At 30.0% G+C, this 101605-nt stretch carries 120 protein-coding genes, 1 pseudogene and 1 riboswitch (1 of these 122 cut by a window edge); of the genes and pseudogenes, 42 read left to right on the forward strand and 79 right to left on the reverse strand.

Annotated elements, in window-relative coordinates:
* From rseP to ACTTBM_RS04955, 4 genes are all read right to left on the reverse strand, one after another.
* Nucleotides 1–1063 carry the 5' portion of an RIP metalloprotease RseP gene (gene rseP / locus ACTTBM_RS04940; RefSeq protein WP_440634950.1) on the reverse strand. 50 nt of this gene lie to the left of the window's left edge, so only the first 1063 of its 1113 coding nucleotides appear in the window; its start codon is at nt 1061–1063; its stop codon lies off the left edge, out of view.
* 204 nt (nt 1064–1267) lie between these two features.
* A complete protein-coding gene (locus ACTTBM_RS04945) occupies nt 1268–2614 on the reverse strand; it encodes an NAD(P)/FAD-dependent oxidoreductase (RefSeq protein ID WP_440634951.1) in 1347 nt (448 codons plus the stop codon).
* A gap of 46 nt (nt 2615–2660) precedes the next feature.
* On the reverse strand, nt 2661–3080 hold the full coding sequence (locus tag ACTTBM_RS04950) for a hypothetical protein (RefSeq protein WP_440634952.1): 420 nt from the start codon (nt 3078–3080) through the stop codon (nt 2661–2663).
* On the reverse strand, nt 3077–3622 hold the full coding sequence (locus tag ACTTBM_RS04955) for a DUF4174 domain-containing protein (RefSeq protein WP_440634953.1): 546 nt from the start codon (nt 3620–3622) through the stop codon (nt 3077–3079). Before ACTTBM_RS04955 ends, ACTTBM_RS04950 begins: the two co-directional genes overlap by 4 nt.
* Before the next feature lie 32 nt (nt 3623–3654).
* On the opposite strand from ACTTBM_RS04955, the gene ACTTBM_RS04960 reads away from it, so the two are divergent.
* The gene (locus tag ACTTBM_RS04960; RefSeq protein WP_440634954.1) at nt 3655–3864 is read left to right on the forward strand and encodes a hypothetical protein; all 210 of its coding nucleotides are present in this window, start codon (nt 3655–3657) and stop codon (nt 3862–3864) included.
* A 271-nt stretch (nt 3865–4135) separates the two neighbouring features.
* Here ACTTBM_RS04960 and ACTTBM_RS04965 read toward each other — a convergent pair whose 3' ends face one another.
* Complete coding sequence (locus ACTTBM_RS04965; RefSeq protein WP_440634955.1) at nt 4136–4669, reverse strand: cytochrome b; 534 nt, start codon at nt 4667–4669, stop codon at nt 4136–4138.
* A 265-nt stretch (nt 4670–4934) separates the two neighbouring features.
* Between ACTTBM_RS04965 and ACTTBM_RS04970 the strand changes: the two genes are divergently transcribed.
* Both ACTTBM_RS04970 and ACTTBM_RS04975 read left to right on the forward strand, forming a co-directional pair.
* Entirely contained in the window at nt 4935–5351 is a 417-nt protein-coding gene (locus ACTTBM_RS04970; protein WP_440634956.1) for an ArsI/CadI family heavy metal resistance metalloenzyme, read from the forward strand.
* A 12-nt stretch (nt 5352–5363) separates the two neighbouring features.
* A complete protein-coding gene (locus tag ACTTBM_RS04975; protein WP_440634957.1) occupies nt 5364–6035 on the forward strand; it encodes a GNAT family N-acetyltransferase in 672 nt (223 codons plus the stop codon).
* Nucleotides 6036–6129: 94 nt separating this feature from the next.
* Here ACTTBM_RS04975 and ACTTBM_RS04980 read toward each other — a convergent pair whose 3' ends face one another.
* From ACTTBM_RS04980 to ACTTBM_RS04990, 3 genes are all read right to left on the reverse strand, one after another.
* Nucleotides 6130–6759: a LysE family translocator gene (locus tag ACTTBM_RS04980; RefSeq protein ID WP_440634958.1), complete on the reverse strand. Its 630-nt coding sequence runs from the start codon at nt 6757–6759 to the stop codon at nt 6130–6132.
* Between the two features lie 24 nt (nt 6760–6783).
* A complete protein-coding gene (locus ACTTBM_RS04985) occupies nt 6784–7710 on the reverse strand; it encodes a carbon-nitrogen hydrolase family protein (protein ID WP_440634959.1) in 927 nt (308 codons plus the stop codon).
* A gap of 102 nt (nt 7711–7812) precedes the next feature.
* Entirely contained in the window at nt 7813–8202 is a 390-nt protein-coding gene (locus ACTTBM_RS04990) for a DUF2306 domain-containing protein (protein ID WP_440634960.1), read from the reverse strand.
* Between the two features lie 48 nt (nt 8203–8250).
* On the opposite strand from ACTTBM_RS04990, the gene ACTTBM_RS04995 reads away from it, so the two are divergent.
* The gene (locus ACTTBM_RS04995) at nt 8251–8475 is read left to right on the forward strand and encodes a DUF6552 family protein (protein WP_440634961.1); all 225 of its coding nucleotides are present in this window, start codon (nt 8251–8253) and stop codon (nt 8473–8475) included.
* 5 nt (nt 8476–8480) lie between these two features.
* On the opposite strand, the gene ACTTBM_RS05000 is transcribed toward ACTTBM_RS04995, so the two are convergent.
* The 7 genes from ACTTBM_RS05000 to ACTTBM_RS05030 all read right to left on the reverse strand — a co-directional run bounded on the left by ACTTBM_RS05000 (nt 8481) and on the right by ACTTBM_RS05030 (nt 14431).
* Nucleotides 8481–8996, reverse strand: a complete 516-nt coding sequence (locus tag ACTTBM_RS05000; protein ID WP_440634962.1) for an SRPBCC family protein — start codon at nt 8994–8996, stop codon at nt 8481–8483.
* A gap of 8 nt (nt 8997–9004) precedes the next feature.
* Nucleotides 9005–10219 carry a Coenzyme F420 hydrogenase/dehydrogenase, beta subunit C-terminal domain gene (locus ACTTBM_RS05005; RefSeq protein ID WP_440634963.1) on the reverse strand — a complete coding sequence of 405 codons (1215 nt, stop codon included), beginning with the start codon at nt 10217–10219 and terminating at the stop codon, nt 9005–9007.
* Nucleotides 10219–10950, reverse strand: coding sequence for a class II aldolase/adducin family protein (locus ACTTBM_RS05010; RefSeq protein WP_440634018.1), 732 nt, complete (start codon nt 10948–10950; stop codon nt 10219–10221). The genes ACTTBM_RS05005 and ACTTBM_RS05010 overlap by 1 nt, the downstream gene beginning before the upstream one ends.
* Nucleotides 10947–11843 carry an NAD(P)-dependent oxidoreductase gene (locus tag ACTTBM_RS05015; protein ID WP_440634964.1) on the reverse strand — a complete coding sequence of 299 codons (897 nt, stop codon included), beginning with the start codon at nt 11841–11843 and terminating at the stop codon, nt 10947–10949. Before ACTTBM_RS05015 ends, ACTTBM_RS05010 begins: the two co-directional genes overlap by 4 nt.
* A gap of 1 nt (nt 11844) precedes the next feature.
* On the reverse strand, nt 11845–12687 hold the full coding sequence (locus ACTTBM_RS05020) for a HalD/BesD family halogenase (RefSeq protein WP_440634965.1): 843 nt from the start codon (nt 12685–12687) through the stop codon (nt 11845–11847).
* Between the two features lie 254 nt (nt 12688–12941).
* A complete protein-coding gene (locus tag ACTTBM_RS05025) occupies nt 12942–13391 on the reverse strand; it encodes a YtoQ family protein (protein WP_440634015.1) in 450 nt (149 codons plus the stop codon).
* A 20-nt stretch (nt 13392–13411) separates the two neighbouring features.
* Nucleotides 13412–14431 (reverse strand): D-2-hydroxyacid dehydrogenase, encoded by a 1020-nt coding sequence (locus tag ACTTBM_RS05030; RefSeq protein WP_440634966.1) that lies wholly within the window; start codon nt 14429–14431, stop codon nt 13412–13414.
* 62 nt (nt 14432–14493) lie between these two features.
* Here ACTTBM_RS05030 and ACTTBM_RS05035 point away from each other — a divergent pair, with 62 nt between their 5' ends.
* The gene (locus ACTTBM_RS05035) at nt 14494–14979 is read left to right on the forward strand and encodes a YajQ family cyclic di-GMP-binding protein (protein WP_440634967.1); all 486 of its coding nucleotides are present in this window, start codon (nt 14494–14496) and stop codon (nt 14977–14979) included.
* Nucleotides 14980–15063: 84 nt separating this feature from the next.
* The gene (locus tag ACTTBM_RS05040; protein WP_440634968.1) at nt 15064–16359 is read left to right on the forward strand and encodes a DEAD/DEAH box helicase; all 1296 of its coding nucleotides are present in this window, start codon (nt 15064–15066) and stop codon (nt 16357–16359) included.
* Between the two features lie 2 nt (nt 16360–16361).
* Here ACTTBM_RS05040 and ACTTBM_RS05045 read toward each other — a convergent pair whose 3' ends face one another.
* The 3 genes from ACTTBM_RS05045 to ACTTBM_RS05055 all read right to left on the reverse strand — a co-directional run bounded on the left by ACTTBM_RS05045 (nt 16362) and on the right by ACTTBM_RS05055 (nt 17897).
* Complete coding sequence (locus ACTTBM_RS05045) at nt 16362–16982, reverse strand: SOS response-associated peptidase (protein WP_440634969.1); 621 nt, start codon at nt 16980–16982, stop codon at nt 16362–16364.
* 1 nt (nt 16983) lies between these two features.
* Nucleotides 16984–17532 (reverse strand): tetratricopeptide repeat protein, encoded by a 549-nt coding sequence (locus ACTTBM_RS05050; RefSeq protein ID WP_440634970.1) that lies wholly within the window; start codon nt 17530–17532, stop codon nt 16984–16986.
* A 107-nt stretch (nt 17533–17639) separates the two neighbouring features.
* Complete coding sequence (locus ACTTBM_RS05055; protein WP_440634971.1) at nt 17640–17897, reverse strand: hypothetical protein; 258 nt, start codon at nt 17895–17897, stop codon at nt 17640–17642.
* 129 nt (nt 17898–18026) lie between these two features.
* On the opposite strand from ACTTBM_RS05055, the gene ACTTBM_RS05060 reads away from it, so the two are divergent.
* Complete coding sequence (locus tag ACTTBM_RS05060) at nt 18027–18422, forward strand: hypothetical protein (RefSeq protein ID WP_440634972.1); 396 nt, start codon at nt 18027–18029, stop codon at nt 18420–18422.
* Nucleotides 18423–18428: 6 nt separating this feature from the next.
* On the opposite strand, the gene ACTTBM_RS05065 is transcribed toward ACTTBM_RS05060, so the two are convergent.
* The 5 genes from ACTTBM_RS05065 to ACTTBM_RS05085 form a co-directional block, all read right to left on the reverse strand.
* Entirely contained in the window at nt 18429–18890 is a 462-nt protein-coding gene (locus ACTTBM_RS05065; protein ID WP_440634973.1) for a hypothetical protein, read from the reverse strand.
* A gap of 47 nt (nt 18891–18937) precedes the next feature.
* Nucleotides 18938–19324 carry a hypothetical protein gene (locus ACTTBM_RS05070; protein ID WP_440634974.1) on the reverse strand — a complete coding sequence of 129 codons (387 nt, stop codon included), beginning with the start codon at nt 19322–19324 and terminating at the stop codon, nt 18938–18940.
* 19 nt (nt 19325–19343) lie between these two features.
* On the reverse strand, nt 19344–19664 hold the full coding sequence (locus ACTTBM_RS05075; protein ID WP_440634975.1) for a type IV pilin protein: 321 nt from the start codon (nt 19662–19664) through the stop codon (nt 19344–19346).
* 132 nt (nt 19665–19796) lie between these two features.
* Nucleotides 19797–20015, reverse strand: a complete 219-nt coding sequence (locus ACTTBM_RS05080) for a DUF6552 family protein (RefSeq protein ID WP_440634976.1) — start codon at nt 20013–20015, stop codon at nt 19797–19799.
* 70 nt (nt 20016–20085) lie between these two features.
* Nucleotides 20086–20775: an ion transporter gene (locus ACTTBM_RS05085; RefSeq protein WP_440634977.1), complete on the reverse strand. Its 690-nt coding sequence runs from the start codon at nt 20773–20775 to the stop codon at nt 20086–20088.
* A gap of 71 nt (nt 20776–20846) precedes the next feature.
* On the opposite strand from ACTTBM_RS05085, the gene ACTTBM_RS05090 reads away from it, so the two are divergent.
* Nucleotides 20847–21440: a hypothetical protein gene (locus ACTTBM_RS05090; RefSeq protein ID WP_440634978.1), complete on the forward strand. Its 594-nt coding sequence runs from the start codon at nt 20847–20849 to the stop codon at nt 21438–21440.
* Here ACTTBM_RS05090 and ACTTBM_RS05095 read toward each other — a convergent pair.
* Nucleotides 21433–22044 carry an arylesterase gene (locus tag ACTTBM_RS05095; protein WP_440634979.1) on the reverse strand — a complete coding sequence of 204 codons (612 nt, stop codon included), beginning with the start codon at nt 22042–22044 and terminating at the stop codon, nt 21433–21435. The genes ACTTBM_RS05090 and ACTTBM_RS05095 overlap by 8 nt on opposite strands.
* Here ACTTBM_RS05095 and ACTTBM_RS05100 point away from each other — a divergent pair.
* Both ACTTBM_RS05100 and ACTTBM_RS05105 read left to right on the forward strand, forming a co-directional pair.
* Complete coding sequence (locus ACTTBM_RS05100) at nt 22043–22708, forward strand: ABC transporter ATP-binding protein (RefSeq protein ID WP_440634980.1); 666 nt, start codon at nt 22043–22045, stop codon at nt 22706–22708. The two genes, ACTTBM_RS05095 and ACTTBM_RS05100, sit on opposite strands and share 2 nt — an antisense overlap.
* Nucleotides 22692–25226, forward strand: coding sequence for an ABC transporter permease (locus tag ACTTBM_RS05105; protein ID WP_440634981.1), 2535 nt, complete (start codon nt 22692–22694; stop codon nt 25224–25226). The genes ACTTBM_RS05100 and ACTTBM_RS05105 overlap by 17 nt, the downstream gene beginning before the upstream one ends.
* Here ACTTBM_RS05105 and ACTTBM_RS05110 read toward each other — a convergent pair whose 3' ends face one another.
* The 6 genes from ACTTBM_RS05110 to ACTTBM_RS05135 form a co-directional block, all read right to left on the reverse strand.
* A complete protein-coding gene (locus tag ACTTBM_RS05110; RefSeq protein WP_440614538.1) occupies nt 25227–25640 on the reverse strand; it encodes a carbonic anhydrase in 414 nt (137 codons plus the stop codon).
* A complete protein-coding gene (locus tag ACTTBM_RS05115) occupies nt 25637–26206 on the reverse strand; it encodes an SOUL family heme-binding protein (RefSeq protein ID WP_440634982.1) in 570 nt (189 codons plus the stop codon). Before ACTTBM_RS05115 ends, ACTTBM_RS05110 begins: the two co-directional genes overlap by 4 nt.
* A gap of 14 nt (nt 26207–26220) precedes the next feature.
* Nucleotides 26221–26967, reverse strand: coding sequence for a sulfite exporter TauE/SafE family protein (locus ACTTBM_RS05120; protein WP_440634983.1), 747 nt, complete (start codon nt 26965–26967; stop codon nt 26221–26223).
* Between the two features lie 20 nt (nt 26968–26987).
* Complete coding sequence (locus ACTTBM_RS05125; protein ID WP_440634984.1) at nt 26988–27752, reverse strand: SDR family NAD(P)-dependent oxidoreductase; 765 nt, start codon at nt 27750–27752, stop codon at nt 26988–26990.
* Nucleotides 27753–27799: 47 nt separating this feature from the next.
* Complete coding sequence (locus tag ACTTBM_RS05130) at nt 27800–28057, reverse strand: GNAT family N-acetyltransferase (protein ID WP_440634985.1); 258 nt, start codon at nt 28055–28057, stop codon at nt 27800–27802.
* 172 nt (nt 28058–28229) lie between these two features.
* Nucleotides 28230–29663 (reverse strand): helix-turn-helix domain-containing protein, encoded by a 1434-nt coding sequence (locus tag ACTTBM_RS05135; RefSeq protein ID WP_440634986.1) that lies wholly within the window; start codon nt 29661–29663, stop codon nt 28230–28232.
* A gap of 111 nt (nt 29664–29774) precedes the next feature.
* Here ACTTBM_RS05135 and ACTTBM_RS05140 point away from each other — a divergent pair, with 111 nt between their 5' ends.
* The 3 genes from ACTTBM_RS05140 to ACTTBM_RS05150 all read left to right on the forward strand — a co-directional run bounded on the left by ACTTBM_RS05140 (nt 29775) and on the right by ACTTBM_RS05150 (nt 32488).
* On the forward strand, nt 29775–29936 hold the full coding sequence (locus ACTTBM_RS05140) for a hypothetical protein (protein WP_262589431.1): 162 nt from the start codon (nt 29775–29777) through the stop codon (nt 29934–29936).
* Between the two features lie 40 nt (nt 29937–29976).
* Nucleotides 29977–31251 (forward strand): isocitrate lyase, encoded by a 1275-nt coding sequence (gene aceA / locus ACTTBM_RS05145; protein ID WP_440634987.1) that lies wholly within the window; start codon nt 29977–29979, stop codon nt 31249–31251.
* Nucleotides 31252–31348: 97 nt separating this feature from the next.
* Complete coding sequence (locus tag ACTTBM_RS05150) at nt 31349–32488, forward strand: glycine cleavage T C-terminal barrel domain-containing protein (protein WP_440634988.1); 1140 nt, start codon at nt 31349–31351, stop codon at nt 32486–32488.
* Here the strand turns inward: ACTTBM_RS05150 and ACTTBM_RS05155 are convergent.
* Together ACTTBM_RS05155 and ACTTBM_RS05160 are read right to left on the reverse strand one after the other, a co-directional pair.
* The gene (locus ACTTBM_RS05155) at nt 32485–33252 is read right to left on the reverse strand and encodes an ABC transporter permease (RefSeq protein ID WP_262589435.1); all 768 of its coding nucleotides are present in this window, start codon (nt 33250–33252) and stop codon (nt 32485–32487) included. The two genes, ACTTBM_RS05150 and ACTTBM_RS05155, sit on opposite strands and share 4 nt — an antisense overlap.
* A complete protein-coding gene (locus ACTTBM_RS05160; RefSeq protein ID WP_262589436.1) occupies nt 33242–34174 on the reverse strand; it encodes an ABC transporter ATP-binding protein in 933 nt (310 codons plus the stop codon). The genes ACTTBM_RS05155 and ACTTBM_RS05160 overlap by 11 nt, the downstream gene beginning before the upstream one ends.
* A gap of 69 nt (nt 34175–34243) precedes the next feature.
* Between ACTTBM_RS05160 and ACTTBM_RS05165 the strand changes: the two genes are divergently transcribed.
* The gene (locus tag ACTTBM_RS05165) at nt 34244–34612 is read left to right on the forward strand and encodes a thioredoxin family protein (protein ID WP_440634989.1); all 369 of its coding nucleotides are present in this window, start codon (nt 34244–34246) and stop codon (nt 34610–34612) included.
* Nucleotide 34613: 1 nt separating this feature from the next.
* Here ACTTBM_RS05165 and ACTTBM_RS05170 read toward each other — a convergent pair whose 3' ends face one another.
* Nucleotides 34614–36053, reverse strand: a complete 1440-nt coding sequence (locus tag ACTTBM_RS05170) for a sodium:solute symporter family transporter (protein ID WP_440634990.1) — start codon at nt 36051–36053, stop codon at nt 34614–34616.
* A 127-nt stretch (nt 36054–36180) separates the two neighbouring features.
* On the opposite strand from ACTTBM_RS05170, the gene mgrA reads away from it, so the two are divergent.
* Nucleotides 36181–37209, forward strand: a complete 1029-nt coding sequence (gene mgrA, locus ACTTBM_RS05175) for an L-glyceraldehyde 3-phosphate reductase (protein WP_440634991.1) — start codon at nt 36181–36183, stop codon at nt 37207–37209.
* A gap of 85 nt (nt 37210–37294) precedes the next feature.
* Here the strand turns inward: mgrA and ACTTBM_RS05180 are convergent, their stop codons facing one another.
* Both ACTTBM_RS05180 and ACTTBM_RS05185 read right to left on the reverse strand, forming a co-directional pair.
* The gene (locus ACTTBM_RS05180; protein ID WP_262589440.1) at nt 37295–37588 is read right to left on the reverse strand and encodes a hypothetical protein; all 294 of its coding nucleotides are present in this window, start codon (nt 37586–37588) and stop codon (nt 37295–37297) included.
* Nucleotides 37589–37591: 3 nt separating this feature from the next.
* Nucleotides 37592–38104, reverse strand: coding sequence for a pentapeptide repeat-containing protein (locus ACTTBM_RS05185; protein WP_440634992.1), 513 nt, complete (start codon nt 38102–38104; stop codon nt 37592–37594).
* Between the two features lie 105 nt (nt 38105–38209).
* Here ACTTBM_RS05185 and ACTTBM_RS05190 point away from each other — a divergent pair, with 105 nt between their 5' ends.
* Complete coding sequence (locus ACTTBM_RS05190; RefSeq protein ID WP_440634993.1) at nt 38210–39274, forward strand: tartrate dehydrogenase; 1065 nt, start codon at nt 38210–38212, stop codon at nt 39272–39274.
* On the opposite strand, the gene ACTTBM_RS05195 is transcribed toward ACTTBM_RS05190, so the two are convergent.
* The 11 genes from ACTTBM_RS05195 to ACTTBM_RS05245 form a co-directional block, all read right to left on the reverse strand.
* Complete coding sequence (locus ACTTBM_RS05195) at nt 39271–40308, reverse strand: Gfo/Idh/MocA family protein (RefSeq protein ID WP_440634994.1); 1038 nt, start codon at nt 40306–40308, stop codon at nt 39271–39273. The two genes, ACTTBM_RS05190 and ACTTBM_RS05195, sit on opposite strands and share 4 nt — an antisense overlap.
* A 1-nt stretch (nt 40309) precedes the next feature.
* Entirely contained in the window at nt 40310–41293 is a 984-nt protein-coding gene (locus tag ACTTBM_RS05200) for an aldose epimerase family protein (RefSeq protein ID WP_440634995.1), read from the reverse strand.
* Between the two features lie 8 nt (nt 41294–41301).
* Entirely contained in the window at nt 41302–42063 is a 762-nt protein-coding gene (locus tag ACTTBM_RS05205) for an SDR family NAD(P)-dependent oxidoreductase (RefSeq protein WP_440634996.1), read from the reverse strand.
* Nucleotides 42063–42842, reverse strand: a complete 780-nt coding sequence (locus ACTTBM_RS05210; RefSeq protein WP_440634997.1) for an ATP-binding cassette domain-containing protein — start codon at nt 42840–42842, stop codon at nt 42063–42065. Before ACTTBM_RS05210 ends, ACTTBM_RS05205 begins: the two co-directional genes overlap by 1 nt.
* On the reverse strand, nt 42842–44437 hold the full coding sequence (locus ACTTBM_RS05215) for an ABC transporter permease (RefSeq protein ID WP_440618598.1): 1596 nt from the start codon (nt 44435–44437) through the stop codon (nt 42842–42844). Before ACTTBM_RS05215 ends, ACTTBM_RS05210 begins: the two co-directional genes overlap by 1 nt.
* 72 nt (nt 44438–44509) lie before the next feature.
* Nucleotides 44510–45415, reverse strand: coding sequence for a sugar ABC transporter substrate-binding protein (locus ACTTBM_RS05220; protein WP_440614558.1), 906 nt, complete (start codon nt 45413–45415; stop codon nt 44510–44512).
* Nucleotides 45416–45593: 178 nt separating this feature from the next.
* Nucleotides 45594–46496: an ROK family protein gene (locus ACTTBM_RS05225; RefSeq protein WP_440634998.1), complete on the reverse strand. Its 903-nt coding sequence runs from the start codon at nt 46494–46496 to the stop codon at nt 45594–45596.
* A gap of 5 nt (nt 46497–46501) precedes the next feature.
* Nucleotides 46502–47251, reverse strand: a complete 750-nt coding sequence (locus ACTTBM_RS05230) for an SDR family NAD(P)-dependent oxidoreductase (protein ID WP_440634999.1) — start codon at nt 47249–47251, stop codon at nt 46502–46504.
* Nucleotides 47252–47253: 2 nt separating this feature from the next.
* A complete protein-coding gene (locus tag ACTTBM_RS05235) occupies nt 47254–48726 on the reverse strand; it encodes a tripartite tricarboxylate transporter permease (RefSeq protein WP_440635000.1) in 1473 nt (490 codons plus the stop codon).
* Entirely contained in the window at nt 48727–49233 is a 507-nt protein-coding gene (locus ACTTBM_RS05240; protein ID WP_440635001.1) for a tripartite tricarboxylate transporter TctB family protein, read from the reverse strand. It abuts the gene before it with no gap.
* A 23-nt stretch (nt 49234–49256) separates the two neighbouring features.
* Nucleotides 49257–50231 (reverse strand): Bug family tripartite tricarboxylate transporter substrate binding protein, encoded by a 975-nt coding sequence (locus tag ACTTBM_RS05245; RefSeq protein ID WP_440614563.1) that lies wholly within the window; start codon nt 50229–50231, stop codon nt 49257–49259.
* Between the two features lie 160 nt (nt 50232–50391).
* On the opposite strand from ACTTBM_RS05245, the gene ACTTBM_RS05250 reads away from it, so the two are divergent.
* Nucleotides 50392–51393 (forward strand): 4-hydroxythreonine-4-phosphate dehydrogenase PdxA, encoded by a 1002-nt coding sequence (locus tag ACTTBM_RS05250; RefSeq protein WP_440635002.1) that lies wholly within the window; start codon nt 50392–50394, stop codon nt 51391–51393.
* A gap of 3 nt (nt 51394–51396) precedes the next feature.
* Here ACTTBM_RS05250 and ACTTBM_RS05255 read toward each other — a convergent pair whose 3' ends face one another.
* The 9 genes from ACTTBM_RS05255 to iolD form a co-directional block, all read right to left on the reverse strand.
* The gene (locus ACTTBM_RS05255) at nt 51397–52158 is read right to left on the reverse strand and encodes an SDR family NAD(P)-dependent oxidoreductase (protein WP_440635003.1); all 762 of its coding nucleotides are present in this window, start codon (nt 52156–52158) and stop codon (nt 51397–51399) included.
* An 11-nt stretch (nt 52159–52169) separates the two neighbouring features.
* Complete coding sequence (gene rbsK, locus ACTTBM_RS05260; RefSeq protein ID WP_440635004.1) at nt 52170–53081, reverse strand: ribokinase; 912 nt, start codon at nt 53079–53081, stop codon at nt 52170–52172.
* Nucleotides 53081–53551, reverse strand: coding sequence for an RbsD/FucU family protein (locus tag ACTTBM_RS05265; protein ID WP_440635005.1), 471 nt, complete (start codon nt 53549–53551; stop codon nt 53081–53083). Before ACTTBM_RS05265 ends, rbsK begins: the two co-directional genes overlap by 1 nt.
* Nucleotides 53552–53622: 71 nt before the next feature.
* On the reverse strand, nt 53623–54576 hold the full coding sequence (locus ACTTBM_RS05270; RefSeq protein WP_440635006.1) for a sugar ABC transporter substrate-binding protein: 954 nt from the start codon (nt 54574–54576) through the stop codon (nt 53623–53625).
* A gap of 86 nt (nt 54577–54662) precedes the next feature.
* Entirely contained in the window at nt 54663–55676 is a 1014-nt protein-coding gene (locus ACTTBM_RS05275) for an ABC transporter permease (RefSeq protein WP_440635007.1), read from the reverse strand.
* A 2-nt stretch (nt 55677–55678) separates the two neighbouring features.
* On the reverse strand, nt 55679–56428 hold the full coding sequence (locus ACTTBM_RS05280) for an ATP-binding cassette domain-containing protein (protein ID WP_440635008.1): 750 nt from the start codon (nt 56426–56428) through the stop codon (nt 55679–55681).
* Nucleotides 56429–56450: 22 nt separating this feature from the next.
* Entirely contained in the window at nt 56451–57473 is a 1023-nt protein-coding gene (locus ACTTBM_RS05285) for an NAD(P)-dependent oxidoreductase (RefSeq protein ID WP_440635009.1), read from the reverse strand.
* 11 nt (nt 57474–57484) lie between these two features.
* On the reverse strand, nt 57485–58642 hold the full coding sequence (locus tag ACTTBM_RS05290) for a Gfo/Idh/MocA family protein (RefSeq protein ID WP_440635010.1): 1158 nt from the start codon (nt 58640–58642) through the stop codon (nt 57485–57487).
* Nucleotides 58643–58648: 6 nt separating this feature from the next.
* On the reverse strand, nt 58649–60493 hold the full coding sequence (gene iolD, locus ACTTBM_RS05295) for a 3D-(3,5/4)-trihydroxycyclohexane-1,2-dione acylhydrolase (decyclizing) (protein WP_440635011.1): 1845 nt from the start codon (nt 60491–60493) through the stop codon (nt 58649–58651).
* A gap of 95 nt (nt 60494–60588) precedes the next feature.
* Here iolD and ACTTBM_RS05300 point away from each other — a divergent pair, with 95 nt between their 5' ends.
* Nucleotides 60589–62031 (forward strand): NAD-dependent succinate-semialdehyde dehydrogenase, encoded by a 1443-nt coding sequence (locus ACTTBM_RS05300; RefSeq protein WP_440635012.1) that lies wholly within the window; start codon nt 60589–60591, stop codon nt 62029–62031.
* 2 nt (nt 62032–62033) lie between these two features.
* Nucleotides 62034–62828, forward strand: coding sequence for an HpcH/HpaI aldolase family protein (locus tag ACTTBM_RS05305; protein ID WP_440635013.1), 795 nt, complete (start codon nt 62034–62036; stop codon nt 62826–62828).
* Here the strand turns inward: ACTTBM_RS05305 and ACTTBM_RS05310 are convergent.
* From ACTTBM_RS05310 to ACTTBM_RS05320, 3 genes are read right to left on the reverse strand one after another with little or no spacing between them, the layout of a single operon-like run.
* Entirely contained in the window at nt 62825–63640 is an 816-nt protein-coding gene (locus tag ACTTBM_RS05310) for a 3-methyl-2-oxobutanoate hydroxymethyltransferase (protein WP_440635014.1), read from the reverse strand. The two genes, ACTTBM_RS05305 and ACTTBM_RS05310, sit on opposite strands and share 4 nt — an antisense overlap.
* Entirely contained in the window at nt 63640–64053 is a 414-nt protein-coding gene (locus ACTTBM_RS05315; protein ID WP_262589473.1) for a MarR family transcriptional regulator, read from the reverse strand. The genes ACTTBM_RS05310 and ACTTBM_RS05315 overlap by 1 nt, the downstream gene beginning before the upstream one ends.
* 28 nt (nt 64054–64081) lie before the next feature.
* Nucleotides 64082–65059 carry a DUF1907 domain-containing protein gene (locus tag ACTTBM_RS05320; RefSeq protein ID WP_440635015.1) on the reverse strand — a complete coding sequence of 326 codons (978 nt, stop codon included), beginning with the start codon at nt 65057–65059 and terminating at the stop codon, nt 64082–64084.
* Between the two features lie 87 nt (nt 65060–65146).
* Between ACTTBM_RS05320 and ACTTBM_RS05325 the strand changes: the two genes are divergently transcribed.
* The 4 genes from ACTTBM_RS05325 to ACTTBM_RS05340 are packed head-to-tail and all read left to right on the forward strand — an operon-like array spanning nt 65147 to nt 68907.
* On the forward strand, nt 65147–66091 hold the full coding sequence (locus ACTTBM_RS05325) for a ketopantoate reductase family protein (RefSeq protein ID WP_262589476.1): 945 nt from the start codon (nt 65147–65149) through the stop codon (nt 66089–66091).
* Nucleotides 66091–66960, forward strand: coding sequence for a 2OG-Fe(II) oxygenase (locus tag ACTTBM_RS05330; protein ID WP_440635016.1), 870 nt, complete (start codon nt 66091–66093; stop codon nt 66958–66960). The genes ACTTBM_RS05325 and ACTTBM_RS05330 overlap by 1 nt, the downstream gene beginning before the upstream one ends.
* A gap of 31 nt (nt 66961–66991) precedes the next feature.
* On the forward strand, nt 66992–67975 hold the full coding sequence (locus ACTTBM_RS05335; RefSeq protein WP_440633976.1) for a phytanoyl-CoA dioxygenase family protein: 984 nt from the start codon (nt 66992–66994) through the stop codon (nt 67973–67975).
* An 11-nt stretch (nt 67976–67986) separates the two neighbouring features.
* On the forward strand, nt 67987–68907 hold the full coding sequence (locus ACTTBM_RS05340) for an NAD(P)-dependent oxidoreductase (protein WP_440635017.1): 921 nt from the start codon (nt 67987–67989) through the stop codon (nt 68905–68907).
* Here ACTTBM_RS05340 and ACTTBM_RS05345 read toward each other — a convergent pair.
* Together ACTTBM_RS05345 and ACTTBM_RS05350 are read right to left on the reverse strand one after the other, a co-directional pair.
* Nucleotides 68900–69982: a Gfo/Idh/MocA family protein gene (locus tag ACTTBM_RS05345; RefSeq protein WP_440635018.1), complete on the reverse strand. Its 1083-nt coding sequence runs from the start codon at nt 69980–69982 to the stop codon at nt 68900–68902. The two genes, ACTTBM_RS05340 and ACTTBM_RS05345, sit on opposite strands and share 8 nt — an antisense overlap.
* A gap of 31 nt (nt 69983–70013) precedes the next feature.
* Nucleotides 70014–71246, reverse strand: a complete 1233-nt coding sequence (locus ACTTBM_RS05350; RefSeq protein ID WP_440635019.1) for a cytochrome-c peroxidase — start codon at nt 71244–71246, stop codon at nt 70014–70016.
* Nucleotides 71247–71351: 105 nt separating this feature from the next.
* Here ACTTBM_RS05350 and ACTTBM_RS05355 point away from each other — a divergent pair, with 105 nt between their 5' ends.
* Nucleotides 71352–71822, forward strand: a complete 471-nt coding sequence (locus tag ACTTBM_RS05355) for a tetratricopeptide repeat protein (RefSeq protein WP_440635020.1) — start codon at nt 71352–71354, stop codon at nt 71820–71822.
* A gap of 40 nt (nt 71823–71862) precedes the next feature.
* Here the strand turns inward: ACTTBM_RS05355 and ACTTBM_RS05360 are convergent, their stop codons facing one another.
* From ACTTBM_RS05360 to ACTTBM_RS05370, 3 genes are all read right to left on the reverse strand, one after another.
* Complete coding sequence (locus tag ACTTBM_RS05360; protein WP_440635021.1) at nt 71863–72915, reverse strand: TRAP transporter substrate-binding protein; 1053 nt, start codon at nt 72913–72915, stop codon at nt 71863–71865.
* A gap of 86 nt (nt 72916–73001) precedes the next feature.
* On the reverse strand, nt 73002–74291 hold the full coding sequence (locus ACTTBM_RS05365) for a TRAP transporter large permease (RefSeq protein ID WP_440635022.1): 1290 nt from the start codon (nt 74289–74291) through the stop codon (nt 73002–73004).
* A complete protein-coding gene (locus ACTTBM_RS05370) occupies nt 74291–74887 on the reverse strand; it encodes a TRAP transporter small permease (protein WP_440635023.1) in 597 nt (198 codons plus the stop codon). Before ACTTBM_RS05370 ends, ACTTBM_RS05365 begins: the two co-directional genes overlap by 1 nt.
* A 112-nt stretch (nt 74888–74999) precedes the next feature.
* On the opposite strand from ACTTBM_RS05370, the gene ACTTBM_RS05375 reads away from it, so the two are divergent.
* The gene (locus tag ACTTBM_RS05375; RefSeq protein ID WP_440635024.1) at nt 75000–75965 is read left to right on the forward strand and encodes a hydroxyacid dehydrogenase; all 966 of its coding nucleotides are present in this window, start codon (nt 75000–75002) and stop codon (nt 75963–75965) included.
* Between the two features lie 42 nt (nt 75966–76007).
* Here ACTTBM_RS05375 and iolE read toward each other — a convergent pair whose 3' ends face one another.
* Entirely contained in the window at nt 76008–76910 is a 903-nt protein-coding gene (gene iolE, locus ACTTBM_RS05380) for a myo-inosose-2 dehydratase (protein ID WP_440635025.1), read from the reverse strand.
* 129 nt (nt 76911–77039) lie between these two features.
* Here iolE and iolG point away from each other — a divergent pair, with 129 nt between their 5' ends.
* Genes iolG through ACTTBM_RS05395 form a run of 3 tightly spaced genes read left to right on the forward strand, consistent with a single transcriptional unit; the run spans nt 77040 to nt 79878 of the window.
* Nucleotides 77040–78044, forward strand: coding sequence for an inositol 2-dehydrogenase (gene iolG, locus ACTTBM_RS05385; protein WP_440635026.1), 1005 nt, complete (start codon nt 77040–77042; stop codon nt 78042–78044).
* Nucleotides 78044–78898 carry an SDR family oxidoreductase gene (locus tag ACTTBM_RS05390; RefSeq protein ID WP_440635027.1) on the forward strand — a complete coding sequence of 285 codons (855 nt, stop codon included), beginning with the start codon at nt 78044–78046 and terminating at the stop codon, nt 78896–78898. The genes iolG and ACTTBM_RS05390 overlap by 1 nt, the downstream gene beginning before the upstream one ends.
* A gap of 17 nt (nt 78899–78915) precedes the next feature.
* The gene (locus ACTTBM_RS05395) at nt 78916–79878 is read left to right on the forward strand and encodes an aldo/keto reductase (protein ID WP_440635028.1); all 963 of its coding nucleotides are present in this window, start codon (nt 78916–78918) and stop codon (nt 79876–79878) included.
* A gap of 36 nt (nt 79879–79914) precedes the next feature.
* Here ACTTBM_RS05395 and ACTTBM_RS05400 read toward each other — a convergent pair whose 3' ends face one another.
* Nucleotides 79915–80754 (reverse strand): phytanoyl-CoA dioxygenase family protein, encoded by an 840-nt coding sequence (locus ACTTBM_RS05400; protein ID WP_440635029.1) that lies wholly within the window; start codon nt 80752–80754, stop codon nt 79915–79917.
* Between the two features lie 33 nt (nt 80755–80787).
* On the opposite strand from ACTTBM_RS05400, the gene moaA reads away from it, so the two are divergent.
* From moaA to ACTTBM_RS05440, 8 genes are read left to right on the forward strand one after another with little or no spacing between them, the layout of a single operon-like run.
* Nucleotides 80788–81780 carry a GTP 3',8-cyclase MoaA gene (moaA, locus tag ACTTBM_RS05405; protein ID WP_440635030.1) on the forward strand — a complete coding sequence of 331 codons (993 nt, stop codon included), beginning with the start codon at nt 80788–80790 and terminating at the stop codon, nt 81778–81780.
* Nucleotide 81781: 1 nt separating this feature from the next.
* Nucleotides 81782–82327, forward strand: coding sequence for a cyclic pyranopterin monophosphate synthase MoaC (gene moaC / locus ACTTBM_RS05410; protein WP_440633963.1), 546 nt, complete (start codon nt 81782–81784; stop codon nt 82325–82327).
* A gap of 5 nt (nt 82328–82332) precedes the next feature.
* Complete coding sequence (locus ACTTBM_RS05415; RefSeq protein WP_262589501.1) at nt 82333–82602, forward strand: molybdopterin biosynthesis protein MoeD; 270 nt, start codon at nt 82333–82335, stop codon at nt 82600–82602.
* Nucleotides 82602–83054 carry a molybdopterin synthase catalytic subunit gene (locus ACTTBM_RS05420; protein ID WP_440635031.1) on the forward strand — a complete coding sequence of 151 codons (453 nt, stop codon included), beginning with the start codon at nt 82602–82604 and terminating at the stop codon, nt 83052–83054. The genes ACTTBM_RS05415 and ACTTBM_RS05420 overlap by 1 nt, the downstream gene beginning before the upstream one ends.
* Nucleotides 83041–83946, forward strand: a complete 906-nt coding sequence (msrP, locus tag ACTTBM_RS05425) for a protein-methionine-sulfoxide reductase catalytic subunit MsrP (protein WP_075506535.1) — start codon at nt 83041–83043, stop codon at nt 83944–83946. Before ACTTBM_RS05420 ends, msrP begins: the two co-directional genes overlap by 14 nt.
* Nucleotides 83946–84530: a sulfite oxidase heme-binding subunit YedZ gene (locus tag ACTTBM_RS05430; RefSeq protein WP_440635032.1), complete on the forward strand. Its 585-nt coding sequence runs from the start codon at nt 83946–83948 to the stop codon at nt 84528–84530. Before msrP ends, ACTTBM_RS05430 begins: the two co-directional genes overlap by 1 nt.
* Entirely contained in the window at nt 84523–84768 is a 246-nt protein-coding gene (locus ACTTBM_RS05435; RefSeq protein ID WP_440635033.1) for a DUF1244 domain-containing protein, read from the forward strand. Before ACTTBM_RS05430 ends, ACTTBM_RS05435 begins: the two co-directional genes overlap by 8 nt.
* 21 nt (nt 84769–84789) lie before the next feature.
* Complete coding sequence (locus ACTTBM_RS05440) at nt 84790–85206, forward strand: YqaA family protein (RefSeq protein WP_440635034.1); 417 nt, start codon at nt 84790–84792, stop codon at nt 85204–85206.
* Here ACTTBM_RS05440 and ACTTBM_RS05445 read toward each other — a convergent pair.
* Entirely contained in the window at nt 85187–85687 is a 501-nt protein-coding gene (locus tag ACTTBM_RS05445) for a molybdenum cofactor synthesis domain-containing protein (RefSeq protein ID WP_440635035.1), read from the reverse strand. The two genes, ACTTBM_RS05440 and ACTTBM_RS05445, sit on opposite strands and share 20 nt — an antisense overlap.
* 15 nt (nt 85688–85702) lie before the next feature.
* Between ACTTBM_RS05445 and ACTTBM_RS05450 the strand changes: the two genes are divergently transcribed.
* From ACTTBM_RS05450 to ACTTBM_RS05460, 3 genes are all read left to right on the forward strand, one after another.
* Nucleotides 85703–86449, forward strand: coding sequence for a sulfite exporter TauE/SafE family protein (locus ACTTBM_RS05450; RefSeq protein ID WP_440635036.1), 747 nt, complete (start codon nt 85703–85705; stop codon nt 86447–86449).
* 36 nt (nt 86450–86485) lie between these two features.
* Nucleotides 86486–87076 carry a putative 2OG-Fe(II) oxygenase gene (locus ACTTBM_RS05455; RefSeq protein WP_440635037.1) on the forward strand — a complete coding sequence of 197 codons (591 nt, stop codon included), beginning with the start codon at nt 86486–86488 and terminating at the stop codon, nt 87074–87076.
* 91 nt (nt 87077–87167) lie between these two features.
* Nucleotides 87168–87230: riboswitch (SAM riboswitch) on the forward strand.
* 7 nt (nt 87231–87237) lie between these two features.
* Complete coding sequence (locus ACTTBM_RS05460) at nt 87238–88143, forward strand: homocysteine S-methyltransferase family protein (protein ID WP_440635038.1); 906 nt, start codon at nt 87238–87240, stop codon at nt 88141–88143.
* On the opposite strand, the gene ACTTBM_RS05465 is transcribed toward ACTTBM_RS05460, so the two are convergent.
* Together ACTTBM_RS05465 and ACTTBM_RS05470 are read right to left on the reverse strand one after the other, a co-directional pair.
* Nucleotides 88136–89017: a DMT family transporter gene (locus ACTTBM_RS05465; RefSeq protein WP_075506527.1), complete on the reverse strand. Its 882-nt coding sequence runs from the start codon at nt 89015–89017 to the stop codon at nt 88136–88138. The genes ACTTBM_RS05460 and ACTTBM_RS05465 overlap by 8 nt on opposite strands.
* On the reverse strand, nt 89014–89496 hold the full coding sequence (locus tag ACTTBM_RS05470) for a YbaK/EbsC family protein (RefSeq protein WP_440635039.1): 483 nt from the start codon (nt 89494–89496) through the stop codon (nt 89014–89016). Before ACTTBM_RS05470 ends, ACTTBM_RS05465 begins: the two co-directional genes overlap by 4 nt.
* Before the next feature lie 140 nt (nt 89497–89636).
* On the opposite strand from ACTTBM_RS05470, the gene glnA reads away from it, so the two are divergent.
* Nucleotides 89637–91043, forward strand: coding sequence for a type I glutamate--ammonia ligase (gene glnA, locus ACTTBM_RS05475; protein ID WP_440635040.1), 1407 nt, complete (start codon nt 89637–89639; stop codon nt 91041–91043).
* Nucleotides 91044–91050: 7 nt separating this feature from the next.
* On the opposite strand, the gene ACTTBM_RS05480 is transcribed toward glnA, so the two are convergent.
* The 9 genes from ACTTBM_RS05480 to ACTTBM_RS05520 form a co-directional block, all read right to left on the reverse strand.
* Entirely contained in the window at nt 91051–91221 is a 171-nt protein-coding gene (locus ACTTBM_RS05480; protein WP_428080472.1) for a hypothetical protein, read from the reverse strand.
* A gap of 72 nt (nt 91222–91293) precedes the next feature.
* Nucleotides 91294–91626, reverse strand: coding sequence for a HesB/IscA family protein (locus ACTTBM_RS05485; protein ID WP_075506524.1), 333 nt, complete (start codon nt 91624–91626; stop codon nt 91294–91296).
* Nucleotides 91626–91925: an SUF system Fe-S cluster assembly protein gene (locus ACTTBM_RS05490; protein ID WP_440635041.1), complete on the reverse strand. Its 300-nt coding sequence runs from the start codon at nt 91923–91925 to the stop codon at nt 91626–91628. Before ACTTBM_RS05490 ends, ACTTBM_RS05485 begins: the two co-directional genes overlap by 1 nt.
* A 2-nt stretch (nt 91926–91927) precedes the next feature.
* Nucleotides 91928–92392: a Fe-S cluster assembly sulfur transfer protein SufU gene (sufU, locus tag ACTTBM_RS05495; RefSeq protein WP_262589517.1), complete on the reverse strand. Its 465-nt coding sequence runs from the start codon at nt 92390–92392 to the stop codon at nt 91928–91930.
* Nucleotides 92389–93609 (reverse strand): aminotransferase class V-fold PLP-dependent enzyme, encoded by a 1221-nt coding sequence (locus ACTTBM_RS05500; protein ID WP_440635042.1) that lies wholly within the window; start codon nt 93607–93609, stop codon nt 92389–92391. Before ACTTBM_RS05500 ends, sufU begins: the two co-directional genes overlap by 4 nt.
* Nucleotides 93606–94844, reverse strand: coding sequence for a Fe-S cluster assembly protein SufD (sufD, locus tag ACTTBM_RS05505; RefSeq protein WP_440635043.1), 1239 nt, complete (start codon nt 94842–94844; stop codon nt 93606–93608). The genes ACTTBM_RS05500 and sufD overlap by 4 nt, the downstream gene beginning before the upstream one ends.
* Nucleotides 94844–95578, reverse strand: coding sequence for a Fe-S cluster assembly ATPase SufC (gene sufC, locus ACTTBM_RS05510; RefSeq protein ID WP_440618646.1), 735 nt, complete (start codon nt 95576–95578; stop codon nt 94844–94846). Before sufC ends, sufD begins: the two co-directional genes overlap by 1 nt.
* Nucleotides 95579–97021: a Fe-S cluster assembly protein SufB gene (gene sufB, locus ACTTBM_RS05515; protein WP_262589522.1), complete on the reverse strand. Its 1443-nt coding sequence runs from the start codon at nt 97019–97021 to the stop codon at nt 95579–95581.
* Between the two features lies 1 nt (nt 97022).
* Nucleotides 97023–97448, reverse strand: coding sequence for an Rrf2 family transcriptional regulator (locus ACTTBM_RS05520; RefSeq protein WP_440614619.1), 426 nt, complete (start codon nt 97446–97448; stop codon nt 97023–97025).
* 148 nt (nt 97449–97596) lie between these two features.
* Between ACTTBM_RS05520 and ACTTBM_RS05525 the strand changes: the two genes are divergently transcribed.
* Complete coding sequence (locus ACTTBM_RS05525) at nt 97597–98241, forward strand: alpha/beta hydrolase (protein ID WP_440635048.1); 645 nt, start codon at nt 97597–97599, stop codon at nt 98239–98241.
* On the opposite strand, the gene ACTTBM_RS05530 is transcribed toward ACTTBM_RS05525, so the two are convergent.
* Nucleotides 98238–99377 carry an anhydro-N-acetylmuramic acid kinase gene (locus ACTTBM_RS05530; protein ID WP_440635044.1) on the reverse strand — a complete coding sequence of 380 codons (1140 nt, stop codon included), beginning with the start codon at nt 99375–99377 and terminating at the stop codon, nt 98238–98240. The two genes, ACTTBM_RS05525 and ACTTBM_RS05530, sit on opposite strands and share 4 nt — an antisense overlap.
* A 45-nt stretch (nt 99378–99422) precedes the next feature.
* Here ACTTBM_RS05530 and tyrS point away from each other — a divergent pair, with 45 nt between their 5' ends.
* The gene (gene tyrS, locus ACTTBM_RS05535; protein ID WP_440635045.1) at nt 99423–100652 is read left to right on the forward strand and encodes a tyrosine--tRNA ligase; all 1230 of its coding nucleotides are present in this window, start codon (nt 99423–99425) and stop codon (nt 100650–100652) included.
* On the opposite strand, the pseudogene ACTTBM_RS05540 reads toward tyrS, so the two are convergent.
* Nucleotides 100649–101605, reverse strand: a pseudogene (locus ACTTBM_RS05540) (hypothetical protein); the annotation flags it as partial. The gene tyrS and the pseudogene ACTTBM_RS05540 sit on opposite strands and share 4 nt — an antisense overlap.

Raw genomic sequence — 101605 nt, forward strand, 5'->3', positions numbered from 1 at the left:
TCAATGATAGCAACAAAAACAATCCGATTCGAAAAAAGCCTTCTTGTGTTTTTTGAGACAAAGGTCGACCTAAAACCTTTTCAAATGCATAAAACATTAAGTGTCCACCATCTAACATTGGTATCGGAAATAGATTAATTAAGCCTAAACTAATTGAAATATAAGCCATCATACTAATAAAAGCTAACACTCCAAAGGTTGCAACTTGCCCTGATATTTTTGCAATCCTTATAGGGCCTCCAAGTTGAGAAGTATCCGCTTTACCCATGATCATTCCGCCGATGTATTTTAATGAAGAAACACTAACAAAATAGACCTCGTTTGCTGCATGATACAATGCTTGTGCTGGACCTAATTTAACATGATTAATTTTATCGTTGTAAGCACTTAGTTTTATACCAACCATTCTTTTATTAATTTTATTTCCTAAACCATCTTCACCTTCAACAATGTTTGGTTTTATTTTTAAAATTAATTCTTCGTAAGAACGCTTAACTTTAAAATCAATAAAGTCTGATGTGGACATTGTGATATATTTTGAGACTTCCATGATGCTTTTAACTTCATTGCCATCAATTTCTAAAATAATATCTTGGTTTTTTAAGCCTCCAACCATTGCAGGGCTATCTTTTTGAACTTCACTGATAACTGCTGGAGTAAAATCTTTTCCAACAAATGTATAAATACAAAAGAAGATTGCTAAAGCTAATAAAAAGTTAGCTAAAGGACCACCAAATACAATTAAAACTCTTTGATACAGAGGTTTTAAAATAAATAATTTATCTCTTTCCTCTTCATTATATTTTTCTAAAATTTCTTCATGATCAGCTTGTGAATAAACATTACGATCACCATAGAACTTAACATATCCACCTAAAGGAATAGCACACACTTTCCATCTTGTTCCATGTTTGTCATTCCAACCAAATAACTCTTTACCAAATCCAATAGAAAAATCAGTAACGCCTACACCATATTTTCTTGCAAAATAATAGTGTCCATATTCATGGATGAATACAACTACTAAAATAAGAATTAAAAATGGAATTATATAACTAAGCATATTTTTATATTTTAGATGAATATATAATCATTAACAACCTAACATTAATAAGTAATACTGACACTTTTTGTCATGAATTTTAAAAATTTACTATTTTTTATTTTTTAAACTTAAAATACAAAGAAAATAAAATAAGACCTATAAGGACAATACCTACAAATATCCTTAAGTATTGATTAAAAAATATATCTATAAACTCAATCATTAAATATTAAACTTATCCTTAATTCTATAAAACCAAACTGCTAATTTAAAATAAAATACTCTTAATTGTGGGAAAATAAATTTCTTAGGTAAACCTTTATAAATTGTTGAAATATCAAGGTCTTTACTATTTGATGAAAAAACTAACTTAGATAATTGTTTTCCAGTCCATGGTGCAGCACTAACCCCTACACCACTGTAACCAAATCCATAATAAATTTCTTCATTATCTATTTTACCAATTGAAGGAGTAAGTTTTTGAGATAATGCAATTAAACCTCTCCAATTATAATCAATTGTAACATTGCTCCATTTAGGAAAAATATTTTTTAAAAATTGTTCCATATCATTAGCTCTATTCTGATTAGATTGATCGCTTCCTTCAAAGTCTCCTCTTGTTCCAAATAAAATTCGATTATCAGGTAACTTTCGATAATAATATAAAAGGTTTTTAGAATTAGCTATTGGGGCATAAGTATTAAAGTTATGTAAACTAAGCTCTTCATTTGTAAGTGGTCTTGTTACAATAATATTTGAAATAACAGGTAATACTCTTCCATCCATTTCAGGAATTAATCCTTCTTGATAAAACCCATTAGTTGCAACAACTATTTTTTTTGTCTTTATTGATCCTTCATTAGTTTTTAAAAGATAAGAGCCGTTTTCTTTTTCAATTTTATCTACTTTTGTGTGCTCATAGATTTTTAACTTTTTAAATAAAGCATGTTTTGCAAGTCCGTTTACAAATTTTAAAGGATTGATTGCAAATCCAGGTTTATATGAAAATGCTCCAAATTGCTCAGTTCCACCATGACCTACTTCATCAAATTCTTCTTTTGAATAAACTTTAGTCTCTATACCAAATTCAGATTTATAAACTTCAGCTTGTTCTTTAATTTGGTCAAATTTGTTTTTGTGATGAGCTACAACAAAGTTATTTTCACCTGTTACATCACAATCAATATTATAACTATCAATTAATTCTTTAGTGTAATTAGCTCCTTCAACTGAATTTTTAAAAAATTTTCTAGTTTCTTCTGTTCCATAAACAGATTGCATTTTTTTATAAGACATTTTGCTTGGAGGAAGACAGCAAAATCCTGCATTACGAGAAGAAGCGCCCCAGCCTACTTTTCCAGCCTCAACCAAAACTACATCTAAATTATAGTTTTCAATTAAGTTAATTGCACAAAGTAAACCAGTATAACCTCCACCTATGACTACTATTTCCGAACTAATGTCTTTTTGAAGTTTCTCTAAATTTAAATTCTCACTTGAAGTTGCTTCCCAGTAACTAGGAACAGGTTTATTGAACTGATAAATATCTGAATGATAAATATTACTCATTGGTTAACGTTAGGTTAACATAAACCTTAATTATCTAAATATTAATTTACTTAAATTTATCTTCCCAGAATAGAACTCTGTCGTCTGTTTTTTCTATTAAGTCCTTACAGAATATTCCGTATTTATCTAAAACTACTGAAAAATTTTTAAAATCTTCACCCATCTCTTTTTTCATACTTTCAAAGGATGTTTTAACTCTATTTCTCATTGTATCTGTGTTCATACCTAATTGCTGACCAATCATAAAAACAGATTCTAATGATAAATCTGCTGATTTATTAAGTCCTGCTAAAGTTTCATCATTTGCGCTACCACTTTTTTTAAAACCTTCTTCAGACAATAAATAATAACTATAACAAGTAGTGAAATCCCCTTGTAAGTTGTTAAACACAAAAGTTTGTTGGTCATCAGCATTAGCACTCATACTAAAAAAGCTTAAAAATATGATAGATAGTAGTTTTTTCATTTGTTCTTACTTCTCTTATAATCTTTCATCCATTTGTCAAAGATCCTTATTGCATCATCCATATCTTTAGTTTTGTTAGGATGATTTTTTGCTCTTCCAAGCATAGTTGCAATAACATTTACTTGATACTTAATTGATCTTTTTTTGATAGCTTTAACTGTATAAAGCGCCTTTTCTTTATTCTTAAAACCTAATCCATGTAAAGTTGTCTCAGGTTTATAATCAGAAAATAATGAAAGATTTAAAGGTTTAAAACTTTTATCTTGTATCATTTTATTCATTGGCATTTTATCAACCAAGTTAAATATCTTTTTAAGATTTATAGTATCTAACTTAGCTTTTTCGGTTCCATCAAAGCCAATTAAACTGACACTAAAGTTTTTTGATTTGTCTAATCTTGTAACAAGTTTTATGAATCTTTTATGAAATTCTTTAATGTGTTTTTGATAAGCATCTTTTGAATTTTTATACTCTTGATTAGTGTGGTTTGGAGTATTCAAAACTAACAACCTACATTTCCATATATATTTTTTAAAATTCATTGGTATATTAAGTATTTTAGTTAATAGGATATATGAAGGAAAAAGTTGTTAAATCTCATTTTAAGAAAAAAGCACTATCTAAACTTGCTTTATCGATTAGCTTTTTCTTAGTTCTTTTAACCTCAACTGGATACATATTTAATTCTAAAGCAGTAATTTTTCTATTTTATATTTTTAGTTTTGCATTCATTTACAATTTATTAATCAATTTCTTATTAGAAAAATTTGATATTGGATCATGATTAAAACATTAATTAAATTAAAAATGTTAAAGTTTGCATTAATAGGTAGTGCACTCGCAGTCTATGCTGTTAAAAAATATTGTGATCAGAAAAATAAGGACAAAAAAACAGAAATCAAAAAGCCTTTACTTCTCACTCGATAATAAGATTTTATTTTACTTACATTCTAACTACTGGAATTATTTTAGAAATTTAAATCAATAAAAAGTTAATTGTGAATTACTTTGTGGATTGTAACTGAATTGTAATATTATTTTAATGTATTGTAATATTAGTTGTTAAATTTAATCCTCGTTAAGGTTTCATCTCTTCTTATGTAGTGATGGTATAAAGCCGCTATGAAGTGTAAAACGAAAGTATACAACAATAAATCACCAGCAATCCCATGAAAATTGTGAGCAAGTTTTTCAAAATCACCGTTACTTTCAACAATATTAACTAATTCAACCCCAAAAAATAACACCTCTTTGCCCTCTATATTCATCAATACATAACCTGTTATAGGTGCAGCAAACATTCCAAAATAAAATATAAAAAATACAAGATTAGATAATCTATTTAAAAGCCTGCTTTTATTAATATTTTCTGGTTTTGGGTTTGACCACCTCCATAACAATCTTAAAATAACTAAAATAAAAATAATTATGCCCAATGAATTATGAACTAACATTAAAAAGTCATAATACTTTTTTGGTGTATGCTCTGATAAATTCCCTAACAATAGTACAAACAACAAAATTCCAGCCATATACCAATGAAAAGTTTTTGAAATTAAGCCATATTTTTTAACTGTGTTTCGAATCACAGAAATTTTTTAACAAAAAAATTTTACAATCAAGTTACACTTAAGGGTTAAAAAGACGAATTTTAATAATTCATTCATATGAGTTTAAGAAATAGTTAACAAAACTTTTCTACGCAGATTACGAATTTTGATAATTATTCATTATTCTCTCATTTAGTTATTATCTCCCTTGCAGTTATTTAAATATTGCGAAGAGAGTTAAATTGTAATTTTACTTAAATAAAAGTACAATAACTTTTCAAAACTAAATAAAAATTATTAAAATATGCAAAGACTACACTTACATCTCGGAGTTAAAAACTTAAACGAAAGTATAAATTTTTACAAAAATTTATTCAAATCTGAACCAACAAAAGTAAAAGAAGATTATGCTCAATGGATTTTAGAAGATCCTAAGGTTAATTTTGCAATATCTACTAGAGTCAAAACTTTAGGTGTAGATCATCTAGGAATTCAGGTTGATGAAGTTGAGAAACTAAACGATATAAGAACTAATTTAGATAAAGCTGATATATCTACTTATTCTGATGGTGAGGTAACATGTTGTTATGCAAAATCAGAAAAATCTTGGGTAAATGATCCAAATGGTGTTGCTTGGGAAGCTTACCACACAATGGAAGATGCTGAGATTTATAACACAGCTGGCTCAAGATCAGACACTGAGAAAAAAGCGTGTTGTTAATAAAATTAAATAATGAAAATAGGCTTTAGTGTAAAATTTAATAAAGCAAAATATCCTTCAAAAAAAAAATTAATAGGCAAATATTGTTCTTTAGAACCAGTTAACGCAAAAAAACATGCTAAAGATTTATATAAAAACTTTTCCTTAGACAAAAAAGGAATTGATTGGACTTATATGCCAACAGGTCCATACAAAACTTTTAGTTCTTTTAAGAAGTATTTAACTACAGAAAAATTATCTGGTAATCCGTTTTTTTACTCAATTTACTCAAAAAGGCTTAAAACCTATTGTGGTTTAGCAAGTTATCTTAGGATTAAACCAGAAATTGGAACCATCGAAGTAGGTTGGATTACCTATGCTAAAAATCTTCAAAGAACAGTTGAGGCAACAGAGGCAATGTACCTTATGATGAAAAATGTTTTTGAGAATTTAGGTTATCGAAGATACGAGTGGAAATGTGATAGTTTAAATAAAAAATCTAATAAAGCTGCTTTAAGGTTAGGTTTTAAATTTGAAGGTATATTTAGACAAGCAACAATTTATAAAAAAAGAAATAGAGACACTTCCTGGTATGCAATCATTGATAAAGATTGGAAAAAAATAAAAAAAGGTTATTTGAAATATCTATCAAATAAAAATTTAGATAAAAATTTAAATCAAAAAAGAAGTCTTAAGTTTAACTAACCTCCATATCCAATGTCATTAACGTATATATTTTGCAAGAGTTAATTAAACAATATTGTAGATTGTAACTGAATTGAATTAAGTAATTTAAAAATTATTTATCAAGCGATTTAAATCCTAATAAAAGCGCTGCAACTAGCATTAATGAGCCTCCAACTTTATTAATCATCAAGCTTGAATTGCTCTTTATCATCATAGTGATTTTCGAGGCTGCAAAACCATAAAAAAAAAGAAATATTCCATCAATGAAAATATACGTAATAGATAAAATTAAGCATTGAGTCCAGATATCACCATTTACAGATATAAATTGTGGAAAGAGAGCAGCAAAAAATAAGATTGCTTTAGGGTTTGATGCAGATGTTAAAAAACCTTGCAAAAACAATTTTCCATAAATCTTTTTATTATTTGTTCTTTTATAACTGTTAACAGTTTCCTTTTTTTTTAAAATCAATTTTAAAGCATTCCAAACTAAATAGGTGACGCCAATCCATTTTATGTAGATTAAGATGTTATTATCAAATGATGCTATCAATAACCCAATACCAGCTGTGGCTATTATCATTTGTAAAAGATTTGCTGACAAATCCCCCACTATTGTTGCAACTGAATTTTTAAGGCCATAAGTTGCGCTGTTGGATAACATCAGTAATTGACTTGGCCCAGGTGTGCTCATAAGAGCTAAAACTGCAATGATGAATAATACCCAGTTATCTAAAGTCATAATTAATTAGTTAAAAATAATTTTTTACGAAATTGGTTTTTTCTTACTTTTGTCTATGGTTAAATTAAAAACATCTGGTCTTGAATAATGACCTGTTGCATCAAATCGTCTTCTAGAAGTTTTTGATAACGAAATATCAATATCAGAATACAGTACTCCTTTCTCTTTATGTAAAGGCCCTGCATGCAGATCACCAAAAGGTTTATAAATAATTGCATCCCCACAATTAATCCATTCATCTTTATTAGGATACAAATGATCTTTATGAGGCATATCATTTGGTAGATCAGAAGCTTGAATTGCAGTTGCTGAACTTATGACCCAACAACCTCCTTCTCGTGAAATATGTTTCATTGTTGAAAGCCAAGGTTCTCCCTCATCCCAGGTTGGTGCAATATAAATATCAATATTTTGTGAGTACAAAGAGTATCTTGCAAGTGGCATGTAATTTTCCCAACATGCTAATGCACCAATTCTACCTACTGCTGTATCAACAACATTTAAACCACTACCATCTCCAGGACCCCAAACCATACGTTCAGGGTTTGTTGGCATTAATTTTCTATGATTATTTAAGATGGTTCCATCATTATTGATTATAATGATAGAGCAATAAAGAGTTGAGCCACTAACTTCTCCATCAATTTCTTGGTGACCGGCAACTACGACAACTTTATTTTTCTTTGCAGCCTCTTGAATGGGTTTCATATGACCTTTTGAAAGATTAACTGAATTAGCTTGAGAAATTTTAAACAAATCATCAGTTAAGCTCATCTCACCCCCTGGTTTTAACCTCCAAACATATTCTGGATATCCAGGAAACCAAGCCTCAGGAAACACAACTAATTTAGACCCTTGGCCAGCAGCAGTTTCAATAAGTTCAACCCCCAAATCTATAGTTTTTTGTAAGTTTAGATATTTGGGCGGATGTTGAATTACAGCTACTTTCATAAATTAATTTTTTTATTCAAAAGACTAACAATATCCAATTCATAAATAAAGTAATTACTCAAGAACCAATGTCATTGGAGCACTATTGGAGCAATAGAATTGTCAGCCAATCAAAATTTGGTGCATGATACGTCCTGGCATAAGTGTAAAAAAGCCTGTAAGGATTAAAGCAAAAAAATAAGTTGCGATCATTACTTGTTTATGACGTTTAATATTTCCTACACGTACATAATAAACACCAACACCCAGTATAAAAATTGTCCACAAACTCAATAAATGTATAGGACTATAATCTCCCCACATTTTTGTTTCGTGTATGAAAAAAGAAGTTATCGCTACAATCAACATTAAACCTACCCATATACGACCTAACAATTTATGAATGGCTCCACCTTTTTTCATAGAAAGTTGTATGCCGCCTAAAATTATAGCAATCATTGCCATAATAGCGTGAACTGGTATGGGGTAAGTTTCATTGAACAACAAAGTCATGTTTAAAATTTATTACCATATATCATAACCAAGTATATATAGTTCATCATGAATAAAATAAAATTAGTCGATTATGTAAAATGGGTAGCAACTATCATTCAGTTAATTGGGTATGGTTTGACTGGTTTAAATATGACCCCCTATAATGTTTATTTATTTTTTTTAGGGATTTTTCTTTGGTTTGCAGTTGGAGTTATGTGGAAAGATAAAGCAATAATGGTGGTACACGTAGGTGCTTTTATCTCATTGCTTGTTGGATATTTAAACGCTTAAGTATTTTATTTTCTTCTCAAAACTTCTTTCTTTAACGCCTCATTCACTTGATTATAAGCAGGCTCTACCCAAGAGCTATCCCAAAAGTTTACATAAAATCCTGTATACTCCTCTTTTTGAATAACCTTTGTACCTTCTTCTACCTTTTCTAAAATATAGTGATGGTCAAAAGTTATGATACCTCTGTAACCACCAAATTGATTAAGATGAAAAGGTGGTTCAAACTTAACTACCTTAGATTTGATTTTGGTTGGCTTCTTACTTTTTTCAACCACTGTATTTACAATCTTAGCATCTTTAGCGTAATCACCAACTGCATTAACAATTACAGGGTTCCAATTTTTGTAATTTGATGAGTCTGTGATAACAGCCCATACTTCTTCTGGTTCTGCCTGAATTATAATTTCAGTGTATACTTTGCTATATCCTAATTTTTTTGAGAAATTATCCATTGAAGTGCATCCTGTTAACATAAACAAAGATAGTAAGATAGATAAAGATAGAAAAATTTTACGTAACATAAACTTAATTAATTTCCTAATCTTTTTGAAACACCTTGTTCTTGTTGTTTGTTAAACTCATCATCATTTAAGTTATACAACTCCTCTATTCTTAGGTTTTTAGTTTTAATTGTTGGAACATTATTATTTTTCATCCCAAGATGTCTTGCATAAACAGCTTGTTTTTTACTCGTTTGATGAGGTTGAAAATCTTTAATGTCTTCAATGGTTACCTTATCTCCTCTAACAAGGTATCCACTTTCAACAGCTTCATTAAAAACTTTAATTCCTTTTTTAGTTCGCATCACTGCAGCATTAAACCCTTCATCTTCTCCTTTTGGAGATCCACCCCTCCAAGTATCAAGTGCTGCAATATCAGAACTTTCTCCTATCGCATCGGGGCAAATTTTACATCTAAATGGAACTTTCCAATTACTTTCATCACCCCAAAAAGAATTATAATCTTTATCAAACTCTCTTTGATCTTTTGTTTTGATATACATTCTTCCAGGGTTACCAAATCCTCTGTATCTAAATTCTTCTAACTCTTGTTCTTTAACATCAAAGCTATCAATAAATTCTTGTGATTTTGTAAGTTCTTGAAAACCTCCACAAACAAGAGTGAAGATATATTTACAATACTGATCAACTCTTTCATCTGATTTAGCAAGCAATCTAATAGCTCCTGCATCACAAGGTTTTCCAACAAAAGCAAAGGTTTGTTTTTTATCTAAGGCTTTATGAAATTCACTTAAAGGTGAGGATGGACCGTATCTTGATCTACTTTCACAGTTAATTAAATCCTCTTTATTATAACTGTATTTTACAATGTTTCGCATAGGGTTATCTTTGTCCCCTGCTGTATGCATAATAAAATCAATTTTCTTTTGTTCTAGTAAATATAAAGACAATCCATTTAACAAACCTCCTGTAGAACTTTGAAATCTTATCTTTGGATCAGTAGACCAAGAATAATATAAATCAAAATAATTTCCCCAAACCAAATCTTTATTAGATCCCTCATTTTCTTTATGATCTTCAGGTCCCTCAGTAATAACTCCAGGACAAACTTTTTTAATTTCTTCTAAAGTTTCATTAGTAATTGGTGTTAATTCTTTAGGTTCTAAATTACCTTTTTTACTCATCTCCATTTGAAGAGAATTTCCTGCAATACTTTTACAAATTCCACAGCCAATACAAAGGCCGTTCTTTACAATATCATCTAAAGAATTAATTTTTGTCATTACTCTTTATATGATGGGTCTTTTGCATCACATCTTCTAAGTAATGCTGGCCACTCATTTAAGCCTGGTGAAAATAAATCATATTGTTTTTGAGATAATTTCCACATTTCTTCTGTTGCTCTTTCAAGAGGAAGTCCTGAACCTGTTGCTTGTACTGCAACTTCACACATTCTAATTGCATAATACATGTTCATAAAAGCCTCTCCTGCTGTTGCACCAACAGTTAAAAGACCGTGGTTCTTCATAATTAAAACCTTATTATCTCCCATGTTTTCAGCAATTCTAACTCTCTCATCTTTATTAATCGATAGCCCTTCCCATTCATGGTAACCAACTTTTCCATAAAGCATTGAACTATCTTGAACTAAATGAGGGATACCATCTTTCAATGCCGTTGCAGCTAAAGCTGAAGGAGGATGTGCATGAAAGACAAACTTTGCATTTGGATGATTTAGATGAATAGCACTATGAATAATAAAACCTGCAGTATTTGCTTTTTCAGGTCCTTCTAAAACTTTACCATGCTCATCTACTTTAATTAAGTTTGATGCTTTTACTTCTTCATATAACAAACCCATCTCATGCATAAAAAATGTATGATCTGTTCCAGGTGCTCTTGCAGTGATATGGTTCCAAACCGTATCATCCCAACCCATCATGTTTGTTAATCTAAACATGGCAGCAAGATCTACTCTTACTTTCCAATCTGCTTCGCTAATATTGTTTTTCATCGTCCCTCCTTTGAAAAAGTTAATTTATTATTTTGTTCTAAAAGTTTAATCACTTTTAAGTGATTAGAATTTGGTCCATATTTTTTAATCGCTTTATTATATATTTTTGAAGTTAAATTCATTATTGGTAGTTTTAATTTTTGTAATTTAATAATTTCATTAGCAAGATTTAAATCTTTCATCGATAAACCTAAAAAGAAAGAGGGATCATAATCTCCATTAATCATGTTAGGGCCGTATCTTGTTGATGTATAACCACCACTTGCACTTTTATCGATGATCTCTAACATTGTTTTTGGTTTAATCCCTGACTTTACTCCAAGCATCAACGACTCTGAGAGTGATAAATAGTTTAAATAACAAAGGCTAACTTGTGCAATTTTAGCAGCATAACCAGCACCTGGTTTATTAAGATAATAAATGTTTTTACCTAATATATTAAAGACAAACTTAAGCTTATTAACTGTCTTTTTATTACCTCCAATAAATATTGATAAATCACCTGATTGAGCCTTTAAATTTCCACCTGATATCGTTGCATCAACAAATTGATTTATTGTTTTACTTAACTTTTGTTTTAAAAGATTAAAGCAAGTTAAAGAATTGGTTGAACAATCAATCCAAATTTTATTGTTACCTAATTGATCAATGATTTTACCTTTACCAATTGATAATGCTTTAATTTGTTTTGGTCCAGGAACGCAGGTGATAATTACATCAGAAAACTTAATTAATTCATCTAATGAGCTTGTTGCTTTTACTTTTTTAGATTTAAACAGTTTCAAAGACTTAGCGCTTACATCGTAACCCAATAAATCTATTTTCTTTGATTTATGTAAGTTTAATGCCATTGGCATTCCCATATTTCCTAAACCAATAAAACCTATTTTCATATCAATCCATCAACCCATCTACTTCAACATTATTTCTCTCATAATGAATTGGCAGTGCTTTACCGTAAACTTGTTTAGAGTGTTCAGGTTTATTTACTCTATAGCTATCTTTTACGTATGTTGGTAATGCAATGTAACGAGAAGTATTTCCTTCTATTTTTGTTACTCTATGCATAGAAAATCTACCTTTAAATATTTGAAGATCCCCTGGTTGAAGGTCTAATGATTTAACTTTATCTCTTGAGCCACGAAGAACTTTTGTTACTTCATCAAAGTTTTCATTTTCAGTGCTTCTTAAATCAGGTGAATATTCAAACAATCCACCCTTTTCAGCTTTTTGAACTAAAATACTTAAAGTAAATTCATTTCCATCAAAGTGCCAAGGAAAGTAATGATCTTTATGCATGATACTGTATGGATTTTTACCTAAAGGATCTGACCATCTATAAAGAGGAAAAACTCCTAAACTATCTGAAATAAATTTTAACATTTCTTCAGACTCGTAAATTTTATTTAAATCAGATTGTTCCTCTAAATCATCTGAATTAATGTAGCCGCTTTCTCTAAATGAAAATACTCTCTTTGGATGATCTTTAGATAAATTTTCATCATCTTTTGAGAAATAAGGGTTGTGATGATCTTTAGTCCAATGAGTTTTGGGAAGATTTCTTTCAACTTCTTCTTTCATTCGTTTCAAAGACTCGCTAAGTACAAAGTTTGGAAGTACACAACATCCATCTTTATCAAGTAGCTCTCTATTTTTAGTAATTAAATCTTGGTACTCTTTTGATCCTGTTTGATCAATTGGGTAATTTTTTAAGTTAACAATATTTTTTATTTCCATAATTCTCCTTTAATTAAAATTAATTTTTTAAAAAAAGAAGTGATTACAATTTCGTGGGCGTTGAAGAATTTATATGATTTTTACAGTCTACTTTTTGAAGTAATAAATTAAATAAATTAGATGATAACTTTGAACTCAAGCCAACTCTAGCCAGTCTATGATAGTGAGTAAAAAGATTAAGATTCATATTTAAATCGTATTCTATTTTTTACCCCAGGTAAACAAATTTCACTTAGAAAATGATTAGTATTTAACTATTTAAGAGTTCCTTGAAGAACGTATTTTAAGATACGAACAGCCTGTTTTTGATCTGAAGCAACAGCAGCTGCAGCTGCGTCCACTTCTTTTAAAGCATGTTGATGCTCTTCATTATGAATAATAATTATTGATTTATTTAAAGCAGCCGCGTACCCCGCATCAAAAGCTGCATTCCATTGTTTGTATTTTTCACCAAATTTAACAATGATGACATCACAATCTTTAATCGATTTTTTAGTTCTAATTGAATTGATATTAGCCCCTTTTCGATCTTTCCAAAAATTTTTCTCTTCAGGACCTAAGATTTCAACTCCACAATCATCTGAAGACGCATGATCTGTTACAGGAGATGAAAATTGAATGTCTAAATTTTGTTTTTTACATTCATCAATAATTTCATCACGCCAATTTGTGTGAATTTCTCCTGCTAAATATACTTTCAACATATGTTCTTTATATATAGTAACTAGTATCCTAAATTTCTATCTATTTGATTAATTAATTCTTTATTATCTGTGAATAATTTTAAATTTTTAAAGAAAATTTTAAGAACCATCTCAATATAATTGCCCTCACTATCAGATGAAATATGGGGAGTGATAATTAAATTTGGAGTATCCCAAAGGTTTGATGTTTTTGGAACAGGTTCTTGTGAAAATACATCTAAAATTGCTCCAGCAATTTCATTGTTTTGAAGTTTAATCCTTAAAGCTTCGTAATCTAAAACAGATTGCCTTCCAATGTTTACAATCCCACACGTAGATTTTAATTTATCTAATCTAGATTTATTTATTAATCCTTTAGTCTCTTCTGTTTCTGGAACTGCTAGATATAAAAAATCAGCTAAAGGTAACACTTCATCAATTTTATCAAATGTAATAACTTTAGAGCAACCCTCAACATTTTTTCCTTTTCTATTTACACCAATAACTTCAGCTCCAAGATTACTGATATGTTTAATCATTGAACCTCCTAAAGAACCGGTTCCAACAACAACTACTTTCCTTCCCTCGATTGGTTTTCCAAGTAAAGATACAAATTCTTTATTTTTTTGGTTGGTTACAATTCTAGTCATATGATTTTGAAGCATTAAAATACTCATCAAACCAAATTCCCCTGCTTTTTTAGCATGAACACCGCTACTGTTTGTTAAAACTAAATCTTCTGTCATCCAATCAAAAGGAGATAAATGATTAACACCAGCTGAAATCACATGGATCCATTTAAGGTTAGGAGCAATTTTTTTTAAATCTTGTGTTGGAAATTGCCAGCCAAGTAAAATATCAGCTGATTGCATTGATGAGATAAAATTATCATCATCCCAATCAATTACATATTCAACTTTGTCCCTTAGCTCAGGAAATTGATCAAAACCCTTTTCAATTTCTTCCTTAGTGATTGTATTATTTTTCTCACCTTCAGCATCACAAGGCAAAAATCCCTCTTTCCAATGATTATTTCTGATGTGAATTTTAATTTTTTTCATATTTTAAATTAATATTATCTTTAATTTCGTTTAATAAAAAATAGATTATTGTATAAATAACTATGCCTTCATTTGATGTAATTAGTAAAATTAATTATCAAGAATTTGATAATGCTTTAGCAAATTGCTTAAGAGAAATAAGCAATCGATATGACTTTAAAGGACTTCACATCACTATAGAGCGAAAAGATAAATCAGTTACTACTAATGCTCCTGATGAATTAAAATTAAAACAAGTCAATGAATTACTACAAACACATTTAGTAAGAAGAAAAGTAGATCCAAGGGTTTTAGAAGTTAAAAATTCAGAGGGTGCGTCAGGTGGAGCAATTAGACAAGTAAGTGAACTTAAAGAAGGTATCAGCCAGGAAAATGCAAAAAAAGTAATTGCTGATATTAAAAAACTTAAACTTAAAATTCAGGTAAAAATTCAAGGTGATGAATTAAGAGTAGATGGTAAAAAAAGAGATGATCTTCAAGAAGCTATAGCAGCAATTAAAGCTATTGATATTGGACTTCCGATAGACTTTGTAAACTTTAGAGATTAATCCTCCCAAACTATTTATTGTATTTGGTACAAAAAGATATAAGCAGACACTCAATTACTTAAAATTTATATCAATCCCAACATAATGAACTTCTCTGATTTAAATATTGAAAATAAATTAAAAAGATCAATTGAATTGGCTGAATTTAGAACTCCGACCCCTATTCAAAGTCAATCGATACCAATTAGCCTAGAAGGAAAAGATGTTTTAGGAACTGCTCAAACTGGTACCGGTAAAACATTAGCATTTACAATTCCAATGCTGAATAAGCTTTTAAAAAATAAGCAGGCAATGGCATTAATAATTTGTCCAACAAGAGAACTTGCAACTCAGGTAATGGAAACCGTTCTAAAACTTAATATTAGAGAAATAGGAATTGGTAATGCTCTTTTAATTGGTGGTGAGAGTATGCAAAAACAACTTAGACAATTAAAAAAAGGAGCAAGAATTATAGTTGGAACCCCTGGACGAATTAACGATCACATAGAACGAAAAAGTTTGAACCTATCTAGAGTTAATTACCTAGTCCTAGATGAAACAGATCGAATGTTAGATATGGGATTTACTCCTCAAATAGAGATAATTTTAAAATTTATTCCAAAAGATCATCAAACGTTATTGTTTTCTGCAACGTTACCTGAAAACATTTTAAAAATTTCTCAAAAGTATCTAAATAATCCTGAAAGAGTATCTGTTGGATCTTTATCAACTCCAATTGAAAAAATTAAACAAGAAACTTTTCAAATCACAGCTGACAAGAAATACCATGAACTGATTAATCAATTAGTTGAAAGAAGTGGATCCATTTTAGTTTTTGTTAAAACTAAACATGGTGCTGATAAAATTGTAAAAAGATTAAAATATGATGGCCATAAAGCTGATGCGATTCATGGAAATCTTAGACAAAGTAAAAGAGATAGAGTTATTAGAGGATTTAGAAATGGCAATAGTAGGATTTTAATTGCAACAGATGTTGCAGCAAGGGGATTAGATATTCCAGTTATAAAACACGTAATCAATTACGATCTTCCACAAGTTCCAGAAGATTATATTCACCGAATAGGTAGAACAGGCAGAGCTGGAAAAGATGGATCGGCTTTAACTTTTTTAACAAACAACGACAGAAGTATGTGGAGATCTATACAAAAATTAATAGATCCTGACTTTAAAGTTAAAGAAGAAGCAAGACCAAACAATCAAAAGAGTAAGAAATTTAATAAAAAAAATAAATTTAAAAAGAAATTTAAGAATAAATTTTCTAACAATAAATTAAGTAAAAAAAAGAAATTCAAAAAATTTGAAAGCAAAGGTAATAAAAGAAAATTTAAAAATAGAAAGAGACCAAAAAACTTTAAGTTTAAAAAAAATAAAAGAAAATAGATTTATAATTTTTGTATTAAAGAAGCGCTGTTATTTGTAGGCTTATTTACATCTTTTGAAACTTCATGAAATATAAGATCTGGTGATTTACGTTCATTTAGAAACGCTGATCCTTGTAATTCTAAATTTAGATATCTATTAACATCAGCTTGATTAAGAATAACTGGTTGTCGGTGATGAATTTCCTTAATATTTTCTTTTGCTTCTTCTGTAATTAAACAAAACTGATCATCTTCAAATATTCCTGCAAAATAAATAGTATTAGTATCTTCACGAGTAAAATAATGAGGAGTTTTTTCTTTCTCTTCCCTCTTCCATTCATAAAATCCATCTGCAACAGCAACACATCGATTATTTTTTATCAATTTTTTAAATGAAACCTTTTCATCTATAGTCTCAAGTCGTGCATTAATCAGAGCTTTAAAATCTTTATCTTTTGCCCAACTTGGAACTAAACCCCATTTCAAAGCTTCTAAGGTATTTCCATTTTTATATTTTTTTATAACTGGAAGTTTTTGATAAGGATGAGCATTATAGTTTTCATTATCCTCAACTTGAATTGCAGATTTAACTAAAGTACTAGTTTTAGTAACTGGATTTTTAACAACGTATCTTCCGCACATTTTAAATTGTTTGTTCTTTCATCAAATCTTCGATTTGTTTTATCATAATTTCTGGAGATCGCATGGAAGGATAAATCTCTTGTGCTTGTTTATAACTTCTAATTGCTTTTTCAAAATTTTTTAATTGAATGTTTACTAAACCCTGCCCTGCTAAAGCACCAAAATGTCTTGGCTCTAATTCTAAGACTTTATCAATATCATCTTGTGATTTTTGATATTCGCCCAACATATAAAGTACAGTTGCTCTCTTATTCCAAGCCTCAGCCCAATTTTCATCAAGTTTTATTACTTCTGTAAATATTTCCCTTGCTCTTTTTGGCTGTTGGTTTCTAACAAACATTGAACCTTCTTCTAAACGAGCAGTCAATTTTTCATCAGTTGGATGAGTACTCCATAAAGACCAAATTTCTTGTTCAACAATAGCTGCAACTTTTGCTTTATTAACTTTGAGCTCATTGAATAATTGATTTAGTCTTGTGTCTCGATCATTTGCAAAAGATTGCAATTGTGAAAGTAATAAAATTAAAATTACTATAAAAGACTTTTTCATAATTAAATATTAACAAATATGAATTACAGAGTCTTTACTCTTAAAACAATTTGATCATATTTTTACAACTTCAAAATGAATTTATAAATTTATTAAGATGAAAATTCTTAAGGTTTGTAACAATTTGTTGTTTCTTTTTTTATATTGTAAATGCAAGTAATTAACTTAGGTTCAAATTGCATTTTTGACGATCCATTATTTTTAAGATTATATAATATTTTTTGGTCATTTATTAAAATTGTACTCTCTAAATTATAACCATTTGATAGATAGTAATTTACTGTTCTAAGATTTCCAAGTGAGTCAGCAATAGCAAAAGAAAAAATAAAATTTAAACAAAATAATGTAATTAGTATTTTTTTCATGAAAAGATTATTTCACTTTAAATTATTATATGGAAAAAAAAATATTTATTTATCAAAAATTCTAATTATTGCTTAATAGGTTTAAATATTTTGTTTATATTTTGCTAATTATAGAGACTATACAAATCAATGAATTTTTTAAAAAATTTAATCAAAGGTGATTACGGACTTGGCAAAACATTCTGGGTTTATGGAACTCTATACCAGTTAATATTTAGCTTAGTAATTTTTATAACATTTTTTTTTGCTTTAGATTCGATTGACAAATCTCTTATAAATTACAGTCAAAATCCTGAGTTAATTATTAAACAAATTTTTTCAAATATTAATAACTTTTACGCAACAATACTCGTAATAGAGTTGGCAATACTATTGATTTATACATTGATAATTACTATTGCGATGTGGAGAAGTGCAAGTAATAATGAAAATTGGTTTTGGCCAAGAGTTGTGAAAGTTTCTATAGCACTTTCTGTAATCTATTATTTATATAAATTGATAATATTGTTAGAATTATTTGGTTAAAAACCATCAAGTGTTTTGATTTTTATTCTTACAGTTATAAAATAAGATTTCTTTTTCTTTCTCTTTTTCTTTTTGATTAATATTTTTTGTTATCTCGTGAATAAGTTCTCCTGTTTTAAAAGTTAAAACAGCTGATTCTGAATAATTCTTATTATCATCAAGAGCCTGAATTAAAACGACATCTTTATTAGAAATTTTTACGTCTAATTCAATTTTATCAATAAAATTAGATAAATTTTTAATGTTTAATACATTTGGTGATTTAGACTCTATTACTAATTTATTAATATCATCTCTCTTAATTTGATCTTTTGTAAATGTTTCAAAGTTATGATCTGGATTTTTTAAAATTACTTTTTCAAATGCACAACTAAGGTTTAAATTTTTATCTATAGTAATGTTTGTGTTCTGTGCCTTAGCAAAACTAGTAACTATTAATAAAATAAATAGAGTTAAATATATGCTCATTCTGAACCCATAATAAAAATTTATAACAGAAATTTAATTAAAAAATATTAATATTCTGCGTCGGTGGAGATACTTATTGAACCATGATTATAACCTGAGCTCCCACACAAAGCCTGACCTGCTGAAGAAGTTAAATAAGGCATATCAGGGTGATATCTGTCAGCAACAGGCACATTTGTGTAACCTCTGTTAAACCATTCAGAAACTATTTTTCCAGTAGCATTTGAAGTTGCGTTTCCACCAGATAAAGTATTTACATCGGTTCTGACAGACCCATCATTTGGAAGTCCATCTTCATAGTATGCAATTAAATGAAATAATGAGTCCTGAATTTCGCAATTCCATCCATGTTGAAAAGTAGATCCACGGTGACAAACTATTTGCAACATACCTTGCTGATGTTCTCCTTGTCCTTCTGTATCAATTGTGATCATTTTTGTATTAAGTTTTTCCTCAAGGATTTTTAAAATCTTTAAAATGTTCCTTTATCGAATAAACAAATTGTCCACAGTTACTTGTGGCTGAAATTTTTTTTCCTGTTGCAGTTCCATCAGTATTAATTTCATTCATAGCTGACGGTAAAGCATTGGCTACTAATGTGTACTCAAAATCAACAGCCCTGACAACAGTTTTAACATTTTGATCAAAAACTTTTCTCTTAGAACTTTCAACATAAGATTGATAACCAACAATACCAACTCCTGCCAATACTCCAATTATTGCAACCACAACTAAAAGTTCTACTAAAGAGAAACCATTTGATTTTTGTTTCATAATTTATTGATTATAATTTTTTTTGATTTATTACAACATCAACTAATATCGCAAGGTATAAATTTAGTATTGTAAATCCTTAAATAATTTTAAAATAGATCAATTAAAAATATTATTTAATCTTTAACTCTTTCACCCAAATATCATTCCAGCAATATAAATTATCGTCAATACAGCATTTAGAACTATCAAACTGTTCTCTTTCCATAGTATTCCTATCAAGACCCAAATGGCATTAGCAAGGCAGAATAGGTAAATATAAAGTGGGTAAATATTAAAAGCTGATAATAATGCTGCTGATATCACCATCACAGTTCCGGTCCATGCTAAAGGCTGGTATGGTTTACGCATCTTTGCCCTTTAACACATCTTTATCTAGTACTGGATGCCAAAGTATGGAATTAAAGTTCATAAATATAAATTATAATTTTTTCTGATTGATTACTACATCTACTAATATTGCAATCAACAAATTAAGCATTGTAATTCCACATATAATAATAAAACTGAAAAAATAAATCCAAGCCCACCAGTACACATCTTGTAATGGGAGCATTACTTGTTCCCAACTAGATAGAGTTAAAACTTGGAACAATGTGATCATAGCAACACCAACATCACTCCATCTCTCTGGAATATCAGTGCTAAATAAAATTGAACCAATAGTTGCGTATATATAAAGAATTATGAACAATAATAATCCAACGTAAAACACTCTTTTGACGGAAGTAAGCAGTGCTTCTATAATTTTTTTTAATTCTGGAACAACTGAGATAATTCTCAATACTCTAAATACTCTTAGTAATCTTAAAAGTAAGAAGCTAGAATTATTAGGAATTGGAATTAATGAAATTAAAACAATTAAAGTATCAAATACATTCCATCCACTTTTAAAAAACTGTAGCTTTTTAGGTTCTCCTATAAATCTAATTATAATTTCGATAACAAAAAATATAGTAATTGAATAATCTAAATAATTTATTGCTTGTCTGGTAAGATCACTTAATTCATAAGTGTTAACCCCAATTGTAATTGCATTTAAAATAATAATTGAAATAACAACAAATTGAAAAATTCTGCTTTCTTTTAAATTGTATAAAAAATTATTCATTAAATATTGATATAAACCATTTGTTGAATTTGTCACATTTAATGATTAATAATAAATTTTAAATACCAATCATGATCAAAAAATTTATCCAATTCTTTTTTATATCTTTCTTACTTCTTTCAAGTTCAAATTTACTAGCAGCTAGTAATGATGAATATAAAAAAAATCATGAAAAGATGATGAAAAAACATGGTCACGGACATGGGCAAAATGGTCATGATGAAGTTAATATGCCAGGACTTCAAGGTAAGGATACAACAGATATCGAAGTTAGCGATCTTAAAAATATTTTCCAAAACCATAAAGAAATAAAAAGAACTGTTACTAATATTCCTAACGGTATTAAAACTGAAACGTATTCTGAAGACGAAAATGTAAGACAATCAATTGTTAACCATGTTTCAATGATGATCACAAGAATCCAAGAAGGGAAAAATCCTGAAGTTATTATTCAATCACCTACATTAGATGTTTTATTTAGATATCATGATAAAATTGAAACTGAAATTGAATTAACAGATACAGGAATTAGTGTTTTGCAAACTTCAGAAGATCCAAAGGTAGTTGAGCTTCTACAAAAACATGCTGCAGAAATAAATGATATGGTTGAAAGAGGAATGCGTGCGGTGCACGAAAGAATGATGTCCTCTAAAAAAACTAATTAATTGTTTTTTCTATAAATTTTTTAAGAGTTTTACTAATTACAATGGTCCCTTCTTTATTTGGGTGAATTCCATCTTGCTGATTTAAACTTGGATCAAGTGCAACTCCTTCAAGTAAAAATGGGATCAAGGGTAAGTTATATTTTTTTGATAATTTTGGATAGATTGCATCAAACTCTTTTTTGTATTCAGCTCCATGTGTTGTTGGAGCAACCATACCTGCAATAATAATTTTGATTTTTTTATTATTTGCTATCTTTATGATTTCTTCTAAATTTTTCTCAGTTTCTTCTGGTTTTATTCCTCTCAACATATCATTGGCGCCTAAACCTAAAATGATTAAGTCAATACCAGGCTCAGATAAACTCCATTCAGCAATGTTAAGCCCTCCTGAAGATGTACTTCCTGAAACACTGCTATTAATTATCTTTATATTTAAACCATCTTTTTTAAAATCATCTTCTAATACTACAGATAAGTGATGTTCTTTAGGTAAACCGTATCCAGCCATTAAACTATCACCAAATAAGACAACCTTTTCTATTGCACTTGCATTAATGTGCACTAGAAAGACTATCAAAATTTTAATAAATAAACTTTTGTTCATGAGTGCACTTCTTAAATTAAAAAAAATAAATCTCAAATACCAAACTGGCAAAGAAAGCATCAGTGTTTTAAAGAATATTGATCTTACTATTAAGAAAAAGGAGACAGTTTCTGTTGTTGGTGAAAGTGGATCTGGCAAAACCAGTTTAATCATGCTTGTTGGAGGGCTAGAAAAACCAACTTCAGGTAAAATTATTTTTCAAGATCAAGAAATTACAGATTTAAATGAGGATGAAGTATCAGAAATTAGAAAGAAAAATATTGGAATTATATTTCAATCCTTCTATTTAATTCCAAATTATACAGCAGTTGAAAACGTTGCTTTAACATTAGAATTAAATAATTTTAAAAATCCTGAGAGTGAAGCAAAAAATTTATTAGATAGGTTTGGTTTAAAGTACCGATTTAATAATTTACCTAGTCAGTTATCTGGTGGTGAACAGCAAAGAGTTGCGATTGCAAGAGCTATAGCAATGAAGCCTGAATTAATCCTAGCTGATGAACCTACTGGAAACTTGGATACTGAAAACTCATTAATGATTTCAGATATTTTATTTAAATATGTAAAAGAGGAAGGATCTTCCTTAATCATGGTAACGCATGATCCAAAACTTGCAAATAAAGCAAAAAGAAAAATCAAAATAAAAGATGGAAAAATTAAATAATCGATCTGAATTTAGTTTGATTTTTAAATATGCTTTAAAAGATTTAAGCAGAAACTATCACAAAATCTCAAGTATTATTGTTACTCTATTTATTAGTCTCTTTATATTAAGTGCTATTTTTACAATTGAAGATAGTCTTAAAAAAGAACTAAACGATAATGCAAAAGCTTTATTAGGTGGTGATTTAGAAATTGATTACAATCGTAACCAAGGAAATCTAGAACTAGTTAATCAGGTAAAAGAGTTTGCAACTGTATCTCAAATGATTGAATTCAGTACAATGCTTTCAACAACTGGAAGAGAAAAAAACAAATCTTTATTTACTAGAATTAAAACAGTTGATGAAAAATACCCGTTATACGGCGAAGTAGTATTTGAACCCGAAGGTGCCTATGAGCGAATGCAAAAAGAACCAAACACTATTTTAATTAACGAAAGTCTATCAAAAACACTAAACATAAAACTTAATGAACAAGTTAAAGTTCAAGACCAAAACTTTACAGTTATTGGAATTATAAAATCAGTTCCAGATGTAAGTGGATTTGTTGCTTTTGGTGATTGGGCACTTGCTGGAAAACAAACTTTAGAAATATTAAAACTAAACGGGATTGGAAGCTTTTTAAACTACGAATACAAAGTAAAATTTAATGAAGGAGACAATCCTGAAGAGTTAGAAAAACAAATTGAGAATATTTTTAAAGATGATCAAAAAGTAAAACTTCGTTATCCTGAAAATTCAGCAAGTGGAATAAAGAGAATAATTAATAATTTTTCACAATTTTTGTCTCTTGTTTCAATAAGTGCGATGTTGATTGCTGGAATTGGTATTGCAAACACCCTTCTCTCTTTTATTAATCAAAACAATATGTCAATTGCAGTTAGAAAAGCAGTTGGATTTTATTCAGGAAATATAAAGACACTTTATTATCTTCAACTGTTAATATTGTTATTTGTAATTACTGTTGTTTCTTATGGCTCTAGTTTTTTAATAGTCCCTATTGCTGATAAATACTTATCAGATGGACTTGGATTAAATGTTTATCCAGTATTTTCTATTATAAATTTTATTAAAATATTTTTAGTAGGTTTATTAGTACTTGTAATATTTTCTATCCCAACAATAAGTTCAATTGACCAGGTAAAAGCTTCTAATTTATTTAGAAACGTTTTTCAAAACTTACAATTTTATTATTCAAAAAAATCTGTTGTTTTAAGTTTTGTTTTGCTCTCTATTTTAGTTTTGTTATTTACAGTTGGCTCCGAACAACCAACTTACAGTCTAGGGTATTTTGCTGCATTTTTTGTGTGTTTGATTGTATTTTTCTTTCTTTCAAGAATAATTATATTTTTTCTTAAAAAATTTAAATCAAGCTCCAATATCTCATTAAAGGTATCAATTAAAAATATCACTCAAACTAAAAGTATCACACCAATTACTATTATGTCTTTAGGGTTGGGAGTTACTTTACTTTTAACATTGGCATTAGTTGGAACAAATTTTCAAAGAGAAATTGCTAAATCAATTCCTGATATTGCACCTGATTATTTCTTTGTAGGTATTCAAAAAGGAGAACGTGAAAAATTTGAACAAGGAATATTAAAAATGGATCCAAATGCAGAAATTGAAGTTGTTCCTATGGTTTCATCTGGCATCACAAAAATTAATGGCATCAATCCAAATACTTATATTAAACCAGATAATGATAGTTATTGGGTAATAGGAAGTGAGAGAAGATCTTCATGGGTGGAAAATGTTCCTGAAGACAATCCATTAGTTGCTGGAGAATGGTGGGATTTAAATAAACCAAATCAACTTCAAATATCTTTAGATGCTAAAGTTGCAAGAGATTTTAACATTCAATTAGGAGATATTTTTACTTTAAATATATATGGAAGAGAAATAGATGGCGAAGTGATTAATTTTAGAGAAGTTGATTATCGAGATTTAAGTATTAACTTTGCAATGCTATTTAATCCTCAATTCGCTCAAAATATTCCTCATGAATATTTAGCAACAGCAAAATTTAATTCTGATAAATTTGATGAAACTGAAATGCTAGAAGTTATGCCTAGCTTATCCATGATCAAAATTGCTGATTATCTTACAAAAGTAACAGCTGTGCTAAATAAAGTATTCATTGCAGTTACTTTGATATCAGCTGTAACAATTGTAATTGGTTTAATTGTTATTTCGAGTGCAATTATGGTTCAAGGTAAAGTTAAAGAGTATCAAAACTTAGTGTTTAAAATTCTAGGCTTTTCGAAAAAAGAAATAATCCTCTCATCATTAATAGAATTCATCATTATCTTTAAATCAGTCATACTGATTGCAATATTCTTTGCAGTAATTGGTTCAAAATTTATTATGGAAAATATCTTTGAACTTGTGTGGATGTTTGATTTTAAAGTTTTAATCTACTTAGGTTTTTCAATTGGGTTTGTAACTTTATTGCTGATTATGTTAACAAATTTGAAATATTTAAATCCAAAAGTTTACCCTTTGATTAGAAATCAATAATTAAAATTTTGTAATTTTACTATCTAAAGCAATTACATTTAATTCTACTTTAAGTTTTGGAAATCTTTTTTTAATTTCTTTTTTAAGTTTATTAAATGAGTCTTGGTGTATTTTTTTTTCATTTGCAGGTGTAAATTCTTTTTTTCCATTAGCAATTTTTGCAGCACCACAATCTTTATGATTAATAACAATAAGCTTTTCTATTTTATGAAGCTGAATTGAAGTTCCAAGATTATCATAAAAAGTATTATGCCATTTTTTAAATTTATTATGTGTGACACCTACCGCAGCACCTGCAATTGTAAAAGCACTGTATTTACCAGTTAATTTTTTTTTCTTTAAATGATTATGAACTAAATGTTGAAATCTTGGATCCATACAAGATAACACCATTGCTTTAAATTTTGACTTCATGAATTAAACTCCACTTTATACATCGCCTCATTCCTTCTATTCATTGGAAGGGTAAAAGGACTATCATATGTAGCTCTAATAGGTGGACTTATGATTATAATATTATTTTTGTTTAACTCTTTTTCTAAGATTTCTTTATGTTTTATGAAGTTGCCATCAGAAGCTCTACCAGAATATCTAAGCACGGCATAATATCCTCCTTCAATATTTACTATTCTTACATCATCTCTACTAGGATTTGGCACGTTATCTGAATTAAACTTTGAAGGTAAATAAAACTGCATGGTCATATTGCCATTTTTTTCTACTTGAGTAACCGGAGTAGTCATTGCTATCTTTTCTTGAGTATCATTTCTTCCAGAAATATAATTAAATAATTTTCTAAAATTACTGTCTATTCCAGCTCTAGAGGTTTCAACCGCTAAACGATCCGAATACTTTCTGATCTCATAAATTTCATTCTTATCAACCACTTCATATTTTGCTTCCTCATTAGCCATTAGTAAAGAATAAGGTAATAGGATTAAACTACAACAAATAAGAGTTATTAGTTTAAATTTTTTCATTTAATAAGCTTATTTTATAATAAAAAATCATAAAGTAATTTAGTGCTAGTTATTAAAATTAAACTATACAAAATATTATAGAATAATTTTTCTTCTATTATCTTAAGCAGTTGATAACCAACTAAAATACCCAATAAGGCAACTGGAAATAAAATAAGAGATTGCTTAAACGTCTCTAAATTGGTCATTGATAGATTTATATACAATGGAAGCTTGATTAAATTTACAAATGTAAAAAATATTATACGTGTTCCAACATAAATTTCTTTTTTCATTCTAAGTGGAAGCATATAAATACTTGTAGGTGTTCCACCTGCATGAACGCAAAAACTAGTAAATCCAGCTATTGTTGAGCAAATACTTCCTTTTAGTGAATTTTTTGGCGATTTTTCTTCCTTATTTTTTTTAAAAAAAAAGTAGTGTCCTGCAAAAAGAAAACCCATAAGACCAACAATAAATTTTAACAAATCTTCTGAAAAATACGAAAACGTTAACGATCCTATTATTATTCCTAAACCAGCAAAAGGAACCATTAACTTTAAAGTACTTAAATCAAATTCTTTTCTATATTTATAAGTAGCTATAAAATCAGAGAAAATTAAAATCGGTAAAATAATTCCCAAGGCCTGAGTTAATGGCATTGCCACTGTCATTAACGGAATTGAAATTAAAGCAATAGATCCTCCTAAACCAGATTTTGCAATACCAAATAAAAGAATTGCAGGAAAAACCGTAAAGAAAAATAATAAATTTATTTCCATTAATGATTTTAGTTAATTGATTATGTCCAACCACCGTCTACAACGATATCTTGTGAAGTAATCATCTTGCTATCATCTGACGCTAAAAATAAAGCAGCATTTGCTATATCTTCAGGCAAAACTTTATCAGGTAAACACTGACCTTCTTTAATTTTTTTCTCTCCTTCTTCATCAAGATGAACTTCAATTTGTTTTTTAGTCATTGTCCATCCTGGCACAAGTGTGTTTACTCTTATTCTATCTTTACCAAATCGTTTAGCTAGTCCATGTGTTAATCCGTGTAAAGAGGATTTGAAAACTCCATAAAGAATTGTCTTTTCATTTTTTCTCATCCATCCAATAGATCCAACATTAATAATTGATCCACCACCGAGCTTAATCATACTTTTTATTACTGCTTTAGCTGTAAACACATGGGGTCTTAAATTAGTTTGATATTCCCAATCAAAATACTCATGAGTAGTATCTAAAAATTCATGTCGTTCATCATTTGCAGCATTATTCAAAAGTACACTGATGTCACCAATAGATTTGATAACTTCTTCAACCACTGCTTCTAAAGAATTTAAATCTGTAATATCGCACTTATAAAATTTAGGAACAAAACTACATTCCTTTAAACTTTCAATTAATTCTTTTGATGCCTCTTCATTTCTTCCAACAAAAGCAACTTTAGATCCTTGTTTTGCAAATTCTTCTACTAAAGTTGCCCCAATTCCTGTTGAGCCACCTAGTACAAAAACTACTTTGTCTTTAAGTGATGAATATGATGTTTTTAAATTCATAATAAATTAATATTGATGGAAGTTATTTACATCAATCTTTAATAATTTTATATGATTTTAAATAGTTTTTTACCCAATGGACTGATTGGATCTTGGGGAATAGGCTTTTTGCCAGTTTTATCTTTAACAAGATTTAGTAGTTTTTTAGCTATCCCCTTTTTTCTAAATATTGGATTTACAAAAATATATTCAACTTCTGCTTTTTCATTAAATCTTACAAACCCTAATGTGGTATTTTGATTTTTATAAGTAAATACACCATCCGCCTCGTCTAATTGATAATTTGAAATATCAAATTCACTCATGATATTAGTAATTTAAAAGCAATAGGATAATTGCTATTGCAGCAACTATAGAACTAACAACGATATAATTAAGCTTAATATTGAACTTTTTCTCAACAAAATCAGTTATTTTTTCCCAAAATAATACGATCAGAAAAATTATTATGGCAGGTAAAATATATTTAATCATAGTTTAAGATTTATCGTCACTAACATAAACAGAAACCCCACGACTATTTAAGTCAACGTCGAATTTTTTATGTAGTGGTGGAAATGCTCTTTGTGAACAATCTAATCTGTCACAGGTTCTACAAGAAACACCAATAGGAATTTCGGTTGATTTATCATTAATGTTCAAATTTTCAGTATAAATAAAATCTTTTGCATATTTTGCTTCACAACCTAAACCAATCGATAATACATTTTTAGATTGTCCAAATCTTCCAATTCCTTTTTCCACAGTTTTTGCAATACAAACATATTTTTCACCATTATTCATTTTACTAACAGCTGTATGTAAAACTCCTGGAGTAGTGAATGCAGTATAAACATTCCATCTAGGACAAGCTCCACCATATCTTGGAATATCAATTCCAGATAACGAAAATCTTTTTGAAATATTTCCAGCCATATCAACTCTTAAAAAATGAAATGGAATACCTGGTAGTTTTGGATCTTGCAAACATGTAACTCTGTGAGCTACTTGTTCAAATGAAGTTGCAAATGTATTTTGCAATAATTCTAAATCATATTTTAATTTTTTACATTCAGAATGAAATAGTTTATATGGCATCAAAATTGCAGCACCACAATAATTTAACAAAGCAACTTTAGTAAGTTTTTTTGACTCTTCTGATGGAAAACTAAACTTAGTTAAATAATATTCTACATCTTTATTAGCACCAAGCTGTGCAATTTGAGAGGCAGCATGTAATTTTTTTGTTTCTAAAGAACTATAATCACTTAGTAATAACTCTTTTTTACTTTTGTTATAGATTTTTGAAAATGGTTTACTCTCATCTGGAATAACATCTTTTACAGTTATTGAATATTCTGACAGTAAATAATCGCATAGAGATAAATATCTTGTTCGATTATTTTTTTGAATTTTATTAAAAACTTTATTTGCAAACTCTTCCAGCTTTGGAAAATAATTTTTATTTTCTTGAAAAAAATCAACAACAACTTCTCCAGGAAAAGAATTTTTTCTATTATCTACAATTTTACCTGAAATTTTTTCAATCTTACTTATTAATTCATGATCTTTTTTTTTAAGAATATCTCCTAGTCTGACTATTGCTTTTCCAATCTTTGGGTTAGTGCTTACTAAATCTTTTACTTCAGGACCTAAAATATCTAAGTCTTCAAATAAACTATCATCTAAAATTTCTGAAATTGTGTTTTGAAGATTAATATCTGTTTTAGATGTAAGATCCGATAATTGGATGTTTAGTTTTTCACAAACATTTAATAGTAAATCGCCATCTATTTTTCTCTTACCGCTTTCAATTAAGTTCAAATAACTAGGAGAAATGCTTAAATCTTCAGCTAATTTGTTGGCTTGTAGCCCAAGTTGTCTTCTAAAAGCTCTTATTTTTGGCCCTATTTTAAGATCTATTTGACTCATTTTACTAATTGTAAATTTTGTAAATTTATTTTTACAATATTTTTTCCCTATTTACAAAGCTTTTTAACGTTTTTTATAGATTTTGTAAATTTTGTAAAATATATGACTCGTATGGATAAAAACTTAAAAAACACAGAAAATGAAGCTCAAATCATCAAGAAAGAGGATTTAGATCACCATCATAATAAAGGAATTTACATGAGAGATGATCACTGTGATTGGGGTTCAAGTGGAATGAGTGAACTAATCGACGCTTTAAACGATAGTAACTAATTCAACTTTTTCAATTTTCTTCAACAAAGGATTATAAATAATGAGTGCAGAGAAAATCTCTTATGAGTTAAAAAGGTTCGCAGGCATCAAACGAGATTACACTGATGAAGAAGTGGAGAGATTAAGAGGTTCAATTAAAATTGAGTACTCACTTTGTAAAAATCAATCAGAAAAACTTTGGAAATTATTAAATACTGAAGCTTATGTTAATACCCTTGGTTCTTTGTCCGGTAACCAAGCTGTTCAGCATGCAAAAGCAGGTTTAAAAGCAATATATCTAAGTGGTTGGCAAGTTGCAGCAGACGCTAATACTGCTGGAGAAATGTATCCAGATCAATCTTTATACCCTTATGATAGTGCTCCTAAGTTAGTTGAATCTATGAACAATTCTTTAATTAGAGCTGATCAAATTCAACATATGGAAATGCAAGATGGCGATATGAAGTCTGAGGAAAAAGTTGATTATATGCTTCCAATAATTGCTGATGGTGAAGCAGGTTTTGGTGGACCATTAAATGTATTTGAATTAACTAAAAAATTTATAAGAGCTGGTGCTGCAGGTGTTCACTTTGAAGACCAATTAGCTAGTGAAAAAAAATGTGGTCATATGGGTGGAAAAGTTTTAGTTCCAACAGGAACAATGGTCAAAAATTTAAAAGCTGCAAGACTAGCTGCTGATATTGCAGAAGTTCCATTAATTATATTAGCAAGAACTGATGCTAACGCTGCAAAACTTATTACAAATGATTTTGATGAAAATGATAAACCATTTTTAACTGGTGAAAGATCTCCAGAAGGATTTCATTATGTTAAAGATGGAATTGAACAAGCTATCTCTAGAGGTTTGGCTTATGCACCGTATGCTGATTTAATTTGGTGTGAAACAGCTACTCCTAATTTAGCTGAAGCCAAAAGATTTGCGGATGCTATTCATGAGAAGTTTCCTGGAAAACTATTAGCTTACAATTGTTCTCCATCATTCAATTGGAAAAAACATTTAAGTGATGACGAGATTGCTTCATTCCAACAAGAAATTGCTAAAATGGGTTACAAATTCCAGTTCATTACTCTTGCTGGATTTCATACTCAAAACATTGCAATTTTCGAGCTTGCTGAGAAATACAGAAAAGAAGGTATGGCTGCATATTCTAGAATTCAACAACAAGAATTTGCTAGAGAAAAAGATGGCTATACTAGTGTTAAACACCAACGAGAAGTTGGTACATCTTATTTTGATGCAGTCTCGAATACTATTAGTAGCGGCCAAAGCTCAACAACAGCAATGGCTGGATCTACCGAATCTGAACAGTTTTAAAAAAAATACTTTCCCTCTCCATTTTTTTTAGTAGCCCTTAATTGTTAGGGCTATTTTTTTTATTTGTAATTAATACTCAGACTGTTAAGCCTCTCAAATGTCTAATAAAAACTTTGGTTTTGGAACACAGATTAGAAAATCTCCTTATTTCGATGCTACTGTAAAATGGGGAGCAACAGGTTTTTCTGTCTATAATCATATGTATATTCCAAGGGATTTTGGAAGTCCTGAGCAAAACTTTTGGAACCTTATTGAAAAATCAATTTTATGTGATGTGGCAGTCGAAAGACAGGTTGAGATCACTGGTCCTGATGCATATAAATTTACTCAGCTTTTAACACCTAGAGATCTTTCAAAGTTATCAGTTGGACAATGTAAATATGTTTTAATTGTAAATAATGATGGTGGAATTTTAAATGATCCAGTTTTATTAAGACTAGCTGAAAACCATTTTTGGCTATCTTTAGCAGATAGTGATGTTTTGTTATGGGCGCAAGGTGTTGCGGTTAACTCAGGTTTAGATGTTAAGATATCTGAACCAGATGTTTCCCCTCTACAGTTACAAGGCCCTACCTCACAAGAAATAATGGTCAAACTATTTGGAGAAGATATCAGAGATCTTAAATATTATTGGTTAAGAGAATATGAACTTGATGGAATTCCATTAATCGTTTCAAGAACTGGTTGGTCAAGTGAACTTGGTTATGAAATATATTTAAGAGATGGTTCAAGAGGTAATGAACTTTATGAAAAAATAATGGAAGCTGGTAAAGAACATGGTCTTCAACCTGGTCATACATCCTCTATTAGAAGAATTGAAGGTGGTATGCTTTCTTATCACGCAGATGCAGATATTCATACAAATCCATTTGAATTAGGATTTGATCGATTAGTTAATTTAGATACTGATATAAATTTTATAGGTAAAGAAGCACTAAGAAAAATAAAGCAAGAGGGTATTAAAAGAAAACAAGTTGGTCTTATAATAGATTGTGACCCTCTATCAGGACCTAACACAACTTTTTGGCCAATTGAAAAAGATGACAAGAAAATTGGTAAGGTAACTTCAGCTGTATATTCACCTAGATTAAAAAAGAATATTGCACTTGCAATGATTGAAGTTAATCATTCAGAGTTAGGCAATAAATTAGATATAAAAACTCATGAAGGAAAATATTCTGCTACAATAGTAGAAAAACCTTTTTATGATCCAAAAAAGAAAATAGCTAGTAGCTAAGATTTAATATTGTATCCTTTTTTCAATAGAACTGTAACAACAGTTACACATGACATCAAAAATACTACCATTGAAATAACACTCACCCAAATATTGAAATCTGAAACACCATAAAAGGCAAATCTTAAACCATTAATTAAATAAACAACCGGGTTAAAATAAGTAACTGTTTGCCAGAACTCAGGCAACATATCTAAAGAATATAAACTACCACCTAAGAATACCATTGGCGTAATAACTAATGTGGGAATGATAGACATTTGCTCGAAATTAGAGCTCATTAAACCAATTAAAAAACCAAATAGAGCAAATGTAAATGCTACTAATACTAATAAAAATATCATTAATAATGGATACATTACTTGAACCTCAACAAAAAACGTTGATGTTAAAAATATAACTAATCCAACAATAAGAGTTTTAGTAGCACCAGCACCCACAAAAGCTAGAACAATTTCAAAAGTTGAAATTGGTGCAGCTAAAATTTCATAAATAGTTCCATTAAATTTTGGAAAAAATATACCAAATGAAGTGTTACTGATTGATTGAGTTAACAACGTTAACATTAAAAGACCAGGAACAATAAAAGATCCATAACTAATTCCATCAATTTTTTCTACATATCCACCAATTACAGATCCAAAAACAATAAAATATAGAGAGGTTGATAGAACTGGTGAAAATAAAGATTGCATCAATGTTCTCTTAAATCGATCCATTTCATGTAAGTACATTGCTCTAAATGCGTAATAATTAAACTTCATTGTTCTCCTTTACTAATGTCACAAATATTTTCTCTAAAGTAGTTTGTTCAGTTTTTAAATCTTGTAATTTTAAATTTGCATCTTTTAAATCTTGTAACAAGTTAGTTATTCCAGTGCTTTTAGCTCTAACATTATATGTGTAATTGATTGATTTTTTATCTTCTCCAATTTCTAAATTATACTTATCTAAACTGCTTGGGATTTCAGTGATTTCTTCTTGAAGATCTACTGTAAGTTTTTTATGTCCCATTTTTTTCAATAACTCTTTTGTTTCATCAACAACAATGATTTCTCCTTGATTGATTACTCCTACTCTATCTGCGATTGCTTCTGCTTCTTCAATATAATGAGTAGTAAGAATAATTGTTACACCTGTTTTTCTTAATGTTTCAACTACCTTCCACATGTCTTGACGTAATTCAACATCAACACCAGCTGTTGGCTCATCTAAAAATAATATAGTTGGCTCGTGAGACAATGCTTTTGCAATTAACACTCGTCTCTTCATTCCTCCAGATAACTGTCTTAATCTTAAATCTTTTTTGTCCCATAAGCTTAAGTCTTTTAAAATTTTTTCAATATGTTTTGGATCTGGTTTTTTTCCATACAAACCTCTTGAATAAGAAACATTGTTAAATACAGTTTCAAATTGTTCTAAGGTCAATTCTTGTGGAACTAATCCGATTCTAGATCTTGTTTCTCTGTAATCATCAATAATATCAAAATCATCTACAGTAACTTTTCCTGAAGATGGTCGAACGATTCCACAAATAATACTTATAAGAGTAGTTTTACCTGCACCATTTGGTCCAAGCATTGCAAAAATTTCACCTTTTTTAATGTTTAGGTTTATTTTCTTTAGTGCTTCAAAGCCATTATCGTAGACTTTTGATAGATTATTTATGCTTATTTGATCTGACATGGACAAGGCATATATAGAGACAATTTATTGTATTACAATATTTTAAAATTTGTTTACAACCCACGATTAATGAGAAAAATTTTTGTATTTATTTGTTTTATCTTTGCATTCACTACTAATGGGATGGCTAAAGAAACAACTTATACTAAAGAGTTGTTTGATAAGGCTTTAGCGGATGGAAAAGTTGTAGTGGTTAGTTCTTGGGTTAAATATTGTACATCTTGTGCCAGCCAAATGAAAGTTCTTGATAAAGCAAAAAATGATTTTGATAATATTGAATACTTTAAATTTGATGTAACCAATAAGGAAATTGCTAAATTTTTTAATGTTCAATATCAAACGACACTTTTAATTTTTAAAGATAATAAAGAAGTTTACAGAAGTATTGGTGAGACTACCAAAGAACTTATTTATGGTGCTTTAAAATCAGTGATCTAAATTAATTACTTTTCAATTTCAAAATTACTGCTGGCAAAAAAGTTGCAACAACAAATGATAAAAATAATAAAGATTGTGTAACAAAAGGTGAAAATAGATCTTTAGACATCAATCCCCCAACTAATAAACTCTTAGAAAAATCTGGATAAGGAAACATTAAAAATCCACCAATTAAACCAATTATTATTGAAACATAAGCAGTTTTTTCATTTACCTTGTTGTAAAAACTGTAAAAGACTGTGAACACAAACGCACAACAAAATAAATCTGCAAGTAAAAATAAATACAAAATATCAAATCCTTTTGATGCAACACCAAATGCAATCAACGATAAAAACACAATAAAGTATTTCGAAATTTTTAAATAATCTGTTTTTTTATCTAAATTAAAAGTTGCTTTACCATCAACAACAAACAAACTTGATATCGCATTAACCAATGTATCAACTGTTGAAATTGTTAAAGCTAATCCAAGAATAATGATAATTAAAGATAGCATTTCAGTCTGCTCTTTTAACAATAAAGTAAAAAATCCTAAATCAGGTCTTGCTGATGGGTCAATAGAAAATGACACCATTCCAATAAAGCCCATTAAAAAAACTATCGGTACAATTACAAAAAACGAAATGATTAATGCTGATTTTAAAGTGTTGTAATCTCTAGCAGCATAAACCCTTTGCCAATTTCCTTGGTGAAATAGATTGGTAGCTGCAACTGCAATAAAAAAAGTTAATCCAGCTGTATAACTTGGAATATAAGATGAGCTTAATAGTTGTGGATTTTTTTCTTTAATCAATGCAAATGAAAAATTATCTCCTGTTGATGAACTGATAATTAAAATTAGAATTAATAAAAGGAAACCAATTACTATCATTTGAATATTATCGGTAAATATAGAAGCTCTTAGACCCCCATAAAGCGTGTACGTTAAAGTTGCTAAAAGTACTATTAATGCAGTGATCCAAAGATCTGTACCTGATAAATAATTTATCAAAACTGCAACAGCTGTCACCTCTGCACAAAGAAAAATAAACATGTAAAAAATTGTCATTAACAAAATCAGTTTAAACAAACTTTTTCCAAATTTTTTTCTCATAAACTCAATTAAAGATGAGCCTTTTGGAAATTCAGATCTAATTTTTCTTCCAAAATAGATTAAGAAAATCATAGGAAAAGCTGTACCAAGAGCATAACCAATAACAGCCCCTATTCCTCCCCATGTAGCAGCAGCAACTGGGCCAAATAAAATCCATGCTCCTAAAGCAGATGCAACAAGACTAGTTGTTAATGAAAATAATTCTATATTTCTATTAGCTGTTAAATAATTACTTATTCCTTGGAATTTTTTAGAATGATAAATTCCTAAAACAGCAAATACCAAACTAATTACAATTACTAATGTTAATGATGATGATTGACTTAAAAAGTATGTGTTATCCATTTTATCCCTTTCTGAATTACCGGACAGGTTCTTAGGGTTTAATCTCAGTCTGTTAAGACACCCCTTTAATTAAATATATATTTAATTTTAAGTTTTTAAACTAATAAATTAAGTTATATTAATAGTTATGAACTACAAAGCATCACCAAAAAGATATTCCAACATGAAATATAGAAGATGTGGAAAGAGCGGTGTTGATCTACCTTTGATAAGCCTTGGTCTTTGGCATAATTTTGGTGGTAAAAAACTTACATCTGAAGCAAAGAAAATGTTGTTTTATTCTTTTGATTCAGGGATTACCCATTTTGATTTAGCAAATAATTATGGTCCCCCAGCAGGAAGTGCTGAGGCTAATTTTGGAAAAATTTTAAGTAAAGAATTTAAAAGATATAGAGATGAATTAATCATCTCATCTAAAGCAGGTTATGACATGTGGCAAGGACCTTACGGTGAATGGGGTTCTAAAAAATATATCATTGCAAGCTGTGATCAAAGTTTGAAGAGAATGGGACTAGATTATGTAGATATATTTTATTCTCATAGATTTGATCCAAATACACCATTAGAAGAAACAGCAGATGCCTTAGAGCTTATTTATAGATCTGGTAAAGCACTTTATATTGGGATCTCTTCATATTCTTCAAAGAAAACTATTGAGATGTTTAATATTTTAAAGAAAAGAAATATTAAAATATTTATCCATCAACCTTCTTACTCTTTAATAAATAGATGGTTTGAAAAAGACTTGGATAAAAATTTAATTAAATTAGGAATTGGAACTATTGCTTTTTCTCCATTAGCACAAGGAATGTTGTCAGATAAATATTTAAAAGGAATACCAAAAGCATCAAGAGCAAGTGACCCAAAATCTGCATTAGATAAAAGTTTTATTAACAAAAAAAATATAAAGATAATTTCAGATTTAAATCAAATTGCTAAAAAAAGAGGTCAAACATTATCGCAAATGGCTTTAGCTTGGGTGTTAAATAATAAAGCAGTCACCACAGCTTTAATCGGTGCAAGTAGTGTAAAACAAATTAAAGAAAATATTGAAAGTTTAAATAATTTAAATTTTTCTAAATCTGAACTTAAAGAAATAAATAAAAAAGCTAAAGACGGAAATATTAATAAGTGGGCAAGATCTAGTTCTTATTAAAAGAAGTGTTTTTCAATTAAATAATGAAGAGTAAAAATAATTAAAGAAGCACAAATAATTAGAAATACTCTTTCTTGATTACTCATTATTGTTGACCTTTATGATTCATGATTTCGATCATACACTGAGTAGCATACTCTCTCCACTCTGTAGAATTCTTATTTTTTAGGCTATTTAAATGATCTCGGTTACTTTGAATATCATCTTTATGTTTAAGATAATCAGCTCCATTTAGATTTGCTTCCATTGAAGAAAGGTTGGTTTCCATTGCTTTTATCCATTCTTTCCCAAGCTCAACACATTTTTGATCATCTTTTTCATCACAGATTTGTTTGAAAAAATTAAAAATAACATCATCAGTATTAACTGAAGTGTTCATATCTTATTGCTCAATACAGATTCCAATTGAGTCTGGACCACATGTCTTACCATTAGTCCAAGTAGCACCAATCAGATTTGCATTTTCAAAATTTGCATTAGTAATGTTTGCAGATGTAAAATTTGCTTCCATCAAATTTGCATTTTGAAAATTAGCTTCTATTAAAGTTGCTCCCATAAAATCCACTCTAGTTAAGTTTGCATTAGTGAAATTTGTTTTTTCAAAATTGCCACCAATACTAATTGTTTCATAAAGATTGGCTCTAACAAATGTAGATTCAGGAAAAGTTCCAAAGGATAAATTTGAATTCATCATAATACTTTTATCTAAATTTACTTGAACAAAACTTGCAAAAGATAAATTTGAGTTTGGTAGATAACTACCTTGTAGATCTTGTGCATCTGAAAATCTGCATTTAGAATAATCTACACCATCTGTTAATGGATCATCACATGCAGCATTTGAATTTGAAACAAAAAAGAAACTAAAGAAGATTAAAAGAAGTATTTTTTTCATAATCAAAAATAACAAATAAAATATGTCAAAACAATGAAGGTTTATGCCTTTAAAAATAATTTAACATTATAAATTATTGTATTTTTGAAGTATAAAAATCAACCTATGAAAGAATATAACATTGCATCAATAGCAGGAGATGGAATAGGAAAAGAAGTAGTTCCTGAAGGCTTAAAAGTATTAAAAGACGCTGCTGAAAAACATCAATTCAAAATAAATTTTACAGAATATGATTTTGCTTCATGTGATTATTATGAAAAACATGGAAAAATGCTTCCAGATGATTGGAAGGAAAAATTAGGAAAACATGATGCAATATTCTTTGGCGCAGTTGGAATGCCAGATCAAGTTCCAGATCATATATCTTTATGGGGATCCTTACTTCAGTTTAGAAGAGAATTTGATCAATACATCAATCTTAGACCAGTAAAATTATTTCCTGGTATTAATCCTCCGTTAGCAAATAAAAAACCTGGTGACATCGATATGCTAATTGTTAGAGAAAATACTGAAGGTGAATACTCTTCTGTTGGTGGAAGAATGTTTAAAAATACTGATAGAGAGATAGCTATTCAAGAAACTATCATGTCTGCCCATGGAATAGATAGAGTTCAAAAATTTGCTTTTGAATTAGCAAAACAAAGAAAAAGAAAAAAATTAACGAATGCAACAAAATCAAATGGTATTTCAATTACTATGCCGTTTTGGGATGAACGTTTTAATGCAATGAAAGAAAATTATCCTGATATTGAAACAGATCAATATCACATTGATATTTTGGTTGCTAGATTTGTACTAAATCCTGAATGGTTTGATGTTGTTGTTGCATCCAATTTATTTGGAGACATTCTTTCTGATTTAGGACCAGCTTGCACTGGAACTATTGGAATAGCTCCATCTGGAAACATTAATCCTGAAAATAAATTTCCATCTTTATTTGAACCAGTTCATGGTTCAGCACCTGATATTGCAGGAAAAGGTATTGCTAATCCTGTAGGACAAATTTGGTCTGGTGCAATGATGTTAGATTATTTAGGAGAAAAAGAAGCTTCCAACTCGATTGTTGAAGCTATTGAAAAATCTTTAAGTGAAAAAGAAAATAGAACTAAAGACTTAGGTGGAGATGCTGATACCTTAAAATGTTCTAATTCAATACTATCTAATCTTTAAATCTTAACCTTCTTACCAGTTTTTGCACTTTTGGTTATTGCTGCAAAAATTTTTAGAGAGATCAAACCATCATTACCATTTACTTTTGGCTTAACTTTTTTAGATACCACATCAGCAAAATGATCAATTTGGTTAACTAAAGTACTATCATCTTTTTTGTTTTTATCTTCATTAACAAATATTTTATTCCACCAACTTCGCTCATTTTTATAGAACCAATATTTTAAATTAGGAAATTGCAATGATCCTTTGGTACCACCGATCATATATGCGGATTGATTAGTTATTGGATAGGCAGGATTTTCTCCTGCAGTTAACTCATAACTCCATGGAGCAACAATTGTATCTGATAAATTTAAAGTACAAAGTGCACCTGAATTAAAAATTAAGCTAATTGTCGCTGTATCTTCGACTGCAAATTTTCTAGTTTTATTGGTTGTAAATGCTTGAACGTATTTAATAGATCCAAGCAAATAACAAATCATATCAATATCATGGACTAAATTAATTCCTAAAGGTCCGCCACCTTTACTAATTCTCCATTTTTCTTTGTAATAAGCTTTGTGTTTATAAAGCCAGCACAATACATTTGCTGAAACGATGTTTCCTAATTTACCTTTATCGATTAACTCTTTTACCTTTGATACAATTGAGTTATGTCTTCTATGATATCCAATTAATAACGGTGTTTCATTTTTATTAGCACTACTAATTATTTTTTTAGCTGAATTAATATTATCTGAGATAGGTTTTTCTAATAATACCGGAATTTTTTTCTTTAAGAAACTGACTGTATGCTTTTCATGAAGTTGATTTGGAGTGGCAACAATTACGGCATCTAAATTCTTTGAATTTAAAAGTTCGTCTACATTTGAATACAATGGGATTTTATATTTTTTTGATAAATTTTTAGCATTATTACTAATGTCTACTATCGAATGAAGGTTTGCTTTTTTAGATTTTGAAATTGCCTTTATGTGTTGCAATCCCATTAAGCCAGTTCCAACAATGGATATGTTTATTTTTTTATTCATTTTATGAAATATTTATTTTTGTAAAGTACTTATAAAGTTTTTTAGGTTTAATTAAAGTGCTTGGAAAATTTTTATTATTAGGTGCATCTGGGTAGTGTTGCGTTTCTAAACAAACCCCCTGGTAAGGAGCAAGTTTATTTTTATATCTCAAACCTTGGCTAGTATATAACTGTACCCCAGGAAGATTTGAGTAAAAGTCTAATTGAATATTAGTTTTTTTGTTTTTTAAAGACGCTAAATAATTTTTAGAATTTTTTTTAATACAAAATGTTAAATCAAATCCTAATGCATTTATTTTTTTAGATGATTTTTTTATATTTTTGTTTTTTATATAATCTATTTTTTCTCCAATATTTTTAAACTTATTGAAATCATTTATAGTGTTTTTAACTTTTTTAATTTTACCAGTTGGAATTAATTTATTATTTGCTTCAAGATATTTTTCAGAGTTAATTTTTAAATCATGATTGAAAATTGTCTCTTTTTTACTCTTGTTCAAGTTCCAATAACTATGATTGGTTAAACTCACATGAGTTAATGCGCTTGATTTATATTGATATTTTATAAACAAGCTTTTGTTTCTGATTTCAAAAATACACTCTGAATTTAGTTCTCCTGGAAAACCTTGGTCTAAATTTTTAGATAACAATTGATAGATAATTTTAGTTTTTGAATGATGTTTTATTTTCCATTCTAATCTATCAAATCCTATTTTTCCTCCATGAAGTGTATTTCTTCCTTCGTTGCCTTCAAGTTTATAAATCTTATTTTTAATCTTAAATCTTGAATTTGAAATTCTGCCTGCGTACCTGCCGCAAGTGGCGCCTACATAAAAATTCTTACTGCCATAATTTTTTGTAGGACCTAGGTTTAAGATTAAGTTAATTTTCCTTTGCTTGTCATAAACTTCATATAAACAAGCACCAATATTAATTGACTTAACTCTTAAATATTTATTTTCTATCGTTGAACTTTGTACTTGCACAAAGTGTCTTATAGCCAGCCTTTATCAACAACGTAAGATTGATTTGTGCAACCAGATGCTTGATCTGAAGAAAAGAACAGAACTGCTTGAGCAAGCTCATGAGGCATCAATTTTTCTTTTAAACACTGTCTATGCATCAATTCTTTTTCAGACTCCTCGTTTAACCATAAATCAATTTGTCTTTGAGTTAATACCCATCCAGGCACCACTGAATTTACTCTTATTTTAAATTCACCTAAATCTCTTGCAAAAGATCTTGTTAAACCTACAACACCAGATTTTGCTGCAGTATAAGCGGCCATTCCACCTTGACCTATCATCCAAGAAGTAGATCCCATGTTTATAATTGATCCTCCACCATTTTCGATCATAGATTTTTTAACCGATTGAACTGTGAAAAAGTAATGTCTTAAATTTACATTCATTCTCTCATTCCAATATTCCTCTGTAACATCATCAATTTTATGTCTTGTATCGTTAGCAGCATTATTGATTAAAATATCTATTGGACCTTTTTGATCTATAATGTCTGCAATTGTCTTTTGAAGTTGTTTAATATTTAACAAATCACACTCAATAAAAGTTGGTATTGAATATTTTTTGCTTTTTATATCTTCAATTAACTTTTTAGATTCTGATACATTAATATCTATAAAGTAAACTTCTGAACCTTGTTCACAAAAATGTTCAACAATTGAAGCACCAATTCCAGATCCTCCACCTGTTATAAATACTCTTTTATTTTCTAAATCGTAATATTTTACTTTCATTATATCTCCAATTCTTTTGCTAGATCGCCAATTTTAGCACCACCTGCCATCAATCTTTTCACATCTTCATTACCTAGTTCTGAAGACAATCCTGAACCAATTACTTCTCCTAAACTTAAAAAAGTAAATCGATCAGCTATAAGACGAGCATGAATTTCATTGTGTGTAATAAGTATAATTGCAATGTTTCCTAAATTTTGAACTTTTTTAATTGTCTTTAAAACTTCCATTTGCTGCTTTTGACCTAACGCTGATGTAGGTTCATCTAATATTAATATCTTTGCACCAAAATAAATTGCTCTTGCAATCGCCAATGTTTGTCTTTGTCCACCTGACATTGTTCCAACTGGCTGATTAGGGTTTGCAATGTTAATTCCAATTTTAGACATTTCCTCTATTGTTATTCTATCCATCTCATCCATTTGCATTAAACCAAATCCGGCGGGACCTTTTATTATTTCACGCCCAAGAAAAAAATTTCTTGTTACTGATGTTAAAGCGTTGAGTGCTAAATCTTGATAAACCGTACCAATTCCTGCATCAGATGCTTGACGTGGTGAAGTAAAGTTAACATTTTCTCCATCTACTTTTATTTCTCCGCTTGTCATAGGATGAACACCAGATAAAACTTTAATCAAAGTTGATTTTCCAGCACCATTGTCACCTAACAGAGCATGAACTTCTCCAGGATAAACATCTAAAGAAACACCATTTAAAGCAGTAAATGCTCCAAATTTTTTTACTAAATTTTTTATTTCAATTAATGGTTTTTTATCCATTAGATATTTCCCATAATTCGCTTTCGTATATTCTCATTGGTAAAGGCAGCAGTAACAAGAACTGCTCCAAGGAACACCCTATAGAACGATCCATCAATTCCTGGAATATAAAAGAAAGCTTCTTTTGCAATTCCAAAGATAATTGTACCTAGAATTATTCCACCAATGGTTCCAAAACCTCCAGTTAAAACAACACCACCAATAACCGCTGCAGCAATTGCTTCTAATTCTTTTAAATTACCTTTTGCAGTATCTGCAGTGTTAACTTCAAATACTTGACACGCCGCAAACATAGTTGCGCAGAATGCTGTGAACATAAATAATGAAATCTTTACTTTATTCGTTGGCACACCATTAGCTTTTGCAGCATTAAGATTTCCACCTGTTGAATAAATCCAGTTACCTGCTTGAGTTTTACTTAAAATTAAATAACAAATAAATGCAATTAGTCCCCAAATCATCAAACAAGAATACATTCCTTTAGCAAAAATGTTTCCGAAGTTATTTACGTTCCAATCTACTGTATAATACAGCCAATTAAATACTGGCTCCATAATATCACCACCAAAGAAATTGGCTACTGGTCTTGCTGTAACGATGGTGTCGATATAAGCTTTTGCTATATCGATATCAGTAACAGCTTTTGCTGCAACTTCAGGAACATTAACACCAGCTTCAATTTTCTTTGTCAAAATTTCAACCATTGAGTCATTGCCAGATTTTTTTGCTCCAGCTAATGATTTTTCTAAAGTTGCAATCATCTTTTCAGCATTCATAGCAGTTTTGTAAGCTGCAACTTTTTCGTTAATATAAGTTAATCGTTCAGTTAATTTTGCAACCGTGCTAGCTGGCACAGTGCTAAGAATTTCTAATAATTGGTCATTTGGTAAAGATTTAGCCGCGTCTCTTTCCATTTCTCCATGACCTGGCACATTTATAATGTTTTTGATATCTGGTAAATCTGTAACAGTTGTTGATCCTGCAGTTTGATCAGGAGCTTTGTTAAATGCTCTGTATGATACCTCAGTTAAACCTCTTAAGAAGAAAAGTCCTCCGAGTGTAACGATGAAAGAAGATATTCCACTCTTAACAATTATCCATCCTTGTATCCAACCAAAAGATAATGTCATACATAATGTAATTAATATTGCTAATAATGGAGATACATCTTGAATTTTAAATAATGTAAATCCTTCAAAATGAAAACCACCTTCAAAAGATATGTAAGGAATAACAACAGCAAAACCCCATTTAAGTATCATTGCCATACAACCACCAGCAAAACCAATCATTGAACCAACAGAAAGATCAAATTCACCTGCAATGATTAACATTCCAGCAGCAAGTGCAACGATCCCTAATTGTGCAATTACCCTAAAATTATTTCTAATTCCTAAAGCGTTAAATCCTTCACCAGAAAAAGGGTTAAGAGAAAATTGTCCTTCTGGAATAGAAAAGTATCCCAACATACAAAAAAGTAAAACCATAACTCCAAAAGGTCCAACTTCTGGTCGAGACATAAATGCAGAGTACCATTTTTTTTCACCTTGTCGGTCAGACTCTTGTCTTGGTTTTTTTGTTGTTGATGTATTCATTTATAAAAGACTTATTAATTTTGTTAAAAAAAAAGGGCCGATTGAATAATCGACCCTTTAAATTATTACAGACTATCTATCAATACCTGCTAAAGCAGCAACTGAAGAAGCGTTAGACTTGTCAACGAAGCCAGGTCCTGATGGGATGTTAGCTCCTGGTAAAAGTCCAGCACTGTTGTTGTACAAGTGTAATACGATAACTGGCATATAACCTTGTAGTCTTTGTTGTTGATCGATAGTGAAAGCAACTCTTCCAGATCCAATTAAATCCATAACTGCAGGACTTAAGTCGAAGCAAGAGTGGTGTACTGTCATACCTAGATCAGCTAAAGCTTTATCAACAGCTTCACACACGTGTGGTCCTACTGAAAGGATCGCATCGATATCGCTGTTAGCTTGTAAAGCAGCAGTTGCTCTAGTTTGAATAGTTGCAGGGTCAGATGTAGTATCAGTCATTTGCATAGGAACAGCTGAACCGTAACCTTCACATCTGTCTACAAGAGCTGTGTTGTATGCTTCTTGAATCATACAAAGTGCTTTAGAAGCACCTTCAGCTTTTGCTCTTTCACCAGCTTTTTGTCCAGCAAGTAATTCAGGCTGACCAACGTGCATTAAAGCACCTAGGCTAGCAGAAGACTCTAAACCAGAGTTCATTGTAATTACTGGAACACCAGCAGCAACAGCAGCTTTAATAGCTGGGCCTAATGCATCTGGATCTGGTAAAGAAATTACCATACCATCTGGTTGAGTAGCTGCAGCAGCTTGAATTGAGCTTGCCATATCAGCCATATCAGCAGAAGGGTTGTAGATATATTCGAAGTCAGCACCGATTGCTCTAGCTGCATCTTCACCACCTTTTTGAACTACTGGCCAAAAAGGATCTTTTCCTTCACCATGAGTAATCATGACATATCTTTCAGCGAACGCAGAAGTTGCAAATAATGCAAGAGCTGCAATCGAAAGTATAAGTTTTTTCATTATTTCTTCCTTTTTTTTATGTTTTTAAATTAATTTAAAAAACGAAATATACCCACTTTGAGTAAAGATCATAACAAAAAATATAGATACAACTTTTAATTGAAATTTTTTTTTTAAATCTTTTTCGCTTCTTTGCTTGTCTTTAAATTTTAGAATTTTTCTAAATTTAAATTTAAAACTAATATGTCGCGCTTCTTCCTAATCTTGCAGCACCTCTAACGCCACTAGCATCACCATATCTTGGTTTTAAAAAAACACCTTCGTATTCTCTACCAATTACAAATTTTCGTACAAGTGAATCTATTTCATGTAAGAAATCAATTTCGTTTGAAACTCCTCCGCCAAATATAAAAGCATCAGGATCTAAAATATTTATTATACTTGAAAGTGACATTGCTAAATTGACTTTAAAATCGTCTATAAATTTTTCAGCATCTAAATCATGTTTTCTATTTAATTCAAAAATTTCATTTGTTTTTAAATTTTTTCCATAAAGTTTTTTAAATCTTTTAGCCAAGCCTAAGCCGGATAAAAAACTCTCAATCTCTGCTTCTCTCGGGTTACTTGAGTCGAAATTTTCTTTCTTTGCAGCAAAATAAGGAATTTGATTATGGCCCCACTCTCCTGCAACACCATTAGGACCACTCACTATTTTTTTATCAATAACTAAACCACCTCCAACACCAGATCCTAAAATAATTCCATAAACAATTTTGTAATGTTTTCCTGCTCCATCTATGGACTCTGATAAAGCAAAACAATTTGCATCATTTTCACAAAACACTTCTTTACCTAGTGCTTTACGCAAATCATTTTGAAAAGGTTTTTTTTCTAACCAGCTGATGTTAGGAACGTTTTTAACTAATCCTGTTTGAGGAGAGTGAACTCCTGGATGACAAACGCCGATTGGAAGCTCTTGACTAAACTCTTCCTCTAATTTTTTATGAATATCTCTTATAGCAGTAATAATTTGAGTATAGTTTTTTGGACATGCTATTCTTGATCTGTGCTTTTCTTGTCCATCTTTTTCAAGTACAACACTCTCTATCTTTGTTGCACCAACGTCTATACCTACTTGCATAATTATTAGTAAGTTGCTCTACCACCGCTTAAATCAAACACTGCAGCTGTTGAGAAAGAGTTTTCTTCGCTTGATAACCATGCAACTAAAGAAGCTAATTCCTCTACCTTAGCAAATTTATTTCTTGGTATTTTTGAAAGCATATAATTTATATGCTCTTCAGTCATTTGATCAAAAATTCTAGTTTTTGCTGCTGCTGGAGTAACACAGTTTACTGCAATATTTTTTTGTGCAAGTTCTTTTCCTAAAGATTTAGTTAAACCTATAACTCCTGCTTTTGAAGTGCTGTAAGCACTTGCATTTGGATTTCCTTCTTTACCTGCAATACTAGCTATATTAACAATTCTTCCATAATCATTCTTTGCCATAAATGGAACAACTGCTTTACAGCAATAAAAGACTGCGTTTAGGTTAAGATTAATAACCTTGTTCCACTCTTCTATTGGATACTCTGCAACAGTAGTATTCATACCTGCTACACCTGCATTATTAATAAAGATATCAATCTTACCATGTGATTTTTCAACTTCAGATAATTTTGAATTAATTGTTTCATAGTTGCTTACATCAACTATTTGATAAGTTAAATTTTCAGAATTTACTTTTTCTAATGCTTTTTTAGCTTCTCCCTCGTCGATATCCCAAATTACTACTTTAGCACCAGACGCGATAAATCTTTCAGTGATAGCTAATCCAAATCCTTGAGCTCCACCTGTTACAATTGCTACTCTGTTATTTAAATCAAATTTAATCATCTTTATTTTTTAATTTTTTTTGCTCTTATTAAAGGAAAAGCTAAAGCAATTAAAGATAAAATAAAGAATGTTAAAGCTATTGGTCTTGTGAAAAACATTAACCAATTTCCATCAAATATAACTAGAGATTGTCTTAGGGTACCTTCAACTAACTCACCTAAGATCAAACCAATGATAACAGGGACAACTGAGAAACCATATCTTCTCATAAAGAAACCTAGAACACCAAAAAATAACATGATCCAAACATCAATTATAGATTGATTTAATGAATAGGTTCCACAAACTGAAACTGCAAAAATCATTGGCCATAATATTTTATTAGGCACTAAAGTTATTCTTGCAAAAATTTTTGCACCAAAAAAACCAAATATAAAGAACAAAACATTAGCAATAAGCATTGCTCCAAATATTCCATATAAAAAATCAGGTTGCTCTCTAAATAAATCAGGTCCAGGTCTAACACCATGTATAATCAATCCAGTTAAAATTACAGCTGTTGTTGCACTACCAGGAATTCCAAGTGCAAGTGTTGGAACCATTGCTCCACCTGTTGCTGCATTATTTGCAGCTTCTGCACCAGCTATACCTTCAATAGATCCTTTTCCAAATTCCTCTGGTTTTTTTGAAAATCTTTTTGCTTCTGAATATCCAATCAAAGAGGCAACTGTTCCACCTTCAGCAGGCAACACTCCAATAAAAGAACCAATACCACTTGATCTTAAAATGGTTTTCCAAGTTTTTTTGTAATCATCTTTGCTTGGAAGTTTAATTGCTTTTAAAGCTATTCTATTAAATACCTGATTAATTAAAGTTGATTGTGTTAACATCTCACTCATTGCAAACAAACCAACAACAACTGGGATAAAACCAATCCCTTCGGTTAATTCATTAATTCCAAAAGTAAATCGATCAATTGATGTCATAAAATCTTTACCAACTGTTGAAATTAAAATTCCAAATGCACCTGCAATCAAATTCTTAATTGGGCTTCCTTCTCCAATTGATGCAAGCATCGTTAATCCAAAGATCGCTAATGCAAAATATTCTGGTTGACCAAATTCATATGCAAGCTGAGCTAATATAGGTGCAAAAAAGACAAGTATTACAACACTAAAAATACCGCCAACTGTACTTGAAACAGTTGCCATTCCTAGAGCTCTTCCTGCCTCTCCTTTTTGTGCCAAAGGATAACCATCTAAACAAGTTGCTGCAGCAGCTGGCGTTCCTGGTGTGTTAATTAAAACTGCAGTTATCGCACCACCATAAGTACCTGCACAATAAATAGAAGTTAACAATACAATTGCTGACAATGGATCAAGTGTCATTGTAAAGGGTAAAATTAATGCACCACCAGTTGTTGGGCCTAAACCAGGTAACACTCCTAAAATTAATCCAAACAATGTTCCAAAAAATAAAACTAATAATAGCTTTGAGCTAAATAAAGGAGCCATCATTAATAATAAATTATCCATCTAGCTATAATAAATGTTAGTTATAATTCCAGGTGGAAATCTTAAACCTAAAATTGTTTCAAAGAAAATAAAGACAATCACTGGAAAAATTATTCCAACAAGTAATAAATAGAATATTCTTTTCTCTCCCCAGCAATAAGAAACAAAAATAGATAAAACTGAAATTGCTAGAAAAAAATCTAAAGTTTTTGAAATTACTAAAAAAATCACAAAACTTGAAAGTGTTAAAAAAAATGACTTTGGTAATTTTTTTTGAACCTTCCAAGGATTTTTAGTTGCTAAATAATAAATCAATAAAGTCATAGCTATTATTAATACCAAAAGCGCTTTTGGAAATGTTGCAGGTTGTATTCCTCTATTCAAAATAGGAGGAACAATATCAAAAGTAAAAGTAGTGATTAATAATGCTACAGAAATAAAAATAATAACAAAAGAGACTTTAAATTCGTCTCTAAAAAAAAAGGGCAAACTTTTGTTTGCCCTTTTTTGTTTTTGTACATTTTTCATATGCAAATGTACTTTTAATTAGATTAGTTAATGTAACCTAAAGCTTTTAGCTGAGCAGTCATTTCAGCAAGCATTTCTTCCATTTGCTTACCCCACTCGTCAGCACCAACTACACTAGTGTCATCAAGACCAATTTCAGTTAAGAAATTTTTGTAATAGTTGTGGCTCATAGCTTTCATCATTCCAGCTTCTAATTGTTTAACTCTTTCTGCTGGAGCACCTTTTTTAGTTACGAAACCTCTAACAGTAGATAAAGAAACAGGAATTCCTAATTCTTTAGCTGTTGGAGAGTCACCAATTTTAGCCATTCTATTATTTGCTAAAACAACTGATACACAAAGTTTACCTTCGTTGATTTCAGTTAATGCTTCACCTAAGTTTAAAACACCTACATCGATATCACCTTTGATTAGGTTAGTTTTAATTGGTGCTACACCTTTGTAAGCAACAATAGTTGGATCTGTTAATCCACCTTTTTTAGTAAATGCAATTGCACTAACGTCATCAATACCACCTGTATGTGTTGTTCCATATTTTAGTGATTTTGATTTTTGCGCGCTAATGAATTTTTTAGCATCTTTAATTTCATTGTTACAGTTAACAACGAATAACTGAGGATCATCTGTACCTCTTGCTAAAGGCTGCATATCACTTAATTTTACTTTAGTTTTTCCTAAAGCCATTGATACTGCGTGACCAGTAGTCCAAGTTAAAGTGTGGTTACCATCTGCAGGTAAAGACATCATGTAATCCATAGATGCTGCTCCACCACCACCTTTTTTGTTAACTAACTGCATATCTTGTTTAAGAACTCTTCTTGCTCTTAATAACATCATTCTAGTAGTAACGTCAGTTCCACCACCAAAACCAGCGTGAGTAATTGCTTGTATTGGATGTCCGTCAGCTTTTGCTGAAGTGATCATTAATGGAAGAGCTACAACAAAAAATTCAGTTACTAAAAAAGCAGCTGCTAAAAATAGTTTAAAGCTTTTTTTCATTATTTCCCTCTTTAGTTTATTTAATTTATATATATAAGTTATATATAAATATATAATCACATTCAGATATAAAACGTAAAGAAAAAAGTGAAAAATATTTGTTTAGATTATATATATAATATCTATATATAGTTACATTTAGTAGTATTTAAAAAAATTAATGACACAAACAAAAGCTAATATTGCAGTTTTACTTGGTGATCCAGCAGGAATAGGGCCTGAACTTATTTCAAAATTATTAAGTGAAGAAATAACTAATAAAGCAAATATTGTTGTTATTGGCGAAAAACAAATTCTCGAGAGTGGAAATAATGTAACTGGCAATTCTCACCAACTCGAAGTCGTAGAAAGTTTTGATCAAATTGATTTTAATAAATCAAACAGATTTTTATTAGATATTTCAAAAGGAAAAAACCATAAATATAAAATAGCTGAACCTTCAAAAGAATCAGGTGAAAGTGTTTTGGAGGCTTTAGATTTAGCATTAACTCTTGCTAAAGAAAAAAAAATTGATGCAATCAATTTTGCTCCAATGAATAAAACAAGTTTGAAACTTGGAGGAAATACCCATTCAGATGAATTACAACTAATGGCTGAAAAATTAGATGTAAAAAGTTTTTGTTGTGAGTTTAATGTTATAGATAATTTTTGGACTGCAAGAGTAACCTCTCACATTCCAATTAAAGAAGTTGCACAGCACATCACAAAAGAAAATATCTTAAAGCCTATCAAATTAATTAATGAGGTTATGGAATTAAACGGTGTAAAAAATCCTAGAATAGCAGTCCAAGCACTTAACCCACATGCAGAATTCGGCACTGAAGAAAAAGATGAAATTATTCCAGCAATAGAAGAAGCAAAAAAACTTGGATTTAATACAGATGGTCCGTTACCATGTGATACATCTTTTGTAGTTGCATATAAAAATAAAAATCATGATTGTATGGTTGGAATGTATCATGATGCACTTCAGTCTGGACTTAAAGCATTTGGTTTTGATAGAGGAGTTACTGTTCAAGGCGGATTAACAGTTCCTGTAACAACAACTGCACATGGATCTGCATTTGCAATTGCAGGAAAAAATGAAGCTAATTTAGCTCCAATTTTAAATTCATTTAAGATTGCATTATCAATGGCTGAAAATAAAAAGAAGTTAAGCTAAGCCTTATATTAAACCAGCATCTACCGTAAAATTTTGTTTAGTGCATCCAGATGAAACATCTGATGCTAGATATAAAACCATTCTTGAGACATCCTCAGGTAATACTTGTTTTTTAAGACACTGTTTATCTAGAATTTCTTTTTTAAATTTTGGATTTAACCATAATCTTGACTGTCTTTTAGTTGCAACCGACCCAGGTGCAATAGAGTTTATTCTAATATTGTGTTGTCCTAAATCTCTAGCTAAAGATTTGGTTAAACCATAGATTGCAGCTTTTGCTGTACTATATGCTGGAAACATTACAGCTCCTCTAACCCAACTAACAGAACCTAAATTTATAATTGAACCACTTTTGTTTTTAATCATACTTTTTTTTACTGCTTGAATGGCAAACAAATAATGCTTCAAATTTATTACCATTCTGTCATCCCAGTATTTTTCAGTAACTTCTTCAAGTGTGTGCCTTTGATCATTGGATGCATTATTTACCAAAATATCAATTGGACCTTTTTTTTTAATAATACCTTGAATTAGAGTTTTGTATTTTTTTATATTTTTAATATTACAAAATTGAAAAGTAGGTATTTTTTGTTTTTTCTTTTTAATTTTAGAAATTAATTTTTGGGCTTCTTTTTTATCTATATCAAAAAAATAAACCTCAACACCTTGTTCACAAAGATGTTCAACTATTGATGCACCAATACCAGATGCTCCACCTGAAACTAAAGCTCGTTTTCCTTTTAAATCAAAATATTCAACTTTCATTTTTATTATAATTAGTAATTTTCTACGTCTTGAAGTAATGGCATTGATGCTGCTGCACCAAGTTTTGTTGTTGATATTCCTGCCACTTTGTTTGCAAACACTAATGCATCTTTATTTTCCAAACTGTTAGCTAATCCTACAGCAAATGCACCATTAAAAGCATCACCCGCACCAGTAGTATCTACAACATTATCTTTTAATTTACATGCCTCAACAAAATAATCTTCTTTTCCATTAGAATAATACACACCCTTCTCTCCTAATGTAATTATAATATTTTTAACTCCTTTTTTTAAAAACTGTTTAGCAGCTTCTTTTATATCATTTTCTGATTTTATTTTTTTATTTAAATAAAATTCAGCTTCTGTTTCATTAGGAGTAAAATAATCAATTAATTTAAAATACTGTTCTTCTATTTTTCTTGCAGGTGCTGGATTTAAAATTGTTATACAATTATTTTCTTTAGCTTTACTTAAAGCGTAAAGTGTTACTTCTTCTGGGGTTTCTAACTGAGTAAGAAAAATTTTTGATTTTTTTATAGTGTTTAAATTTTGATCAATATCCTTATTATTCAAATGAGCTGCCGCTCCAGCAACAACATTAATTGCGTTATTACCACTTTCGTCAATCATGATGCCCGCAACTCCTGTTGAAAGATTTTTATCTTGGATAATTGAATTTGTATTTAATTGAGCTTCTTTAAATAGATTTAATGCCATATTAGCATGAGTGTCTTGACCAATTTTTGTTATGAAATGAACATCTCCCTTTAATCTTGCAGCTGCAATAGCTTGATTTGAACCTTTGCCACCAGGCCCGACTATATGATTTTTTCCTAAAACTGTTTGACCTTTAACTGGAATTGTTTCAGCGAAGAAACAAAGATCAGCAACAAAAACTCCAAATACACAGATTGCATCCATTATTTTTCAAGAACCCAAACACTTCCATCTGGTTTTACGACTCCTTTGGTCATTATAAAGCACCCAAATGGTCTAGCATCAGTTGTAGTAACAATTAAATAGGATTTTTTTGCTTCCTCATAAAATAATTGTCTTTCGATAGAACCTACCTCCCAATTATTTCCAGATATATCTTTGACGGATTTAATGAATTCTTTATGTGTATCAGTTAGTTCATCTGGATTATTGTCAACTTCCATCCTATTTGCTGCCCTGCCTCCTTGAGAAACGACAAAGCTGTCTAATGGAAAAACAGACAGTATAGCCCTCGCTGCATCTTCGATGTTAACACCATCTAATCTAACTACATTTTTATTCATAGAATGAGCAGGAAAATTAGCATCTGCCAATACTAATTTATCTCCATGTCCCATCGATCTTAGTTGAAATAACAAATCAGGACTTAATATAGGATTAATATTAATGAGCATAAATTATTATAATACATAAAAAAAAAGGGTGGAATTAAATTCCACCCTTTTTAAAATTATTTAACTAACTATTATTTAAAGTCGTTAGCGTTTTCTTTTGTTACTAATTGAGTTCCAGTATCAATGTTAGGATCAATACTTCCACCATTAGCTAATTCTAGAGCATATTTAACTCCATAAGCACCCATATTATATGAGAACTGAGCAATAGTAGCAGTCATTTCTCCTTTTAGAATACTTGTTGCTGCATCTGGTGTTGCATCAAATCCTACTACAACAACATCGTTCATATCAGCATCTTTAAGAGCTTGAATAGCACCTAAACCCATATTGTCATTAGAAGCAAATATTGCCTTAATGTTTGGATTTTTTAGGATTATCGACTCTGTAACTGATCTTGCTTTTGCTGTATCCCACTCTGCAGTTTGTGTAGCTACAATGTTTAGACCACAATTATTGAAACCTTTAATTGCACCATCTCTTCTTAATAAAGCAGTAGATTGAGATTCAATACCTGTTAAAATTGCAACATCTGAACCTTTTGCTGTTTTGTCACAAATAAAGTTAGCTGCTAATTCAGCACCATTCATATTGTTTGTTCCAATAAAAGTAACACCTTCATTAATTCCATTAGTATCTACAAACACTACTGGAACTCCACTTTTGATCGCCTCATCAACAATTGGTGCGAAAGCATTTGGATCTCCTGGAGCTAATGCAATAGCATCAACACCTTTAGCAAGTTGATCTTCTACTTGGTTAATTTGAGCTTGCACATCACCCTCTTGAGGTGGTGCAACCAACACAAGATCAACACCTAATTTTGCTGCTTCCTCTTTTGCTCCTTTTTCAACAGATGCCCAGAAAGGATTTCCTGATCCAGGTCCTTTGATGCTGAAAAGAATTTTTTTTCCAGCAAATGCTCCTGTTGTAAAACTTGTTAAAAGAAAAACAGATGTAATAATTACACTTAATATTTTTGTTAAGTTTTTCATATTATCTCCCATTCTATTATTTAAACTCATATTTAAACGAAACTTTGATTTGAATTCAACTGATAATAAAGAAGCTTTTTTTAAATAATTTTTATTCAACTTTAAATTGAATTGTTTTATTTTCTTGTACCTAAATCTCTTCTCAAAACATCTATATAAACTGCAAGAACAATTATTGAACCTATTAATACTTGTTGCCAGAAAGAACTTACATCCATTAAATTTAAACCATTTCTCAAAATACCCATTATCATTACTCCTGCAAAAACTCCTAGAACAGTTCCTCTTCCACCAAAGAAACTTGCTCCACCAATAATACAAGCGGCTATAGCATCAAGCTCAGATTGAAGACCAGCGTTTGGATATCCCGAGTCTGTTCGTCCTGCTAAAATTAAAGCTCCAATACCTGCTAAAAAACCACACAATGAATAGACTATAACTAAGATTTTATTTACGTTTATACCTGCGGCTCTTGCAGCGTTAGGGTTTCCTCCTATCGCATATATCCATTTACCAGTTTTGCTATGATTTAGGAATATCCAAAATATCCCATAGACTATAACAATCAAAACTAAACTTACTGGCAAATATTGTGATTTTTCTAGACCCAACCATTGCAAATCAATCCTACCATGTCCTAAATAACGAACTTCATCTGGAAACCCGCTTATAGGAGTGCCTCCTGAAATTAAATTCCCAGTACCTCTAAATATATAAAGTGTGCCTAAGGTCATAATGAACGGATGTGGCATCCTCAGCAATGTGATTCCCAAGCCATTGAATAAACCACATAAAAAACCTGCAATTAAAGGGGTAATTATTACAATAAACCAGGGTGCTCCAGCTTTTGATATGACGGCTAGTATCATTAATGACAACATCATTATTGACCCAACTGAAAGATCGATACCAGCTGTTACAATAACCATAAATACGCCAAGTGCTAACATCGATTGCCAAGAAATTTGTTTGAAAACATTAGTGACATTTCTCCAAGATAAGAAAACATCTGGCTGCAAAATATGCATGACCAAAATCATGATCACTAATAAAAGTAATATCCCATATTTTTCAAAATATGGTATTAGCTTTAGATGTAAACTTTGTAATTTATTATCTTTTTCTTCCATTGCTATTTTTTACCCATAATCCAACCAATCACTTCATCTCTTGAAGTCTTGGATAATCTTGCTTCTGCAAAATTAGTTCCTTGAAATAAAGCCATCACACGATCACAAACAGTAAATATATCGTCCATTCTATGACTTATTACAATTACTCCTACTCCAGTTTTTTTTAAATTATTTATTAAATCTAAAACTTTACCAACTTCTTTAATAGCAAGAGCTGCTGTTGGTTCGTCCATAATTACTACTTTAGCATTGAATGCAGTTGACCTTGCTATAGCAACTGCCTGTCTTTGTCCTCCAGACAACTCTTCAACTTTCTGATCTGCACTTTTAACATTTATTTTTAATTTTTCTAAATGAGCATTAGTAAGTTCTTTTATTTTATTAAAGTCTAACAACTTCATAAAACCAAGATTTTTAGTTGGTTCTCTGCCTAAAAAAATATTTTCTCCAATAGGTAAATTCCCGGCAAGGGCAAGATCTTGATATACCATTTCTAAACCTAAATTTTGAGAGTCTCTTGGACTTTCTAAAACTTTTTTTTCTCCATTAAAATGGAGAGATCCTGCACTCGGTTTGTAAAGACCAGACAAAACTTTCATAAGAGTTGATTTGCCAGCTCCATTATCTCCAACAACCCCCAGACACTCACCTGCATGAACTTTTAAATTTACATTTTCTAAAGCAGTGATTGTTCCAAAATATTTTGTAATCCCTTTAGCTTCTAAAAGTAAATTATTGGTCGAGGACATAAATTATAAAGTTAATTAAATTTTAATTAATTGCAACAGGTTTTGATGCTAGTAAGCCAACAGTTTTTAATGCAGCTCTTTTGCAATGTTTTGGTTTCAAGTTTTTTGAAATTAAATTCATATCTTTTAAAACAATATCACCCATATTATAAAACGCCTCAGTAAGCGCACCAGCTCTATGAGCTGAAAATAAAATATTTTTAACTTTTCTTATTGGATCATTTTTTCTTACAGGCTCTTCTGGAAATACATCGGTAGCTACGTAAATATCTCCTTTTTTAACCCTATTGACCAGATCTTTAAAATTAACAACTGCCGCTCTACTCATCAAAATAAATAAAGTATTAGGCTTCATCTTATTTAACAATTTTTTATCTATTAAATTTTTATTTTCAGTTGTCACGGCTGCCAAAACATAAATTACTTCACATTTTGAAAACATATCTTTTAAATTAATCGGCTGAAATCCATATCTTTTAACCACATTATTTGGAAGCCATGGGTCATAAACAGAGATATCTTTTGTAAATGGTAAAAGCAGTGGATAAAGAGATTTTGCTAAATCACCAAACCCTAATAAACCAATTTTTTTCCCTGACAACATTGATGCTTTAAGATTACTTTCTAAGCCATATTTCTCTTTACCTTTTAGAAAATCAAAATGCGCTTCATGAATATTTCTTAATAGGGATAATGTCATTCCTAATGCTATCTCAGCTACAGGTTTTGAAAAAACTGGAGAAGTAGCGATGACATGAATTCCTCTTTTATGACAATATTGATAATCAACATTGTTCATAAAATTACTTTCAACATTTATAATTGCTTTTAATTTAACTGCTTTTGACAAAAGCTTTTTATCTAGATCTGGTTGACCCATTATAAATGAAGCTTTGTGAATATTGCTTTCATAAAATTTTTTTTTGTTTTTACTTGGGGCTACAATAAGTGTGTATTTAGTTTTAAGTTCTTTTAGTTTTTTTTTTGTGAAAATTAGATCTAAAGTTCTTGGGAAAGGATCTGAAATTACAATTAATTTTTTCATAAGTTAAAAAATTAATTCATAATTTTTTTTATTTCTTCCAAAGTAAAAGGTTTTGGTTTCTTACAGGTAGTCTTTATTTCTTGTGGAATACCTGTTTGAGATGCTCTCATAGTTGAATCTATTATATCTAAAACATGTAAAGAAAGCTCTCCATTACATCTATGTTCTAAATTGTTTTCAATTGCATAAGCCATCTCAGATAGACCAGCTCCTCTATAATTTGCATTTGTTGGAGACTCATTTGCTCTTGAGCTTTGACTTTTAATGTTAATTTTTCCTAAAGGCATCATATCTGTTTTATGCTCACCCCAATTACCACCAGCAGTCACTGAAACAAAAGCTGATCCACCAAACATATTTGGATCAGGAACAATAATTGATCCTTTGTTCCCATATAGCTCTATGTGATTTCTTTGATGAGCGACCACATCAAATGATAAAGTAATCTGTATAATGCAATCATTTTCAAATTGTATAGTAGCAAGATAAGTTGTTGGAGTTTCCACTTTAAATTTTTGACCTTTTTTTGGACCTATTCCAATTTCTCTTTCTTCAAAGACTTTTGTGCATCTTCCTTGTACTTGTTTTGCTGGACCAATTAAATTTACTAATGCTGTAAGATAATATGGACCCATATCTATTACCGGACCTCCTTCATTTTCAGCAAACCAAGGTTCTGGGTTTGGATGATATGATTGAACTCCAGGGAAAGCAAAAATAGCATTACCTAATTTAATGTCACCAATTACACCGTTATCAATTAGTTCACGAGTTTTCTGAATACCCCCACCCAAAAAAGTATCTGGTGCATTTCCAATATAAAGATTTTTCTCTTTAGCAAGTTCAACTAATTTTTTTCCATCTTCAAAGTTAACAGCCATAGGTTTTTCAGCATAAGAATGCTTACCATTTTCTAAAGCCATTTTTGAAACTTCAAAATGTGCACCAGGAATTGTAAGGTTTAATATTATTTCAATTTCTTTATCTTTAAGAAGTTCTTCAACAGTTACTGCTTCAATATTATAATGGATTGCACACTTCTTTGCTGTTTCCATATTGATATCAGCACATTTAACAATCCTGATATTGTTGAAATACTCTTGAGCTCTAAAATAAGTTTCTGAAATATGACCACATCCTATAAGACCTACTTTAAATACTTTATTCATAAAGGATTAAATACCTTGTCTTTGTTTACTTCTTCCTTCTTTATAAAGTTTTAAAGCTTCTTCATTTTCTTTAGTTGTAGGAATTTCTAAAGTTGGGCTATCCCAAAAAGATGATCCTTCTACCCATTTATAAGCATGAGTTTTAATTGAAATAACATAAGTTACATCAGATGCTTTAGCTCTTTTAAATGCAGCTTCAAGATCTGAAATTGAAGTAACGTGTTCTGATTTTGCACCCATACTTTCTGCATGTTTTGCAAAATCTACATCAACTAAGCCAGGTGTGTTTGAGCTCTTCAATAAGTTATTGTACTCTTTTCCACCTTTGAATAATTGAAGTCGGTTTATAACTGCAAAGCCACCGTTATCACAAATAACTATGATCAGTTTATTTTTTGTAATCACTGAAGAATAAATATCAGTATTATTTAATAGATAAGATCCATCACCTACAAATGAGATCACTTCTTTATCTGGATTAGCCATCTTAATTCCTAATGCTCCAGATATTTCATAACTCATACAACTAAAGCCCCACTCTGTTTCATGAGTATTAAGTTCTCTTGGTCTCCATACTTGAATTACTTCACCTACCAAACCTCCTGCGGCTGTGACTGCAATATCTGTTGGATCAGAATTTCTGTAAATAGCACCAATTACCTGAACATAACTTGGAACTTCCTGATTAGTTGGAGCGCTCTCTTTATCTATATGTTCATTCCATGACTTAAGTTCTGTTTGAGATTTCTTATTCCAATCTTCCCCTGCTTTCCAATCACCTAAGGCTTGAGAAAGTTCAGTTAATGAAACTTTTGCATCTCCAACAACAGCTTGAGCCAAATGTTTGTTAGCATCATATCTTGATACATTGATTGAAACTAATTTGAAATTTTCGTTTTCAAAATTTGCCCATGATCCAGTAGTAAAATCAGCTAGCTTTGTACCTATTGCAATAGCAAGATCGGTTTGTTTTGCTAATGAGTTTGTATTTTTTCCACCAAGTCCTCCGATTTGACCTGCAAAATGAGAATGATCTCTCTTCATTGTTGAATAACCCATTACAGTTTGTGTAACTGGAATATTGTGTTTAATTGCAAACTGACTTAACTCTTCCATTGCATCTGAATAAAAAACTCCCCCTCCAGATATTATGATTGGATTTTTTGAAGATTTAATTTTTTCAGCTGCCTCTTTAATTTGAAATTCATCTGGTCTTGGTCTTCTAATTGTATGAACTTTCTCTTGAAAAAATTCTTCTGGATAATCAAAAGTTTGTCCTTGGATATCTTGGCTTAAAGCAATACAAGCAGGGCCACAATCAGCAGGATCTAACATTGTTTGAACTGCTATAGGAAATGATTGAATTATTTGTTCAGGTCTAGTTATACGATCAAAATATCTTGTAACTGGTTTGAAAGCATCGTTTGCAGTTACACTTGGATTGTTAAAATGTTCAACTTGTTGCAATACTGGATCTGGCATTCTATTTGCATAAGTATCACCTGGTAAAAATAAAATTGGCAATCTATTACTCATCGCTACTGCAGCTGCAGTAACCATATTGGTTGCTCCTGGGCCAACAGATGAAGTAGCAACAAAAATTTGTTGTCTTCTTTTTGCTCTGGCATAACCTATTCCAGTTAAAGCCATATTCTGCTCATGATGGCCTCTATAAGTTGGTAATTCTTTTTGATTTTCTTCAAGTGCCTGACCTAAACACGCTACGTTTCCATGTCCAAAAATTCCAAAGACACCAGGAAAGAGTGGTTCTTTTTTGCCATTAATTAATATTTTTTGAGCAATTAAATATTTAACGATTGCATGTGCACAAGTAAGAGTGATTTTTTTCATAATTGGGTTTATTTTTTTTATGTATAATGTTTATATATATTTATATTTATAAATTAAAAAACCCAACTTAGTAAACCTTAAAAAAATAAAATATTATGTATAGCAAATTTGGACAATTCATTGATGGAAAATGGCAAGAAGCAGAAAAAAAAGAGACATATGATGTAATCAACCCTGCAACTGAGGAAGTGATTGGAAAAGCATCGAAAGCATCTTCAGTAGATGTACAAAAAGCATTAAAGTCAGCTGAGAAAGGTCTTAAAGTTTGGAGTAACACTACTCCATGGCAAAGATCATATGTAATTAGAAAAATTGCAGATCTAATGAGAGAGAAAAAAGATGTTCTTGCTAAATGGTTAACACTTGAAGTTGGTAAACCTCTTGCTGAAGGAGTTGGAGAAGTTGGTGGAGGAGCTGATATATTTGAGTGGAATGCTGAAGAAACAAAAAGAATTTACGGTCAAACAGTTCAGAGTAGATTTCCTGATACAAGAGTTCATGTTTATTATCAGCCAGTAGGAGTTGTGGCTGCTTTAATACCATGGAACTTTCCAATCATTTTAGCTGCTAGAAAGATTTCAACAGCACTAGCTGCAGGTTGCTCTGTAATTTGTAAACCAGATGTAATTACACCAGGTGCAGTTATGGAATTAGTTAATATTTGCAAAGAGGCTGGTGTACCTGATGGCGTGGTTAATTTATTATCTGGTGATCCTGCAGAAATCTCTAATGAATTATTAGAGTCTGATATTATTAAAAAAGTATCAATTACCGGTTCAACAAGAGTTGGTAAATTAATATTAAAGAAAGCAGCAGATAAAGTTCAAAGAGTAACAATGGAACTTAGTGGTCATTCACCTTTTATTGTTTGTGATGATGTTGATATGAATAAAGTTGCAGATATTGCGATTACTGCAAAATTCAGAAACAATGGACAAGTTTGTATCTCTCCAAACAGATTTTATATCCACGAAAATAAAAAAGATGAATTTCTTGGAGCTTTTATGGATAGAGCAAAGAAATTAAAAATTGGAAATGGTATGGATGAAGGAACTATCTTAGGTCCTTTAACTACTGCAAAAAGATTAGAGGAAATTGAAAAACTAGTTGAGACAACAAAAAATGAGGGAGCTGATGTTTTGATGGGAGGAAAAAGACCTTCGGGTTTTAACAAAGGTTATTTTTATGAGCCAACTGTTTTTGATAATGTAAAAGACGATTTTACGATTATGAGAGAAGAACCATTTGGTCCTCTTGTACCCGTTCTTACGTTTAAAACGTTTGATGAAGTCATTGAAAGAGCAAACAATAATGACCTTGGTTTATGTAGTTATTTATACACAAATTCTATGGATCAAGCGAACAGAGGTTCTGAAATGTTAGAGTCTGGTTGTGTTGCTGTTAATACTGGTGCAGTTGCTGTAGCAGAAGCTCCTTTTGGTGGTATCAAACAAACTGGTTATGGACGTGAAGGTGGATCAATGGCGATCAAAGATTATCTTAACGTTAAATACACTCACATGGCATTAAAGGTATAATTATGAGAAAAAATAAAATTAAACAAATGATGAAAGACGGTAAACCCGTCATTAATGGTTGGTGCGCAATACCAAGTACTGCATCTGCAGAAGCAATGGCCCATCAAGGTTGGGATTCATTAACTATAGATATGCAGCATGGTTTAGTTGATTACAGTAATGCACTTCCAATGCTTCAAACAATTTCGACAACAGATGTCACTCCACTTGCTAGAGTTAATTGGAATGAGCCAGGACAAATAATGAAAATTTTAGATGCTGGTTGTTATGGAATTGTTTGTCCAATGGTAAGCAATAGAAAAGAAGCTGAAAATTTTGTTCAAGCTTGTATGTACCCACCTGATGGTTATAGAAGTTTTGGTCCTGTTAGAGGATTAATTTATGGTGGTGCAGATTATGCAGATCACGCTAATGAAGAAATTCTTAAATTAGCAATGATAGAAACTAAAGAATCTTTGGAAAATTTAGATGAGATAATGTCTACACCAGGTGTTGATGGTATTTATATTGGGCCTGCAGACTTAAGTTTAGCAATCGGTGAAAAACCTGGCTTTGATCGAGCTGAAACAACAAAAGCTTATTTTGAAATTTTGAGAATTCTAGAACATGCAAAGAAAAATAATATTTTTGCAGGAATTCACAATGGTACAACAGAATACGCAACGAAGATGATTGAAAAAGGTTTTGATTTTGTAACGATAGCTTCTGATTTAAGAGCTTTAAGTGCTGGCGCTAAAGCAACTGTTGATAAGATGAAAGGTTCTTTGTCTAAAAAAGACAACGACGCTACTTATTAATCAAGTTGATTTAAAAATTCTTCAAACTGATTTTTATCTAAATTAGAGGATTGTTTCTTACTTGGAAACTTTCCAGCCATAGAATCTTTTTTAAATGCTTTAAGAGCTTTAACTCTTTCAACCTTAATTTCATTTCTAAGTTTTAATAAATTTCCATAAGCTTTAGAATGTCTTGGAGGATTTTCAGTATCACCACAAATATCTTCCATAAATAAATACATCACATCTGCATTTCTTCCAGATCCTAAAGAGACAGTTACAATATCTGTTCGTTTAGAAATTTCTCCCATTACATTTTCAGGTATTACTTCACACTCAGCAGAAAAAGCTCCTGCATCTTCTAATCTTTTAAATTTTTGGAATAACTCATAAGCCTCATTTGCAGTTTTACCAACTGCTCGAAGTCCACCTATCCAAGTTGATTTTCTTGGAACTAATCCTAAGTGACCCATAACAGGCACATCTTCTTTTGCTAGCATTTCTACTATGTCCATACTTCTTGGTGTCATCACTGCATCAGCACCATTTTCTAAAGCTTTAAATGCTCCACGCATAATATCATCTGCTGTAACAAATTCGTTTAAAACTAAAGCTGCGGTTAAAAAAAGATTTTTGGACCCTTCTCTAACTGGAATAATATTCTTAGCGTTAGCAATAATCATGTCAAAGCCAGCTTTTTCTGCAGCAGCAGCCTCATCAACAGTATTTGCAGTAACTTGAGTAAATTTTCTTTTACCTTTGGCTGCTTTTAAATCACCTACTGTAGTTGATCTTTTGGCTGGTTTTGCAGCCCATGTATATACATTCTTCATTAAATACCTTTATAAAGGACGTCTCTTCGATCAATAAATTCCTCAAAAGTCTTAATAGTAACAACTGATGGTAAAATAAAAATTGATCTTTTGTCCTTTTCGTTTCTAATAATTCTAAAATAACCTTTTTTGATTGCTGTATCGATATAAACATTAGAAGTTAAATAAGATTTCTCTATAACTCTTAATAGTTCATTTTTTGTAATAGATTTATTTTTATAATAAGCAAGCATCACCATGTGCAGCATAATCCAATGTTGAGGTGTCAGAGAAAACCAATTTAATAAATCATTTGCTAACCTTCCCTCAAAATCTCCAAGTGAAATTTCAGCTAATGTAATTCTTTTTTGAGTTGATTTTGAAATTTTTTTTTGTTCTTCAAAATTTTTTGGATACTTAAACTGTCTTTTCATTTAAATAAACTTAAACTTATTAAGTTTTCTATTCAATACTATTTTTGCTTAGTAGCTCTTTATAAATGTTATTTACTCTATGCACTTCTGAAGCTGTATTAAAATATCCCTCATATTCGATTTCATCTGGTGTTACATCAAAATGATAATGACCAGCATCTTTATCATGTTCATAAGAATGAAAATGCGTATGTTCACCAGACTCTCTTAAATTCAATTCTCCTCCTGTAGGATCTCCAGTCCAAAGTACTGTATAACACTGCAATTTTGGACCAACAGGTTCATAAAATTGAAGAAAATCTTTTACACACTTCATTTGTTTTGGATCATAGTATTCATGTTTAATATCTTTATAATCTGGTTGAACATGCGATCTTACTTTTCCTTCTAAAATTCTAAACACGCCTGCGATAGCAACATGTTCTTTTTCTTTAAGATTTAAATTATTTGATAATGAAGACCTCATTGCTTGCGGAAGTGAACCTTGATCACCTGATCTTCCTTTAATTTTTATTTTAATTACTTTTCCTTGTTTACCATCTGTATAATAAATATTTCCAAGTCCTCCATGTTTTCGTGCGCTATATTTTTCAACAATACATTTTTTATCAGGACTTACTCTTGCAATTATAGATCTAGACTCGTCAGTAATTAAATTTTCATTAATTACTAGTTCTCCGCAGTGACCGTCCAAACACGACATTGCACCAGATCCAGCACCTAAAGCATAAGATTTTTCTGATCCAATCATTTTAGAAATTTCTTGGTAATCAAATTCAGCACCAATAAAATTAGGATCATGCATGTATGGCTCACCACCAACATCGATGATTTTTTGATTGCCACTTATCCCTTCAGATGGACAATCCCATTCACGAAGATTAGGACAATCTACAACTTCAACTTCAACATTTTTAAAATTTTCTGAAAGTCCTTTTTTTAATGCACTCGCTATATCTTCAAGTGAATGATTTGTGAAAGTTCCTTTTTCTATTTTTAATTGCATGATGTTAATAAGCTATAATTTATTTTGCATATTGTCTATAGATAATATATATAATTTCTATACATAAATAATTTTAAAAAGGTAACAATGATAAATAAAGATTTAAAAGTAGCCGTACTAGGCGCAGGTGCTATGGGCTGCCTGTTTGGAGGATTGCTAGCTGAAAAAGGTTTAAATGTAACTTTAATTGACGTTTGGAAAGAACATGTCGATGCAATTAATAAAGATGGTTTGAAAATGGATGGTCACGGTGGTGATCGTATAATTAAAGTTAATGCTACTTCAGATCCATCATCGTTAGATAAAATGGATGCAGTGATTGTTATGTGTAAAGCAACTGCATTAGAGCCAGCGTTGAATAGCATTAAAAATATTATTGGTGAAAAAACAGTTTTCATGTCTTTTCAAAATGGAATTGGTCATGAAGCAATAATTCAAAGTATTGTTGGAAATGAAAAAGTAATCGGTGGAACAACAACACAAGCTTCTAATATTTTAGGACCAGGTCATATAATGAACCATGGCGCATTGCCTTCATGGATTGGTGAATATGAAGGAGGTATAACAGAAAGAATTACAGAAATAGCTGATACTTTTACTGCACATAATTTGGAAATGATTGCAGCTGAAGATGTAAAAAAAAGAAAATGGATGAAGCTTTTTGCCCTAACAGCAATTGGTCCTCTTTCAGCTATCTTTGATCTACATCACACCGATCTTTACGTAAATAATAAGGCTAATGATGTTTCGAGAGGACTTGGTAAAGAAATCATTTTAGAGACAAGAGAAGTAGCGCTTGCTGATGGAGTTAATGTTTCTGAAGATGAGTGTCTATTTATGTTCAATAAAATTGTAGATTCTATGCAAACTAACAAATCTTCGATGGCTTTTGATGTTCAATACAAAAGAAAAACAGAAATTGATTTTATAAGTGGTGCTGTTTCTAAAATTGGAAAAAAACATGGAGTAAAAACACCCTTAAATGACCTGATGTATAAAATGATTAAGGTGAAAGAAGGTATGTATAGTTAATGCTTAAAATAAATCGATTAAAAAAAATTAAAAGTAATTTTCCTGTACTAGTTGGAGACAAAGTTGTTGAGAAAAATACTTGCAATTTATTAATTGATGAAATTAGTAAATCTAAAGCTTTTGACGACATGATTATGGGTGGTCGAAGTAGAATTAATAAAGGCTCAAAAAATTTTAATAACTATATTAAATCTTCAAATAATTCTGCAAAACTCTTCAAACTTTTTAATAGCAAAGCATTTTATAAAAAAATTGAAACTCTTTTTTCTAAAAATTTTAAAGATGGATCTTGGACAAACACTCACAAACCAAAAATATTTAATCAAAAAAAATTTACTATTAAAAAGAAATTAAATTCAAGTGAATTAAAAAAATTATTAGGAAACAATTACACTAACCCAAAAGTTAATTTAGATATTGATTTTTCGGTTTCTAAAGGAGGATACAGATTGCGTCCCCATAGAGACGATATTACCAGATTGTATAATTTCTTAATTTATCTAACAGATATCCCAAAAAAAAATGGAGGATCACTTACAATCTATAGAAAAAAATCTAAGAAAAATTTGAGAAAAAGTTTCAGAAGATTTCCAAAAATAAGTGAATTGGAAGTGGTCAAAGCTTTCACACCAAAGAAAGGAACTGTGGTGTTTTTTCAATCAACACCAAATTCTTATCATGGAGTTAAGCGTTTTATAGAAAAAAACTGTCCAAAAAGATTTTTTATTTATGGAAGTTATGCACTCAATAAACCAGTTATTTGGAATTATAAAGGAACAGCTTACTATCCACACATTATCAGTACGAAGAAAAAAATGTTAACTTCTTTTCATGATGCAAATTATTTAACAACTGCTCCTAAGAATTGATATTGTTAAAAATTTCTACTAGGTTCTATTAATGCCAAATAATCTACAAAAGAAATTATTTGAACAAGGATATTTAAAAGTAAAAAATGTTCTTAACTATCAAAGAGATTTAAAGCCAATCCTTAATGACATGGAATTTGTAATGGATTGTTTGATCCAAAAATTTGCAAAAAAAAAGGATGTAAAAAAAGTTCTTAATTTAGATTTTAAAAAAAAATATTCTTATATATCGAAATTAAAAATTGATGATTTAGATCAATATTTTAATACTAGATTGCCAAGAGATCACGTTAAGAAAGATAGTGATTACTTTGCTACTCAATCTTTATGGAATTTAATTACTAATAAAAATATTTTAGATGTTGTTGAAAAAATTTTGGGAAAAGAAATCATGTCTAATCCAGTACAAAATACTAGAATTAAACAACCTGAAAAAAAATTACCAAAAGGTTCAATTTTAGACGGTTTAAGTGGAAGAACACCTTGGCATCAGGATGCTGCGGTTCTCAGTCCTAAAGGGCAAAAATTGACTGACATGGTTACTGTGTGGATACCTTTTACAAAAACTACAAAAAAAAATGGGTGCATGATTACTGTTAAGAAAATTAATAAAATGGGATTATTAAATCATATTGCTGGTTATAGGGGCCAAGTAGAAATTAAAGACAGCAAATTACTAGATAAAATGGAACATATTCACTTAGAGGCAGATGTTGGAGATGTAATTCTTTTACACAAACATTCAATTCATTGTTCTCTGCCTAACAGATCAAATGATTTTAGAATAAGTGCAGACCTTAGATATAACGTAGCCGGTCAACCTTCTGGAAGAGATCCACTTCCAAATTTCTATGTAAGAAGTAAAAACAAAAAAAATCTCAAAATTCAGAATTTTAAACAATGGTTAGCTCTCTGGGAAAAAGCAAAAGAAAAGTGTATCCCACGTAAATACGCTTTTAAATATCCTCTTCCTACTTTTAAAACAAATAAAAGAGATCTTTCAAAATTGTTATAAAAAAATTAATTATGAAAATTTTAATAACTGAATTTATTAATCAAAACAGTTTAGACGAGTTAAATAATACTTTTGAAATCAAATTTGATGAAAATCTTTGGGAAAAAAAAGAAGAACTTAAAGAAATTATTAAAGATTATGATGGTTTAATTGTTAGAAATAAAACTCAAGTAAATAAAGATATTTTATCTAACGCTAATAATTTAAAATTTATAGGAAGATTGGGTGTTGGTTTAGACAACATTGATACTGAATTTTGTAAAACCAAAAATATCCATGTCCAACCTGCAACTGGTATGAATGCAGATTCTGTAGCTGAGTATGTGATTTCATCCTCGATGTCTTTGATAAAAAAAATTCCTATGTTTCATCATGGAACGATCAAAGGTGATTGGCCTAGAACAACTATTAAATCATCTGAAATAAATGGAAAGTCTATTGGAATAGTGGGTTTTGGTACCATCGGCAGAAAAGTTGCTGACTATAGTTTGAAAAATAGACTGAATGTTTTGGCTTATGATCCTTATATTAAAAAATTAGAAGATAATGAAAAAAATTATAAATTATCTACATTGGAAGATGTATTTAAAAATGCAGATATTATTTCTTTACATTTACCATTAACAGAAGAGACTAAAAATTTAATCAACAAGTCTTCATTCTCTAAAATGCAAAAACAGCCAATTATAATCAATACTTCTAGAGGTAGTGTTGTAAATGAGAATGATCTTCTAGATGCTTATGATCAAAATCTAATTTCAGGATTTGCATTAGATGTGTTTGAAAATGAACCTATTAAAAAAGATTTATACGAAAGAATTACATCTGAAATGAATTGTATTTTAACTCCTCATATTTCAGGTGTTACTACAGAGTCAAATATTAGAGTTAGCAATTTTATAGTTAAAAAGGCAATTGATTTTTTTAAGTAATTATCTCGTTTAACTTAACTACTCTTCCAAGTTTAATTGATGTCTCAGCAGCTTCTCCAACAGCAACTGCAATTAATCCATCATTCAAAGATACCTCTGGCTTTAATCTGTTTTTTACTGCATTTATAAAGGCTAAATGTTCATAATAAGTTGACCCATGATGATGTCCTGCTTCAAGTATTTTTGGATCTACACTAACACTTTCTTGTTTTGTTTTTCCATCTCTCATACCAATTCTTACATCGGAAGTAGTTTTCCCAGATTCGTTTGAAGGAACTGAAGTTTCAATTTTACCAATATTTCCTGTTGCGGTTAACTCTTCTTGCATTTCAGAATTTTCAGCAAACATACAAAGCTCAAGCATACTTCTTGAGCCGTTCTCAAAATTAACAATTACATAAGCATTATCAATAATATCTGGTTTTTTCCCATCATATTCCTCATCTAAATGATTTACATCTTGTCCACCACTCGCATAAACACTTACGGGCTCACTCTTAACAATAAAACGCATCAAATCAAAAAAATGACAACACTTTTCAACTAAAGTTCCTCCGGTATTTTTTTCAAATCTGTTCCAGTCATTTACTTTTTTTAGGAAAGGAAATCTGTGTTCTCTTATTGTTAATGTTTTTAGATCACCAATTGTTTTGTTGTGAATTTCTTTAATAAATTTTGAAACAGGAGGCATGTACCTATATTCCATTGCAGTCCAAAATACTGATGGGTAATCTTTAGTAAGTTTTTCTATTTCTAAACAATCTTTTGTCTTAGTACACAAAGGTTTTTCAACCAATATGTGTTTCTTGGTTTGAATTACATCTTTTAAAATTTGAATATGAGTAAAATTAGGAGATGAGATTATATATACATCGACTAAATTTTCTTTAATCAAATCTTGATGATTTTTAAAGCAAACAACTTCTGATTTAAGTAATTCTTGACACTGTTTCAAAGACTCTTCGTGAGGATCTGAAAGAGCAACTACTTCAGCTTCATCTATTAGAGATAAATTTAGGATATGTTCTCGAGCCATCGTGCCAGCTCCAATTATTCCATATTTAATTTTTTCCATATTTATTATCTATCAGTTTAATTAAATAAATTTAATCAATTGTTAATCCACTTGGTACTTTTTCTGGTTTACCTAGTGGTCTTTGGTTTCCACTTTTTCCAGTTAGAGATTGTAGAAAAGAAACTAATTGATCAATTTCTTTTTCATTTAAATCTATCGGCTTGATATCTATACTTGAAATAACTCTATCCTGTTCTCTTTTGTCAGAAAAAGTCACAAAATCTATTTGTTCTAACCATGGAGCCTTTGGTAAATTTGCATATTGAGGTTTCCAATTTTTATTCATAGTTACTGGATTTAAGTGATGTTTAATTATACCCTTAAGTGTTGGATAAGCACCATTATGACCATAAGGTGCCGTTAAAGAAACATTTCTTAGAGCGGGTGTTTTAAATTTATACATGTCATCCACATCATCTGTTTCAACCATTCTTCCAACATCACGTGCGTAAGGATCAAATGGTCTGGTTCTGCCTGGTCCAAATTGTGGAATACCTATTGAGTGAAATTTTTGATCAGACAATAAAGACCCTGAATGACATGAGCTACAATTAGCTTTGCCATAAAATAAATTCATACCTGCAATCTGATTTTGATTTAAAGCTGATTTATTTCCGTTTAAATATTCATCAAATGGAGAGTCAAAAGATGTCCATTCATGAATTTCAAAAGCTGCAATTGAGTTTACTATATGTGTAATATTTATGTCTAAAGCATTATCCACATCATCAAAAGCATATTTAAACATCTCAACATATTCAGGAACTCCTCTTATTCTATGAGTAATCACAGGCCAAACTCTATCAATTCTCATACTGTCTTTACCAACTTTTGAAACCAGTCCTATAATTTCATTTTCACCTGGATTTCCAGCCATTTCGAATTGTCTTGTCATTGGAAATAAAGCTTGTACCGCTACTATATTATCAAGACCTTTTGGAAGCAGTTCTTGTGCTGGGGTATTAAAACCATTTCCAAATATATCAGATTTAGTCACTCTTCCATCGTGAAGTAATGTGGTAATATCTTTAAATCCTAAATTCCATAATGCTAAAGCATTTCTTGGAATACGTTTTTTAATTTTATCATCCCCTGATCCAGCTGTTCTTTCTAATCCAATACCGTCTCCTCCTTCACCAATACCTAATGAAAGTCCATCAGACCCTCCTAGATCATGGCTATGACAAGTTGCACATGCAATATTACGATTGGCAGATAAAATTTTATCATGAAATAAAAGTCTTCCTATTTTAACCTTTTCCATATCAACTTTATGAAAATCATTACTTGTTAAAGGTTTTGGTAATTCAATTGAATATGTTTTGTTTGCTGAAATTAAAAATGGAATTATAAATATTAATATTTTTATATGTTGAGATACTTTTTTATAATTTTTTTTATTCCATCTATAGTTTTTGCAGAAATTGAAAATGCTAGAGACTTGATGGAAGCTGGAAAATTTCAAGAAGCTATGGAAGAACTGATGCCAGCTGCCAAATCTGGGAACGCTGATGCTGAAGAGCTTATTGGAATAATGTATGCAATGGGTCTTGGAGTTGAGCAAGACGATGTTAGAGCTTTTGAATGGTATCTTAGATCTTCGATGAAAGGTCATCCTGGTGCTCAATCGGGTGTTGGGTGGTATTATGAAATCGGTAGAGGACTTCCTGCCCCTGATCTTGTTAGAGCTTACATGTGGTATGGTTTGTCTGCTATTGGAGGCGATCCTGATGCTGCGATTTCTCAAGAAGAAGTTGTTAAAAAAATGACTCCTGAACAAATTGAAAAAGCGCATATACTTATTAAAGATTACAAAGCTTGGATTTATCCGTTTAGGTAATGAGGCGAATAATTAAATCCGCCCCATCATTAAATTAAGATTATAAGTCTTTGTCGTATGCACTTGATGCTTTTTTCTCAGCATCAGCAACTGCACTTGTTAAAGCGTCAAAGATTTGTCCTCCACCTTTAACATTTGACTTAAACCAATCATAAACTGGACTAGCAGCTTTTTTGAAACTAGCTTTTTGTGCTGGAGTTGGAACATATAAATCTCCACCGCCTGCTACAAAGTCTTCATACGCTTTGATTGATTTTCTTTTTGGAGATGCAAATGTAGCTTGTTGCAATGCATAAAATCCATCCGTAATAACTTTCTTAAGTTCTTTTGGCATAGATTGATATTTTGCATTGTTCATCCACCAAAGTGCTCCCATGTATGCATGACCGTCTAAAGTGACATATTTTAGACCTGCATCTGGAAACTTCATATTCATAATGTCAGTTATTCCATTTTTAGAACCTTCAACTACACCTGTCTGAAAAGATGTAAATAATTCTGGCCATGGAATAGGAGTTGGTGAAGCACCTAAAGCTCTTACAAGCTCTTGAGGTAAGTCAGCTACAACAGTTCTGATTTTTAGACCTTTCATGTCTGATGGTTCTGCAACTCTTCTTTTAGTGTTAGCAAAATTTCTCCATCCACCAGTGTTTCCGATAGTCATTAATCTTATTGTATCGCCTGAATCTTTAAGAGCCATTTGTCTCATAGTTCTCACAAAATCACCTTGCATAACATCTTCAGCAATTCTGTCGTCTGCCATTAGATATGGTAAATCTAAAACTTGAACATATGGGAATACACCAGCTGCTCCTCCAGAAGTAGAAATGTAAACGTCGATGCTTCCATCAGAAACACCTTGTAAACATTCTGCTCCTTTAGAACATAACTGTGTACCTACAAAAAGTTCTACTGATATTTTTCCATTTGATGCTGCTTCTACATAGTTTTTAAATACTACTGCACCATCATAGTCTTCATCTTGATCATTGGAGTTCATTGTCATCCTTAAATTGTAATCAGCAGCTGAAACAGAAGCTGTAAAACTAATTAAGAATAGTAATGAAAAAAATGATTTAATTAATTTACTCATTATTTTTTCCCTCTCTTTAAATATATATTTAAGTATAGAAACTATACCTAAATTGAACCTCTGTGTCTATTATCTAAAAATTAAAATTATTTTGCAAAACCTGTAAGTAAAGGAATAGTCATTGAGATTGATGGGAAGTACGTAATTAAAAATATTACAATTGCTTCTACTGCTAAAAATGGCAATATTGCTTTTGATATAGTTTCAACTCTTTCACCAGAAACTGAGGATGCAACAAATAAAACTAAACCCATTGGTGGTGTTGCTAAACCAACAGTTAAGTTAACTGACATAATAATTGCAAAATGAACTGGATGTACACCTAATTCTACAAACACTGGTCCAAGTATTGGTCCTAAAATAATTATTGCAGGACCAGCATCTAAAAACATTCCAACAATAAATAGTAAAATATTAATCAGAAATAATAAAATATAAGGATTGTCAGTTAATCCTAAAACAAATTCAGCAAGATGTTCTGGTGCATGAGATAAGCTAACAACTGTTTTAAAAGCCATTGCAGCACCAACCAAAAGTAATACTACAGATGAAACCATTGCAGCTTTTGTCATAACCTTTGGTACGTCTTTCCACTCTAAAGATTTTAAAACAAATAAACCAATAAACATTGCATAAGCAGCTGCAACTGCAGATGCTTCAGTTGGAGTAAAAATTCCTCCAAGTATACCTCCTAGAATTATAACAGGAGTCATCAATGGGAAAAAAGCTTTCAAAGAAGCTTTTCCTCTTTGTCTCCATGTTGTCTTTTTTGTTACTGCAGGAAAATTATATCTTTTAGCCATAAACTTGATTGTAACCATCAAACTAACACCAACTAAAATTCCAGGAATAATACCTGCTAGGAATAAGGCAGCTACACTCTCTCCCATAACATATGCATAAATAATCATTATTCCTGAAGGTGGAATAATTGGACCAATTACAGAACTCGCTGCTGTAATTGCTGCTGAAAATTTTTTAGTATACCCTTGCTTCTCCATTGCAGGAATTAACATTGAACCAATTGCAGAAGTATCTGCAACTGCAGATCCAGATAGGCCAGCAAAAAGCATTGAAGTTAAGACGTTAACATGTGCCAAACCACCTTTTAAATGCCCCATCATCGCCTGGCTAAATTCTACTAATCTTTGAGTAATTCCTCCCCTATTCATTAGCTCGCCAGCTAACATAAAAAAAGGAATTGCCATTAAAGGAAAGCTATCAATACCATTGTAAATATTTCTATAAAGCATTGCTCCATCTCTAGATTGATCATTCAGCCAAAGTAAAATTCCAGGAGCAGCCAACAATCCAAAAAATACTGGTAATCCAATTAACAAAAATAATAAAAATAAAGGGAGAAACCAAATCAACATTATTGTGTCTCCAATTTTTGTTTATCTAAATCTTCAGGTAATTCTAATTTTGTAAAATTACTTAAAAAATTTCTTAAAATTAACTCTATGTTTACTGAAATCAAAAAAACAATTCCAACAGGTAACGACATATACATCCAGGCTAATTTTATTGGCTCTGCTTTGCCGCCAATTAAATTAAATGGAATTTTGATTGAAGCTGAATTAAATATCCATCCAGCATTAATGTGTTTCAAACCTAATTCAAGTCCAATGATCAAAACAAATAAAGATATGATCAATAAAAATAAGGTTAAAAAAGTTGATATGATTTTAGGTAAAAATCTTTCCAGCATATCAATTGAGACAAAACCACCCCACCTATAAGCTGAAGGAGCAATTAACCCTGTCATCCATAGCATTAAAAATCTCGCAACTTCATCAGGCCAAGGTAATGCGTTGTTGAGAACATATCTAAAAAAAACCTGGATCATAATTACGACAACCATTAAAAAAATTGCGATCCATGCAAATTGTCTTCCAATTCTTAGAAAAAAAGTATTTATCTTTTCAAGAAAGTTAAAAATGCAAAGTAGAGTTTTTATAGTTAAATTCACAACTAAATTTATTTTAATAAGAAAATAATTACAACTTTTTAAAAAACTATTTTACATTGTTAGATATTTTTCGTATTAGAAAAGCCTTCAACAGAAAAGCTTAAATAAAATTATGAGTAATAAAAAGAAAATTCTAGTTATCCAAAAAGTTCATGATAAAGGCATGGAATTAATTAATGACCATCCAGATTTTGATGTAGAGGTAACTGACGATGTTTCAGTAGAAAACTTAAAGGCAAAAATAAAAGATTGTGATGGTGCTTCAATTAGAATAGCAAAACTACCAGGCGAGGTAATTAACGAAGCCAAAAATCTTAAAATAATATCTAGACATGGAGTTGGCTACGATAATATTGATTTAAAAACAGCTAAAGAAAGAGATATCAAAATTGCTATTACAGCTAATGCAAATGCAGTTACAGTTGCAGAGCATGTTATGTTTGTCTTGCTAAATATTGCAAAAAGAAGAGAGCTTTATCATACAACAGTTAAAGAAGGTAATTTTAAAGATAGAAATAAATTACCTAAAACTATTGAAGTATGGAAAAAAAATTTCCTAATAATGGGATTTGGTAGAATAGGTAAAGCACTTATTAAAAGATGTTTGGGATTTGAAATGAATGTTTTTGTCTACGATCCATTTGTAGATAAAGACACAATAGAGAAGCTTGGTGGAAAAAAAATTGATAATCTTGAAGAGGCAGTAAAAACAATGGATGTAATATCTTTACATATGCCTTTAACAGAAAAAACAGAAAATCTTATTAATTATGATTTACTTAAAACGATGAAGAAAAACTGCATCATCATCAATGCCGCTAGAGGTGGAATTATTCATGAGGAAGATCTTGATAAGGCTTTAAATGAAGATTTAATATTTGGAGCAGGAATTGATGTATTTAAACAAGAGCCACCAGAAAATGATAATCCTCTTTTAAAGAATGAAAAAGTTTATTTAAGTCCACATACAGCAGCATTTACTGATGAATGTATGACAAGAATGGGTGTAGAAACAATTCAAAATATAATTGATTATTTCGATGATACATTGGAAAAATCAAAAATTGTAAGACTGTAGTAAGAAATTAATCTTAAAGTTTAAGTTTATTTTTATTGAAAGTTAACTTTTATAAATCTCAATACCACTAAGATTCAAAGTTTCAGTTAAATACTTGTAACCTATTTTTGCATATTCAAATGGATTTGCTTTTACAGGATCTTGTTCTGCCTCTACTACTAACCATCCAGAATAATTTTTTTCTTTCAACACATCAAATAAAGGCTTGTAATCAATACATCCATCACCTGGAACTGTAAATGCACCCTCTAAAAATGCTCCTCTAAAACTTAAGTCTTCTTTTAAAGATTTTTCTAAAACATTTTTTCTAATGTCCTTACAATGCATATGAATTAATCTTTCGCTAAAGTCATTTAATATTTTTAACGAGTCTCCCTGAGCAAACAACATATGACCAGTATCTAATGTTAGTTTTACACTATCATGAGTGTTCTCAAGTAGTCTTACTGTATCTTGTTCAGTCTCTATTACTGTGCCCATATGATGGTGATAAGCAAGTGGCATACCTTCGTCTTCAAGATATTTTCCCATTTCTGAAATTTTTTCATAATATTTTTTAGACTCTTCAAGATCCATTTGAGGTCTTGTAGATAATTTTCGATTTGGATCTCCTTGAATTGAACCAGACACCTCAGCAAAAACCATACAAGGTGAATTACAATCTTTAAAAAGTTTTAACTGATCTTGAATAACTTTTTTTTCTTCATTTACACTATTTGTTCTTAAATTAGCTCCATACCAACCTGAGCAAAGATTCAGATTAAATTCATTTAGTTTAGGAATTAATTCCTCTGATTTTTTTGGAAATTTACCACCAGATTCAATTCCAATAAATCCTGCTTGATTAGCTTCAGACAAACATTGTTCTAAAGGAGTATCACCACCCAATTCAGGCATATCATCATTGCTCCAAGCAATTGGTGCTATTCCTAATTTTACTGACATACAAAATTTATTTAAAAGTTAGATAGTTTTTTAAATGATGATTTTATGTGCATCAAGAAAATTATATTTTTAATTTATTATTAAAAAATTGTTTCTTGATTTTGTTTTTTAATTCTGTTCTATATCCTTATGATTAACTTTTCTTTAATGGGAGCAGGACGAATTGGAAAAATGCATGCTAAATTTATAGCAGCACATCCAAAAGCAAAATTAAAATATGTATATGATGTTAACTCTCAATTTAATGAAGAAGTAGCAAAATCAACAGGGTGCTCAATTGCGTCATCACCAGAAGAAGCAATTAATACTGATGATGTAGATGCTGTCCTTATAGCGTCTGCAACACCAACTCATACTCAATTTATTACAATGGCAGCAAAAGCAGGAAAGGCAATTTTTTGTGAAAAGCCAATTGATTTAGATATTAATAAAGTAAATGAATGTATGGAAAACATTAAAGGAACAAATGTTCCTATTCAAATAGGCTTTAATAGAAGATTTGATGCTAGTCACTCAAAAGCTCAACAAGCAAGAGTAAAAAAAGAAATTGGCGAATTAGAAATGGTTATTATTACAAGTAGAGACCCTGAGCCTCCAGGTATTGAATATTTAAAAGCTGCTGGAGGATTTTTTAGAGATTGTACTATCCATGATTTCGATTTAACCAGATTCATTTTGGGAGATGATGATCCTGTAGTTCAAATATCTGCATTTGGAGGTGCTTTGTTCGATAAAAATTCACAACAAGTAAAAGATCAAGATACCGCAATGTTTATCTTAAAATCAAAAAAAGGAGTTTTGATTCATATTAATAACTCCAGAAGAGCGGTTTACGGATATGATCAGAGAGTTGAAGTATTTGGAAGCAAAGGAATGGTTATTTCAAATAATCAAACCCCAACTTCTTTAGAAAGGTACACGAGTGCATCTACAAACGAAAAGGAACCAATACATTTCTTTTTTATTGAGAGATATGAACAAGCTTATCGAGATCAATTTAATGAATTTATAAAAAGCGTTGAAAATAAAACAAAGCCATTGGTTGGATTTGAAGATGGCAGAAACGCTTTAATAATAGCTAATGCAGCATATGAGTCGTTTGAAAGTGGTAAAGTAATAGATATAAAATTCTAATGTCCAATAAATATATATCTGAACAATCTAATCAATTTAAAAATAAAATTATAATTGTAACTGGAAGTACTCAAGGAAGTGGAGCTGAGACTGCAAAATTACTAGCCAGCAGAGGTGCTAAAGGAATAACTATCTGTGGAAGAAATAATGAGAAAGGAAATAAAGTAAAATCTGAAATAGAAAGTATAGGCGCAGAATGCTTATACGTTCAAGCAGATTTAGAAAAACTTGAAGATTGTAAAAAAATAGTTTCTGAGACTGATAAAAAATTTAATACTGTAGATAGTTTTATCAATGTTGCTGCTTTTACGGAAAGAGGAACGATCTTAAGCACAACAGAAGAAAATTATGACAAAAATTTTAATGTAAATGTGAAAGCTCCACTTTTTATGATGCAAGACGTTATAAAAATAATGATTAGAGACAAGAAAAAAGGAACTATTGCTCATATTTTGTCAATGGCTGGATATAGTGGTATGCCTTTCTTAACTGCTTACAGTTCTTCTAAAGCGGCATTAGCAGTAATGATTAAAAATGTTGCAAATTCAGTTTCTGGTCATCAAATAAGAGTGAATGGTGTAAATTTAGGATGGACAGATACACCAGCAGAAACAGTGATTCAAAAAAAATTTCATAACGCAGATGATGATTGGCTGAAAAAAGCTGAGTCAAAAGTTCCTTTTAAAAGATTAAACAAACCTTTGGATGTTGCTAAGATCTTAGCTTTCTTGTGCTCAGATGAGTCAGGAATTATGACAGGAAGTATTGTTGACTTTGACCAAACAGTTGCGGGATGGCACTCATATTCAGCATATGATACAAAGATTTTAGATGATAGTATTTTAGGAGAATAAGATTAATAAATTTTTTTATGAAAAAAAATAAAATCAAAGATACAGGTGTAGAAGTTACAGAGTTAAGTTTTGGAACATCTTCTTTAGGAAGCATGCCAGATACTTATGGCTATGAAGTGCCAGAACAAAGAGCTCAAGAAATGTTAAAAAGATTTTTTCAAGGTCCAGTAAATGTGCTTGATACCTCAAGAAACTATGCAATGGGAGAAAGTGAAAAAAGAATTGGTAAAGCAATAAAAGAAAATGGTGGTTGGCCAGAAAATTTTGTCTTATCAACTAAAATCGATAGAAATATGGATACTCTAGTTCTTGATAAGAAAAGAACAAGAGAATCTATTGAAGAAAGTTTAAAAACTTTAAATGTAGACTCTGTTGATATTTTATTTCTCCATGATCCAGAGTACGTAAAAGATATAAATGACATTACCAAAAAAGATGGGGCAATGGATGAGTTGTTTAAAATTAAAGAAGAAGGTTTAGCGAAAGCAGTGGGTCTTGCTATGGGAAAAATAGATATAATGTTTCCTATGTTAAAAAAATGGGACTTTGATGTTATGATAAATCATAACAGATACACTTTATTAAACAGGGAAGCAGACGAGATGTACAGTTATGCTCATAGCAAAAATATATCTATATTTAATGCTGCTCCTTATGCAGGTGGTGTTTTAGCAAAAGGACCAAGTAAATTTAAAAAAATAACTTATCAAGACGCTAGTGAAGAAAAACTTGCACCAGCAAGAGAAATAGAAAAAGTATGTAAAAAATATAATGTTGAAATGGGAGCAGCAGCTTTACAGTTTTCTATGAAAGATAAAAGAATTACATCTACTATTTGTGGAGTTACTAGTGTTAACAGTATTGAAAAAACCCTTGCTTGGGCTGAAACAGATATACCGGAAGAATTTTGGAATGAAGTTTTGAAACTGCCCTACTCAACAAAAGATCCAGAGTCTGAGAGAATATTCACACCAGGTTAAATTATAAAAAAATTAAAATATCTGCAAACTTTATACTTAATTAGAATTAAGTTCATAAAGAGTTGGAAACATTTTACCGTTTAAATTATCTCCATTTTTATATCCATTGGCTTCCATTATAGCTCTTTCTTCTCTAGCCCAATCACCTCTATAAATTATTTTTGAATTTTCTTTTGCCATTCTAAGTGTAAATCTATTTATATCTGATTTTGGAGTAGTTTCGTGCAAAGCTCCATGCAAAGTCCTAATATCAAAATATACACAATCTCCTACTTCTAAATCCCATTCTAAAAACTCATAATTTTCTTTATTAGAAATTATATCTGGGGTTAATTCGTACTTAACACCATTCACAACTCCTTCCGCTCCATCAACTTTATGACCGTCTTTAAAACGAGTTCTTAGAAATAATTTATCCCACAAATGAGAGCCTTTTATCCAAGCAATAGAGTCTTCTTTTCTTACTCGTTCAAGAGGTATCCACAAAACACACATGGAACCTTCAAAATCAAAATAAGAAATATCATGATGAAATGGTGGTTTAGATGTAGAGCCAGCTTCTCTAAAAAACCAATTATCCATTACTAAATTAATCTGCTTTGCATCTAATAATTCAGAGGCAATTTTAGCTGTAGGTGAATTAAAAACAAAATTCTCAAATTCTTTATGTAAGTTCCATGTCCAAAAATCCTCTAAATAACAAGGTAAATTTGGATCTGTGGTATGATTAGTAAACCTGGGGCTTGGATTGTTTTTTGCTTTATTTATTCCAGATCTTAAAAGCTCAATCCATTTTATATCAAATTTATTTCTTAAAAATACCGCTCCATCTCTTTTAAATAGTTTGATCTCATTATCATTTAAAATTTGACTCATAGATTATTTAAGAAATAATACTCAATATATCATATGAATATTCTCAAAGATAGTTTTGGGCGGAGGTTTCCATACATAAGATTGTCAATATCTGATGTGTGTAATTTTAAATGTGGCTACTGTTTACCTAATGGTTATAAAATTGATAAAAGTGATAACAGAACCTTTATCACTAAAGAAGAAATTGGAAGACTTGCAAAAGCTTTATCAGAATTAGGTGTATCTAAAATAAGATTAACTGGAGGAGAACCTACAGTTAGAAAAGATTTTTTGGATATAATTAAAATAATTAAAAAAAATTCAGGTATTAAAAAAACTGTAATTACTACTAATGGATATCACTTAAATAGAATTGCAGATGATTTAAATAAGAGTGATCTTGATGGTATAAATATAAGTATTGATAGTCTTGATCCAAAGACTTTTAGAAAAATTACTGGACATGATAGATTAAATGAAATTTTAGAAGGGATTAAAAAATTACAAAAACTAAATTTTAAAAATATTAAAGTTAATGCAGTCCTTCTTAAAGGCATTAATGATAAAGAAGAAGATTTTAAAAGTTGGGCTAATTTTATAAAAAATAATCAAATTGATTTTAGATATATAGAATTAATGCAAACTGGAGATAATTTAGATTATTTTAATCAGTATCATGTGTCTGCAAATAAATTTACAGATTATTTAAATAATAATAATTGGGTGATTCAAACATTTGGTAAAGATGCTGGCCCTTCAAAGAATTATATAAATCCTGAATACAAAGGAAAATTTGGTGTTATTGCACCCTACTCAAAAGATTTTTGTAAGAGTTGTAATAGACTAAGAATAACTGCCAAGGGTGATTTAAGATTGTGTTTATTTGGAAATACTGGAATAAATATTAGACACTTGATGCAAAGAGATGACCAAACTGAAGAACTGAAAGATTTAATTTTGAAACAATTAAATTATAAAAAAGAATCTCACTATTTAGAAATAGGAGAAACAGGATTAACAAAAAATCTATCAACAACAGGTGGATAAGATGAAAAATTTAAAGATTGTAACTAACAACGATTTAAAAAACTGGGCAAAAGAAATTTTTAAAAAAAATTCATTTAAAATGATTGATGTTTCTGAAAAAAAAGAAACATTCCGTAGAGCTTTGGCATCAGGAAAAATTTATGTTGGCAAAGAGGTATTTGAACTTATTAAAAGTAAAAAGATGCCTAAGGGTGATCCAATTACTTTAGCTGAAGTTTCGGCAGTATTAGGTGTTAAAAAAACAAGTGAATTAATACCTTTGTGTCATCCTCTTCCAATAGATCATACGGCTACTAAAATCATAATGAATGAAGAAGATAGTTCACTAGAAGTATACTGTGTGGTTTCCACATATGCCAAAACAGGTGTAGAGATGGAAGCAATAATGGGTGTAAATACAGCTCTGATTACAATTTACGATTTAAGCAAAATTGTAAATCCTCATCTAAAAATAGATAATGTAAAATTATTAATTAAAGAAGGTGGAAAAACTGGATTATGGAAAAATCCAGATGGAATTCCGAATTTTTTAAAAGATTTTTTCTAAACTTTATGAAAGTTAAAATTGAGTTGTTTGGTGCTGCTAGAGATTTTAATGACCAAAATTTATTAGAACTAGATCTGGGTCAAAAAACAACAATAAAGGATATAAGGAATAAAATAATTCAATATGTAGATCAGAAATTTAATGGAAATGAAAATTATATAAAAATCATTAACTCTTCAGCTTTTTGTTCAGAAAAAAATAATATCGTTAGCGACAATTATAAAATCACAAACAATGAAAAAATTGGTATTATTCCTCCAATTGGAGGAGGCTAATGCTTCATACTGACATTGTAGATAGTAAAGTTAAAAAATTATCATTAATTGATGCTGAAGAATTTATAGCATCTAATGATTTTGGAGCTTCATTAATTTTTAGTGGGACAGTTCGTAATCAAAATAATAATAAAAGTGTTTTAGGTATTACATATGACAGTCATGATGCTTTGGTAATAAAAAGTTTTGAAGAAATTTATAGTGAGGCTGAAGAAAAACTAAATATAAAGAATAAGAGTGTTTTTATTGAACATGCCAAAGGTTACTTAAATTTAGGTGAAATTAGTATTATTATAGCAGTTGCATGCAAACATAGAGATGAGGCTTATGTATTATCACGATATATAATAGAAGAAATTAAAAAAAGGTCTCCTATATGGAAAAAAGAACATTACACAAATAATCAAAGTGATTGGTTAAAAGGAAATCCTATTATTCATGAAAAAAATTAAGTATTCAGAAATAACACCAGAGAAAATTTATAAAAATAGAAGATCTTTTGTTAAATCTCTTGGATATGGAGCAAGTTCTTTAGCTTTAGCCACAATTCCTTTTGCAAGTCAATCTCAAGCTGATGATAGGAATGAACTTACAAGTTTTAAAGATATAACAACTTATAATAATTATTATGAGTTCGGTACTTCAAAGAGTGATCCTTATGTTAATTCACAAAATTTTAAAACATCACCATGGACAATAAGTATAGAGGGTGAAGTTGAAAAACCTATCAAAATTTCTATGGAAGAAATAACCGAAACATTTACCTCTGAAGAAAGAATATATAGATTAAGATGTGTAGAAGGATGGTCAATGGTAATTCCATGGATGGGTTTTTCGTTAAGTAAATTATTGTCAAAAGTAAACCCAACTAGCAAAGCAAAGTATATTGAATTTGAAAGTGTTTATGATCCTGAACAAATGAAAGGTCAAAGATATCCAGTTTTGAACTGGCCTTATAAAGAAGGATTAAGAATAGATGAAGCAATGCATCCTTTAACTACGGTTGTAACAGGTTTGTATGGTAAAAAACTTCCAAATCAAAATGGAGCGCCTCTGAGAATATTTATCCCTTGGAAGTATGGCTTCAAGAGTGCAAAAGCAATTGTTAAGATTAAATTTGTAGAAAAAATGCCGACTTCTTCATGGATGTGGGCATCTCCACGAGAATATGGATTTTACTCTAATGTTAATCCCAATGTAGATCATCCTAGATGGTCTCAAGCAACAGAAAGAATAATTGGTAAAGATATTTGGGTGCCAAGAGTAAAAACACTTATGTTCAATGGTTATGGAGATGAAGTCGCAAATTTATACACAGGGATGGATCTAAAAAAATATTTTTAATGAGAAAATATTTTAAACCAGGTGTATTTATTTTAAGCACAATTCCGTTTTTATTAATTTTTTATAAAATATACTTCAATAAACTTGGGCCAGAACCTGTAAAAGAAATTACTCATTTTACTGGAGAGTGGACTTTAATATTTATCTGTTTAACCTTAAGTATGACACCATTTAAAAGGCTAACTAATTTAAATATTTGGATAAGTTTTAGAAGAATGTTGGGATTGTTTGTATTTTTTTATGCATCTCTTCACCTGCTTACTTACATAGGTATAGATTATAGATTTAATTTACAGCCAATACTTGATGATGTTCTGAAAAAAAAATACATCTTTATTGGATTTGCGGCATGGGTATTACTGCTTCCATTGGCAATTACATCTTCTCAAATGATGATGAAGTTATTAAAAAATAATTGGAAAAAATTACACAGATTAATTTATGTAATAGCGATATTTGGAGCTCTTCATTATATATGGTTATCTAAAACAATTTTTTTTAGACCACTAGTATATTTGGCAATAATACTTGTTTTACTTGCTCTAAGAATTAAAATTAAAAATAGGAATATAAATTATGGATGACAATCTAAAAAAAGAAATTCAATCAGCTACACTTGAAAGATTAATAAAACATCTAGATGAGAGAAAAGACGTTCAAAATATTGATTTAATGAATTTAGCAGGATTTTGCAGAAATTGTTTGTCTAGATGGTACAGAGAAGAAGCTGAAAAAAAAGGAGTAGAAATATCAGATCCTGATGCAAGGCAACATATTTATGGAATGCCCTACTCTGAATGGAAAGAAAAATACCAAAAATAACTTTCTACTCAATTCAAGTTAATGTTTGTTTATTTAAGTCTATTTATTATTTCGTTTTTAGCGGCAACTATACTTCCTTTTTCATCAGAGGCTATATTGGCAACTTATCTATTATCAGAAACTTATAATAAATTTTTGTTAATATTTTTTGCAAGTTTTGGAAATATTTTAGGATCTATCTTCAATTGGTTTTTGGGAATTTATTTACTTAAATTTCAAAATAAAAAATGGTTTCCATTTAGTAGAACACAAATTGATAGGTCGTCTAAGTGGTTTAAAAAGTATGGTAAATGGTCTTTGTTATTTGCCTGGGTACCAATTATTGGTGATCCACTTACTTTTGTCGCTGGAACGATGAGAATTAAATTTTTAATTTTTTTATTGCTTGTGAGTTTTGGAAAAATAATGAGATATTTTTTTATTTCTCTTTTAGTCTAGGAAATAATTCAACAAAATTACAAGGTTTATGATTAATATCTAATTGATGTTTAAGAATACCATCCCAAGCATCTGTTACTCCTCCTGAGGATCCTGGTAAAGCAAATATATATTTACCATTTGATAGAACTGCGCAAGCTCTGGATTGAATTGAAGACGTACCAACTGTTTTTAAACTAATAGTTCTAAAAACTTCGCCAAATCCTGGAATATGTTTATCTGCTATTTCATCAACAGCCTCAGGTGTAATATCTCTTCCAGTTAAACCTGTACCACCAGTTGTAATGATAACATCAATATCTTTATGACTAGTCCAATCTTTTAAAATTTTAACTATATCTGCTTTATTGTCTTTACAAATTTTTCTATCAATTAATTGATGATTGGCCTCTTTAATTTTTTCAACCAAGATCGCACCAGATTTATCGTTATCAATTGTTCTTGTATCTGTTACAGTTAGTAAAGCTATATTTACAATCATAAATAAATTTTTTTAATGATTATACTTACAATATTTTTTTTTATAACTGCAATATTATATTCAAGTATAGGATTTGGTGGTGGCTCCACTTATCTTGCTTTACTTTTAATTTGGGATATCCCTTACTATATTTTTCCAATTTTAGCTTTGATTTGTAATATTATTGTAGTTTCTGGAAATTCTATAAATTTTTTAAAATCAAAGAATATTAATTTTAATTTACTTTATCCTTATTTAATTGGTTCTATACCTCTTGCTTTTATAGGAGCATCGATCTCTATTGACAAAAATTTATTTGAAATTTTACTTTTCTTTATTTTAATATTAGCTGGAATTTTTTTACTTATTGAAAGCAAATCTTTTAACAAACAAGAAATTGTTATTAAAAAAATACCCCTAGTTTTATCAATATTAATAGGATCAATAATTGGTTTTATATCTGGTTTGGTTGGAATTGGTGGTGGGATATTTTTAAGTCCTATTTTATTTTTGATGAAAGCAGGATTTCCAAGGCATATAACAAGTACTGCATCTTTATTTATTTTAGTAAATTCAATTTTTGGTATAGGTGGACAATTAACAAAGGATATAGTCTTCGACGAATTTTTAAATTACTGGCCACTATTTATTGCTGTCTTAATTGGTGGCCAAATTGGAAGTTTTTTAAATATAAAATTCTTGTCTAACAAAATATTAGCTCTAATGACTGCATGTCTAGTAATTTTTGTTGCTATAAGAATGGGCATAACACTTATAGCATAAGTTGAATTAATTATTTTTTGATATATTTAATCTCTCATGAAAAATTTTAAACCATTTGGGCCTTCAATAGGAAAATCTAAAATTTCTAAAAAATTTTTAGAAAAACTTAACAAGGAAGTTGATACAAAAATCTTCTCAAAATCAAATGATTATAGTTCAAAATTAGCAAGTCAAATTAGAAAAGAAGTTCAAATTTCTAAAAGTTTTATAAAAAAAAATTTAGAAAAAGAATTAATAAAAAATATTAAAATTTTTCTAACTAAAGAACATATTAAAAAAATTAAAGAAATTAGAATTTTAAACCTGTGGGTCGTTAGCCAATATAAAAATGAGTATAATCCTATACATTATCATGAAGGCGACTTATCGGGTGTTGGTTATTTAAAAATTCCAAAACATATGACAAAAAATAAAAATGTTAAAAATAAAAAAATAAAAACCAATGGAACAATTGATTTTATAAATGGGCAAAAAGCTTTTCTTTCAAAAAGTATTTTTAATTTGATACCAAAAACAGGCGATCTTTTAATATTTCCCAATTACTTAATGCATACAGCATACCCATTTAATATTGAGCAAGAAAGAAGATCATTTTCTTTCAATGCTAAAATAATTTTTAATAAATAATTTACAAATTTTAATAATATTATATAAATCTAATTGCCGATTTGATCCTATTGCGGGCATAAACTGCTAAAATGGAAATTCCCAATAGATCTAATTAGCAAGGTAGTTGAACTATATTGTGCACCTGCATGTAGCTTAAGCACTAAAAAAGTGAGGATAAGATGGATAAAAATTTTTTTAAAACAACAAAAATTTTAGATGGTGGAATGGGTCAAGAATTATTGGCTAGAGGTATGGAACCCAAAGGAACTTTGTGGAGTGCAAATGCTTTAATTGAGGAAAAATACCACGACTTAATACTTAATATTCATAATGATTTTATTAAATCTGGAGCTGATGTAATTGTAACTACAACTTTTACAACGAGAAGAAAAAGATTGAGAGAAAATGGAATAGAAGATCAGTTTAAATTCTTAAATCAGAAAGCCTGTGAAATTGCACAAAAAGCTAAATTAAATAATCCACACATTAAGATTGCAGGAGGACTCCCGCCTCAAGATTTGACATATGAAGAAGACAAGAGAAGTGAAAAAGAAATCACAAAAGATCATTTGGAATTAGCACAAATACTAAACCCCTCAGTAGATTTTTTCTATTTTGATGTTTGGAGTAGTATCAAAGAAATTAGATGTGGAATAGAAGCTATTAAGAAATTTAATAAACCCTACTTAGTTGGGGTTCATATTTCTGAAGGAAACTCTTTACCAAGTGGAGAAAAAATTTCTGAAATTAATTCAATAATTACTGAAAATTGCCTAGGAGTAATTCTAGCATGTGTTTCGCCTGAAAATTATGAGAATAATTTAGATGAAATTCAAAAACTTAAAGTTCCATTTGGTTTCAAATTAAATGGATTTATCACAACTAAACCAAAAGGTGGTTATACTTCTCAGTATAAAGAAAATGATGGATCCAACCCCAATAGTTTTTTAGGTCAAAGAAAAGATTTAGATCCTGAAAAAATATCAAATTTTGCAAAAAAATTTAAAGAAAATGGAGCCACTATTCTTGGAGGATGTTGTGAAACTCGGCCTTCACATATAGAGGCAATAAAAAACATTATTTAAATTTTGTACCTTTTCTTACAAAATAGATACCTATAATAACTGCTATCAATGAAATTATAACTTTCGTTGTTATTAATTCTTTTAAAAAGATATAACTTAAAATGGTACCAAATATTGGAATTAAATAAGATACTTGAGATTGAAAAATTAAACCATTGTTAATTAAAATTCTAAATCTCAATAACCAAGCAATTCCAGTAGATACCAACCCAAGATAAATAACTGAAATAGTAGAATCTAATCTTGGTACAGTTTTCCAAGGTTGTTCAATCAAACATACTAAAGGTAATAATATAATAGTAGCCCAAATCAAAATTGAACTGGTTACATTTTCATTTTTTTTCTTACTTATTTTTAATGTTAAAAGACCTCCAATTACATAACAAGTAGCACCTAACAAAATTAATAATGCTGAAGTAAAGTTATTTTCATTAATTAATAAATTATCTGAAAATAAATAAACTATTCCTGAAAATCCAATTAGAACTCCTGTTGTTCTAATTAAATTAAATTTTTCATTTTTGGTGTAAAAATGTCCTAGTACTACTGAGCTAAGTGAAGTTGATGACATTAAAATTGCTGCTAAGTTACTTTGAACAGATTTAACTCCATATGCTATTAAAAAAAATGGAGCTACTAAATTTATAAACCCAATCATTGCAAACCAATACCAATCTTTTGAAAATGCCTCGATTTTAATTTCTTTGTAAAAGCAAAGTAGTAGAACTGGAATTGAACCAAAAAAAACTCTTAGAAATGCAATTGTAACAGGACCAAATGAATAGGTTGCAATTTTAATATTAAAAAAAGCAGATGCCCAAATTAATGCTAGCAACGTTAATAAACTATAATCAATTAGTTTTGGTTCTCTCATTCAATAATATCTTCTGGTGTTCCGTTTGTTATTTCAACTAACTTATTATAATTTATTTTGAAAACAGCATTTGGATGTCCAGCTGCTCCAAATATATCTGGGAAACTCTCAAGACTTTTATCAATAAAGATTTTGCATCTCTTCAAGTGCCCTACTGGAGACACTCCACCAATTGTATATCCAGTATTTTCTTTAACGTCTTCAGGAGATGCCATAGACACGTCTTTTTCATTGAGAATTTTTTTTAATTTATTTAATGAGCAACGCTTGTCTCCAGATACCAAGCTTAATATATAGTTGTCACCTGCCCTAAAAAGTAAACTTTTAACAATAGCACCAACATTGCAACCCAAAGCTGTAGCAGCATCATTGGCTGTTCTTGCTGTTTTTTCTAAGACGATAACATTTAAATTTTGATCGAATGTTTTAAGAGCTTTTTCTGCCCTTTTTACCGGTTCTTTATTTAGTATTGATTCCATTGAATTTATAAAATTCCCTAATTTGATTGAGTAGATACACTACTTATGTAAAAAATGCATAGGTGTTATTTATTAAATAAGCATTATTTTTTAACTTTTTTTTGTTAATTAGGCTCCATCAAAATTACATAGGAGACAAAATGAGTGCAGAAAACGTTTTAAAATTTATTAAAGAAAAAGAAGCAGAATTTGTAGATCTAAGATTTACTGATCCAAGAGGAAAACTTCAACATTTAACTATGGATGCATCAATAGTAGATGCTGACATGCTTAATGAAGGAGTGTTTTTTGATGGTTCATCTATTGCTGGATGGAAAGCAATTAACGAATCTGACATGATTTTAAAACCTGATACTGCAAGAATGTTCATGGATCCTTTCACGTCTCATAATACTGTAGTTTTGTTCTGTGATATTTTAGATGCAATCAAAAAAGATCCTTACGAAAGAGATCCAAGAGGAGTTGCAAAAAAAGCAGAGGAATATTTAAAAGCATCAGGTATTGGTGATAAAGCGTTTTTTGGACCTGAGCCAGAATTTTTTGTTTTTGATGATGTAAGAATTAAAAATGATATGAATGAAAGTGGATTTAAAATAGATAGTAAAGAAGGTCCATATAATTCAGGTAAAGAATATGAAAATGGAAATATGGGTCATAGACCTCAAATTAAAGGGGGTTATTTCCCTGTGCCACCTGTTGATAGTGAGCAAGATATGCGTGGTGAATATTTAAAAAATTTAAAAGAAGTTGGTATCAAAGTTGAAAAACATCACCATGAAGTTGCTCCAAGTCAACACGAACTTGGTATGTATTTTGGAACTTTAGTTGACCAAGCAGATAATGTTCAGCTTTATAAGTATGTAGTTCAAATGGTAACACATTCATTTGGAAAAACTGCAACCTTCATGCCAAAACCAGTTGCAGGTGATAATGGTTCAGGTATGCATATTCACCAATCTATTTGGAAAGGTGATACTCCTGTATTTTCAGGTGAAGCATATGCAGGACTTTCAGAAACTGCATTACACTATATTGGTGGAATTTTAAAGCATGCTAAAGCGATTAATGCTTTTGCTAACTCTACAACAAATAGTTACAAAAGATTAATCCCTGGTTTTGAAGCTCCAGTATTATTAGCTTACTCTGCAAGAAACAGATCCGCATCATGTAGAATTCCAATTACCCTAAGTAAAAAAGGTGCAAGATGTGAAATTAGGTTTCCAGATGCAGCAGGTAATCCTTACCTAACGTTTGCAGCAATGCTAATGGCTGGTATTGATGGAATTAAAAATAAAATACACCCAGGTGAGTCTTTTGATAAAGATTTATATGAATTGCCACCAGAAGAAGTAAAAGCTATACCAACCGTTTGTGGATCTTTAAGAGAAGCAATGGAAAGTTTAGATAAGGATAGAGAGTTTTTAACTCAAGGTGGTGTATTTACTGACGACCAAATCGATGCTTATATAGCTCTTAAGTTTGAGGAAATTCATAAATTTGAACACGCACCTCATCCTGTAGAGTTTGAGATGTATTACAGTAGTTAATATTTAATTACTGTCTGGTTGTTGCAATTGTATCTTTGTTAATACCTTTTTTAACAACGTAATCTTGAGTACCGTTTGCACCGGTCTCAACTTCTTTACGTAAATCTTTAAAGAAAGTTCTTTCTTTAATTGTATCTTTTAAGTTTTTAACAAGATTTTTAAATTCAAATTTGTTCATACCTAAATATATATACTAGGTATGCGTATGATGCAATACTGATATGCATTAAATGGGAATATTCAACTTTTGCTAGATTTTAAAGGATTCCCCGCATCCACATCTTTCTGTTTCGTTGGGATTATTGAATACAAACGAAGAAGATAGCTCTTCTTTTTTGTAATCCATTTCTGTTCCAAGCAAATACATAATAGCTGCAGAATCGACAAATACTTTCACACCTTTTTCCTCAATGACTTCATCATTTGGATTTACTTCTTTGGTATACTCCATGACGTAAGACATGCCAGCACAACCTCCTGATTTAACTGAAACTCTTACACCTAAAGAGTCTTTTTCTGCATTAGACATAATTTCTTTAATTCTTTCCGCAGCATTATCACTTAATTTAATAATTGGATTCATTATAAATTTAACTCCAGTTTTGCAGCTTCTGACATCATATCCTTATTCCAAGGTGGGTCCCAAACTAATTCAAGATGAACGTCCTCAATACCCTCAACTTGCATTGCACCATCTTTAACTTCTTTAGGTAAACTTTCAGCAACTGGACAATTAGGAGTAGTCAAAGTCATTTTAATTTTTGCAAATTTATCATCCTCAACTTTAATATCATAAATCAAACCTAGTTCATAAATATTCACTGGTAACTCAGGATCATAAATTTTTCTAATTTCTTCAATAATTTGATCTTTTTTCGACATAATTAATTTTCTGTTTTAACCTCATCAGTTTTATTATCAAAAGCTGAGACTAGCGTATGCCAAGATAGTGTAGCGCACTTTACTCTCATTGGATATTGTTTTACTCCAGATAAACACATTAGTTTTGTTTTTTCATCTTCTTTAAGATTTTCTGATTTAAGCTCAGGATTTTCTTTAATCATCCCCAAAAAATCTTCAACAATTTCTTTTGCTTCATTTTCGTTTTTACCTTTAATTAAATCAGTCATTATTGATGCAGAAGCCATAGAAATTGCGCAACCACTACCTTCAAAAGAAATATCTTCTACAATTCTTTGACCATTTAATTTTAAATAGACATGAACGTTATCACCACACAGTGGATTGTTGCCTTTGGCATCTTTATTAAAATCTTCTGTCTTACGAAGATTTCTTGGATTTTTTCCGTGCTCTAAAATTATTTCTTGATATAATTCTTTTAAATTCATTTTAAATTAAATATTTTCTTACAGTTATTTATTGCATCATTAAGTTTATCTAAATCTTCTTTGGTATTGTATATTCCAACGGAAGCTCGTGCGCTCGCTGGTATATTAAGTTTGTCATGTAAAATTTGACAGCAATGATGACCTGCTCTTATTGCAACTCCGTCTTCATCTAAAATTGTTGCGATGTCATGAGGATGTACACCTTCTAAAGTGAAAGACAAAACTCCACCTTTATTTTTTGGATTTCCAATTAATTTTACTGAATTATTTTTTTTTAATAATTCCTGACCATACTCAACTAATTCCGCTTCATGTTTCATAACATTTTCAATACCTATGCTCTCCAGAAATTTAATTGATTGATCAAAAGCAATAACTTGCGCTGTAGCCATAGTTCCAGCTTCATATTTATTAGGTAAATCACCGTAGGTAATTCTATCTTTTTTAACCTCTCTAATCATTCCGCCACCACCTTGATAAGGAGGAAGTTCATCCAACCACTTTTTCTTACCATAAAGAACCCCTAATCCTGTAGGGCCATACATTTTATGACAAGAAATTGCATAAAAATCACAATCTAAGTCTTGCATATCTAGCTTCAAATGAGGAGCTCCTTGGCAACCATCTACGACAACTATTATTCCTTTTGAATGTGCTAAATCAGTAATTTCTTTTACTGGTAATATTGCTCCAGTCACATTTGATAAGTGAGTAATTGAAATAACTTTTGTATTAGGAGTAATTTTCTTTTCAATTTCTTCTAGTGTTATTTCTCCCTCTTCATTTATTTCTGCAAAATTAATTTTTATATTTTTAGATTTTCTTAAAAAATGCCAAGGTACATAATTCGAATGATGTTCTAATTCGGTAATTAATATTTCATCACCTTCGTTTAAATGATTTTGACCTAATGTATTTGCAACAAGGTTTAATGCTTCGGTAGCACCTTTAGTAAATACTATTTCATTTTTATCTTTAGCATTAATATATTTTTGAACTGATGTTCTAGTATTTTCATATAAATTTGTTGCAGCAACCGCAAGATAGTGAACACTTCTACCAACATTAGAAAATTGTTTGGTATAAAATTCATTAATTCTATCTACCACTACTTTTGGTTTTTGTGATGAATTTGCACTATCTAAATAAACCAAATCATTATTTTGGATTTTCTCATCAAATATTGGAAATTCTTTTTTAACCTGATCTATGTTCATACATTTATACCTGATAATTTTTTAACTAATTTTTTTACATCTTCATTAGAAATTTTTTCAATTACCTCGTTTAAAAAACCATTTGTTAATAATTTTTTTGATTCTGAATAACTGAGACCTCTAGACATTAAATAAAAAATTGAATTTTCATCAATATTTCCTGATGTAGATCCATGTGAACATTTAACATCGTCTGCATATATTTCTAATTCTGGTTTCGCATTAAATTCAACACTTTCATTTAACAATAAAGCTCTACTTAATTGGTATCCATCTGTTTTTTGTGCTTCAGGACTTACAAAAATTTTACCTTGATAAATGCCTTTTGATTTATCATTCAATACACTTTTAATTAATTGATAACTTTTACAATTTTCTTTTTTATGATTAATTACAGTTTTTATTTCATGATGTTTTTCATTTTCTAAATTGATAATTCCATTTAATGCAACAGAACCATATTCATCATCTAGATTGCAATTGATATCTTGTTTTATAAACTTAGAACCTTCTGATAAAATAAAATATTCTAAATGACTATTTTTAGATAAATTAATATCTTTGTTGAAATACTTTATATTTTCTGAAGTATTTGAGTCTAGACTATAGTTTTTTAAAATTGAATTCTCTCCAATCTTAATTTTTTGTCTAAAATTAATGAAATTTTTTTCAGAATTTTCATTTAAAAAATTAACTACACATAATGAACTGTCATCTTCTAAATTAATATCTACTCTAGAATTAATTGCAGAAGATTTTAAACCATCACTTAAATAATTAAATAAAATCAATGGTTTTTTAACATTGTAACCTTTTTTAACAGTAATTTTCGAAACACTTGTAAGAAATGCTGAATTCAAATTTAAAAGAGTATTTTGATAAATAGTATCATCTAAGTCTAAATTCTGATCGACTAAGATTTTATCTTTATCTTCGTGTTTAAAATCAAAATCATATAATTTTCCATCAACAAAACTTATTTTATTATGTTCAAAATCTAGTGGAAAATCTTTTTCTTCAAAAATTTTATTTTGATCAACAATAAAATTTAAATTGTCAAAATTTTTTGAAATAATTTGATTTATATCTGAAAATTTCCAATCCTCATTTCTTTTATTTGGTAAACCTTTTTCAAAATAATTATTAAAATTTTCTTGTTTAATTTTTTTCTGACTATCAGAAAAATTATTTAGACTAATAATTTTATCAAAATTTAATTTAAGTTCACTTTGCATTAATTAAAATCCTCATAACCTACTTTTTCTAATTCTTTTGCTAATTCAAAATCACCAGATTTAATAATTTGTCCATTTTTAAGAACATGAACAAAATCAGGTTTGATATAATCTAACAATCTTTGATAATGAGTTATTATTAAAAAAGAATTGTTTTTATTTCTTAGTGAATTAACTCCTTCTGAAACTATTCTTAAAGCATCTATATCTAATCCCGAATCTGTTTCATCTAGAATTGATAATTTTGGATTTAAGATAGACATTTGTAAAATTTCATTTTTTTTCTTTTCTCCACCTGAAAACCCAACATTTAGTTGACGGTTTAAAATTTTTTCATCAAATTTTAGTTCTGCTGATTTTTCTTTTATTAATTTTAAAAATTCAATTGCATCTAGCTCTTTTTCACCTCTAGCTTTTTTAATTGCATTTATTGATGTTTTTAAAAAAGTGTTTGTATTAACACCTGGTATTTCCATTGGATATTGGAAAGCTAAAAAAATTCCTTTATGAGCTCGTTCTTCTGTTTCTAATTCTAATAAGTTTTCTCCATCAAATGTAACTTTGCCATTTATTTCATAACCTTTTTTGCCTGACAAAATATTTGATAATGTGCTTTTTCCAGATCCATTTGGACCCATAATCGCATGAACTTCACCTGGTTTAATATCTAAATTTAAACCTTTTAATATTTCTTTTTCATCAATCTTTGCTTTAAGATTTTCTATCGATAACATCTATCCAACACTCCCCTCTAAACTAATACCTACAAGTTTTTGAGCTTCTACTGCAAATTCCATAGGCAATTGCTGCAGAACTTCTTTACAAAAACCGTTTACAATTAAACTAACTGCCTCTTCTTGATTTAATCCTCTTTGATTACAGTAATATAGTTGTTCATCACTAATTTTTGATGTTGTTGCTTCATGTTCTATATTTGATTTAAGATTTTTGTTCTTGATGTAAGGAATTGTATGAGCTCCACATTTGTTACCCATTAATAAAGAGTCACATTGAGTAAAGTTTCTAGAATTATCGGCTTTTGAAGATATATCTACTAATCCTCTATACATCATATCTGATTTGCCTGCTGAAATTCCTTTTGAAATTATTTTACTTTTTGTGTTTTTTCCTAAATGTATCATTTTAGTTCCAGTGTCAGCTTTTTGATGATTGTTTGTAATCGCTATAGAATAAAACTCACCTACTGAATTATCACCTTTCAAAATACAACTTGGATATTTCCAAGTAATTGCTGAACCAGTTTCTACTTGGGTCCAAGAAATTTTAGAATTTTTACCTTTGCATAATCCTCTTTTAGTAACAAAATTATATATTCCACCTTTTCCATCCTTATCTCCTGGATACCAATTTTGAACTGTTGAATATTTTATTTCTGCATCGTCAAGAGCAATTAATTCAACATTAGCTGCATGTAATTGATTTTCATCTCTCATTGGAGCTGTACATCCTTCTAGGTAGCTTACATAACTTCCTTTATCAGCTATGATTAATGTTCTTTCAAATTGTCCTGTTTCTGATGCATTGATCCTAAAGTAAGTAGACAACTCCATAGGACATTTAACATTTTCTGGAATGTATACAAATGAGCCATCAGTAAAAACTGCAGAATTAAGAGTTGCAAAAAAATGATCAGTTGTAGGAATAACTGATCCAAGATATTTTTTAACTAATTCAGGATGTTTTTGAATAGCTTCAGACATCGAGCAAAATATAATTCCTTGCTTGGTAAGTTCTTCTTTAAAAGTAGTTGCAACAGAAACAGAATCGAAAACTGCATCAACAGCAATACCATTTAATCTTGCTTGCTCCTGTAGGGGAATTCCTAATTTTTTATATGTCTCTAATAATTTAGGATCAAGATCATCTAAACTTTTTGGTTTATCTTTCATGCTTTTGGGAGCTGAGTAGTAGTAAAGATCCTGATAATCTATTTTAGGATATTTTGGTTTCTGCCAATCAGGTTCTTTTAATTGTTTAAACCTTTCAAAAGCTTTTAATCTAAAATCTAACATCCATTGAGGTTCTTTTTTAATATTAGAGATAAATTTTATTACATCCTCATTTAAACCCTTAGGAGCTTTTGTATTTTCTATATCTGTTGAAAAACCATATTTGTAATCTTTCAAACTATCAATTTCTTTCTGCCTACTATCCATACTATACTCTGTTCTCTTTATTGTTTTTTAATAAGTCGTTTAAGCTTTTATTTTCAAAGAAAGTATTAATATGAACCTCAAGTTCATCCCATAGATTGTGTGTAATACATTTCGTAGCTTTACCGTTACAACCTTTTTTAGATTCTTTTTTACACTGAACAGTCTTAACTTTCTCATCTACTGCATTGAAAATATTTGTAAGTTTTATTTCACTAGGGTCTTTTGATAAAATGTAACCTCCTTGATTACCTCTAATACTTTTCACAATTTGATTTTTTTTAAGTTTTGAAAATATTTGCTCTAAAAAATCTAATGAAATTCCTTGTCTTAAAGAAATGTCTCTTAATGATACTGGGTTGATATTATCAAACCTTGCTAGATCAACTAATGCCATTACGGCATATCTTCCTTTTGATGTTAGTTTCATTTTTACCCTTAAAATTTGGCTTTTTATACATACCCGACTAAAATGGTCAAGTTTATAAAGTAAAAAAAGACTACCATTTTGTCGCTCAGTTGTGATAAACGTACATTTTTTTTGAGAACAATAATCAATTGCATATATGGATAATAAAATTTTAGAAATTTTTATACCTGGACCTGCTGGTAGATTAGAAGCTAAATATTATAAAAGTAAAAAAAATACTTCTCCTATTGCATTAGTCCTACAGCCTCATCCGCAGTATGGGGGAACCATGAACAATAAAGTAGTTGTAGATACATTTCATACATTCATGGAAAATGATTTTTCAGTTTGCAGAGTAAACTTCAGAGGAGTTGGAAAAAGTGATGGGGAATTTGATAATGGTCAAGGTGAACTGGCAGATGCTGCAGCAGCACTAGATTGGTTGGAAAGAGAAAATTTTGATAATTCGCAATGTTGGGTTTCTGGATTTTCTTTTGGTTCTTTGATTGCAATGCAGCTGCTTATGAGAAGACCAGAAATAAATAGATTTATAGCCATATCTCCACAACCTAATGTCTATGATTTTTCTTTTTTATCTCCATGTCCAACATCTGGGATGGTTGTTTATGGAAAAAAAGATGAGTTGGTGCCAATAGAATATATTACTGAATTGGATAAAAGATTAAGCGCTCAAAAAGGTATCAAAGTTGAATTTCAAACTATAACAGAAGCAAATCATTTCTTTTCTAAAACTGATGACGCTTTAACAAAAACTTTGGATAAATATATAAAAAAAGAAACAGCTTTATATTAATAATTATTTACTAGTTTGCCTCCAATGACTGGGGCATTACATCTTGTCGTACTTGGAAAAGAAATTGGTAAATTTAATTTAGATCTGATTGCTAAATAAGCAAACGCTTGGGACTCGATATAATCTCCATTCAGTTGAAAATTATCTATCACATCAAAATCATTCTTATTTAAATTTGAATTTCTAATAATTGATTCAATCAAAAATTTGTTCTTTCGACCTCCACCACAAAATAAATATTTGTTAGAATTATTTTTATTTAAGAATTTAATTCCTTCTGCAATCAAATATGATGTAAATTCTGTAATTGTTGAACACCCGTCTTCTAAAGATAAACCTTTTGCAAAAGATATATCAAATTCTTTTACATCAAGTGATTTTGAATAAGTCTCAATTTTGAAATTATCTATTGCTTGATTTAGAATTAATTGATCAATTTTTCCAGATTTTGCAATCTTACCATCTTCATCAAAGGTTAAATTTGAATTATTCCTGATCCATTCATCTATTAAACAATTACCTGGGCCAATATCATAAGCAATTAAATCATTTTCTATATTATTGGAAATATCATTTATTATTGTAGCATTGGATATTCCTCCAATGTTAACAATGCAAATAGGTTGAGCTGAATTATCTTTTTCTTTATTTAAAAAATTATTAACTAATAATCTGTGGTAAATTGGTGTTAGAGGTGCTCCTTGACCATTGTTATCAATATCTGCTTGTCTAAAATCATAAATTACTGGTTTTTTTAATAATTGAGATAACAAATTGCCATCACCTAGTTGTTTAGTAATTTTAATTTGAGGGTTATGGAAAATCGTTTGACCATGAAAACCTATAAGATCAATTTCATTTTTTATTGCTATTTTGCTGATCTTTTCAGCATGAAAAATAGTTAAATCTCTCTCCAAATCACTCAATTCCTTAGAATATTTTGTCAAATCTTCACTACTTTTAATTTTGTCTCTTAAGGTTGATAATTGCCTATAGAGATGAATATCGTACTCAAAGTATTGATCAAAAATTAGTTCTACCTCATCATATCCGTCAGATTTAATTATTGAAACATCGACTCCATCCATAGATGTGCCGCTCATTAAACCCATAGCTGAAAATAATTTTTTTTTCATTGATATTATTTTTAAAAAAAATTTGTATATAATAACTATAGTCTTATGAATAAATTTTTAAAAGAATTTAAAGATAGAGGATATTTCTATCAATGTACTAGTGAAGCTGACTTATCTAATTTATTAGATAAAGAAAAAATTAAAGCTTATATTGGATTTGATTGCACTGCTGAAAGTTTGCATGTTGGTAGTTTGTTGCAAATCATGTGTTTGAGATTATTACAAAAAAATGGTCACCGACCAATAGTATTATTGGGAGGTGGAACAACAAGAATAGGTGATCCCTCAGGAAAAGATAAAACAAGAAAAATTTTAGATGAAAATGAAATTGAAAAAAATATTAAAAATATTCAAAATATCTTAAAAAAATTTCTAGACAGTGACGATCCAAAAACTTCACCTATTTATGTCAATAATTATACTTGGCTTAAAGATTTAAATTATATTTCTTTTCTAAGAGATATAGGAAAACATTTTACCATTAATAGAATGCTTACATTTGATAGTGTAAAGCTAAGATTAGAAAGAGAACAATCACTTAGTTATATGGAGTTTAATTACATGATACTCCAAGCCTATGATTTTTTAGAATTAAATAAAAAAGAAAATTGTGTTCTACAAATAGGTGGTTCTGATCAATGGGGAAACATTGTAAATGGTGTCGAGCTTATTAAAAGATATTCTAATAATCAATCATATGGTCTAACAACGCCACTTATTACTTTAGCCACAGGTGCAAAAATGGGAAAGACTGAAAATGGCGCTATTTGGTTAGACGAAAAATATTTATCAGCTTATGACTACTGGCAATTTTGGAGAAATGTTGATGATCGGGATGTAATTAAATTTTTAAAAATGTTTACTGATATTGATATAAGCGAAATCAATGCTTTAGAGGAAAAAAATATTAATGAATTAAAAATATTGTTAGCAAACAAAGCAACAGCTATGTTACATGGAGAAGATGCTGCTCAAAATTCTGAACAAGCAGCAAAAGAAGCATTTTCTGGAAATTCTTTGGGCTCTAACTTACCAAGTGTTAAAATTGAAACAAAACAATTAGAAAATAATGTCAATATAATTGATTTAATAATTTTATCTAAAGCAGAAAATTCAAAAAGTGAGATAAGAAGATTAATTAAGGGTAAAGCTATTAAGATTAATGATGCTGTAGTATCAGATGAAAAATTTATTATTAATCAGGAGCTATTCACAGAGAATTATTTAAAGCTTTCTATAGGTAAAAAAAGGCACATTAAAATTGAATTAAGTTAGTTTCTTTTAATTTTTTCGAGAGTTCTAGTTATAAATCTTGGAGTTAATGTTTTTATTGGGTTTACTGAGGTTTCAAGATCTTTTGGTGGTCCTTTTATTTTAAAACTTACCCCAAAAACACCCTCTCCTGTTTTATTACCAACTAAAATTTTACCTAATAATGGAATTTTACTTATTGTTTTATTTATAGTTGTTGCTGGCACCAAAGTCCCTCTTAGACTTACCAATTTTTCTTCTTCAACATAACCACTCATTAATATCGAAATAGCTGGGCCAATTGCATAAAGTTCATCTATTGTCATAAGATTTTTTTGGTTATTGAATTTCATTTCAAACTCATCAAATCTTATTCCTTCTCCAGTTAAAATATCAGCAATGCCTTGTAAAGAAGCTAGTGTTAAAAGTTTTGTCAATGCTGGAACTTCTTTTAATTTAAAATCAAATATTCTCAAATTTGATACTGATTTTCCATTTATTTTTGTCGATATAAAATCTAAGTTACCTTCATCAAATCCTTTTATAAATTTATATCTTTTCACTAATGGTTTTGCTCTAGATGAATAAAGTTTAGTTATTTTTTCGCCGTTATCCTTTGTTTCAATAGAAAAAATTATGTTTTTATTATTTTCAAAATTTGCAGATAAATTTGCATCAACAACTTTATTATCTTTAATCAAAATTGACCCTTGTAAATTTTTAACAAAATTAATTTCATCTATATAAATTTCATTCAGATTTAAGCCCAATTTAAAATTATTCTTAAAAATTTTATTTTCTTTTTCTTTTTTACTCTCAAGTAAATTTGTTACGATTGAATTAGCATTCAAGAATAATCCATTTAATCTATAATTGTTTTGGTTTTGTCTTTGAATAATAAATTGATTATCTTTATTTTCTGTATCGATATAATCAAAATCAATTTTATCAAATCTATCTATTAAATAATCTTTATC

Origin of the sequence: Candidatus Pelagibacter sp. HIMB1746, from assembly GCF_052047555.1 — a bacterium.
Lineage (GTDB): Bacteria > Pseudomonadota > Alphaproteobacteria > Pelagibacterales > Pelagibacteraceae > Pelagibacter.

What these genes read in the sequence shown, in the direction of transcription:
- ACTTBM_RS04945 (WP_440634951.1), bottom strand. Translation starts at nt 2,614, where the DNA reads ATGAGTAATATTTATCATTCAGATATTTATCAGTTCAATAAACCTGTT.
- ACTTBM_RS05435 (WP_440635033.1), top strand. Translation starts at nt 84,523, where the DNA reads ATGGATGACAATCTAAAAAAAGAAATTCAATCAGCTACACTTGAAAGA.
- ACTTBM_RS05375 (WP_440635024.1), top strand. Translation starts at nt 75,000, where the DNA reads ATGAGTAATAAAAAGAAAATTCTAGTTATCCAAAAAGTTCATGATAAA.
- ACTTBM_RS05180 (WP_262589440.1), bottom strand. Translation starts at nt 37,588, where the DNA reads ATGAACACTTCAGTTAATACTGATGATGTTATTTTTAATTTTTTCAAA.
- ACTTBM_RS05075 (WP_440634975.1), bottom strand. Translation starts at nt 19,664, where the DNA reads ATGAAACAAAAATCAAATGGTTTCTCTTTAGTAGAACTTTTAGTTGTG.
- ACTTBM_RS04950 (WP_440634952.1), bottom strand. Translation starts at nt 3,080, where the DNA reads ATGAAAAAACTACTATCTATCATATTTTTAAGCTTTTTTAGTATGAGT.
- ACTTBM_RS05115 (WP_440634982.1), bottom strand. Translation starts at nt 26,206, where the DNA reads ATGAAAAAATTTAAACTAATAACTCTTATTTGTTGTAGTTTAATCCTA.
- ACTTBM_RS05020 (WP_440634965.1), bottom strand. Translation starts at nt 12,687, where the DNA reads ATGGAAATAAAAAATATTGTTAACTTAAAAAATTACCCAATTGATCAA.
- ACTTBM_RS05105 (WP_440634981.1), top strand. Translation starts at nt 22,692, where the DNA reads ATGGAAAAATTAAATAATCGATCTGAATTTAGTTTGATTTTTAAATAT.
- ACTTBM_RS05215 (WP_440618598.1), bottom strand. Translation starts at nt 44,437, where the DNA reads ATGAATACATCAACAACAAAAAAACCAAGACAAGAGTCTGACCGACAA.
- ACTTBM_RS05240 (WP_440635001.1), bottom strand. Translation starts at nt 49,233, where the DNA reads ATGAAAAATGTACAAAAACAAAAAAGGGCAAACAAAAGTTTGCCCTTT.
- ACTTBM_RS05065 (WP_440634973.1), bottom strand. Translation starts at nt 18,890, where the DNA reads ATGAGCATATATTTAACTCTATTTATTTTATTAATAGTTACTAGTTTT.
- ACTTBM_RS05255 (WP_440635003.1), bottom strand. Translation starts at nt 52,158, where the DNA reads ATGAAAGTTGAATATTTTGATTTAAAAGGAAAACGAGCTTTAGTTTCA.
- ACTTBM_RS05080 (WP_440634976.1), bottom strand. Translation starts at nt 20,015, where the DNA reads ATGCGTAAACCATACCAGCCTTTAGCATGGACCGGAACTGTGATGGTG.
- ACTTBM_RS05490 (WP_440635041.1), bottom strand. Translation starts at nt 91,925, where the DNA reads ATGTCGAAAAAAGATCAAATTATTGAAGAAATTAGAAAAATTTATGAT.
- iolE (WP_440635025.1), bottom strand. Translation starts at nt 76,910, where the DNA reads ATGTCAGTAAAATTAGGAATAGCACCAATTGCTTGGAGCAATGATGAT.
- ACTTBM_RS05210 (WP_440634997.1), bottom strand. Translation starts at nt 42,842, where the DNA reads ATGGATAAAAAACCATTAATTGAAATAAAAAATTTAGTAAAAAAATTT.
- ACTTBM_RS05165 (WP_440634989.1), top strand. Translation starts at nt 34,244, where the DNA reads ATGAGAAAAATTTTTGTATTTATTTGTTTTATCTTTGCATTCACTACT.
- ACTTBM_RS05155 (WP_262589435.1), bottom strand. Translation starts at nt 33,252, where the DNA reads ATGAAGTTTAATTATTACGCATTTAGAGCAATGTACTTACATGAAATG.
- ACTTBM_RS05520 (WP_440614619.1), bottom strand. Translation starts at nt 97,448, where the DNA reads ATGAAACTAACATCAAAAGGAAGATATGCCGTAATGGCATTAGTTGAT.
- ACTTBM_RS05480 (WP_428080472.1), bottom strand. Translation starts at nt 91,221, where the DNA reads ATGAACAAATTTGAATTTAAAAATCTTGTTAAAAACTTAAAAGATACA.
- ACTTBM_RS05140 (WP_262589431.1), top strand. Translation starts at nt 29,775, where the DNA reads ATGGATAAAAACTTAAAAAACACAGAAAATGAAGCTCAAATCATCAAG.
- ACTTBM_RS05025 (WP_440634015.1), bottom strand. Translation starts at nt 13,391, where the DNA reads ATGTTGAAAGTATATTTAGCAGGAGAAATTCACACAAATTGGCGTGAT.
- ACTTBM_RS05430 (WP_440635032.1), top strand. Translation starts at nt 83,946, where the DNA reads ATGAGAAAATATTTTAAACCAGGTGTATTTATTTTAAGCACAATTCCG.
- ACTTBM_RS05190 (WP_440634993.1), top strand. Translation starts at nt 38,210, where the DNA reads ATGAAAGAATATAACATTGCATCAATAGCAGGAGATGGAATAGGAAAA.
- ACTTBM_RS05315 (WP_262589473.1), bottom strand. Translation starts at nt 64,053, where the DNA reads ATGAAAAGACAGTTTAAGTATCCAAAAAATTTTGAAGAACAAAAAAAA.
- ACTTBM_RS05290 (WP_440635010.1), bottom strand. Translation starts at nt 58,642, where the DNA reads ATGAATAAAGTATTTAAAGTAGGTCTTATAGGATGTGGTCATATTTCA.
- ACTTBM_RS05310 (WP_440635014.1), bottom strand. Translation starts at nt 63,640, where the DNA reads ATGAAGAATGTATATACATGGGCTGCAAAACCAGCCAAAAGATCAACT.
- ACTTBM_RS04995 (WP_440634961.1), top strand. Translation starts at nt 8,251, where the DNA reads ATGAATAAAATAAAATTAGTCGATTATGTAAAATGGGTAGCAACTATC.
- ACTTBM_RS05335 (WP_440633976.1), top strand. Translation starts at nt 66,992, where the DNA reads ATGCCAAATAATCTACAAAAGAAATTATTTGAACAAGGATATTTAAAA.
- ACTTBM_RS05360 (WP_440635021.1), bottom strand. Translation starts at nt 72,915, where the DNA reads ATGAGTAAATTAATTAAATCATTTTTTTCATTACTATTCTTAATTAGT.
- ACTTBM_RS05265 (WP_440635005.1), bottom strand. Translation starts at nt 53,551, where the DNA reads ATGCTCATTAATATTAATCCTATATTAAGTCCTGATTTGTTATTTCAA.
- ACTTBM_RS05470 (WP_440635039.1), bottom strand. Translation starts at nt 89,496, where the DNA reads ATGGAATCAATACTAAATAAAGAACCGGTAAAAAGGGCAGAAAAAGCT.
- ACTTBM_RS05500 (WP_440635042.1), bottom strand. Translation starts at nt 93,609, where the DNA reads ATGAACATAGATCAGGTTAAAAAAGAATTTCCAATATTTGATGAGAAA.
- ACTTBM_RS05000 (WP_440634962.1), bottom strand. Translation starts at nt 8,996, where the DNA reads ATGTTACGTAAAATTTTTCTATCTTTATCTATCTTACTATCTTTGTTT.
- ACTTBM_RS05090 (WP_440634978.1), top strand. Translation starts at nt 20,847, where the DNA reads ATGATCAAAAAATTTATCCAATTCTTTTTTATATCTTTCTTACTTCTT.
- ACTTBM_RS05250 (WP_440635002.1), top strand. Translation starts at nt 50,392, where the DNA reads ATGACACAAACAAAAGCTAATATTGCAGTTTTACTTGGTGATCCAGCA.
- ACTTBM_RS05400 (WP_440635029.1), bottom strand. Translation starts at nt 80,754, where the DNA reads ATGAGTCAAATTTTAAATGATAATGAGATCAAACTATTTAAAAGAGAT.
- ACTTBM_RS05095 (WP_440634979.1), bottom strand. Translation starts at nt 22,044, where the DNA reads ATGAACAAAAGTTTATTTATTAAAATTTTGATAGTCTTTCTAGTGCAC.
- ACTTBM_RS05050 (WP_440634970.1), bottom strand. Translation starts at nt 17,532, where the DNA reads ATGAAAAAGTCTTTTATAGTAATTTTAATTTTATTACTTTCACAATTG.
- ACTTBM_RS04990 (WP_440634960.1), bottom strand. Translation starts at nt 8,202, where the DNA reads ATGACTTTGTTGTTCAATGAAACTTACCCCATACCAGTTCACGCTATT.
- ACTTBM_RS04985 (WP_440634959.1), bottom strand. Translation starts at nt 7,710, where the DNA reads ATGAAAGTAGCTGTAATTCAACATCCGCCCAAATATCTAAACTTACAA.
- ACTTBM_RS05060 (WP_440634972.1), top strand. Translation starts at nt 18,027, where the DNA reads ATGAATTTTTTAAAAAATTTAATCAAAGGTGATTACGGACTTGGCAAA.
- ACTTBM_RS05195 (WP_440634994.1), bottom strand. Translation starts at nt 40,308, where the DNA reads ATGAATAAAAAAATAAACATATCCATTGTTGGAACTGGCTTAATGGGA.
- ACTTBM_RS05365 (WP_440635022.1), bottom strand. Translation starts at nt 74,291, where the DNA reads ATGTTGATTTGGTTTCTCCCTTTATTTTTATTATTTTTGTTAATTGGA.
- ACTTBM_RS05395 (WP_440635028.1), top strand. Translation starts at nt 78,916, where the DNA reads ATGAAAAAAAATAAAATCAAAGATACAGGTGTAGAAGTTACAGAGTTA.
- ACTTBM_RS05045 (WP_440634969.1), bottom strand. Translation starts at nt 16,982, where the DNA reads ATGTGCGGAAGATACGTTGTTAAAAATCCAGTTACTAAAACTAGTACT.
- ACTTBM_RS05390 (WP_440635027.1), top strand. Translation starts at nt 78,044, where the DNA reads ATGTCCAATAAATATATATCTGAACAATCTAATCAATTTAAAAATAAA.
- sufC (WP_440618646.1), bottom strand. Translation starts at nt 95,578, where the DNA reads ATGTTATCGATAGAAAATCTTAAAGCAAAGATTGATGAAAAAGAAATA.
- ACTTBM_RS05415 (WP_262589501.1), top strand. Translation starts at nt 82,333, where the DNA reads ATGAAAGTTAAAATTGAGTTGTTTGGTGCTGCTAGAGATTTTAATGAC.
- sufB (WP_262589522.1), bottom strand. Translation starts at nt 97,021, where the DNA reads ATGGATAGTAGGCAGAAAGAAATTGATAGTTTGAAAGATTACAAATAT.
- ACTTBM_RS05100 (WP_440634980.1), top strand. Translation starts at nt 22,043, where the DNA reads ATGAGTGCACTTCTTAAATTAAAAAAAATAAATCTCAAATACCAAACT.
- ACTTBM_RS05130 (WP_440634985.1), bottom strand. Translation starts at nt 28,057, where the DNA reads ATGAGTGAATTTGATATTTCAAATTATCAATTAGACGAGGCGGATGGT.
- ACTTBM_RS05355 (WP_440635020.1), top strand. Translation starts at nt 71,352, where the DNA reads ATGTTGAGATACTTTTTTATAATTTTTTTTATTCCATCTATAGTTTTT.
- ACTTBM_RS05035 (WP_440634967.1), top strand. Translation starts at nt 14,494, where the DNA reads ATGCCTTCATTTGATGTAATTAGTAAAATTAATTATCAAGAATTTGAT.
- ACTTBM_RS05275 (WP_440635007.1), bottom strand. Translation starts at nt 55,676, where the DNA reads ATGGAAGAAAAAGATAATAAATTACAAAGTTTACATCTAAAGCTAATA.
- ACTTBM_RS05350 (WP_440635019.1), bottom strand. Translation starts at nt 71,246, where the DNA reads ATGGAAAAGGTTAAAATAGGAAGACTTTTATTTCATGATAAAATTTTA.
- ACTTBM_RS05445 (WP_440635035.1), bottom strand. Translation starts at nt 85,687, where the DNA reads ATGATTGTAAATATAGCTTTACTAACTGTAACAGATACAAGAACAATT.
- ACTTBM_RS05135 (WP_440634986.1), bottom strand. Translation starts at nt 29,663, where the DNA reads ATGAGTCAAATAGATCTTAAAATAGGGCCAAAAATAAGAGCTTTTAGA.
- ACTTBM_RS05300 (WP_440635012.1), top strand. Translation starts at nt 60,589, where the DNA reads ATGTATAGCAAATTTGGACAATTCATTGATGGAAAATGGCAAGAAGCA.
- ACTTBM_RS04955 (WP_440634953.1), bottom strand. Translation starts at nt 3,622, where the DNA reads ATGAATTTTAAAAAATATATATGGAAATGTAGGTTGTTAGTTTTGAAT.
- ACTTBM_RS05070 (WP_440634974.1), bottom strand. Translation starts at nt 19,324, where the DNA reads ATGATCACAATTGATACAGAAGGACAAGGAGAACATCAGCAAGGTATG.
- ACTTBM_RS05420 (WP_440635031.1), top strand. Translation starts at nt 82,602, where the DNA reads ATGCTTCATACTGACATTGTAGATAGTAAAGTTAAAAAATTATCATTA.
- ACTTBM_RS05270 (WP_440635006.1), bottom strand. Translation starts at nt 54,576, where the DNA reads ATGAGTTTAAATAATAGAATGGGAGATAATATGAAAAACTTAACAAAA.
- ACTTBM_RS05085 (WP_440634977.1), bottom strand. Translation starts at nt 20,775, where the DNA reads ATGAATAATTTTTTATACAATTTAAAAGAAAGCAGAATTTTTCAATTT.
- ACTTBM_RS05225 (WP_440634998.1), bottom strand. Translation starts at nt 46,496, where the DNA reads ATGCAAGTAGGTATAGACGTTGGTGCAACAAAGATAGAGAGTGTTGTA.
- aceA (WP_440634987.1), top strand. Translation starts at nt 29,977, where the DNA reads ATGAGTGCAGAGAAAATCTCTTATGAGTTAAAAAGGTTCGCAGGCATC.
- ACTTBM_RS05235 (WP_440635000.1), bottom strand. Translation starts at nt 48,726, where the DNA reads ATGGATAATTTATTATTAATGATGGCTCCTTTATTTAGCTCAAAGCTA.
- ACTTBM_RS05455 (WP_440635037.1), top strand. Translation starts at nt 86,486, where the DNA reads ATGAAAAATTTTAAACCATTTGGGCCTTCAATAGGAAAATCTAAAATT.
- glnA (WP_440635040.1), top strand. Translation starts at nt 89,637, where the DNA reads ATGAGTGCAGAAAACGTTTTAAAATTTATTAAAGAAAAAGAAGCAGAA.
- sufD (WP_440635043.1), bottom strand. Translation starts at nt 94,844, where the DNA reads ATGCAAAGTGAACTTAAATTAAATTTTGATAAAATTATTAGTCTAAAT.
- msrP (WP_075506535.1), top strand. Translation starts at nt 83,041, where the DNA reads ATGAAAAAAATTAAGTATTCAGAAATAACACCAGAGAAAATTTATAAA.
- ACTTBM_RS05230 (WP_440634999.1), bottom strand. Translation starts at nt 47,251, where the DNA reads ATGATTAAATTTGATTTAAATAACAGAGTAGCAATTGTAACAGGTGGA.
- ACTTBM_RS05305 (WP_440635013.1), top strand. Translation starts at nt 62,034, where the DNA reads ATGAGAAAAAATAAAATTAAACAAATGATGAAAGACGGTAAACCCGTC.
- ACTTBM_RS05280 (WP_440635008.1), bottom strand. Translation starts at nt 56,428, where the DNA reads ATGTCCTCGACCAATAATTTACTTTTAGAAGCTAAAGGGATTACAAAA.
- tyrS (WP_440635045.1), top strand. Translation starts at nt 99,423, where the DNA reads ATGAATAAATTTTTAAAAGAATTTAAAGATAGAGGATATTTCTATCAA.
- ACTTBM_RS05465 (WP_075506527.1), bottom strand. Translation starts at nt 89,017, where the DNA reads ATGAGAGAACCAAAACTAATTGATTATAGTTTATTAACGTTGCTAGCA.
- ACTTBM_RS05450 (WP_440635036.1), top strand. Translation starts at nt 85,703, where the DNA reads ATGATTATACTTACAATATTTTTTTTTATAACTGCAATATTATATTCA.
- ACTTBM_RS05220 (WP_440614558.1), bottom strand. Translation starts at nt 45,415, where the DNA reads ATGAAAAAACTTATACTTTCGATTGCAGCTCTTGCATTATTTGCAACT.
- ACTTBM_RS05330 (WP_440635016.1), top strand. Translation starts at nt 66,091, where the DNA reads ATGCTTAAAATAAATCGATTAAAAAAAATTAAAAGTAATTTTCCTGTA.
- iolG (WP_440635026.1), top strand. Translation starts at nt 77,040, where the DNA reads ATGATTAACTTTTCTTTAATGGGAGCAGGACGAATTGGAAAAATGCAT.
- ACTTBM_RS05110 (WP_440614538.1), bottom strand. Translation starts at nt 25,640, where the DNA reads ATGAAGTCAAAATTTAAAGCAATGGTGTTATCTTGTATGGATCCAAGA.
- ACTTBM_RS05030 (WP_440634966.1), bottom strand. Translation starts at nt 14,431, where the DNA reads ATGAAAAAAATTAAAATTCACATCAGAAATAATCATTGGAAAGAGGGA.
- ACTTBM_RS05040 (WP_440634968.1), top strand. Translation starts at nt 15,064, where the DNA reads ATGAACTTCTCTGATTTAAATATTGAAAATAAATTAAAAAGATCAATT.
- ACTTBM_RS05440 (WP_440635034.1), top strand. Translation starts at nt 84,790, where the DNA reads ATGTTTGTTTATTTAAGTCTATTTATTATTTCGTTTTTAGCGGCAACT.
- sufU (WP_262589517.1), bottom strand. Translation starts at nt 92,392, where the DNA reads ATGAATTTAAAAGAATTATATCAAGAAATAATTTTAGAGCACGGAAAA.
- ACTTBM_RS05160 (WP_262589436.1), bottom strand. Translation starts at nt 34,174, where the DNA reads ATGTCAGATCAAATAAGCATAAATAATCTATCAAAAGTCTACGATAAT.
- mgrA (WP_440634991.1), top strand. Translation starts at nt 36,181, where the DNA reads ATGAACTACAAAGCATCACCAAAAAGATATTCCAACATGAAATATAGA.
- ACTTBM_RS05245 (WP_440614563.1), bottom strand. Translation starts at nt 50,231, where the DNA reads ATGAAAAAAAGCTTTAAACTATTTTTAGCAGCTGCTTTTTTAGTAACT.
- ACTTBM_RS04970 (WP_440634956.1), top strand. Translation starts at nt 4,935, where the DNA reads ATGCAAAGACTACACTTACATCTCGGAGTTAAAAACTTAAACGAAAGT.
- moaC (WP_440633963.1), top strand. Translation starts at nt 81,782, where the DNA reads ATGAAAAATTTAAAGATTGTAACTAACAACGATTTAAAAAACTGGGCA.
- ACTTBM_RS05150 (WP_440634988.1), top strand. Translation starts at nt 31,349, where the DNA reads ATGTCTAATAAAAACTTTGGTTTTGGAACACAGATTAGAAAATCTCCT.
- ACTTBM_RS05345 (WP_440635018.1), bottom strand. Translation starts at nt 69,982, where the DNA reads ATGGAAAAAATTAAATATGGAATAATTGGAGCTGGCACGATGGCTCGA.
- iolD (WP_440635011.1), bottom strand. Translation starts at nt 60,493, where the DNA reads ATGAAAAAAATCACTCTTACTTGTGCACATGCAATCGTTAAATATTTA.
- ACTTBM_RS05170 (WP_440634990.1), bottom strand. Translation starts at nt 36,053, where the DNA reads ATGGATAACACATACTTTTTAAGTCAATCATCATCATTAACATTAGTA.
- ACTTBM_RS05485 (WP_075506524.1), bottom strand. Translation starts at nt 91,626, where the DNA reads ATGAATCCAATTATTAAATTAAGTGATAATGCTGCGGAAAGAATTAAA.
- rbsK (WP_440635004.1), bottom strand. Translation starts at nt 53,081, where the DNA reads ATGGATGCAATCTGTGTATTTGGAGTTTTTGTTGCTGATCTTTGTTTC.
- ACTTBM_RS04980 (WP_440634958.1), bottom strand. Translation starts at nt 6,759, where the DNA reads ATGACTTTAGATAACTGGGTATTATTCATCATTGCAGTTTTAGCTCTT.
- moaA (WP_440635030.1), top strand. Translation starts at nt 80,788, where the DNA reads ATGAATATTCTCAAAGATAGTTTTGGGCGGAGGTTTCCATACATAAGA.
- ACTTBM_RS04975 (WP_440634957.1), top strand. Translation starts at nt 5,364, where the DNA reads ATGAAAATAGGCTTTAGTGTAAAATTTAATAAAGCAAAATATCCTTCA.
- ACTTBM_RS04960 (WP_440634954.1), top strand. Translation starts at nt 3,655, where the DNA reads ATGAAGGAAAAAGTTGTTAAATCTCATTTTAAGAAAAAAGCACTATCT.
- ACTTBM_RS05015 (WP_440634964.1), bottom strand. Translation starts at nt 11,843, where the DNA reads ATGAAAATAGGTTTTATTGGTTTAGGAAATATGGGAATGCCAATGGCA.
- ACTTBM_RS05010 (WP_440634018.1), bottom strand. Translation starts at nt 10,950, where the DNA reads ATGAAAAACAATATTAGCGAAGCAGATTGGAAAGTAAGAGTAGATCTT.
- ACTTBM_RS05320 (WP_440635015.1), bottom strand. Translation starts at nt 65,059, where the DNA reads ATGCAATTAAAAATAGAAAAAGGAACTTTCACAAATCATTCACTTGAA.
- ACTTBM_RS05325 (WP_262589476.1), top strand. Translation starts at nt 65,147, where the DNA reads ATGATAAATAAAGATTTAAAAGTAGCCGTACTAGGCGCAGGTGCTATG.
- ACTTBM_RS05285 (WP_440635009.1), bottom strand. Translation starts at nt 57,473, where the DNA reads ATGAAAAAATTAATTGTAATTTCAGATCCTTTCCCAAGAACTTTAGAT.
- ACTTBM_RS05205 (WP_440634996.1), bottom strand. Translation starts at nt 42,063, where the DNA reads ATGAAAGTAAAATATTACGATTTAGAAAATAAAAGAGTATTTATAACA.
- ACTTBM_RS05120 (WP_440634983.1), bottom strand. Translation starts at nt 26,967, where the DNA reads ATGGAAATAAATTTATTATTTTTCTTTACGGTTTTTCCTGCAATTCTT.
- ACTTBM_RS05185 (WP_440634992.1), bottom strand. Translation starts at nt 38,104, where the DNA reads ATGAAAAAAATACTTCTTTTAATCTTCTTTAGTTTCTTTTTTGTTTCA.
- ACTTBM_RS05340 (WP_440635017.1), top strand. Translation starts at nt 67,987, where the DNA reads ATGAAAATTTTAATAACTGAATTTATTAATCAAAACAGTTTAGACGAG.
- ACTTBM_RS05005 (WP_440634963.1), bottom strand. Translation starts at nt 10,219, where the DNA reads ATGACAAAAATTAATTCTTTAGATGATATTGTAAAGAACGGCCTTTGT.
- ACTTBM_RS05530 (WP_440635044.1), bottom strand. Translation starts at nt 99,377, where the DNA reads ATGAAAAAAAAATTATTTTCAGCTATGGGTTTAATGAGCGGCACATCT.
- ACTTBM_RS05125 (WP_440634984.1), bottom strand. Translation starts at nt 27,752, where the DNA reads ATGAATTTAAAAACATCATATTCATCACTTAAAGACAAAGTAGTTTTT.
- ACTTBM_RS05460 (WP_440635038.1), top strand. Translation starts at nt 87,238, where the DNA reads ATGGATAAAAATTTTTTTAAAACAACAAAAATTTTAGATGGTGGAATG.
- ACTTBM_RS05055 (WP_440634971.1), bottom strand. Translation starts at nt 17,897, where the DNA reads ATGAAAAAAATACTAATTACATTATTTTGTTTAAATTTTATTTTTTCT.